This is a genomic window from Rhizobium sp. FG113 (genome assembly GCF_057809895.1).
Genome location: NZ_JBMDKV010000001.1, coordinates 1,325,715 through 1,440,483, shown reverse-complemented (window position 1 = coordinate 1,440,483; position 114,769 = coordinate 1,325,715). Strand labels below are relative to the sequence as shown.

The 114,769-nt window shown below is 60.8% G+C and carries 101 protein-coding genes and 3 pseudogenes (2 of these 104 only partly in view); 53 read left to right on the top strand and 51 right to left on the bottom strand.

The genetic code is table 11. The features are described 5' to 3' along the window. The 5 genes from ACODTZ_RS06415 to ACODTZ_RS06395 form a co-directional block, all read left to right on the top strand. Positions 1-322 carry the 3' portion of an aspartate/glutamate racemase family protein gene (locus ACODTZ_RS06415; RefSeq protein ID WP_489024595.1) on the top strand. The gene continues 353 nt to the left of window position 1, outside the view, so 322 of the gene's 675 nt are visible here — the last part of the coding sequence; its start codon lies off the left edge, out of view; the stop codon is at positions 320-322. Continuing rightward, positions 319-1,587: a 3-oxo-tetronate kinase gene (otnK, locus tag ACODTZ_RS06410; RefSeq protein WP_489024593.1), complete on the top strand. Its 1,269-nt coding sequence runs from the start codon at positions 319-321 to the stop codon at positions 1,585-1,587. Before ACODTZ_RS06415 ends, otnK begins: the two co-directional genes overlap by 4 nt. Before the next feature lie 56 nt (positions 1,588-1,643). After that, positions 1,644-2,288, top strand: a complete 645-nt coding sequence (gene otnC / locus ACODTZ_RS06405; RefSeq protein WP_489024592.1) for a 3-oxo-tetronate 4-phosphate decarboxylase — start codon at positions 1,644-1,646, stop codon at positions 2,286-2,288. Between the two features lie 248 nt (positions 2,289-2,536). Then, the gene (locus tag ACODTZ_RS06400; protein ID WP_489024590.1) at positions 2,537-3,451 is read left to right on the top strand and encodes an AEC family transporter; all 915 of its coding nucleotides are present in this window, start codon (positions 2,537-2,539) and stop codon (positions 3,449-3,451) included. Positions 3,452-3,511: 60 nt separating this feature from the next. Beyond that, positions 3,512-4,408 carry a fructose bisphosphate aldolase gene (locus ACODTZ_RS06395; protein WP_489024589.1) on the top strand — a complete coding sequence of 299 codons (897 nt, stop codon included), beginning with the start codon at positions 3,512-3,514 and terminating at the stop codon, positions 4,406-4,408. 278 nt (positions 4,409-4,686) lie between these two features. On the opposite strand, the pseudogene ACODTZ_RS06390 reads toward ACODTZ_RS06395, so the two are convergent. From ACODTZ_RS06390 to ACODTZ_RS06365, 6 genes and pseudogenes are all read right to left on the bottom strand, one after another. Further along, positions 4,687-4,974 (bottom strand): annotated as a pseudogene (locus tag ACODTZ_RS06390) (transposase); the annotation flags it as partial. 538 nt (positions 4,975-5,512) lie between these two features. Continuing rightward, the gene (locus ACODTZ_RS06385; RefSeq protein WP_489024588.1) at positions 5,513-6,628 is read right to left on the bottom strand and encodes a glycerol dehydrogenase; all 1,116 of its coding nucleotides are present in this window, start codon (positions 6,626-6,628) and stop codon (positions 5,513-5,515) included. A gap of 35 nt (positions 6,629-6,663) precedes the next feature. Beyond that, positions 6,664-7,458 carry an SDR family NAD(P)-dependent oxidoreductase gene (locus ACODTZ_RS06380; protein ID WP_489024586.1) on the bottom strand — a complete coding sequence of 265 codons (795 nt, stop codon included), beginning with the start codon at positions 7,456-7,458 and terminating at the stop codon, positions 6,664-6,666. Between the two features lie 47 nt (positions 7,459-7,505). Then, a complete protein-coding gene (locus ACODTZ_RS06375) occupies positions 7,506-9,065 on the bottom strand; it encodes a GMC family oxidoreductase (protein ID WP_489024585.1) in 1,560 nt (519 codons plus the stop codon). 53 nt (positions 9,066-9,118) lie between these two features. Then, positions 9,119-10,657, bottom strand: a complete 1,539-nt coding sequence (locus ACODTZ_RS06370; protein WP_489024584.1) for a UxaA family hydrolase — start codon at positions 10,655-10,657, stop codon at positions 9,119-9,121. A gap of 1 nt (position 10,658) precedes the next feature. After that, positions 10,659-11,330 carry a GntR family transcriptional regulator gene (locus ACODTZ_RS06365; RefSeq protein ID WP_489024583.1) on the bottom strand — a complete coding sequence of 224 codons (672 nt, stop codon included), beginning with the start codon at positions 11,328-11,330 and terminating at the stop codon, positions 10,659-10,661. 317 nt (positions 11,331-11,647) lie between these two features. Between ACODTZ_RS06365 and ACODTZ_RS06360 the strand changes: the two genes are divergently transcribed. The 14 genes from ACODTZ_RS06360 (at position 11,648) to ACODTZ_RS06295 (ending at position 26,304) form a co-directional block, all read left to right on the top strand. Beyond that, positions 11,648-12,760, top strand: a complete 1,113-nt coding sequence (locus ACODTZ_RS06360) for an iron-containing alcohol dehydrogenase (RefSeq protein ID WP_489024581.1) — start codon at positions 11,648-11,650, stop codon at positions 12,758-12,760. A 59-nt stretch (positions 12,761-12,819) separates the two neighbouring features. Then, a complete protein-coding gene (locus tag ACODTZ_RS06355; protein ID WP_489024580.1) occupies positions 12,820-13,860 on the top strand; it encodes a sugar ABC transporter substrate-binding protein in 1,041 nt (346 codons plus the stop codon). A gap of 101 nt (positions 13,861-13,961) precedes the next feature. Beyond that, positions 13,962-15,470 (top strand): sugar ABC transporter ATP-binding protein, encoded by a 1,509-nt coding sequence (locus tag ACODTZ_RS06350; protein WP_489024578.1) that lies wholly within the window; start codon positions 13,962-13,964, stop codon positions 15,468-15,470. After that, complete coding sequence (locus tag ACODTZ_RS06345; protein ID WP_489024576.1) at positions 15,467-16,450, top strand: ABC transporter permease; 984 nt, start codon at positions 15,467-15,469, stop codon at positions 16,448-16,450. Before ACODTZ_RS06350 ends, ACODTZ_RS06345 begins: the two co-directional genes overlap by 4 nt. A gap of 13 nt (positions 16,451-16,463) precedes the next feature. Next, entirely contained in the window at positions 16,464-17,453 is a 990-nt protein-coding gene (locus ACODTZ_RS06340; protein WP_489024575.1) for an ABC transporter permease, read from the top strand. Positions 17,454-17,472: 19 nt separating this feature from the next. Further along, entirely contained in the window at positions 17,473-18,501 is a 1,029-nt protein-coding gene (locus tag ACODTZ_RS06335; protein WP_489024574.1) for an aldo/keto reductase, read from the top strand. A gap of 37 nt (positions 18,502-18,538) precedes the next feature. Next, positions 18,539-18,961 carry an RbsD/FucU family protein gene (locus ACODTZ_RS06330; RefSeq protein ID WP_489024573.1) on the top strand — a complete coding sequence of 141 codons (423 nt, stop codon included), beginning with the start codon at positions 18,539-18,541 and terminating at the stop codon, positions 18,959-18,961. Positions 18,962-18,988: 27 nt separating this feature from the next. Continuing rightward, entirely contained in the window at positions 18,989-19,813 is an 825-nt protein-coding gene (locus ACODTZ_RS06325) for an amidohydrolase family protein (RefSeq protein WP_489024572.1), read from the top strand. 43 nt (positions 19,814-19,856) lie between these two features. Next, positions 19,857-21,290, top strand: coding sequence for an aldehyde dehydrogenase family protein (locus ACODTZ_RS06320; protein ID WP_489024571.1), 1,434 nt, complete (start codon positions 19,857-19,859; stop codon positions 21,288-21,290). A gap of 71 nt (positions 21,291-21,361) precedes the next feature. Beyond that, positions 21,362-22,855, top strand: coding sequence for a sugar ABC transporter ATP-binding protein (locus ACODTZ_RS06315; protein WP_489024569.1), 1,494 nt, complete (start codon positions 21,362-21,364; stop codon positions 22,853-22,855). Then, positions 22,852-23,796, top strand: coding sequence for an ABC transporter permease (locus ACODTZ_RS06310; protein ID WP_489024567.1), 945 nt, complete (start codon positions 22,852-22,854; stop codon positions 23,794-23,796). The genes ACODTZ_RS06315 and ACODTZ_RS06310 overlap by 4 nt, the downstream gene beginning before the upstream one ends. 11 nt (positions 23,797-23,807) lie before the next feature. After that, positions 23,808-24,749 carry an ABC transporter permease gene (locus tag ACODTZ_RS06305; RefSeq protein WP_489024566.1) on the top strand — a complete coding sequence of 314 codons (942 nt, stop codon included), beginning with the start codon at positions 23,808-23,810 and terminating at the stop codon, positions 24,747-24,749. 58 nt (positions 24,750-24,807) lie between these two features. Further along, the gene (locus tag ACODTZ_RS06300; protein WP_489024565.1) at positions 24,808-25,926 is read left to right on the top strand and encodes a substrate-binding domain-containing protein; all 1,119 of its coding nucleotides are present in this window, start codon (positions 24,808-24,810) and stop codon (positions 25,924-25,926) included. A gap of 87 nt (positions 25,927-26,013) precedes the next feature. Beyond that, a complete protein-coding gene (locus ACODTZ_RS06295) occupies positions 26,014-26,304 on the top strand; it encodes a putative quinol monooxygenase (protein ID WP_489024564.1) in 291 nt (96 codons plus the stop codon). Between the two features lie 166 nt (positions 26,305-26,470). Here ACODTZ_RS06295 and ACODTZ_RS06290 read toward each other — a convergent pair whose 3' ends face one another. Beyond that, positions 26,471-27,481, bottom strand: coding sequence for a LacI family DNA-binding transcriptional regulator (locus ACODTZ_RS06290; RefSeq protein WP_489024563.1), 1,011 nt, complete (start codon positions 27,479-27,481; stop codon positions 26,471-26,473). Between the two features lie 160 nt (positions 27,482-27,641). Here ACODTZ_RS06290 and ACODTZ_RS06285 point away from each other — a divergent pair, with 160 nt between their 5' ends. The 4 genes from ACODTZ_RS06285 (at position 27,642) to ACODTZ_RS06270 (ending at position 32,872) form a co-directional block, all read left to right on the top strand. Further along, positions 27,642-28,670: an ABC transporter substrate-binding protein gene (locus ACODTZ_RS06285; RefSeq protein ID WP_489024562.1), complete on the top strand. Its 1,029-nt coding sequence runs from the start codon at positions 27,642-27,644 to the stop codon at positions 28,668-28,670. Positions 28,671-28,739: 69 nt separating this feature from the next. Next, positions 28,740-30,980, top strand: a complete 2,241-nt coding sequence (locus ACODTZ_RS06280; RefSeq protein ID WP_489024560.1) for an ABC transporter permease — start codon at positions 28,740-28,742, stop codon at positions 30,978-30,980. Then, the gene (locus ACODTZ_RS06275) at positions 30,977-32,050 is read left to right on the top strand and encodes an ABC transporter ATP-binding protein (protein ID WP_489024558.1); all 1,074 of its coding nucleotides are present in this window, start codon (positions 30,977-30,979) and stop codon (positions 32,048-32,050) included. The genes ACODTZ_RS06280 and ACODTZ_RS06275 overlap by 4 nt, the downstream gene beginning before the upstream one ends. A 21-nt stretch (positions 32,051-32,071) precedes the next feature. Beyond that, on the top strand, positions 32,072-32,872 hold the full coding sequence (locus ACODTZ_RS06270; RefSeq protein ID WP_489024556.1) for an inositol monophosphatase family protein: 801 nt from the start codon (positions 32,072-32,074) through the stop codon (positions 32,870-32,872). Positions 32,873-33,228: 356 nt separating this feature from the next. Here ACODTZ_RS06270 and ACODTZ_RS06265 read toward each other — a convergent pair whose 3' ends face one another. From ACODTZ_RS06265 to ACODTZ_RS06245, 5 genes are all read right to left on the bottom strand, one after another. Next, the gene (locus ACODTZ_RS06265) at positions 33,229-34,053 is read right to left on the bottom strand and encodes an oxidoreductase (protein WP_489024554.1); all 825 of its coding nucleotides are present in this window, start codon (positions 34,051-34,053) and stop codon (positions 33,229-33,231) included. Positions 34,054-34,078: 25 nt separating this feature from the next. Beyond that, the gene (locus ACODTZ_RS06260) at positions 34,079-34,582 is read right to left on the bottom strand and encodes a nuclear transport factor 2 family protein (RefSeq protein WP_489024552.1); all 504 of its coding nucleotides are present in this window, start codon (positions 34,580-34,582) and stop codon (positions 34,079-34,081) included. Positions 34,583-34,666: 84 nt separating this feature from the next. Next, on the bottom strand, positions 34,667-35,479 hold the full coding sequence (locus tag ACODTZ_RS06255; RefSeq protein ID WP_489024550.1) for an SDR family oxidoreductase: 813 nt from the start codon (positions 35,477-35,479) through the stop codon (positions 34,667-34,669). Between the two features lie 30 nt (positions 35,480-35,509). After that, positions 35,510-35,923, bottom strand: a complete 414-nt coding sequence (locus ACODTZ_RS06250; RefSeq protein WP_489024548.1) for a GlcG/HbpS family heme-binding protein — start codon at positions 35,921-35,923, stop codon at positions 35,510-35,512. A 237-nt stretch (positions 35,924-36,160) separates the two neighbouring features. Next, positions 36,161-36,370: a hypothetical protein gene (locus tag ACODTZ_RS06245; protein WP_489024826.1), complete on the bottom strand. Its 210-nt coding sequence runs from the start codon at positions 36,368-36,370 to the stop codon at positions 36,161-36,163. On the opposite strand from ACODTZ_RS06245, the gene ACODTZ_RS06240 reads away from it, so the two are divergent. Continuing rightward, the gene (locus tag ACODTZ_RS06240; protein ID WP_489024816.1) at positions 36,269-38,932 is read left to right on the top strand and encodes an ATP-binding protein; all 2,664 of its coding nucleotides are present in this window, start codon (positions 36,269-36,271) and stop codon (positions 38,930-38,932) included. The genes ACODTZ_RS06245 and ACODTZ_RS06240 overlap by 102 nt on opposite strands. A gap of 7 nt (positions 38,933-38,939) precedes the next feature. Here ACODTZ_RS06240 and ACODTZ_RS06235 read toward each other — a convergent pair whose 3' ends face one another. The 4 genes from ACODTZ_RS06235 to ACODTZ_RS06220 all read right to left on the bottom strand — a co-directional run bounded on the left by ACODTZ_RS06235 (position 38,940) and on the right by ACODTZ_RS06220 (position 43,054). After that, positions 38,940-40,103 carry a hypothetical protein gene (locus tag ACODTZ_RS06235; RefSeq protein ID WP_489024546.1) on the bottom strand — a complete coding sequence of 388 codons (1,164 nt, stop codon included), beginning with the start codon at positions 40,101-40,103 and terminating at the stop codon, positions 38,940-38,942. 462 nt (positions 40,104-40,565) lie between these two features. Continuing rightward, positions 40,566-41,414 (bottom strand): alpha/beta fold hydrolase, encoded by an 849-nt coding sequence (locus ACODTZ_RS06230; protein WP_489024544.1) that lies wholly within the window; start codon positions 41,412-41,414, stop codon positions 40,566-40,568. 13 nt (positions 41,415-41,427) lie between these two features. Further along, positions 41,428-42,144 (bottom strand): hypothetical protein, encoded by a 717-nt coding sequence (locus ACODTZ_RS06225; RefSeq protein WP_489024542.1) that lies wholly within the window; start codon positions 42,142-42,144, stop codon positions 41,428-41,430. Between the two features lie 46 nt (positions 42,145-42,190). Then, a complete protein-coding gene (locus ACODTZ_RS06220) occupies positions 42,191-43,054 on the bottom strand; it encodes an MBL fold metallo-hydrolase (RefSeq protein WP_489024541.1) in 864 nt (287 codons plus the stop codon). A gap of 373 nt (positions 43,055-43,427) precedes the next feature. Here ACODTZ_RS06220 and ACODTZ_RS06215 point away from each other — a divergent pair, with 373 nt between their 5' ends. The 8 genes from ACODTZ_RS06215 to ACODTZ_RS06180 all read left to right on the top strand — a co-directional run bounded on the left by ACODTZ_RS06215 (position 43,428) and on the right by ACODTZ_RS06180 (position 51,430). Next, positions 43,428-44,171: an alpha/beta fold hydrolase gene (locus tag ACODTZ_RS06215; RefSeq protein WP_489024814.1), complete on the top strand. Its 744-nt coding sequence runs from the start codon at positions 43,428-43,430 to the stop codon at positions 44,169-44,171. A 67-nt stretch (positions 44,172-44,238) separates the two neighbouring features. Further along, a complete protein-coding gene (locus tag ACODTZ_RS06210; protein WP_489024539.1) occupies positions 44,239-45,219 on the top strand; it encodes a GlxA family transcriptional regulator in 981 nt (326 codons plus the stop codon). 196 nt (positions 45,220-45,415) lie between these two features. Next, positions 45,416-46,465: a LacI family DNA-binding transcriptional regulator gene (locus ACODTZ_RS06205; protein WP_489024537.1), complete on the top strand. Its 1,050-nt coding sequence runs from the start codon at positions 45,416-45,418 to the stop codon at positions 46,463-46,465. A 104-nt stretch (positions 46,466-46,569) separates the two neighbouring features. Then, positions 46,570-47,835, top strand: a complete 1,266-nt coding sequence (locus tag ACODTZ_RS06200; protein WP_489024535.1) for an ABC transporter substrate-binding protein — start codon at positions 46,570-46,572, stop codon at positions 47,833-47,835. 28 nt (positions 47,836-47,863) lie between these two features. Further along, positions 47,864-48,784: a carbohydrate ABC transporter permease gene (locus ACODTZ_RS06195; protein ID WP_489024533.1), complete on the top strand. Its 921-nt coding sequence runs from the start codon at positions 47,864-47,866 to the stop codon at positions 48,782-48,784. Then, a complete protein-coding gene (locus ACODTZ_RS06190; protein WP_489024531.1) occupies positions 48,781-49,605 on the top strand; it encodes a carbohydrate ABC transporter permease in 825 nt (274 codons plus the stop codon). The genes ACODTZ_RS06195 and ACODTZ_RS06190 overlap by 4 nt, the downstream gene beginning before the upstream one ends. 8 nt (positions 49,606-49,613) lie before the next feature. After that, complete coding sequence (locus tag ACODTZ_RS06185) at positions 49,614-50,654, top strand: zinc-dependent alcohol dehydrogenase (protein WP_489024529.1); 1,041 nt, start codon at positions 49,614-49,616, stop codon at positions 50,652-50,654. Between the two features lie 11 nt (positions 50,655-50,665). Next, complete coding sequence (locus ACODTZ_RS06180) at positions 50,666-51,430, top strand: TIM barrel protein (RefSeq protein WP_489024527.1); 765 nt, start codon at positions 50,666-50,668, stop codon at positions 51,428-51,430. A gap of 500 nt (positions 51,431-51,930) precedes the next feature. Here ACODTZ_RS06180 and ACODTZ_RS06175 read toward each other — a convergent pair. Beyond that, positions 51,931-52,550: pseudogene (locus tag ACODTZ_RS06175) on the bottom strand (hypothetical protein); the annotation flags it as partial. 401 nt (positions 52,551-52,951) lie between these two features. Between ACODTZ_RS06175 and ACODTZ_RS06170 the strand changes: the two are divergent. The 14 genes from ACODTZ_RS06170 (at position 52,952) to ACODTZ_RS06105 (ending at position 69,587) form a co-directional block, all read left to right on the top strand. After that, positions 52,952-54,430, top strand: a complete 1,479-nt coding sequence (locus ACODTZ_RS06170) for a sugar ABC transporter ATP-binding protein (protein ID WP_112942328.1) — start codon at positions 52,952-52,954, stop codon at positions 54,428-54,430. Positions 54,431-54,484: 54 nt separating this feature from the next. Continuing rightward, positions 54,485-55,489 carry an ABC transporter permease gene (locus ACODTZ_RS06165; protein WP_489024525.1) on the top strand — a complete coding sequence of 335 codons (1,005 nt, stop codon included), beginning with the start codon at positions 54,485-54,487 and terminating at the stop codon, positions 55,487-55,489. 84 nt (positions 55,490-55,573) lie between these two features. After that, entirely contained in the window at positions 55,574-56,560 is a 987-nt protein-coding gene (locus tag ACODTZ_RS06160) for a substrate-binding domain-containing protein (RefSeq protein WP_018897678.1), read from the top strand. Between the two features lie 62 nt (positions 56,561-56,622). Next, the gene (locus tag ACODTZ_RS06155) at positions 56,623-57,396 is read left to right on the top strand and encodes an SDR family oxidoreductase (protein WP_489024523.1); all 774 of its coding nucleotides are present in this window, start codon (positions 56,623-56,625) and stop codon (positions 57,394-57,396) included. Between the two features lie 33 nt (positions 57,397-57,429). After that, positions 57,430-58,422: a dihydroxyacetone kinase subunit DhaK gene (locus ACODTZ_RS06150; protein ID WP_489024522.1), complete on the top strand. Its 993-nt coding sequence runs from the start codon at positions 57,430-57,432 to the stop codon at positions 58,420-58,422. A gap of 11 nt (positions 58,423-58,433) precedes the next feature. Next, positions 58,434-59,081: a dihydroxyacetone kinase subunit DhaL gene (gene dhaL, locus ACODTZ_RS06145; RefSeq protein WP_489024520.1), complete on the top strand. Its 648-nt coding sequence runs from the start codon at positions 58,434-58,436 to the stop codon at positions 59,079-59,081. Between the two features lie 200 nt (positions 59,082-59,281). Then, the gene (locus ACODTZ_RS06140; RefSeq protein ID WP_489024813.1) at positions 59,282-61,306 is read left to right on the top strand and encodes a bifunctional sugar-binding transcriptional regulator/dihydroxyacetone kinase subunit DhaK; all 2,025 of its coding nucleotides are present in this window, start codon (positions 59,282-59,284) and stop codon (positions 61,304-61,306) included. A gap of 58 nt (positions 61,307-61,364) precedes the next feature. Next, the gene (dhaL, locus tag ACODTZ_RS06135) at positions 61,365-62,006 is read left to right on the top strand and encodes a dihydroxyacetone kinase subunit DhaL (RefSeq protein ID WP_489024518.1); all 642 of its coding nucleotides are present in this window, start codon (positions 61,365-61,367) and stop codon (positions 62,004-62,006) included. A 290-nt stretch (positions 62,007-62,296) separates the two neighbouring features. Beyond that, entirely contained in the window at positions 62,297-63,295 is a 999-nt protein-coding gene (locus tag ACODTZ_RS06130) for a LacI family DNA-binding transcriptional regulator (RefSeq protein WP_156144857.1), read from the top strand. 25 nt (positions 63,296-63,320) lie between these two features. Continuing rightward, entirely contained in the window at positions 63,321-64,631 is a 1,311-nt protein-coding gene (locus ACODTZ_RS06125; protein WP_489024517.1) for an ABC transporter substrate-binding protein, read from the top strand. Positions 64,632-64,731: 100 nt separating this feature from the next. Then, the gene (locus tag ACODTZ_RS06120; protein ID WP_489024515.1) at positions 64,732-65,577 is read left to right on the top strand and encodes a carbohydrate ABC transporter permease; all 846 of its coding nucleotides are present in this window, start codon (positions 64,732-64,734) and stop codon (positions 65,575-65,577) included. Continuing rightward, positions 65,574-66,407: a carbohydrate ABC transporter permease gene (locus ACODTZ_RS06115; RefSeq protein ID WP_047511710.1), complete on the top strand. Its 834-nt coding sequence runs from the start codon at positions 65,574-65,576 to the stop codon at positions 66,405-66,407. Before ACODTZ_RS06120 ends, ACODTZ_RS06115 begins: the two co-directional genes overlap by 4 nt. A gap of 13 nt (positions 66,408-66,420) precedes the next feature. Then, complete coding sequence (locus ACODTZ_RS06110; protein WP_489024513.1) at positions 66,421-68,511, top strand: ADP-ribosylglycohydrolase family protein; 2,091 nt, start codon at positions 66,421-66,423, stop codon at positions 68,509-68,511. An 11-nt stretch (positions 68,512-68,522) separates the two neighbouring features. Further along, positions 68,523-69,587 carry an ABC transporter ATP-binding protein gene (locus ACODTZ_RS06105; protein WP_489024512.1) on the top strand — a complete coding sequence of 355 codons (1,065 nt, stop codon included), beginning with the start codon at positions 68,523-68,525 and terminating at the stop codon, positions 69,585-69,587. Positions 69,588-69,927: 340 nt separating this feature from the next. Here ACODTZ_RS06105 and ACODTZ_RS06100 read toward each other — a convergent pair whose 3' ends face one another. Genes ACODTZ_RS06100 through ACODTZ_RS06080 form a run of 5 tightly spaced genes read right to left on the bottom strand, consistent with a single transcriptional unit; the run spans position 69,928 to position 75,445 of the window. Then, positions 69,928-70,920 (bottom strand): ketopantoate reductase family protein, encoded by a 993-nt coding sequence (locus ACODTZ_RS06100; RefSeq protein ID WP_489024510.1) that lies wholly within the window; start codon positions 70,918-70,920, stop codon positions 69,928-69,930. Between the two features lie 25 nt (positions 70,921-70,945). Next, positions 70,946-72,265 carry an NtaA/DmoA family FMN-dependent monooxygenase gene (locus ACODTZ_RS06095; protein ID WP_489024508.1) on the bottom strand — a complete coding sequence of 440 codons (1,320 nt, stop codon included), beginning with the start codon at positions 72,263-72,265 and terminating at the stop codon, positions 70,946-70,948. 24 nt (positions 72,266-72,289) lie between these two features. Continuing rightward, positions 72,290-73,147: an ABC transporter ATP-binding protein gene (locus ACODTZ_RS06090; protein ID WP_489024506.1), complete on the bottom strand. Its 858-nt coding sequence runs from the start codon at positions 73,145-73,147 to the stop codon at positions 72,290-72,292. Continuing rightward, positions 73,144-74,253 carry a FecCD family ABC transporter permease gene (locus tag ACODTZ_RS06085; protein ID WP_489024505.1) on the bottom strand — a complete coding sequence of 370 codons (1,110 nt, stop codon included), beginning with the start codon at positions 74,251-74,253 and terminating at the stop codon, positions 73,144-73,146. Before ACODTZ_RS06085 ends, ACODTZ_RS06090 begins: the two co-directional genes overlap by 4 nt. 52 nt (positions 74,254-74,305) lie before the next feature. Next, entirely contained in the window at positions 74,306-75,445 is a 1,140-nt protein-coding gene (locus tag ACODTZ_RS06080) for an ABC transporter substrate-binding protein (RefSeq protein ID WP_489024503.1), read from the bottom strand. A 288-nt stretch (positions 75,446-75,733) separates the two neighbouring features. On the opposite strand from ACODTZ_RS06080, the gene ACODTZ_RS06075 reads away from it, so the two are divergent. Then, positions 75,734-77,122 carry an FAD/NAD(P)-binding protein gene (locus ACODTZ_RS06075; RefSeq protein ID WP_489024502.1) on the top strand — a complete coding sequence of 463 codons (1,389 nt, stop codon included), beginning with the start codon at positions 75,734-75,736 and terminating at the stop codon, positions 77,120-77,122. 29 nt (positions 77,123-77,151) lie between these two features. On the opposite strand, the gene ACODTZ_RS06070 is transcribed toward ACODTZ_RS06075, so the two are convergent. From ACODTZ_RS06070 to ACODTZ_RS05985, 18 genes and pseudogenes are all read right to left on the bottom strand, one after another. Next, on the bottom strand, positions 77,152-78,156 hold the full coding sequence (locus ACODTZ_RS06070) for a C-terminal binding protein (RefSeq protein ID WP_489024500.1): 1,005 nt from the start codon (positions 78,154-78,156) through the stop codon (positions 77,152-77,154). 68 nt (positions 78,157-78,224) lie between these two features. Next, complete coding sequence (msuE, locus tag ACODTZ_RS06065) at positions 78,225-78,785, bottom strand: FMN reductase (protein WP_489024499.1); 561 nt, start codon at positions 78,783-78,785, stop codon at positions 78,225-78,227. 119 nt (positions 78,786-78,904) lie between these two features. Further along, a complete protein-coding gene (locus ACODTZ_RS06060) occupies positions 78,905-80,086 on the bottom strand; it encodes an acyl-CoA dehydrogenase family protein (RefSeq protein WP_489024497.1) in 1,182 nt (393 codons plus the stop codon). A 107-nt stretch (positions 80,087-80,193) separates the two neighbouring features. Next, on the bottom strand, positions 80,194-81,297 hold the full coding sequence (locus ACODTZ_RS06055; protein WP_209190093.1) for an LLM class flavin-dependent oxidoreductase: 1,104 nt from the start codon (positions 81,295-81,297) through the stop codon (positions 80,194-80,196). 159 nt (positions 81,298-81,456) lie between these two features. Then, positions 81,457-82,539, bottom strand: coding sequence for an LLM class flavin-dependent oxidoreductase (locus ACODTZ_RS06050; RefSeq protein WP_489024495.1), 1,083 nt, complete (start codon positions 82,537-82,539; stop codon positions 81,457-81,459). Then, positions 82,536-84,260 carry a dipeptide ABC transporter ATP-binding protein gene (locus ACODTZ_RS06045; protein ID WP_489024493.1) on the bottom strand — a complete coding sequence of 575 codons (1,725 nt, stop codon included), beginning with the start codon at positions 84,258-84,260 and terminating at the stop codon, positions 82,536-82,538. The genes ACODTZ_RS06050 and ACODTZ_RS06045 overlap by 4 nt, the downstream gene beginning before the upstream one ends. Continuing rightward, a complete protein-coding gene (locus tag ACODTZ_RS06040; protein WP_489024491.1) occupies positions 84,239-85,084 on the bottom strand; it encodes an ABC transporter permease in 846 nt (281 codons plus the stop codon). The genes ACODTZ_RS06045 and ACODTZ_RS06040 overlap by 22 nt, the downstream gene beginning before the upstream one ends. After that, positions 85,081-86,091, bottom strand: a complete 1,011-nt coding sequence (locus ACODTZ_RS06035; protein ID WP_489024490.1) for an ABC transporter permease — start codon at positions 86,089-86,091, stop codon at positions 85,081-85,083. Before ACODTZ_RS06035 ends, ACODTZ_RS06040 begins: the two co-directional genes overlap by 4 nt. A gap of 34 nt (positions 86,092-86,125) precedes the next feature. After that, positions 86,126-87,775, bottom strand: a complete 1,650-nt coding sequence (locus tag ACODTZ_RS06030; RefSeq protein ID WP_489024488.1) for an ABC transporter substrate-binding protein — start codon at positions 87,773-87,775, stop codon at positions 86,126-86,128. 364 nt (positions 87,776-88,139) lie between these two features. Beyond that, on the bottom strand, positions 88,140-90,485 hold the full coding sequence (locus tag ACODTZ_RS06025) for a molybdopterin guanine dinucleotide-containing S/N-oxide reductase (protein WP_489024486.1): 2,346 nt from the start codon (positions 90,483-90,485) through the stop codon (positions 88,140-88,142). 44 nt (positions 90,486-90,529) lie between these two features. After that, entirely contained in the window at positions 90,530-91,909 is a 1,380-nt protein-coding gene (locus ACODTZ_RS06020) for an FAD-binding oxidoreductase (RefSeq protein WP_489024485.1), read from the bottom strand. A gap of 71 nt (positions 91,910-91,980) precedes the next feature. Then, a complete protein-coding gene (locus tag ACODTZ_RS06015) occupies positions 91,981-92,583 on the bottom strand; it encodes a 2-hydroxychromene-2-carboxylate isomerase (protein WP_489024483.1) in 603 nt (200 codons plus the stop codon). 80 nt (positions 92,584-92,663) lie between these two features. Beyond that, complete coding sequence (locus ACODTZ_RS06010; protein ID WP_489024482.1) at positions 92,664-93,638, bottom strand: NAD(P)-dependent oxidoreductase; 975 nt, start codon at positions 93,636-93,638, stop codon at positions 92,664-92,666. 225 nt (positions 93,639-93,863) lie between these two features. Beyond that, entirely contained in the window at positions 93,864-94,409 is a 546-nt protein-coding gene (locus ACODTZ_RS06005; RefSeq protein WP_489024480.1) for a TetR/AcrR family transcriptional regulator, read from the bottom strand. 337 nt (positions 94,410-94,746) lie between these two features. Next, a pseudogene (locus tag ACODTZ_RS06000) lies at positions 94,747-94,836 on the bottom strand (IS6 family transposase); the annotation flags it as partial. 100 nt (positions 94,837-94,936) lie between these two features. Further along, positions 94,937-96,076: a mandelate racemase/muconate lactonizing enzyme family protein gene (locus ACODTZ_RS05995; protein WP_047511488.1), complete on the bottom strand. Its 1,140-nt coding sequence runs from the start codon at positions 96,074-96,076 to the stop codon at positions 94,937-94,939. A gap of 10 nt (positions 96,077-96,086) precedes the next feature. Continuing rightward, positions 96,087-96,995, bottom strand: coding sequence for a dihydrodipicolinate synthase family protein (locus tag ACODTZ_RS05990; RefSeq protein ID WP_489024811.1), 909 nt, complete (start codon positions 96,993-96,995; stop codon positions 96,087-96,089). 13 nt (positions 96,996-97,008) lie between these two features. Next, positions 97,009-97,719, bottom strand: coding sequence for a GntR family transcriptional regulator (locus tag ACODTZ_RS05985; RefSeq protein WP_489024477.1), 711 nt, complete (start codon positions 97,717-97,719; stop codon positions 97,009-97,011). Between the two features lie 128 nt (positions 97,720-97,847). Here ACODTZ_RS05985 and ACODTZ_RS05980 point away from each other — a divergent pair, with 128 nt between their 5' ends. Genes ACODTZ_RS05980 through ACODTZ_RS05960 form a run of 5 tightly spaced genes read left to right on the top strand, consistent with a single transcriptional unit; the run spans position 97,848 to position 103,073 of the window. Beyond that, positions 97,848-99,443 (top strand): ABC transporter substrate-binding protein, encoded by a 1,596-nt coding sequence (locus tag ACODTZ_RS05980; protein ID WP_489024475.1) that lies wholly within the window; start codon positions 97,848-97,850, stop codon positions 99,441-99,443. Positions 99,444-99,467: 24 nt separating this feature from the next. After that, complete coding sequence (locus ACODTZ_RS05975; RefSeq protein WP_112950670.1) at positions 99,468-100,529, top strand: ABC transporter permease; 1,062 nt, start codon at positions 99,468-99,470, stop codon at positions 100,527-100,529. Positions 100,530-100,533: 4 nt separating this feature from the next. Beyond that, entirely contained in the window at positions 100,534-101,445 is a 912-nt protein-coding gene (locus tag ACODTZ_RS05970) for an ABC transporter permease (protein ID WP_489024473.1), read from the top strand. After that, a complete protein-coding gene (locus ACODTZ_RS05965) occupies positions 101,438-102,286 on the top strand; it encodes an ABC transporter ATP-binding protein (protein ID WP_112943470.1) in 849 nt (282 codons plus the stop codon). The genes ACODTZ_RS05970 and ACODTZ_RS05965 overlap by 8 nt, the downstream gene beginning before the upstream one ends. Before the next feature lies 1 nt (position 102,287). Beyond that, the gene (locus tag ACODTZ_RS05960) at positions 102,288-103,073 is read left to right on the top strand and encodes an ABC transporter ATP-binding protein (RefSeq protein WP_489024471.1); all 786 of its coding nucleotides are present in this window, start codon (positions 102,288-102,290) and stop codon (positions 103,071-103,073) included. A gap of 83 nt (positions 103,074-103,156) precedes the next feature. Here the strand turns inward: ACODTZ_RS05960 and ACODTZ_RS05955 are convergent, their stop codons facing one another. The 7 genes from ACODTZ_RS05955 to ACODTZ_RS05925 all read right to left on the bottom strand — a co-directional run bounded on the left by ACODTZ_RS05955 (position 103,157) and on the right by ACODTZ_RS05925 (position 109,546). Further along, a complete protein-coding gene (locus tag ACODTZ_RS05955; protein ID WP_489024469.1) occupies positions 103,157-104,113 on the bottom strand; it encodes an acetamidase/formamidase family protein in 957 nt (318 codons plus the stop codon). A gap of 6 nt (positions 104,114-104,119) precedes the next feature. Further along, complete coding sequence (locus ACODTZ_RS05950; RefSeq protein ID WP_018900979.1) at positions 104,120-104,533, bottom strand: DUF3830 family protein; 414 nt, start codon at positions 104,531-104,533, stop codon at positions 104,120-104,122. Positions 104,534-104,576: 43 nt separating this feature from the next. Further along, on the bottom strand, positions 104,577-105,353 hold the full coding sequence (locus ACODTZ_RS05945; protein ID WP_489024467.1) for an ABC transporter permease: 777 nt from the start codon (positions 105,351-105,353) through the stop codon (positions 104,577-104,579). Then, positions 105,350-106,189, bottom strand: a complete 840-nt coding sequence (locus tag ACODTZ_RS05940) for an ABC transporter ATP-binding protein (RefSeq protein ID WP_489024466.1) — start codon at positions 106,187-106,189, stop codon at positions 105,350-105,352. Before ACODTZ_RS05940 ends, ACODTZ_RS05945 begins: the two co-directional genes overlap by 4 nt. A gap of 5 nt (positions 106,190-106,194) precedes the next feature. Continuing rightward, a complete protein-coding gene (allB, locus tag ACODTZ_RS05935) occupies positions 106,195-107,628 on the bottom strand; it encodes an allantoinase AllB (protein ID WP_489024464.1) in 1,434 nt (477 codons plus the stop codon). A gap of 11 nt (positions 107,629-107,639) precedes the next feature. Next, positions 107,640-108,431, bottom strand: coding sequence for an SDR family NAD(P)-dependent oxidoreductase (locus ACODTZ_RS05930; RefSeq protein WP_489024462.1), 792 nt, complete (start codon positions 108,429-108,431; stop codon positions 107,640-107,642). Between the two features lie 68 nt (positions 108,432-108,499). Next, positions 108,500-109,546, bottom strand: coding sequence for an ABC transporter substrate-binding protein (locus tag ACODTZ_RS05925; RefSeq protein ID WP_489024460.1), 1,047 nt, complete (start codon positions 109,544-109,546; stop codon positions 108,500-108,502). Positions 109,547-109,693: 147 nt separating this feature from the next. On the opposite strand from ACODTZ_RS05925, the gene ACODTZ_RS05920 reads away from it, so the two are divergent. Beyond that, positions 109,694-110,584: a LysR family transcriptional regulator gene (locus ACODTZ_RS05920; protein WP_489024459.1), complete on the top strand. Its 891-nt coding sequence runs from the start codon at positions 109,694-109,696 to the stop codon at positions 110,582-110,584. A gap of 45 nt (positions 110,585-110,629) precedes the next feature. Here ACODTZ_RS05920 and ACODTZ_RS05915 read toward each other — a convergent pair whose 3' ends face one another. The 4 genes from ACODTZ_RS05915 to ACODTZ_RS05900 form a co-directional block, all read right to left on the bottom strand. Next, positions 110,630-112,066: an amidohydrolase family protein gene (locus ACODTZ_RS05915; RefSeq protein ID WP_489024457.1), complete on the bottom strand. Its 1,437-nt coding sequence runs from the start codon at positions 112,064-112,066 to the stop codon at positions 110,630-110,632. 59 nt (positions 112,067-112,125) lie between these two features. After that, entirely contained in the window at positions 112,126-113,139 is a 1,014-nt protein-coding gene (locus ACODTZ_RS05910; RefSeq protein WP_489024455.1) for an ABC transporter substrate-binding protein, read from the bottom strand. A 329-nt stretch (positions 113,140-113,468) separates the two neighbouring features. Then, a complete protein-coding gene (locus tag ACODTZ_RS05905) occupies positions 113,469-114,599 on the bottom strand; it encodes a PQQ-dependent sugar dehydrogenase (RefSeq protein ID WP_489024454.1) in 1,131 nt (376 codons plus the stop codon). A 144-nt stretch (positions 114,600-114,743) separates the two neighbouring features. Then, positions 114,744-114,769 carry the end of an aldo/keto reductase gene (locus ACODTZ_RS05900; protein ID WP_489024452.1) on the bottom strand. The gene runs 967 nt beyond the window's last position, so 26 of the gene's 993 nt are visible here — the last part of the coding sequence; the start codon falls outside the window, past its right edge — the gene reads right to left on this strand; it ends in the stop codon at positions 114,744-114,746.

Genomic DNA, 114,769 nt, shown 5'->3' with positions numbered 1-114,769 from the left:
GGCGACTTTTGCACCCGCTGTCTCCAGCATGGAAGATGAATTCCGCGCACTTGTCGGAGAAATCGGCTCGGATGCAAGGCTGACAAGTATCGTCGTCCCGGGTGCGATCGAAGCGCTTCGTGCCGGCGATGCGGAAACGCACAACGGACTGATCGCGGAAGCCTCCGTAAAGCTCATAGATACGGATGCGATCATGCTGGCGCATTTCTCGACGTCCCGCGCCCTGGATGCGGTGCGTTCGGTGACGAAGGTTCCGGTCTTTGCGGCGCCAGAAGCCGCGGTCCAGAGCATTCGGAAACTGGTGGAGGCAAAAGCAGCATGACTGTACTTGGATGCATCGCTGATGATTTTACCGGCGCAACGGACATTGCCGGCCTTCTGGCGCGCTCCGGTGTGCGGGTACGACTGCATACCGGCCTGCCTTCATCGGAACCGGACAGTGACAACGCCGCATTCGAGGTTATCGCTTTGAAGATCCGCACGGCCCCGGTGGACAAGGCAATCGCCGAGGCATGTGCTGCATTCGACTGGTTGCGTCGTGCCGGAGCCTCGCGGTTCTTCTGGAAATACTGCTCGACCTTTGACAGTACCGAAAAGGGCAACATAGGTCCGGTATCGGAGGCGCTGATGGCTGCGCTCGGTATAGATCGAACCATTTACTGCCCTGCATTTCCTGAAAATGGCCGCCGGGTTTTCATGGGCAATCTGTTCGTCCATCAGCATCCATTGGCCGAGAGCCCGATGAAGGATCATCCGCTGACGCCGATGCGTGACAGCAGCGTGATGCGGCTTCTGGCACCCCAGGTAACGTCCAGGGTGGCACTCGCCGATCTGACATTCGTGGCGCAGGGCGCCCATGCGCTAAGGGAGCGGATCGACAAGCTCTTCGACGAGGGGGCAGGACATGTCGTCGTTGATGCGATCGATAATGACAGCCTGAATATCGTCGCGGAGGCATGTCGTGGGATGACGCTGATGACGGGTGGCTCGGCGGTTGCGATGCCGCTACCCGGCCTTTACATCAAGGATGGTACGCTTTCGGCGGATGCCGGTAGGCTTGTCATTCCGTCATTGCCGGCGGGCGCAGTCGTGCTCTCCGGCAGCGCTTCGGCCATGACCAACCAGCAGGTCGAGCATTATCTGGCGAGCGGCGCGGAATCGCTGCAGCTTGATCCGCTCGATCTGGCGGAAAACGGGCATCAGGCGGCGCTCGACTGGCTTTCCCGGCAGGATCTGACCCGGGCACCGATTGTCTATGCGACGGCACGGCCGGAAAGCGTCCGTTTGGTGCAGGCACGTCTCGGCGTCGAGCGGGCGGGCGCCATCGTCGAGGAGGCCCTTGCTGCACTGGCGATCCGTGCGCGTGATCTCGGGGTCGGGCGTATCGTGGTCGCAGGCGGTGAAACGTCCGGCGCGGTGACCCGTGCCCTTGACGTTAAAAGCATGGAAATTGGACCCGAAATAGCTCCAGGGGTTCCGTGGTGCTTCTGTATCTCCGGCGATCGGCAGATCGGCCTGACGCTGAAATCGGGCAATTTCGGAAATACGACGTTCTTTTCCGATGCGCTTGCCATGCTGGCCGGCTGACTAGGCCGAATTAACTCAGTCCAAACAAAGGCGCTGCGTGCGCTCACGGGTGTGTGATGACGACAGAAACGGAAGCGCAGTTGAGATCAAAGATCGTCCGCTATGGTGCGCTTCTCTACGACAGGCGTCTCGCGCATGGCAGTGCCGGAAATCTTTCGGTGCGGCTTGCAGACGGCTCCATTCTTGTAACGCCGACAAACTCGTCTCTTGGCTTTCTGACCGCCGAACAGATATCGAAGGTTTCGCCGGCTGGAGATCTGCTTGCAGGAGATCCACCATCGAAGGAAGCCTTCTTTCACCTCGCCGTCTATGAGGAGCGTCCTGAAGCCAGGGCAATCGTTCACCTCCATTCCACCCATTCGGTGGCAGTGTCCTGCCTGTGTCACTCAGACACGGAAAACGTCCTGCCGCCGTTGACGGCATATCATGTCATGCGAGTGGGAAAACTGCCGCTTGTCCCGTACTTCCGGCCGGGCGATCGCAAACTGGCCGAAGCCGTCCGTTCGGCAGCAAAGAACCACCATGCAATGCTACTGGCAAACCATGGCCCGATTGTTGCGGGCAAATCCCTCGAAGAGGCCGTCTATGCCTATGAGGAGCTTGAGGAAACGGCAAAGCTGTTCTTCATCATCGGCGACCGGCGTGCTTCGCCGCTGACATGCGAAGCTGTAGACGAGTTGGGCAGAACGTTTCCCAATTGAATACATGCCGGAATGCACGCCCGTCCGGTCGGCTGCGCCCAACCGGCGCGCGGGCGCTTCTGATTCTTATCTAGATCTTCGACAGGAGCATTCCATTGATCGGTAAGACCGCGTCCACTCATTGCAGGCAATTGGAAGATGAACGGCGCCCTGCTTGGACTTATCGGCGCGCGTCTGACGGCAGATAGCGTTCTATCCATCCGCCGACAGGCACCGCAAGTTTCCATGAGCAATGAGCCACCGACCTGATGCTTTTCACGATCATCTTTCCAAGCTTTGCGCTGATCTTCATTGGCCTCTTCATGCGCCGTATAAGGTTTATGGAGGCACAGGGGTTTCGCAGCCTGTCTGACATCGTATTTCTGCTTGGCATGCCGGCGCTGCTGTTTGAGGCGATAGCCAATGCGCCGGAGTTACACATCTTTGCTGTGGCGGGGATCTATTTCGCAGCCTGCCTGCTCATTTTTGTCGGCGTCTTGGTCGGCTCGAATCTTGCAGGGAAATCGTTGCCGGAGGGCGCGATGCTGGCGTTGAACTCCTGCTTCGGCAACTGCAGCATGATGGGCATTCCGATCGTTGTCGCGGCACTGGGCCATGACGCACTGCCGCCCTTGCTTGCGATCATCACGTTGCATTCCGCCATATTGCTGACCCTTACAAGCCTTCTGATTGAATTCGGCTCGAAGAAAACCGGAGGCATAGCGGGAAGCCTGTGTGCAGCAGCTCTTCGTGTCGTGCAGAACCCCGTCGTCTTGTCTGTCTTTCTTGGCACCGTCTGGCGGTTAACGGGTTTTACGATGCCGGCGGCTGTTCAGGAACTTCTTCATCTTCTCGCCGGCACTGCCATTCCGCTTGCGCTTATCTGTATTGGCGGGACTTTGCCTGCCCTTTGCCTCAATACGTTCAAGGCTGACGCAATTTCTGCAACGGCCCTAAAGCTCGCAGTCCTCCCAATTCTGGTCTGGCTACTCGGGTCTTGGGCGCAACTACCGCATCAGGTGTTGACTGTAGCCGTCATAACGGCCGGAATGCCGACCGGATCGAACGCCTTCCTGCTTGCGAGAAACGCCGGAAAGCTCGCTGATGCATCGGCAACCACCCTTCTGATGACGACAGCGCTTTCGATCATCAGCGTTTCCGTCCTTTTGTTCCTGCTCATCTGAAGGCCTGTCAGAAGGTGAAAACCCAAAGTCGATAACGATAGGCTATAAAAGGAGAGAAGTATGACCGACGCGAAGATGATGACCCAAATGGTCGAAAAGAACGGCTTCATTGCAGCCCTAGACCAGAGTGGCGGCTCCACCCCCGGCGCTCTGCGCCTGTATGGCATCAACGATTCCGACTATAGCGGCGGCGAGGAAATGTACCGGCTGATGCATGAGATGCGCGTGCGCATCATAACTGCACCGGCCTTCTCCGGCGACAAGGTCATCGCCGCCATCCTTTTTGAGAAGACGATGGACGACGAAGCCAAGGGCAAGCCGGTTCCCACCTATCTGTGGGAAGATCGTGGCGTGGTGCCGTTCCTCAAGATTGACAAGGGCCTGGCTGCCGAGGAAAACGGCGTACAGATGATGAAGCCGATGCCCGACCTCGACGCGCTGCTTGCCCGCGCTGCTTCCAAGGGAATCTTTGGCACCAAGATGCGCTCTGTCATTGCCGAGGCGAACACGACCGGCGTTGTCGCCATCGTGAAGCAGCAGTTCGCAGTCGGAAAGCAGATCCTCGGCCACGGCCTGATCCCGATCATCGAGCCGGAAGTCTCGATCAAGAGTCCGACCAAGGCAGAGGCAGAAGCGATCCTGCGCGACGAGATCCTGGCGCAGCTCGATGCCCTCCCGGACGGCGTTCAGGTCATGCTGAAACTGACGATCCCGACCATTCCGAATTTTTACGATCCGCTGGTCGCCCACAAGGCTGTCATCCGCGTCGTTGCCCTGTCGGGCGGCTACAGCAAGGACGATGCCTGCGAAAAGCTCAGCCACAACAAGGGCATCATTGCCAGCTTCTCGCGCGCGCTGACGGAAGATCTGCGCGTGACGATGAGCGATGAAGACTTTGACGCCAGCCTCGGCAAGACGACCGGCCAAATCTACACCGCGAGCGTCGTCAAGGTCTGACATGCTAGCCGGCAGTCGATATCGGCCTTTCCAGCTGTGATTGCCAAGGCTCCCGGATCCCTACAAACAGGATCTGGGAGCCCTATATCGGCTTGACGAAATCCATCGCTCAGTAGAAATGATTGCCGTTTACGCGAGCAAGGACAGGGCAAATTGCGAATGTGCCTGCTATGGCTTTCTGCGATGCATGGAGAGGTACCTTGAGATGGTGCCGACCGAAAAAGCTCCCGACCAGATTATTCGCCAGCATGGGGATGCGGATAAAAACTTGGACTGATTTAGACGTTATGGCCGAGGCTTCTGCGATACTCGATCGGGCTGAGCGACCCCAATGATAATTTGATGCGCTTCTCCTTGTACCATCGGATGTAGCCATCAACCTCGCGGACAAATTGCTCGATTGTGATGGTCTTCCAGTCTCGTGGATAGAAGAGTTCCGTTTTCAACCGTCCAAAGAAGCCTTCGCACGCGGCGTTATCTTGGGAACAGCCCTTACGGGACATCGAGCGAACCAATTTCGCATCGTTAATCCGAGTGAGCCAGCCAGGCCAACGATAATGCGCTCCGCAGCATTCGATCTGCCGACCCTGCGTCCGGCCACTTGCTCCAGCCGCCCGCGCTCAGAGGCATAGAGAGCTTCGATTTCTGGTTGTCTTGTCGTCACTGGAGACGGCCTCGCGACCATGAGTAAACTGGAGTTATATACTCCGCTTATAACAACGTCGAGATTGAAGCAATCTTTGGTTTTAAAAAGCATACTGTAACCGAGAAAATCCGGCGCTTGAGGATGCGGCAAACTCGTGTCGGCCCCTTCAAGAAGTAGGTGGGTCTGGCGTGGAGATTGACGGATTTTCTAAGGCCGCTAGTGCCGGCCGCAACAAACTTTTGCCGAGGTAAGTGTTTGTTTATCTCAACATGATCGGTCTGTGACAACCATACCGGATACGCCGCAGCCTGCCCCGCACATCAGGTCACTGATTTTTGAACCTCTTGCCATCTTCAAGCACGGGTCGTTGGTTCATATCCCATCAAGAGCATCGCCTTTTCGATGGGGGTGCGGCGAAGGCGCTCGATCGCAATCTGGGAACGAGCGCCTCTCTTGCCTCAGCGATTGCGGAACGACTTCCGCTGATCAGCGAGAGTGCTCGCCGTAGCGATGCAGTCGGCCACGAGTTGTGCCGTTAGAGAAACCGGTACGGAATGGATCACATTACTCGGTAACATGGCGATCTCTCCTACCCTCAGCAGGTCTTCAGCCGTGACTTCGGTTAATCCGAGGTCGGACAACGTAGTCGGCAGCCCAAGATCGATGCAGAAGTCGATCGCCTCGTTCAGCTCGCTCGGCGCTCTGTTTTCGAGTACCAATAGGCAGATGACGCCAAAGGCAACTTTCTCTCCGTGGAAGAAATGATGCGTAGGCTCAAGGACGGTAAGTGCGTCGTGAATGCCGTGAGCAGCTGATACACCACAGTTTTCAAATCCCAGCCCGCTCAAAAGCGTGTTGGCCTCGATGATGTTCTCGACTGCCGGCGTCAGAGCTCCAGCCGCGGCCGCCCTATAGGCCGAGCGCCCGTCGCGCATCAAGACCTCGTGACAGGCCCGAGCGATCTGCGCCCCGGCGATCGTCGCCGCATAACCATCCCCGATGTAGTTTTTAGACCGGGACTCGAGATTGGAGCGAGCCTCGTACCAGGTGGAGAGTGCGTCGCCGATACCGGATACCAGGAAGCGGACAGGCGCGCGGATGATCAGGGCGCTGTCAACAAGCGTGATATCGGGATTGCGGCCGCAGCGAACGACGCGATCATAGACACCCTCGGCCGAGTAGATGACGCCAATAGAGCTGGTCGGCGAATCCGTCGAGGCGATGGTCGGGACGGTCGCGATCCGGGCGCCAATGTTGAAAGCGGTGATCTTGGCGGTATCGAGCGCCTTCCCTCCACCGACGCCAATGACGACGCCTGCCTGCGCTGCCCGACCTTCGGCCACGCAACGCGCCACCTCGGCATCGGTGGATTCACCGCCGAAGCGAACGAAGTGGCCGGTAACGCCGCGTTCGGCAAGGCTCTTCTCGATTTGTGGCGTCAGGGTGTCCCAGAAGAAGCCGTCAATGATGATGAGAGCTGACTTTGCCAAGGGTTCAACATAACTGCCTAAATCGGCGAGTACGCCTGGGCCTTGGATGTAGCGGAGCGGGCCGCCATAACCGCGTTGTGTCATATATCTGATCCTCTTTTTTGGTGCCGCGGTTCAGCTCAACGCAAGGTGAGGCCGCCGTCGATTGTAAGGATTTCCCCCGTCGTGAAACTCGCCGCGTCGCCGGCGAGATAGACCGTTGCGCCCGCCAGTTCCTCGACGCCGCCGATACGGTTCTGCACGGCGCCCTTGGCCCAGTGTTCGCTGACGACGGTCGGGTGCTCGCGCAGCACTTCGTCGGTCAATTCGGTCATGATGTAGCCCGGAGCGATAGCGTTGACGCGAATGTTGTGCTCGGCCCATTCCGTCGCTAGGCATTTGGTCAGCATGTGCACGCCCGCCTTGGACACGTTATAGGCGGCATGTCGGAATGGCCAGTTGACGATGCGACCTGACATTGAGCCAATATTGATGATCGACCCGCTCTTTTGCGCGATCATCTGCCGTCCGACTGCCTTCGACACGAGAAACACGCCGTCAAGATTAACGGCCATTGTCTGGCGCCAAGTGTCAAGCGCGCAGTCTTCCGCATGCGCCGGCAAAACGATCCCCGCGTTGTTGACGAGGATATCGATCCGGCCCCAGCGTTCGACGACGGTGTTGGTCATCCGTTCGACATCATCCTCGACCGACACATCGGCCTGCAGCGCAAAGCTGTCGACACCGCCGGACTTCAGCTCCTCGGCCACGGATTGCGCGCGCTCGAGCGACGAGCGTACGACGATGGCGACATCGGCACCGTTGGCGGCGAGCGCACTTGCAAGCGCCTTGCCTATGCCACGCGAGCCGCCGGTCACGATGGCCTTGCGGCCCTTGAGGCTGAACATGTTGCTATAGTCATTCTGGCCGGACATCGGCGTCTCCTCCCGAGATATCAATATTTTGTTTGAGGCCTGAACGGTCAGGCCGTGGTTTGTGAGGTCTGCGGCGCCACATTCGTTTCGCCCCATTGGCTGAGCAGGTGCTCGCCAGTACGCTGCGCTTGGGCGACAATCGTCAGAGATGGATTGAGCGCCGTCGACGACGGCAAGAAGGAGGCATCGACGACATAGAGATTATCGATGTCCCAGACCTTGCAGTTCGCATCGAGCACCGAGGTTGCCGGATCGTTGCCGAACCGGGCGGTGCCACACTGGTGCATGGATACTTTGATATCCATCTTGTTGGTGATGATCAGCGGATAGCCGAGCGAGCGCATGTGCCGCGACCATACTTTCACCAGCTCGTTGTGGGACTTCAAATTGTTAGCTGTGTAGCTCAGGCGGATCTTGCCGTCGGGATCGAGCGAGACACGGTTGTTGGGATCCGGCAGATCCTCCGACATGATCCACCAGTCGACGCTCCGGTCGGCGAATGCAGACATCAGCCACTCTGGCGCCCAAGTCGCATTCGCGGTCAGCATGCCTCCCTGCAGCTTGCCAAGTCCTTGAACATTGCCGAGTGGATAGGGCTTCTCGCTGTTGGCGAGATAGTAGTCGTTGATCGCCATCGATTTCTGGAAGACCACGCGGTTCTTCTTGAACGGCGAAATAGCCATCATGGCCGTATTGTTGTGCGCCATGTAGTTGCGGCCGAGCTGGTCGGACATATTGTTGCCAAGCCCGCGCTTGTGCGCATTGTTCGCAGAGCGGAGCAAAAGTGCAGCGGAATTGATGGCGCCGGCGCTGCTGATGAAGGTGTCGGCAGAGATCGTGCGTGTCTCGCCGGCATGGGTCAGCTCGACGCCGGTAACGCGCTTGCCCATGGGGTCAGTGATGAGACGGTGGACGAAGGCTTCGGTGACGAGGTCGATTCCGCCCTTGGCAATCGCTGGGTTTACCAGTCGTACCTCGGCATCGCCCTTGGCGCCCAACTTGCAGGCGAAGCCGTCGCAGGTGCGACAGCGGATACAGTTGCCACCCTCGTGGTAGTCGATGGCGATCGGCAGCGGGAAGGGACGTAGGCCCTTTTCACGCAGCTTCTTGTCGAAGACGGCGATTTCGGGCTCGTGACCGATCGCCGGATATGGCATCGGGCCGGAACGCGGCGGTTCTGTCGGATCCATGCCGGCGGTGCCGTGCGTGCCCATTAGTCGTTCGGCGATATCATAATAGGGGGCGAACTCAGCATAGGACACGGGCCATGCAGGCGCGACGCCGTCTTCGTGCTGTAGATCCTCGAAGTCTTCGGCCCGGAAGCGGAGGGTAGCGGCGCCGAAGAACTTGCTGTTGCCTCCGACATAATAATAGGTGCTCGGATTGAAGGCGACGCCATCCTTATCGCGCCAGGTTTCCTTGGTCGCGTATTTTTTCGTGTGAAAGACAGCGTCGACGCTCCAGTTGTCCGCTTCGCGCGGCAGACGCGGTCCGCGTTCTATCATCAAAATGCTGCGGCCGGTTCCGGCCAGCTTGTTCGCCAGCGCGCCACCGCCGACACCAGCACCGATGATGATGACGTCGTAAAAGTTTCTGATCTCGTTCATTTGCATTCCTCCCGATGGCCTCCCGGTGAGCGCCGTGTGCCATGCGTCTTCAGTTACATGACGGCCCCAACCTGCCAGGGCACGAATTCGTTATCGCCATAGTTGTACAACTCGCTCGCAGTCTTGCGGCCGGAGGCCGCATCAAGGATCGTCTGGAAGATCCGCTCGCCCACCTGCTCGACGGTCTCGTCGCCGGTGACGATCGTGCCACAGTTGATGTCCATATCTTCCTGCATTCGCTCGTACATGGGCGTGTTGGTGGCGAGCTTCAGCGATGGCGCCGGCTTGAAGCCTGAGACCGAGCCGCGCCCCGTCGTGAAGCAGATGATGTTGCAGCCACCGGCGACCTGCCCCGTGACCGCCACGGGATCGTAGCCCGGCGTATCCATGAATACGAAGCCGCTTTCGTCGATCTTTTCAGCATATTCATAGACGGCATTGAGGCGGGACATTCCACCCTTGGCGACAGCTCCGAGAGACTTCTCCAGAATAGTCGTCAGCCCACCGGCCTTGTTGCCATGCGAGGGATTGTTGTTGAGCTCGGCTTTGCCGCGCTCCGCATAGTCACGCCACCATTCGATGCGTTCCAGCAGCTTTTTGGCAATGTCCGGCGAGGCTGCCCGTCTCGTCAGTAGATGTTCGGCGCCGTAGATCTCGGGGGTTTCTGCCAGGCACGCCGTCCCGCCGTGGCGGACAAGCAGATCCGAGGCGTAGCCGAGAGCCGGGTTGGCCGAGATGCCGGAGTAGCCGTCGGAGCCGCCGCATTCCAGTGCCAGCTTCAGGAGTGAAGCAGGCTGCGCTGTGCGCTTCGCGGCGTTGACCACAGGAAGCATGTCGTCTATGGCGGCTATTGCCTCCTCGATGGTGCGGCGTGTGCCGCCCGTCGCCTGGATCGTCATGGCGCGGAAGGTATCGCCTTCCTTCAGTCCGTGCGCCGCCAAGATGGCAGGGATCTGGTTCGTTTCGCATCCAAGCCCGATCATCACGACACCGCCGACGTTGGGGTGCGTCGCATAGCCCGCAAGCGTTCGCGTCAGGTAGCGATAGCCGTCCTCAAGCGTATTGATCGCACAGCCGCCGGCATGGGTCAGCGCAATAATGCCATCGACGTTGGGAAAATCATCCAGCCGCCCTGGGACCGCGAAATGCGCAGCGACGGCCTTGGAGACAGTGGCCGAACAGTTCACCGACGAAACGATTGCGATGTAATTGCGTGTTCCCGCCAAGCCGCCCGGACGGGCGTAGCCGAGGAAGGTCGCTCGTTGCGAGGCAGGAATGAAGTCCGGCTCGCGGGCGTCCACGCAGAATTCGTGCGACAGTTCGACGTCGCCCATCGCCATGTTATGTGTATGAACATGTTCGCCAATGGCTATGTCGCGGCTGGCAAAGCCGATCACCTGGCCGTACTTGATGACAGCTGCGCCCGCCGGCAGGGCATCTACTGCGACCTTGTGGCCTTGCGTGACACGTGCGGACAGCTGCGCTCCTCCAAGCTCCGGGTAGGGTGCCGGATCGAGCGACACCCGGGCGATGGCGACATTGTCGCGAGCGTTGAGCAGCAACAGAGGAGACGTGGTGGTGAATGCCGTCATGTCAGCTGTCTTTCTTTTCAAACAGGGAAATCTTGTCTTCGTACATGTTCGACATGACCGCGAAGGACGAATCGAGATGAATGCGCATGGCGAGTTCCGCTTGGTCGGCGCTGCGGTTCTGTAGTGCTCGCACAATAGCTTCATGCTGCTCGGTCACCATGGCCAGGTGACCTGGAACGGGCGCGCTGAGCTGGCGCATCCGGTCCAGGTGGACCTTTGCCAGCGTGATGAACTTCCATATCCGCGGAAATCTGCTGATGCCGGCAATCGTGCTGTGCAGTGCATCATCTGCGTCGAGATAGAGTTCGAGTGTATTGCGCTCGAGAAGCATCCGCATGTCGGCGACGATGGCGTTAAGCGCTTCGACGTCGTGGTCATTGATAAGTATCGCGGCTTTGCGAACGCTTTCAATCTCGAGCGCGCGCCGGATGACGAATCCCTCCTCCGCGACTGCATAGGAGATGCGGCTCACATAGGTTCCGGAATGCGGGAAGATATCGACGAGCCCTTCGTCGGCCAGACGTTGCAGGGCCTCGCGCACAGGAGTCCGCGACACGCCGAACTCGCTGCACAGGTCCTTCTCCAAGATTACAGCACCCGGTTGCATTTGTAGGTGGACGATTGCTTGCCGCAACATCCCATATATCTGTTCGGCCTTCGGAATCGGTCTCATTTCAGCTCAGCTCTGCTCTAAATTGCGGAAAACTAACGCAAATGTTGAATTTAGACAATCTGAAGATTTCTCGTTGACAGGCGGATCATCATCTGCCTTTTATAACTCATATATTAGTTGGCGGCGCAAGAGAAAAGTTTGCGTTAGCGCAACGGAGGAGAAAATCACCTCGCTAAAGGGGTGAATTTCAAAACGTAGGCATGAGGGCGGCGCGATGCAGAGCCCTGCGAACACGGCTGAAGCCGGCGCAATGTAGTTTGCGCCGTCTTGCCGCGCAGGTCTTTCGCGTCCTCTCGCAACAGGACAACGGCAGTCGCATGGCAACCATCAACTACCTCACTCGTATCGAATTCGATGAAGGCGCGATCGCCCGCCTGCCGGCGCTTCTCAGCGAGCTCGGCGTGAAACGCCCGCTGATCGCCACCGATCGCGGCTTGGTCGCGACAGGGCTAGTAGAGCGGGTCGTCGGCTTGTTCGAGAAGCCGCCGGTTATCTTTGACGGCACGCCCGCTAATCCGGCCGAAGATGCGGTCAGTGCTGCCTATGCGATGTACGTCGATCAGGACTGCGACAGCATTGTCGGCCTCGGCGGCGGCTCTTCGCTCGACCTTGCCAAGGCTGTTCGCTTGCTGAGCGGTCACGAAGGGCCCTTGGCGCAATATACTGCTGTCGAAGGCGGTGCGTCGCGCATTCATGGCCGTATTTGTCCGATGATCGCCGTTCCGACTACATCGGGAACCGGGTCGGAAGTCGGTCGCGCTGCCGTCATCATCACGGCGGAAGGACGCAAGCTTGGTATTCTCAGTGGTCATATGTTGCCGTCGATTGCACTTTGCGATCCTGAATTGACGTACGGACTTCCGCCATTCCTGACTGCGGCGACAGGCATGGACGCGCTGTCGCATTGCCTCGAAACGTATATGGCACCATCCGTCAATCCGCCCGCGGAGGCAATCGCCCTGGATGGATTGAAGCGCGGCCTGCCCGCCATCCGCGTTGCTGTAGCCAACGGTAAGGATCGCGGCGCTCGCTGGGACATGATGATGGCGGCGCTCGAAGGCGCGATGGCTTTCCAGAAGGGGCTGGGTGCCGTTCACGCCTTGACACATCCATTGGGCGCGATCCGCGAACTCAACCTTCACCACGGTACATTGAATGCGGTGTTGATGCCGGCTGTGCTGCGGTTCAACCGCGAGGTCATCGGCGCCAAATGGACTGTTCTGTCCGACATCCTCGGCGGCACTCCGGATGAAGCGATCGCAAAACTCAACCGCGATATTGGTATGCCCTCGGGCCTGGAGGCAATGGGCGTGACAGAGGCAATGATGGAGAAGGTTTCTCATGAGGCGCTCAAGGATCATTGCCATGCGACCAATCCGCGTCGCGCGACGCAGCAAGAATATCTGCAGCTACTTCGCGAATCGCGCTGAGCGCGATCGCTAATGCGAAATGTCCGGGCGGTTCCGGCCATAGTTAGGGGAGGTGTCTAATGTCTGATGTTGAAACAGGTTCGAAGGACCAGGAGTCTTTTCTCGCCGGATTGAAACTTACGCGTCGCGGTGTGCTCAGCGCTGGCGCGGCGATGACTGTAGCCGCGGCGCTCAGCCGTCCGAAGTTCGCCTACGCACAGGACCTGCAATTCTGTGCGTCGCTTGGCTGGACCGTGTGGGAATCCGGCCGGCATATCGTCAACGGCTACAAGGATGCCGTCGAGCGTCTCGGCGGCACCTTGACCATTGCCGACGCCAATTACGACGTAAAGAAGCAGGCGGATCAGATCGCTGCCTTCGTGGCATCGAAGCCGGCCGCCATCTTCATCACACCGGCCGATGCCGCCGCAATCTCGCCCGCCGTGCAGGCTGCGGTCGCTTCCGGCATCCCGATCTTCTGTGGTGACAGCTACGTTCCGAACACGACGGTCACGTCGACCGCAATGTCGAACAATTTCGGCCTTGGTGCTGCCGGCGCTGAATACATTGCGAAGCGGCTGGACGGCAAGGGCAATGTTGCCATCGTCAGCCTTCCCTCGAACGAGTCCTGGGATCAGCGTACACTCGGCGCCAAGTCTGTCTTCGTTCGCTTTCCGGATATCAAGGTCGTTTCGGAGATTGCCTTCGCGCTCGGTGGGACGACCACACCGCGTCAGGTCGTCGATAACATTCTGACGGCCAATCCCGAACTCGACGCGATCTGGTGCGCCTGGGATGGCGCTGCCTCCGAGGGAACGCTGGCCATTCGTGCTGCCGGTCGCAAGACCTTTATCACCGGCATCGACGGCGGGAAGCAGTCCTTCGAATACATCAAGGCGGGTTCGCCCTTCGCGTTGACCATGGCGCAGAGCTTCTACGAGATGGCCTACATGAACGCGTTCTATGCTCATGAAGTGGTGGCCGGCCGCAAGGCGCCGCGTTTCGTGATCACGCCGTCTTACGCCGTCAGCCAGGACAGCCTGAAGGATCTGGCCGAGATTCCAGATACTTACGACAAGCCCGGTGAAGCCCTGAAACTTGGATGGGCGCGCGCGCTTTAAACCACACTTCCGTCAGGCGGGCCGGTTCGAAGATCGGCCCGTCATGATCAAAATGCGGTGGCCCTGACATTGGGCAGTCGCCGAGGGATTCGAGATAAACAATGGCAACCGTGCTGAGCATGCGGCAGATCGAAAAACGTTTCGGTGTCGTCAAGGCGCTCGACAGCGTCAATTTCGAGCTTGAAAGAGGGGAGATCCACGCTCTCCTCGGCGTCAACGGCGCCGGTAAGTCGACGCTGATCAAAATCCTTTCCGGCGTTTATACGAAGGATTCCGGGACAATCGACATCGATGGCCGCTCCGTCGAAATCGGCACACCGGCAGCCGCGATCGACTGTGGCATCGCTTCGGTGCAACAGCATCCGGAGCTGGTGAACGATTTCACCGGCGTCGAGAACATCTTTCTCGGCCAGGAAGCCGGTAAAACCGGCCTTGCCGGACGCGTCAACCGAAAGTCAATGCGCCTTGCCGCCCAGACCTTGCTCAAGCGCTTTCCGATTGAGATCGATCTTGATGTCCGCGTCGGTGAAATGCCTGCCGTCGATCGTGAAATTGTCGCGGTCCTGCATGCACTTCGCCGCGACGACATCCGTATTCTCATTCTGGACGAGCCGACGTCGACGTTGACCGAGCGCGAGAAAGCCTCGCTGTTTCAGCTGATGCGGACGCTGAAGGCAGCCGGCATTGCGATTATCTACATCACGCATCGTCTCGAAGAGGTCTTCGAGATCGCGGACCGGTTCACGGTGTTTCGCGGCGGTCGCAATGTCGCGACCTTGACTGCTCGCGAAGCAAGCGAACGGAATATTTCCATTCCCGAACTGATGCTGGACGAAAAGACCGGCGATATCTTCCCTCCCAGGGCAAGCGAGGCGGGCGGTGAAGTGATGATGCAGGTTGAGGGCCTCGAAAAGCGTGGCTTGTTTTCCGGCGTCTCCTTCACGCTCCGCCGCGGTGAGATTCTCGGCATCTTCGGCCTCGTCGGTTCCGGCGTAGATGAACTGTCGAAGGCGTTGTTTGGTGTCATCAGGCCCGAGGCTGGAACGATCAGCATGAAGGGCGAAAAGGTGGTTCTCAGGGACCCGCACGATGCGTTGAAACGTGGCATTTTTCTCGTGCCCGGCGATCGTCGTACGGAAGGACTGACACTGACAAAGGACGTTGTGTTCAACACGACGCTCGCGCATCTGGGCAAGGCATCCTGGCTCGGCGGACTGCTGAAATTCGGAAGAAACCGCAAGGTTGCAGAGGATCTGGCCAAGCGGGTGGCGTTGCAGCCGCCGAAACTCGACCGGCCGGCCAGTGCGTTTTCAGGCGGCAACCAGCAAAAGATCGTCATCGCCAAGGGCCTTTATCGGGATTCCCAAATCTACATTTTCGTCGAACCGACCGTCGGCGTCGATATCGGTGCTCGGGCAACGCTTTACGCGCTGATGCGTGAGCTTTCGAAAAAGGCTGGTGTGCTCGTCATCTCGTCGGATTGTGATGAGGTTCATGGCATCGCCGACCGCACAATCGCGCTCTACAAGGGCCGGCCGATGACGGCACCGGATATGGCCCCGACGCGCGACCAGCTTCTTGCCGCCGGAATTATGGGAGTAAGATCATGACGGAAGCACTCAAGCTGCCACCGATCATCCTTAGGCTTTGTGCCTTTCTCGGCCTGCTTGCCGTCATCGCCGGCGTGTTCCAGTTTTTCGCGCCGGCCTATCTCAGCAACGCCAACCTTCACGCGCTGCTGCGGCACATGTCGGTCAATGGTCTGGCGGCGATCGGGCTTACCTTTGTGATTGTGGTCCGCCATTTCGACCTTTCCTTTCCGGGCGTCGCCTCTCTCGGCGCGATGACGCTCGGCTGGTTGCTGTCTATGGGCCATGGACTTGGGGTCTCGATCGGCGGCGGCATTGCCGTCGGCGTACTGGCGGGTGTCATCAACGGCACGGCGGTCGCCTATTTTCGGCTGCCCGACATCGTCACGACGATTGCCACCGGCGGCGTGGCCGTCGGTTTGTCCTATTTCTACAGCAACGGCACGTCTATCTCCGAGAATTTCTTCATGTCGGGCATTCTGGATCTCAACGACGCCAAGGTGCTGACGCTCGATATGCCGGTTGTCATCTTGATCTGTTCGGCCGTGATCGCCGGCGTGATACTGCATGCCTCGCGCTACGGACGCTCGTTTTATGCGACCGGCGAGAACAAGCTGTCGGCAATCTTCTCGGGTATACGCGTCAAGGCCTATATCCTCACAGCCTTTGCCCTATGCGGTGCATCGGCCTGTCTGGCCATCACGCTGCTGGTCGCGTCCTCTGGCGCCGCCAACGTGACTGCGGGCAGCCAGTTGCTTATGCCGGCCTTTGCAGCGGTGTACCTCGGCGCGGCGCTGTTTGGCGCTCCGTCCATACCGGCCACGCTGGCAGGCACCTTGCTGATGTCGGCGATGCTCAACGGCTTCACCCTGCTGGCAATCCCCTACTACTACAGCGACGCGATTGTCAGCACCGTGCTGATTGGCGCGATCGCAATATTCGACCCCAAATTGACGGCGATGCTGACGGGCGTGTTCAGCGGCCGAACGACGGCACGCTGAGGGAGACACGAGGATGACCGTTTTGACAGACAACGTCAGAGACCATCGCCAGCGCGCCGACCTGCAGACCGTCATGGTCCGCTACGGACTGTTCTTCCTGCTCGCGGCCACCTTTGTCATGTTTGCCTGGCTCAGGCCCACCTTCGTCAGCGCTGGCAACATCAATGACATGATGCGCTCGGCTTCTATCGCTGCCATCATGTTTCTTGGTCTGACCTGGATCGTGGCTGCCGGCGAGATCGACGTCAGCTTCATGTCGGTGGCAGCCCTTGCCAACATGTTGGTCGCCGGTCTTGTGCAGGCTGGTTACGGTTGGCCGGTCGCCAGTTTCGGTGGCCTTGCCGTTGGCATAGTCTTCGGTCTCGTCAACGGTGGACTGGTTGCAGTTTTTCGCCTCCCGGCATTGGTGATCACCATCGCCACCGGCGGCCTTGCCGGATCGATCGCAGCGGCGATCGGTCTCGGGACATCGATCGCCTTGCCTTCCACTGGGTTCGTCGGTGCCGCACTTTCGACCAACATTGGCATCGTGCCGCTTGTTGCTATCGTGGTGATCGCGCTCTACGCCCTCGCATACTTCATTCAGGAGCATCTGACGTTTGGCCATTATCTCTATGCGATGGAGCAGAACCGCGCCGCCGTCGTTGAGGCGGGCGTTCCGGTCAACCGGATCCTCTTTCTTCTCTACATCCTCTCGGGCGTCGCTTCCTCCATTGCCGGCATCCTGCTGACCGCCGACCTGTCGTCTGGCCAGCCCTATATTGGTGGCTCCTACTTTATCGATGGTCTGACCGCGGTGCTTTTGGGCGGCATGGCTTTGAAATACGGCAAGCCGAACGTCATCGGAACCATGGCGGCGGTGCTCTTGCTTGCGGCTTTGCTCAGCGGCGCGGCGCTGCTCGGCTGGACAGATTCACAACGGCAGATCGTGCGCGGCATGCTCCTGCTTTGCGGCGTTGCCTTTGTCGTCTGGGCTCGCCGCAAGAACCGCGCGCATCTCTGATCAATCAGGAAGAACAAGCATGAACATCAAAGCAAATACCACGAGAGCGGTTGGAAAGACCGGTGCAACAGTCACGGCGCTTGGTATTGGCAGCGCTCCTCTGGGAGGCCTCTACGCCAAGGTTGCGACGAGCGATGCGGTCGAAATGCTTGAGGCCGCCTGGGACGCCGGCATTCGCTATTTCGATACTGCGCCGATGTATGGCAACGGCCGTTCGGAGCATCTTGTCGGCCAGGTGCTGCGCGAAAAGGAAGAGCCCTTTACGGTTAGCACCAAAGTCGGCCGACTGATGACCATCGCCCGTGCCGGTCGTGAGCTGCCACCCGAGCCACCCAAGAACCCGCTCGATCCCGGCTGGTGGAACGGGCTGCCGTTCCGCGAGGTCTTCGACTACTCCTACGATGGCATCATGCGCAGCTTCGATGACAGCCAGCAGCGGTTGGGGCTTACCGCGCCCGACATCCTCTATGTCCACGACATTGGACGCGTCACGCATGCTGAGCTGCATGATCACCATTGGGGCGCTCTCACGAAAGGCGGTGGCTTCAAGGCGTTGACTGAACTGCGGGCCGCCGGAAACATCAAGGGGTTCGGCCTCGGCGTCAACGAATGGCAGATCATCCGCGATGCACTCGATGAGGCAGATCTCGACTGCAGCATGCTGGCCGGACGTTACACGCTGCTCGATCAGGATGCCGAGCGCGACTTTCTGCCGATCGCCGAGAAGCGCGGAATGGCACTGGTTGTAGCCGGAGTCTACAACTCCGGTATTCTCGCTTCGACGACCGGCCGCCACAAATTCAACTACGCCGATGCGCCCGCGGACGTCATCGCCCGCGCCGACCGTCTACGTGTGGTTTGCGAGCGCTTCGACACGCCATTGCCGGCCGCTGCCATTCAGTTCCCGATGCGTCACGCCGCGACAACCTGCGTCGTGATCGGGGCGAAAACTGCAGCTCAGCTGCGCACGAACGTCGAATGGTTCGAACGCGATATCCCGGCCGACCTTTGGACGACCCTTCAAAACGAAGGCCTGATCGGCGCCTGACAGGTTCTTAAGCTTCATTAGGATTGAGAGACAAAACATGCTGAAAAATATCCACCCGCTTTTGACCGGCGAACTTCTTGCCGTGCTGGACGACATGGGTCACGGCAATGAGATCGCCATCGTCGATGCGAATTTCCCGGCCGCCGCCAACGCCCAGCGGCTGATCGAGATCCCCGGCATCAACGCCACGGACATTCTCGACGCCGTTCTGACCGTTTTCCCTCTTGACGATTTCGTCGAGCAGCCGGTGGGTTACATGCGGGCGCCGGGCGAGGCCCTGCCGATCTACGCGCAGTTCGAGACTTCGGTTGAAAAGGGCGAGGGGCGCAAGCTTGCTCTGCAAGCCATGGAGCCCGGAGAGTTTTCAGAGCGGGCGGCGAATGCCTACGCCATCATCTCCTCTGGAGAGCGCCGGTTGTATGGCAACATCTTGCTGCGCAAGGGTGTCGTTCGCGACTGACTCTGCGCGCATCCAAGGGAGGGATCTATGCTCGACAGCCACCAGCATTTCTGGAAGGTCGAACGCGATGATTACGGCTGGCTTACGCCTGACGTCGGGTCGATCTACCGCGATTTTATGCCAGATGACTTGCGACAGGAATTGCGCCGCGCCGGCGTGACCAGGACGATCCTTGTCCAGGCAGCAGAGACGGAGGCCGAAACCGATTTCCTTCTCGCTGTCGCGGCGCAGACGGATTTTGTTGCCGGTGTCGTAGGTTGGCTCGACCTCGATTCCGAAGGTTTTGCCGAACGTCTTGCACACTACCGGCGCAACCCGCTGTTCGTCGGCATCCGGCCGATGTTGCAAGGCCTTGAGAACGACGATTTCATTGTTCGTCCACAGGTGCTGAAAAGCCTGAAGGCGATCGCCGGATCCGGTTTGCCGTTCGACATCCTCACCTTCACACGGCATTTGCCATTCGTCGTGCGTGCGCTGGAAGAAACACCTGGGCTGCGTGCGGTGGTCGATCACATATCAAAGCCCGAGATCTCGGCCGGCAAGCTCGATCCTTGGCGGGAGCATATTCGACAAGTGGCAGCCTTCCCAGGCGTCTCTTGCAAGATATCGGGCATGGTCACCGAGGCATCGGCCGATTGGTCGGCTGACGACTTCCAGCCTTATGTCGATCACGTCATTTCGGTCTTCGGTGAAGATAGGCTGATGTTCGGCAGCGACTGGCCCGTATGCACGCTGGCCGCCAGCCACGCCGAGGTCTGCAATCTCGCGCGCACGACGTTGGCGCGACATCTCGGTCCTGCTGGCCTGGAAAAAGTCTTCGAAACCAACGCGGCCCGCTTCTACGGCGTGTAGCCCGTTGCCCGTGAATGGGCGCATCACAAAAATTGGAAGAGTAATGTCACTGCACCAGAATCTCATCGCCGGCGAATGGGTTGGCTCCGACGGATCCGACAATATCAACCCTTCGAATACCCAGGACGTGGTCGGCGTTTATGCCCGCGCAGGGGCGGACGACGTTGCGCAGGCGATTGCCGCCGCCAAGGCCGCTTTCCCGGCCTGGTCGCGCTCCGGCATCTGGGAACGCCACGTCATCCTTAAAAAGGCCGGCGACGAGATCATGGCCCGCAAGGACGAACTCGGCGCGCTGCTCGCCCGCGAAGAGGGCAAGACGCTTCCGGAAGCCGTCGGCGAAACCATCCGCGCCAGCCAGATCTTCGAATTCTTCGCAGGCGAAGTCCTGCGCCTTGCCGGCGAGACCATTCCTTCGGTTCGTCCGAACATCGGCGTCGAGATCACCCGCGACCCGCTCGGCGTCATCAGCATCATCACGCCCTGGAACTTCCCGATCGCCATTCCGGCCTGGAAGATCGCGCCGGCTGTGGCTTATGGCAACACCATCGTGTTCAAGCCGGCCGATCTGGTGCCGGGCTGTGCCTGGGCGATCGTCGATATCCTTCACCGCGCCGGCCTGCCGAAGGGCGTCCTGAACCTCGTCATGGGCAAGGGCTCGGTCGTCGGCCAAGCCATGCTCGACAGCCCCGATGTCGCCGGCATCACCTTTACCGGCTCCACCGGCACCGGAAAGCGCGTCGCTGCCGCATCGCTTGAGCATAACCGCAAGTTCCAGCTGGAAATGGGCGGCAAGAACCCGATGGTCGTTCTCGACGACGCCGACCTCAATGTCGCGGTCGAAGCAGCCGCCAATTCCGGCTTCTTCTCGACCGGCCAGCGCTGCACGGCGTCCTCGCGCCTGATCGTCACCGAAGGCATCCACGACAAGTTCGTGGCAGCGCTTACGGCCAAGCTTGAGACGCTTATCGTCGACAACGCCATGAAATCAGGCACGCATATCGGCCCCGTGGTCGATGAGAAGCAGCTGAAGACCGACACCGACTATATTGAGATCGGCAAAAAGGAAGGCGCCAAGCTCGCCTTCGGCGGTGAGCTTCTGAAGCGCGACACGCCCGGCTTCTATCTGCAGCCGACGCTGTTTACCGAAGCCACCAACCAGATGCGCATCTCTCGCGAAGAGATCTTCGGACCCGTCGTCTCGGTCATCCGCGTCAAGGATTACGAAGAGGCGCTGGCGACGGCCAACGACACGCCGTTCGGCCTATCGTCAGGTATCGCGACGACCAGCCTCAAGCATGCGACGCACTTCAAGCGCAACGCCGAGGCCGGCATGGTGATGGTCAACCTGCCGACGGCCGGCGTCGATTTCCACGTTCCGTTTGGTGGCCGCAAGGGCTCTTCCTACGGCCCGCGCGAGCAAGGCAAGTACGCCGCTGAATTCTACACATCCGTCAAGACCAGCTACACGCTGGCCTGATCGTCGGCAGTTTTTATCGCATGGGAGGGAACTGAACATGACGTCGGCAATGGGATCCGGACCTCCCGGCAATGCCGTTCTTGCGTTGCGAGGGATCGAAAAAATCCTTCGGACCGATATCGGTGCTGCGAGGCGTGGATTTCGACGTGCGGGCCGGTGAGGTTCATGCGTTGATGGGCGAGAATGGCGCGGGAAAATCGACGATGATTCGCATCATGTCGGGCGCACACCAGCCGAGCAGTGGTGACGTCGTGCTTGATGGCCAGACGGTTCGCTTCGGTCAGCCGCGTACCGCGCAGGTGGCCGGCATATCTGTCGTTCATCAGGAGCTTCTGCTTTTCCCAGCGCTGACGGTTGCCGAGAATATCTTCCTCGGCCATGCGCCGAGAACGGCGTTCGGTCTATTGGACCGGCGCGCCATGCGCGAACAGGCGCGCGCGCTCCTGGCGCGGCTCGACTGTCCGGAACTCGATGTAGACGCGCGGGTGGAAAACCTGTCGGTTGCCAACCGACAGCGCGTCGAAATCGCCCGTGCGTTATCGCGCAATGCACGGGTATTGATCATGGACGAGCCGACTGCAGCGCTCGCGGAAGCCGACGTCGTCCGGCTTCTCGATGTCATCAAGGCGCTGAAGAACGACGGCGTCGGCATCGTTTATGTCAGCCATCGCATGGAAGAGGTATTTCGTATCTCCGACCGCGTGACGGTGCTGCGCGACGGCAAGACCGTCGCTTCGAAGAATATCGGCGACGTCACCGAGGCCAGCCTCGTCTCGATGATGGTGGGGCGCGAGATCAGCCAGCTTTTCCCCAAGGAGACCGTGCCACTTGGAGAGCCTGTGCTCGAGCTCGATCGCCTTTCGTGTACGGGCCGTGTCGACAATGTCAGCCTCACCGTTCGTGCGGGCGAGATCCTCGGCATTGCTGGTCTAGTCGGCTCGGGACGAACGGAATTGGCCGAGACGGTGTTCGGCATTTCACCCGCGTCTTCCGGTTCCATCCGGATCAACGGCAAGACGGTGAGCGTTGGCGACGTGCGACAGGCTGTCGATCATGGTATCGCCTATGTCCCGGAAGATCGCGCTCAGCATGGACTTGTGAAGCGGCAGACCATTCGCGACAACGTCGCGATCACGGTTATCGACAAGCTGACCAACGGCTGGCTGGTCGACAAGCGCAAGGAACAGTCGCTCGCCAACGATGCCATCGCCCGCTTTGCGGTACGCACCCGTGGTCCGTCGCAGATTGTCGGTGAGCTCTCCGGTGGCAACCAGCAGAAGGTGGTCATCGCCAAGTGGTTGGCGAGTGCGCCGAAGGTTCTCATCCTTGACGAGCCAACACGCGGCGTCGACGTCGGCGCTAAATCGGAAATACACAAGCTGATGGTCCAGCTGGCCCGCGAAGGGATGGCGATCATCATGATCTCGAGCGAGCTTCCGGAGGTGCTTGGCATGAGCGACCGCATTGCCGTGATGAACGGGCACCGCATGGTCGCGATCCTCGATCGCAGCGAAGCGACGCCAGAAACGATCGGGGCTGCGATGATGAGAGGGCATGCCGCATGACACGGATATCATTTGGTAAAGTCTCGAGCCAGGAAGTGCTCTTGGCTGTGGCGATTATCGTCCTGCTCGGGGTCGTCGGGCTTTATAATCCGCGCTTTATGTCGAGCAATAACCTCTCGTCGATCTTCGTCGGCAATGCCTATATCGCGGTAGCGGCCATCGGCATGTCGCTGGTCATCATCTCAGGACACATCGATGTCTCCGTCGGGGCGTTGATCGGCGTGCTTGCAACCGTCTCCGGCCTGCTCGTCACCAATGGCTATCCGGTGTGGTTCTCGTGGTTGGCGCCGATCGCCGCCGGATGCGCGATCAATGTTCTCGTCGGTGTCCTCGTCGCTTATCTCAGGGTTCCCTCGATAATAGCCACGCTTGCAATGCTGTCGATCCTGCGCGGTCTCCTGATCACCTTGACCGGCGGAGCCTGGATATCTGGCCTGCCACCGGCGTTTCAGCTGGCGCAGTTCAAGTTCTTCGGCATACCGTCGCCGGTCGTCTTCATGGTCGTTCTGACGCTGCTTGCGGCTTTCGTCATGCGTAACACCGCGTTCGGGCGGGCAATCTATGCAGTCGGCGGCAACCCGGATGCCGCGGAGGCCGTCGGCATATCGCATCGGGCGATGACCGTGCAGGTTTTTGCTATTCACGGCCTGTTTGCGGGGCTCGCGGCCATCCTTTTCGCGACACAGTTGCAGGTCATCCAGTCCACGGTCCCGAATGGACTGGAACTGGTCATCATCTCCGCGGCGGTGGTCGGTGGGGTTTCCATTCTAGGCGGTATCGGCACCGTCACCGGATCGACGCTCGCTGCGATCCTCTTTGCCACCATCGGATCGTCGCTGATCTTTCTGAACGTTTCGGCCTATTGGCTCCGTGCCGTTCAGGGAACGCTTATCTTGGTCACCGTGCTTGCCGACGTCGCGCGTCGCCAACGCGCCGGGTGAGGGGCAAGACAATGAACCTCAAGTTTCTCTATCGCCACGAGACCATTCTGTTTCTCATTCTGGTCTGCGTGATGGGTACGCTCGCCATCTATAATGACCGCTTTCTGACCAGCGCCAATCTTCTGAACCAAGGTCGGCTGATGACCGAGGTCGGATTGATTGTGATAGCTATGACGTTTGTGATTATCACTGGCGGCATCGACCTCTCCGTCGGCTCCACTGTCGGCCTCTCGGCCATTCTCGTGGGGGTCTTCTGGAAACTCGGCCTGCCACTGCCATTGGCCGCATTTCTGGCGATCGTCGTCGGTACGGCAGGTGGGTTCGTCAACGGGCTGATCATTACCCGCTTTCGTGTGCCGCCGCTGATCGCCACGCTGGCCACGCTGGCGCTCTATCGTGGCCTGGCGGAAGGCATCAGCCAGGCGCAGTCGGTCAGGGGCTATCCAGCCTGGTTCCTCGCGATAGGGCAGGGCAACCTGTTGGGGGTGCCAACACAGCTCTGGCTTCTGGCGGTGGCGGCGATCGGCGGGATCTTCATTCTCCGTTTCACGCCGGTTGGCAGGAAGATCTACGCCATCGGCAACAATGAGGCGGCCGCGCGCTATTCGGGCGTCGATGTGGCGCGGATCAAGCTGTGGATTTATGCCGGCTCGGGCCTACTTGCCAGTATCGCTGCGGTCGTCTTCGTCAGCCGAGTCTCGACGACCCGATCCGACATGGGCACCGGTCTTGAACTCGACGCGATCACCGCAGTCGTACTGGGTGGCACCTCTATATTCGGCGGCCGGGGTTCGATCGTCGGCTCTCTGCTTGGCCTGGTGCTGATCCAGGCGCTGAAGAACGGTCTGTCGCTTTCCGGCGTCAAGGGCGACGGCACGATCGTGGTGATCGGCGCCGTACTGATCCTGGCCGTTCTCATTTCGAATTTGGTCAATCGTTTTTCGCGCGACTGACCCAACAAGGTGCAGCCCCATTCGGGGATGCATACGATCCAAAACAGGAGGAGTTTTTATGCGATCGATCATAGTATCACTTCAGGCGAGCGTTTTCTGCGTGACCAGCCTGCTGCCGCTGGCAGCCCATGCGCAAGCCGACTGGACCGGAGGAGACGGCCAGCCAACCAATCCGCTTGCTTGCGACGCTTCGGCTGCGGCCGTAGATCCCGGCGAGTATAACGGAGCTGCGCTCGCCAATGCACCTGATCGCAAGGGCAAGCCGCTCAAGATCGTCGACGTACCGAAACTGGTCGGCATCGGTTACTTCATGTCGAGCGCTGCCGGTGCACAGGTTGCTGCCAAGGAACTCGGCGATGTAACCGTCACGACCGATGGTCCGACCAAAGCCAACATCGATGAACAGATTACCTTCATCGACAACTATATCACCAGCGGCGTGGATGGCATCATGCTGTCGGCCAACGATCCGGTTGCTGTGGCACCGGTGTTGAAGAAGGCGTTGGAGGCCGGGATCAATGTCGTCACTTATGATGCAGACGCGGAGGCAGACGCACGTCAGTGGTTCATCAATCCGGCGACGGCCAATGGTGTAGCGAAAACGTTGATCGATCAGCTCGCCGGGCAGATCGGTGAAGATGGCCACTTCGCGATCGTGACCTCGACGTTCACGACACCCAACCAGGCACGCTGGATCAGCGAGATGGCGGCCTACGCCGCAAAGTGCCACCCGAAAATCCAGTTCCTGGAAACTGTGGAAGCCCAAGAAGACAACATTCTGTCCTTCAATCAGGCGCAAACGTTGATCAACAAGTATGGTGACGAACTCAAGGGTATCGTCGGCATGACGAGCGTTGCCACGCCAGCTGCGTCGGAAGCCGTTCAGCAGGGCAATCTGTGCGGCAAGGTCGCGGTCGTCGGCCTTGCGCTGCCAAATGCTATGAAGCCCTATGTGAACAGCGGTTGCGTGAAATCCGCCGTACTCTGGAGCACGGAAGACATGGGCTATGCGGCGGCGACCGCGTTGCGCGCTCTTGCCGACGGAACCCTGAAGCCAGGTGACAAGAGCTTCAAGGCCGGCAAGCTCGGTGATCTGCATATTGCCAACAAGAGCGAAATTCTGCTCGGTGCGCCCAAGGTGTTCACCAAGGACAACATAGCAGACTTTAACTTTTAAGCCGTCGCAACGACCGAGACACGGTCCGCCTTTGGTCGGACCGTGTCTGAAAATGCTTGAGCGCGACAATCATTTGAGGATTGATACATGTCAGATATCATACCCGGCGTTGCGATTTTCGTCGCAAAACCTGGCGCAGAGGCTGAAGTTGAGGCAGCTCTAAAGTCACTGGTGGCACCAAGCAGATCCGAAGGTGGAGTGGTCCATTACACCCTACATAGGGACAAAGAGAACCCGCGGCGCTTTGTGTTTACAGAGGCATGGATAGATCAGTTGTCTTTTGATCAACATGTTGCATCTCGCCACGTCTCGGAGGTGTTTCCGCGAATAAATAATCTTCTCGAGAGCTCCCAGGTGATGTTGTTGGACGAAATCTAGGCTGGCATGTGTCCTCTCCTCCGAGAGTTTCCCCATCGGCGACAAGCGATTACGATCTTATCAGCAATGAGAGCTGCCATCGTTGCGAACTCTCTCAAGAGCTACAATAAGGCCGGTGCAACAAAAGGGGCGGTCGCGTCTTACCCAAGTCACGGCCCGAACTAGCTCACCCTGCTCGGATTGACGTTCTCCAGATCAATTCCGCTGTCAGCCGGACGGAATGGTGCAAAATGTTGTCTGAGGCTTCGGCCTTCGAAAGCCATTCGACCGCTTTCGAAGCAATCTCTGCAACCGGCTGCGCGAACGTGGTCAGACCATACGATGACCATGAGGCCTGCTCGATATCGTCAAAACCCGCGAGACAAAGCTGCTGCGGAACACCGATACCAAACTGGTGTCGGGCCGTGTCCATGAAGCCGCACGCCAGCAGATCTGTCGCACAGAATACAGCATCCGGGCGTTGTGTGCGCGTCAGCATCCTTTGCGCCAATACGCGACCGGCCTCATAGCCAGTCCAGCCGTAGCGTTCAACGGAGACTTCTAGGCCAAGTCTTCCCGCGGCCGCAACGAAGCCGTGTTCGCGACCCATCAGGCTCGGCGTCCCCGCATCCGAGTTGGCAAAGGCGAGCGATCGGCAGCCTGCTCTGGCAAATGCTGTGACAATCCGTTCTCCGGCTTCGAAATCATCAAGATTGATCTTGAGCGGACCCGGCTCCTCGTCGTCGCGGTTGATGAGGACAAGCCGTTGGCCGTTTTTGAGGCATAGCCTGACGATCGAAGCGTCAGGAAGACCCGACAGGATGATGGATGCATCGGCACGGTAACGGATCGCTTGAGACAAAGCGCGGTCAACACTGCCATCCGAGCGATCCGTGTTGATCAACATTGCGACCTTGCCGACATTCTGCAGCTTGCTTGTCAGCTCGCGGAGCAATGCCGAGCGATAGGGAGTGGCGACGTCCGATACGACCAAGCAAACGATGCCGCTTTCGTTACGCATCAAGCCGCGAGCAAGTTCGTTGACATGATAACCGAGCGCCTCGGCCGCGTCAGTGACCTTTTTACGAGTCTCGGCGGAGACACTGGCGCCGGGCGTAAAGGTGCGAGACACCGCTGATCGGGAGACGCCGGCGCGCTGCGCTACCTCGAGGGCGCTGACGAAGTCCTTTGGCGGCATTCAGTTTCCCCTCGCCTTGCAAGCGCTTGCAACACTGTTCCCATCTGCGAACTCAATAAACATCGAGAAATTCATTGACATCCTTTTCTGTCATATGCAAGCTTTGCACACGCTTGCAAAATAGCGGCGACGTGGAGGCGTCGTTTAAATGGAGGAAATCATGGATTCTGTTAAGCTCGCCACAGCCGCGTTCGCCGTTGCTATCTCTTCGCTTGCCGTTCCGGCTCATGCTGCTGGAAATCTCAACGTCATATGCTCCGCCGATCAGCAGGTTTGCGACTTGATGAAGGGTTTGTTCGAGAAGCAGACGGATATTTCCGTGAACATGGTTCGCCTGTCGGCTGGCGAGACCTATGCGAAAATTCGCGCGGAAGCGCGCAATCCCAAGACCGACCTTTGGTGGGCCGGCACTGGCGACCCCCATCTGCAGGCAGCGAGCGAGGGATTGACGCTCGAATACAAGTCGCCGCTATTCGACCAATTGCAGGACTGGGCAAAGAAGCAGGCCGAAAGTGCGAATTTCCGAACTGTTGGCGTCTACGCCGGTGCTCTTGGTTGGGGATACAATACCGAGATCTTGCAGAAGAAAGGCCTGAAGGAGCCCAAATGCTGGGCCGATCTGCTCGATCCCTCGTACAAGGGAGAAATCCAGATCGCCAACCCGAACTCGTCGGGAACCTCCTACAACACCCTGGCGACGCTCGTTCAGATCATGGGCGAGGACAAGGCCTTCGACTATCTGGCGAAACTCAACGCCAATATCTCCCAGTACACGAAGTCTGGTTCCGCGCCGGTGAAGGCCGCAGCGCGCGGCGAGTCCACCATCGGGGTCGTCTTCATGCATGACGCGGTCGCTCAGACCGTCGAGGGCTTCCCGATCAAGGCGATCGCGCCATGTGAGGGAACGGGCTACGAGATCGGGTCGATGTCGATCGTCAAGGGCGCCAAGAACCTGGACAATGCCAAGAAGTGGTACGATTGGGCGCTGAGTACGGATGCCCAATCCCACATGAAGGACGCGAAGTCCTTCCAATTGCCATCGAACAAGTCCGCCGAGGTGCCGAAAGAAGCGCCGAAGTTCGAAGACATCAAGCTGATCGACTACGATTTCAAGAAGTACGGCGACCCAGATGTTCGCAAGGCTCTTCTGTCCCGCTGGGACAAGGAAATAGGCGCCAAGGCCAACTGATCGAATGACAGGCAGGGGCCTTGAGGCTCCTGCCTTTCCGACCGTCACGAAACGCTGCGGACAACCGACATGATTTCTAGCAATCGCCGTCTCGATATCGCCATTCTCATGGGTGGCGTGGCCTTCCTGCTGTTGCCCTGGTATCGCATCGAAAGCGGTTTCTTCGGCTTCCAATGGCTTTCCGGCTACTTTTCAGATGCAGCAACCGCACCGGCGGCAATCGAGATCGCAAGCTTCGGACGCTGGTGGCTTGGCTTGGTTGCCTTGCTCTTTGTTGCTGGTTGTGTCGCGCGCTTCGTTCCCAGTGCCCGAAGCCGTGGCCTTCTCCTGGCGGTCTGTGGTGGCGTCGGATTGGCGCTTCTCACACTTCAGGGACTGGCAATCACCTTTTCCGGCTGGTCATGGGCAATCAGCGAAGCACTGTTTGGTGCCTTGCCGGACGGGCAGCCATCCATGGGAGCAGGTGCAGTTCTTGCCGGTATCGTTTTCGTGCTGTTTTTTTCATTCGGTCTTGCCGATCGCGGCGTCATGAAGGGTGACGCCTTCGTGGTCAGCGCCATCTCGATGCTTGTGGTCCTGGTTGCGGTTTTCGTCTTCTATCCGGTCGGAAGCATGTTTATTGCCGCTTTCCAATCCGTCGATGGTTCGTTTGATCCCAGCGGCTTCTTCAACACGATCCAGGATTCGTCAGTCTGGAGTCTCAGTTGTGTCGTGGGGGGCGAGCGCTGTGGCGTGGCCTGGCGCACGCTGTGGCTCGCGATCATGACGGCTAGCGGTGCGACGTTGCTCGGTCTCTGCTTCGCGCTCGTCGCAACACGGACCCGGTTCCCTTTCAAGAGGGGATTGCGGCTGTTGACCATCCTGCCGATCATCACGCCCCCTTTTGTCGTCGGTCTCGCACTGACATTGCTGTTCGGGCGCGCGGGTGTGGTCACGCAGTTTACAGCATCAGCGCTCGGTATCGAGCCGGGCCGTTGGCTCTACGGTCTGACCGGTATCTGGATCGCGCAGGTCCTGTCCTTCACGCCGATCTCGTTTCTCGTCCTGATCGGCGTCGTCGAAGGTGTCAGCCCTTCGATGGAAGAAGCGTCGCAGACGCTCAGAGCCGATCGTTGGCGCACCTTCTGGCGGGTTTCCCTGCCTTTGATGAAGCCAGGTCTCGCCAATGCCTTTCTGATCAGCTTCATCGAAAGCATGGCGGACTTCGGCAATCCAATGGTTCTCGGTGGCAGCCACGGTGTCCTATCCACGGAGATCTTCTTCGCCGTTGTCGGATCGCAAAACGATCCCGCCCGCGCCGCAGTCCTCGCGATGATCCTGCTGGCATTCACCATGACGGCCTTCCTCGCCCAGCGACTTTGGCTTCAGGGAAAAAGCTATGCAACGGTCACTGGTAAGGGCGATTCTGGAGCGCATGCTGCCTTGCCGCGCGGCCTGTCCATCGCCGTTCATGCGATCGTCATTCCATGGGCGCTGTTTACGGTGGTGGTCTACGCGATGATCCTCTTCGGTGGCTTCGTGCGTACCTGGGGCCTGGATAACAGCCTGACCTTCCAGCACTATATCAGCGCATTTTCCATCGGCTGGCGCGAGGACGGCGGCATAGCCTGGACGGGTGTTGCCTGGAACTCCTTCTGGACGACGATGGAAATCGCGCTGATCTCCGCGCCATTAACGGCCGCTGTCGGCCTGCTGACCGCTTATTTGATCGTACGCCAGAAATTCGTCGGTCGTGGTGTCTTCGAATTTGCGCTTATGCTGAGCTTTGCCATTCCGGGCACAGTGATCGGTATCAGTTACATCATGGCATTCAACCTGCCGCCGCTGGAGATGACCGGCACCGCACTCATCCTCGTCGCGTGCTTCGTCTTCCGTAACATGCCAGTCGGTGTGCGCGGCGGCGTGGCGGCCATGAGCCAGCTCGACAAGAGCCTCGACGAGGCATCGCTGACCTCGCGGGCAAACAGCTTCAGGACCGTGAGAAAAGTGATTTTGCCGCTTCTGCGTCCGGCGATCACCGCGGCTCTCGTCTATTCCTTCGTGCGGGCGATTACCTCGATCAGCGCCGTGATCTTCCTCGTCAGCGCCGAATACAACATGTCCACGGCCTACATCGTCGGCCTCGTCGAAAACGGCGAGTATGGCGTTGCGATCGCCTACTCGTCCGCCCTTATCGTCGTGATGGTCACTGTGATCGGTGGTTTCCAGTTGCTGGTCGGCGAACGCCGACTTCGCCGTGAAAACCGGGTCGCGCTCGCCGCACCGACGGCCAAACCCTCCCTGCCGCTCAATCAGGAGAAAACCGCATGAGCAAGACTGTGCCCGGCTCCGTTACGTTCGAACGAGTGAGAAAGACATTTGGCGCCTTCACAGCCATTCCCGACCTTTCGCTCACCATTGAACCGGGAACGCTTGTCACGCTTCTCGGACCGTCGGGATGCGGCAAGACGACGACGCTGCGTATGCTGGCCGGTCTTGAGCACCCCTCGGCGGGACGAATCCTCATCGGCGGCAAGGACGTAACGATGCTGCCGGCAAACGAACGCGATGTGTCGATGGTGTTTCAAAGCTACGCGCTCTTTCCGCATATGACATCGCTCGACAACGTCGCCTACGGCCTGGAATCATCAGGGATCAAGCGCAAGGAGGCGCGCGAACGCGCCAAGGAGGCGATGAAGCTCGTCGGCCTCGACGGCATGGGCGAGCGGCTGCCGGCCGAATTGTCGGGTGGCCAGCAACAGCGCGTTGCCGTGGCGCGCGCCCTGGTCCTGGAGCCGCAGGTGCTGCTGCTCGACGAGCCGCTGTCCAATCTCGACGCACGTCTTCGCCGGCGGGTGCGCACCGAAATTCGCGATCTGCAACAGCGACTGGGCTTCACAGCGGTCTATGTCACGCATGACCAGGATGAGGCTCTTGCCGTGTCGGACCAGATCATCGTGATGAAGGATGGCGAGATCGCGCAACAAGGTGCACCACGCGACCTTTACGATGCGCCCGCCTCCGCCTTCATCGCCGATTTCATGGGTGAGGCCAATGTGTTGGCCTGCCAGGTCGAAAGTGTCGAAGACGGCATCGCCCTGATCGATATCGAAGGGCTGAAGCACCGCGTAGCGGCCAGGAATGCATCGGCCGGCAGGGCCGAACTCGCCATCCGGCCCAATGCAATTCAGTTGCATCGCACGCCCACGAAGGGTGCCTTCACCGGCAGGATCACGCATGCGGCCTATCTCGGCGATCATGTCGAATACGAAGTCGCAACCGGCAGGGGGAACCTGTTCGTCATCGACAGGACAGCGGATTCACCATTCGACACGACGACCGAAGTCGCCATCAGCCTTAAGGATCGCGGGATCGCGCTGATTACCGCACCAACCAAGTAAGAAATCGCAAGAGGGTTTGAAATGACATCGCATTCTTCATTGGGCCTCGATGCTCGCAGGGCCTTTGCGGAAACCATTGCACAGAAGGCAGGCGCGCTGGCGCTCGGCTATTTCGAAAAAAGGGAAAGCCTGGTCATAGAAACCAAGCGGGATCCCCAGGACGTCGTGTCGATCGCTGACAGGGACGTCGAAAACCTCATTCGAGACGCTGTGCATGATACCTATCCCGGTGACGGCTTCCTCGGGGAGGAATACGGACTTGAAGCCGGCACGTCAGGCCTGATCTGGGTCGTCGATCCAATCGATGGAACGAGCCCTTTCGTCAATGGCATGCCGAACTGGTGCATCTCGGTCGCGCTTCTCCAGGATAACGTGCCTGTTGTCGGCGTTATCTTTGCACCGTGTCACAGTGAACTCTACTCAGCGGCCGCTGGATCCGGTGCGACGTTGAACGGACAATCGCTGTCACTCGATCCATCACGCACGATCCGCAATTCCGTGACCGGTATCGGCGCCAACAACCATGTCACGCCGGCATTCGTGGCCGCGATGGTGGAAAAGCTTTTGTCTGCCGGCGGCAACTTCATTCGGAATGGATCTGGCGCACTGATGCTTGCCTATGTCGCTGCCGGCCGTCTCGTGGGCTATTACGAACCCTACATGCATGCCTGGGATTGCCTGGCCGGTTATTGCCTCGTGAAGGAGGCCGGCGGCTGGTACCACCCATTCCCGACCGAGGGAGACCGGTTGACCAAGGGGGCGCCCGTTCTTGCGGCAGCGCCCGGCGCCGTCGAGGATCTTCGCGCTATCGCTGGAATTTGACAACGCACGATTGCCGATATCTGGACAGATCGCTTCGCGGCGTTACTTGTCACAGGAGACCAATTTTAAGCCGGTTATCGGCTTTGACAGATTGCCGTCGGTGAAAGCGCAACCATTCATTGTTCCTTTGATATGCCACCAAGTAAGTGCGCCATCAGGTATCTTGCCTGAGCGTCAGAAACTGTCAGGATCGAACGCAAACTGCGATCATGTTCTTGCCAACGCTTTATGAACAAATGGCGTCGTACCGGGTAACCTTCCGCCAGGGGCACCGCAAGTACACGATTTACCCGGAAATGGTACGGAGCGGCCGACTGTAAGGTCGACGATCGGTCCTTAGCCGCTATTGACGTTGCTCAGAAGTCCGTCGAGACCGAGACGTTCCGCCAGCGATTGATGATGTTTGCGTCCGACGCGTGCTTCGCCTCGATCGCGTCAACCGTGTCGCTTCCGAACGGCATGCGGACGGGTGGCTGATCGACGTCGGCGAAGGCGACGACCTGCCGAGCGAATTTCTCCGGATCTCCGGGCTGGTTGTGATTGAGGGATGCCGCGTGCTCGCGCACAGCACCTGCCGTTCCATCATAGTCGTGAATCCGGTTGCTGCTTGCCGACAACGAGCTGGGATCGAGGAAATCCGTCCGGAAATAACCAGGCTCGATGACGGTCACATGTATTCCAAGGGGTTCGAGCTCCGCATAGAGCGCTTCCGACAATCCCTCGACCGCGAACTTGGTGGAGCAGTAGACGCCGAAGCCTGCGCCAGCGCGGTAACCGCCAATCGAGGAGATGTTGAGGATGCGACCGGATCGCTGTGAGCGCATTTGCGGAAGGACTGCCCGCGTCACCGTCAATAAGCCGAAGACGTTCGTGCGGTAGAGCCGTTCGACCTCTTCTGCCGTGGCTTCCTCCACCGCCCCGATGAGACCAAAGCCCGCGTTGTTCAACAGGACGTCAATGGTCCCAAAGCGTTCGACAGCCTGCCGGGCCGCGTCGTAGGCTTGCTGCTCGTTGGTGACGTCCAAGGCGGCTGCGAAAAGGTTGGACCGCTCCCCGAGCTTGTCTATGACGGATGCCGCACTGCGGGCGGTAGCAACCACATTGTCTCCCCGCTCGAGGGCGAGCTGTGCGATGCGGGCGCCGAACCCGCGCGATGCTCCAGTGATAAACCAGGTTTTCATATCGATCTTCCTCCGTATGACGGGCCTATTCGGCCGCGACTGGCAGTTCCCAGAGCTTGTTGAACGCAATGCTGTCGAAGAACGCTGATGCCGTGACGATCTTGCCGCCATCGAGGTCGAGGAACCACGCATAGGTGTTCTTGTAGGGCTGGCCGTCCCTCGCTGTTCCCGCGGCATCGAAGAAGACGATGACCGTATCGCCGTCCGCATACATATTCCGGATCGTCGGCTTGAGACCGACGCTCATCCGCGCGTTGAACGGCTTGATCACCTCGTTGATGAACGCATCCTTGCTGCCGTAGGTTTTGGACGCAGAAGAGTTGCCTGTGATCGTCCATGCCACGTTGTCCGCCAGTAGGTCATAGGGACTTCCAGTGCCCGCGGCCCACGCATCGAACGCCTTCTGGACGGTCGCCTTGTTGGCGGCCTCATCTGCAATGGCCGTGCCAGCAACAAAGGTGGCGGCAGAAATGGCAACCGCGACAGCGGTCGCACGAAGCGTTGCCACTGATGTTTTACATCTACTCATCTCTGAACTCCTTGGAACGAGTTGTCATGCCGACGGACGCTCCCGGCGACGGAGAAGAGCGGCGGGGGCAACGCCGCAGGGATTTTAGATCTGGGCTTCCCAGGCCTTGAGCTGGTGATCCTTCAGCATGTCCTCGATCACCTTCGGGCAGACATTGCGGAATTTACCCGTGTCGGACGGAACGATCTCGATCATGCGATCGATCATCTCGGTCGGGTCCATCTTGCCTTCCGGCGTAGCGAAGAAGTCGTCGAAGCCTTTGCGGAGATCGGCGCGCTTCGTGAAGTTCTTGCCGTCGTCCATCCAGCGGAACGGATTGTCGGCCATCGTTTCGTTATAGCCCGTGTAATAGGCGCCGGGATTGACGGTCTGGATCTTGATCCCGTAGGCCGCCAGTTCCTGCTGAAGCGCCTCCGCGATGGATTCCAGCGCATGCTTTGTCGAGACATAGGTGCCCCAGTTCGCCGGCGTGAACAGGCCGCCCATCGAGGACGTGAACACCACCTTCTTGCCGTGGTGTTTGCCTTCCCGGATCCAGCGCTGGATGACGCCTTGCGTGAGCGTCAGCGGAAGGAAGACATTCGTTTCGAAGTTGCGGCGCACGATGTCGACGGGGATTTCCCAGACTGGACCGGGTTCGCCCTGGCCTGCATTGTTCCAGAGAACGTCGAAATCCCAACCCTGCGCCTGCTTGATGTCATAGGGATCCGTGAGGTCGAGGCGCTCGACGCGGATGCGCTTGCCGAGATCAAGCGCCGCCACTTCTTCGCGCATGGCCGTGACCATGGGCGAGACCTGGCAGGTCGCGATGATGTTGTGGCCGTTCTTTGCCATTCCAATTGCAGCAGCCTTGCCGAAGCCCGAGCCGCCGCCAGTGATGAGGATCGTCTTGCTCATGTCATTGCCTCTCTGTGATTGGGTTGATGTCTAGCGGAGCATCGCCTCGAAGGCGGCAAGTCCCGCCCTGGCGATCTTGGTGTCCTGTTCAATGGTTCCGCCGGAAACGCCGAGCGAACCCGCCATTCCTCCATTGGGACATTTGAGGGCGATCCCGCCTCCGTAGGGTGCCAAACCATCGTTGGTCAGCTCGAGGTGAGGCGCCGGGGCTCCAGGCTTCAGGTAGTCCCAGATGTCCTCGCTGTTGCATTGGAAGAGGACCGCGGTCTTGGCCTTCCGGATCGCGATATCGATAGACCCGAGAACCGCTCCGTCCATGCGGTGAAACGCCTTCAGGTGTCCGCCGTCGTCGAGGATTGCGATGATCGCCGCCAGGCCCATCTCCCGTGCCTTGGCTTCGGCATGATCGATGATCGCCTGGGCGTTGTGAGCCGAGATAGGCATTGGCAAACCTCCCTTTCGTCCGCGTGATTTTTTGATGGGTGGACTGTCGAATGGGCGTGCGTTTGCTTCAAGTTGATAGCTGTTAAGAGTTGTTAAGGCGGACCGCAAACGTACCTTGAACACCCCCAGAAAGGTCAGCTTTAAGGACCCGGAAAGCCGTCCAAACAGGGCCGCCACCTTGTCGCTCTTGTGGTCTTCCGGTATTTAGAGGCCTGTTGTCGCGCGGAGCCGGTCGTGTCAGTGCAACAGTTCACATTCGGTCCATTCGAACTCGACCCCATGCGGCTCGAATTGCGGCGTGATGGCGTCCGGCTGAATGTCGGCGCGCGAGCCTGCCGGGTTCTCGTGGCGTTGGTGGAACGCTCCGGCCAAGTCGTCACCCAGCAGGAGCTGTTGGCGGCAGGCTGGTCCGGTCTGCATGTTGCGGACGTGAATCTTCGCGTGCACATCGTGGCACTGCGCAAGGCGCTCTCCGGAGGGGCAGACGGAACATTCGACATCACGACGGTGCCGCGCGAGGGATATGTGTTCGCTGGGCCCGTCTCACCGATTGGCGCTACAGCGCCGACCCCACCGCGTTCATCGCTTGCGATTCCGAGACAGCTCACCACGCTCTTCGGCCGAGACGAAGCGCTAGCGCGTCTCGGCGATGCCGTCGCCCGGCATCGGATCGTAACGATCGTTGGGCCGGGAGGCATCGGCAAGACGGCCATGGCGCTGGCAGCCATCGCCGAACACGCTGACGACGCCGACGGGGAATGCGTGTTCGTAGACTTCTCTACATCCGTGACATCCCTTCATGTCGAGACCCGGCTGTTCGAGGCGCTTGAACTCGAAGGGAGCCCAAACGATGTGTCCGCCTACATCGAGCGCGCGTTGGGGGGCAGGACGATCCTGCTCGTCCTCGACAACTGCGAACATGTGATTGGTCACGTGGCGGCGCTGGTGGCAAGTTTGACAAGCAGGACCGGTGGCGTTTCGGTCCTCGCCGCCAGCCGCGAACCGCTGCGGGTCCCCGGCGAGCGCATCTTTCCGCTTGAGCCACTGGATTGTCCGCCTGAGGGCGCCGTGCTGACGGGGCGGTCGGCCATGGTCTATCCCGCGATCCAGATGTTCGCGGAGGCCGCCGGCCGCCGTTCGCTTGCGTTCGCTGTCGATGACGCCAACGCGTCTCTCCTGGGTGAGGTCTGCCGGCGACTGGACGGAAGTCCGCTTGCCATAGAACTCGCGGCGGCGACGAGCGACACCATGACGATCGCCGAGCTCGCGCGTCGGCTCGACGATCGGTTCAATGTTCTGACACGGGGCGCCCGAACGGCATTGCCAAAACACCGTACGCTGCAGGCGGCAGTCGACTGGAGTTACGATGCCCTGAGCGCGGAGGAGGCGCTTGTGATGCGGCGCCTCGGGGTGTTTCCGGGACGCTTCACAGCCGAAGACGCAAGAGCCGCCGTTGCAGACGAGACATTGCCTGGTGACGGCATTCATCATGCCTTGGCGAACCTGACCGCAAAGTCACTTGTCACCGTCGATTTCAGCGGGGAGATCGCATCGTTCCGATTCCTCGAGACGATGCGGGTCTATGCGAGACTCAAACTCCTCGAAAGTGACGACGCCCCCGCAGCCTACGCCCGCTTCATCGACCATACTTTGCGACGACTGGACGCAATCGATCGACTGGAAGCCTCGGAAGATGATATCAGACGAAGGCACGCCACTCTCCTGGACGATTGGCGCGCCGCACATGATTGGTCGATCCGAAACCGCGACTGGCATACGGCTCTGAAATTGATGGCAGGAGCAATCGGCTTCAGTCAGTCTCTCAATATCAGAGTGGAATACGTGCACCGCGCGATCGAAACGCTTCGCGTGATACCTCCTGACCTGCAGCGTGAAGATGTCCTGTGGTTGGAGATGCGCATCTGCGCCCATGCAGCGCAGATGCTCCTCGACACGCAGCCGCCGGATCCGCCGAACTTCATCGACTGTATCGAATCCATTGCGTTGCGCGCGCTTGAACTCTCGAATCGACTGAACGCCCCTGATCATCAGATGAGCGCGCTCGTGACGCTGACAATCGGCGCGTTGACGGGAGCAAATGTCGAAGAACTCGAATCTTATGGTGCAGGCGTCTTCGAACTGGCTCAGCGCCTGAAGGATTCCGACTCCTTCCGGACAGCTTACTATCTCAACGGTTACACCAAGTATTATCGCTCTAAGTTCGACGCCGCCGTTGGCGATTGTGACCGCGCGCTTGACCTCGCCGCCCAGTTACAATCCGGCACGTCAATCGCATTCGACCACGTACCAAGCGTCCGTGTGCTGCGCTCACGTGCGCTATGGATCCAGGGTAAATTCCTCTCTGGATTGGATGAGATGGACGAGGCTCATCGGATAGCGCTCAATGGAGGGCACGTTCCGACGATCGCCTGGGTGGCATGGTGCGGGTTGTGCGTCTATTCCTGGGCCGGCCTCATGGATAAGGCGGCCGAATGCGCGAAGCTGCATGAGCAACTGGCGAGGGAGTACAGGAATCCCGGTTGGTCGAGATATATTCCAAGTGCGCACGAGGCGTTGGAACGTCTTCGCGACGGCCGCAGATCCTTCGACACTTCGCCTATCGACTGGATCCCCCATGTCCCCTCTCATGCCGACATGATGACGAGCATCCATTGCGGGTTTCACCGGTCCGCGGACCTTCAGCGTATCGAATCCGTGCCACAGCATTGGTGTGCCTCGGAGCACTTGCGCGGCGCCGGCGAGCACCATCTGATGGCGGGGCGTATGGGCGAAGCCGAGAAGTTCTTTTCGCGGGCTCTCTCGATATCGCAATCGCGCGCCGCGGCGGCCTGGGAGATACGCGCCACGCTCAGTCTGGCCCGGCTCAGGGTTCAGCAGGAACAGAGCTCGGTAGCTCGTGCCCTGTTGGAGCCGCTCGTCGAACGCTTTGCCCAGTTCGAGGGCAACGCGGATCTCGCCTATGCGGCACGTCTCGTGGCCACCTGCTGACTGGAGCCTAGCTGCCGGGCGTGGCCTCAGCTTCCACTGCAGACGGCATCCTTCGCCGAGCCGATATAGCGGCGCAGACGACATAGAGAAGCAGGGATATTGCCGACATCGCGACAGCCACCCAGCAGCCGCCGAGCACATCGATATCGGTCGTCGCGAAGGACGCAAGCAAAGGTCCCAATCCATTTCCGAAGAGGATCATCGGCAAGATCAAGACGGCAGCCTTTCTGGTCGTATCGAGCCTGACGATTTCGGCCATCTGAAACGCCTGTGCCGCTGCCGCAGCACTAGCGAAAACGCAGACGGAAAAAACGAAGGCCGTGGGAATGGCGATCTGCACGGCGACGGCCGTGAAAACTGTCTGAGCAAGCACCACCGAAAACAGCGCCGGCCACTTCGCAACCTTCGGGACCACCCATGCGGAAAGCCACGCCGCAGCAACCTGCCCCGCAAGCGCAGAAGAAAAGGCCAGCCCGACAACCGATGGGCTAAGTCCGTGCTGATTGGCAACGCGCTCGATGTAAGTCCAGGCGGCGCCCAGCCCGCCGCTTTGGAGGATGGTGCCGACGCAAAACAGCACCAGCGGGCCGCTGAAGGGAATACGAGTTCGTTCCGACGCAACGTGGGGAGCGACCCGATCCACCAGAGTGATCGCGAACGCTGCTGCCACCAGGGCCCCAGCGGCGAGCGTATAGAACCCAGCCTCGATCCCAAACTTGGGAATGAGGACGACCGGGATCAGATAGGCGAGGCCAATCTGGGGAACCACGGAGGTGCCGACGAGGATACCGGTCAAGCGGTCGGGATTGTTGGAGCGCACGATGATCGCGTTCGCCGCGCCGAAGAGCAGGCCGCCAAGCAATCCTGCTATCGCGCGATCCAGCAGGATCATCGCTTCGCTTCCAGAATGCGCGGTCGCCACGTTCACGACTGCCAAAGCGAGCCCGACAGCCACGGTCTTCAAGCGCATGGCGCCGCGCGCCATCCAGTAGCCGCCAGCCGCAGACCCCAGTGCAAGCCCAAACAGTTCGAACATTGCGGCTTGGCCAATCCCAGCTTTGCTCAGTCGGCCTACCTCATCCAATCCGCCAAGAAGGATCGGGAGGACGCCCAGCGACAGCAACGATGCTGTGCCGATGACCATCGCGCCAAGTATAGATATCGGATTCATGCGCAAATTCCCAAAATCTGGTTGACGCTGGTGATGCGATCGATCGTGTTCTGGAATGTTATGATGACGCTGTACTGGCGGGCATCCCCACATGCGCATGACGCGTACTGTACGCTGGTGGCGTTATACGTGGTCTAGTGAGAATTTGGAACCATAAGAAAACAATCGTTCGGCGGCCACTCAGACGCTGTCGTCTGCGTCTGCTGCGGTGGCGTCGTGGTCGCGGTTTGCAACTCGATCAGTGTCATCAATGTCCGCTCCTGCCGCGCAGAGCGGCCAAAGGCGGTAGACCACCCTTGAAGGCGGGTTGCAACATTTTGAGATGAGTTTTATCAGGCACGCCTGTCTGAATATGGCGCGGCGGGTTCACATCCCTTCAAGAGCAGGCAGAACGTGGGCCTGCATGTTCTCTATGTACCTCATTGGCGATGCCTTGTGAGCCAACCATCCTCATCGCATTTCTCAAGAGCCATCCAGAAATTGATGGATATCACGAACAAACCAGTCGCAATGCTGGAACAAGAACCCGTGTCCAGACCGCGGATAGAGGATGAGCTGACCGTTCGGTACCTTGCTTGCCGCTGCATAGCTGTTGAACGCGTGTATCATGATATCGTCCACACCGTTGGCATAGAGCACTGGAAGCGCGAGCTTCTCCAACAGGGGATACAGTGCATCTCGTTGCCTCAGGTGTTCGAACGCAGCTACCATCTGCTTGACTCCCGCCTGATTGACCGGCGGCTCTGCCTCCTCGGTTCGTTTCCAAAGACGTGCAAGATGGTCGCGGCCTGCTGCATGGCCTTCCGCCGCCTCCGAGAAAAACAGATAGAGGAAGTCGTCATCATTGTTGACGGGTTTGAATGCGACCTCCCACACTTTGTCCGGAGCGGCTGGGGCGTTGGGCACTCCCCCAGGCCCAGAACCAGCGACGACAAGACGGCGCACTAGGTCAGGGCGCTGCAGTGCTGCGCTTTGCGCCACGTAGCCGCCCATCGACCAGCCAAGCAGGTCAAACGTGCCAAGATCGAGTGCGTGAGCAAAGTCAATCAGCACGCGACCCATGTCCGGAATGTTGTCGGGAACCGTCCCACATGAGAGGCCTACCCCGGAACTGTCGAAGAAGTAGACGCGCCGCCGTATGGTCAATGCTTCGAGGAATTTGGGGTCCCATTCATCCATGACACCACGAAAACGCATGGCAAGAACGAGTGGCGGTGCGTGTTCAGGGCCGATTGCGCGGTATGCAAGTTTTAGATCGCCAACGTTGACGTACTGCGTGGTGGTTGCGTCGGCTTGGTATTTGATGTCCATCGCAGACTTTCCTTCAGCTTGCTAGAATGTCGGAAACTTGAATAAGGATGGCTGCGGGAAGCGACGATTGAGCTCCTTCCTCGGTGCGGCGGACAACCCGTCTGAGTGTGGGGAACAGAATTCCGGCGAACCATGCATGGTCGTAGCAGTAATGCGCCGCGACGCCGCCCGCCACTTCGGTCTCGTAATCAATGCGCTGGAGCAACCCGTTGGTGTCGAAGTAAAAGACCTGTTGCGGGCAATGGGTCGGAACATCTGGCGGGAATGTGACCCTCAGGCGCCGCCAGACCTCACCGTTTTCATGATGCGGATCCACTTCCTCTGTCTTGAAGCCGGGGCGCGTGAACAAAAAGGGCGTCGAGAGGTAATTCCACATCGCATAGGCGTTGAAGTAGAGCAGTTGCGAAGGGTCCCATTTAGTCGCCAGTACGTGGCCGGCAAACGATGAACGGGGTTGGGATCTTTCGTCGGTCGCCATACCCTTTCGATCTGATATCCAGGTCCGGTCCGGACGAAAGTGCCCCACGCTTCCCGCCGCCGGATAAGACGAGATGTCGACGGTAGGTTCGCGCGTGGCAATCCTCATAATGACATCAGCCATACCCTGTGGTTGGCCTTTGATGGTGTACATCGGGCCGGTAAGCGATACCCGCACACACAATTCACGCAGGTCATTCCATCGCTCAAGGCCGCCATGGGCACTCACGGCGAGATCAAGAAGATCGGTCATGGAGTTTCTCTCGTTGTGGATGGGACTGTCTGAGTTCGTTGATAGCCTACCGTGCCGGAGCGTAGCGGTAGGCGCCTTCATTTCGTTCCGCATAGCCGAGGCCCGGATATGTCCAATGATATCCAAGCAGCTTGATGCGGTCGGTCGCCGCGCGATCCAACATCTTCAGGCGGTTGCTGATGGCTAGATCGGAATCAGTGTCGAAGCCGAAGCGGACTTTCGGAAACTGAAAGGATGCGATCTGATTGGTTGCGACGTCGCCTGCTATGATGAGGCCATCATCGCCTGCAACTTCCAGAGATATATGCGCCGGTGTGTGTCCGGCGGTGTCGAGTACGCGCAGGCCGGCGACGATGTCGTCACCAGGGTGCACGAGGACAACACGATCCCGGATAGCCGCAAAATCGCGTTGCGCGCCGCGTGCAAACTCCGCGAAGTCGTGCGGCAGGCTGCCTGGCAGATCGGGATCAGTCCAGTAGCGCCACTCAGCCTCATTGACGTAGTAGGTCGCATTCGGAAAGGTCAGATTGTCCTCGTTATCCAGCATTGCCCACATGTGATCCGGATGGCCATGAGTGATGACAATTTTGGTAATTTCGGATGGCTTGATACCCGCATTCGCCATGTCGGCGAGAAGCTTTCCATCTGATGGTTGGTATTTGTTACCCGCCCCTATGTCGACGAGAATGGTGTCGGCGCCGCGCTTGAGAAGCGGAATGTTTGCCTTGGATCGCACATGCTTGCCATCGGGATCGCCTGTCGCGGCCATCACGTTCTCGCGCTGTTCATTCGTGCCATCCGCGACAACGATGTCGATTGGGACACGGATGAATCCGTCGCTGAACACCGTGATATCGAACTCGCCGTTTGCGAATCTGAGCTGTGGTTTCGTGGTTTCGTGTGTCTGCATTGCAAACCTCCCTTGCATTCAAGGCAGGAGGTAAGGGCGGGCACGCCAGCTTCGAGCGGCAAAACTGTCAAACACCGAGCCATAAGTGACAGAGTTCGTGCTTCGACCGCGAATTCGTGGATGTGTCGCTCTCCACAGGACCGGGCAGTGATCGCCCTATTGCCAGGAGAACAGCGCTGTGTCCGGCGCCCTTCGCTCCGAATTGGCATGCAGTCTGAACATCACCATGCCGTTTGTCAGTTCTGCCATCGGCTTTTGTCGGAAAAGCCGGTGATCGACTGCAATACCGTCACCTACGTTCTTGAATGAGCGGCGCAATCCGCTCGCTCATCAACGCTTCTATGTCACCGAAGGAGATCAAATCGTGCATAACATGTCCATGCTCATTGCATCCGCTGCCACGCTTCTGGCGGCCTCCATCGCGCCTACTCAGGCCGCCGATTCAATCAAGAACATCGTCCTGGTCCACGGTGCGTTCGCCGACGGTTCGGGATGGCAGCCCGTCTTCGAAAGGCTTGTGAAGAAGGGCTATCACGTCAGCGTGGTCCAGGAGCCGGAAACCAGCCTTGCCGAGGACGTCGCCGCCACCAAGCGTGTTATCGACATGCAGGACGGGCCGGTCGTCCTCGTTGGTCACAGCTGGGGCGGTCAGATCATCACCGAAGCCGGCGCTGACGAGAAGGTGAAGGCGTTGGTCTACGTTGCCGGCATTGTGCCAGACGTCGGTGAGACGACCGCTTCGCTTCACGCCCGTTTCCCCGCCGCCGGAGCACCCAACGTGATGGAAGTTTCCGGTGGTTATTTGATGATCGATCCGCAGCACCTTCACGAAGACTTCGCAGCCGATCTGCCGAAAGCCCAGGCCGAGTTCATGGCCCAGTCGCAAGTGCTCATTCACAAGGACGCTCTCGGTACGCCGGCCAAGGCCGCGGCGTGGAAGGACAAGCCGAGCTGGGGCATGGTCGCTACGAAGGACCGCACCATCAATCCCGAACTTGAGCGCTGGATGTACAAGCGTGCCAATGCCAAGGTCACGGAAGTCGCTTCAAGTCACGTCATCATGATCGCCCATCCCGACAAGGTGGTGGCCGTGATAGAAGAAGCCGCTGGAAAGTAGTCGCGTTCAGGGTGGAAATCCGAAGAGGAAAGGCGATATCGGAAAAGAGGCGTTGTCGGGAGCATTCATGGACAGGATCGAAACAGGTTCAGCGACAATCGAAGTCGGGGTGTTGGCATATCCGGGCGCGCATGAGGCCGCGATCCTTGGCATGACCGATCTGATCACGATAGCCAACAGGTTTGCAGGCGAGAAAGGCATCGCTCAAGTGCCCGTGCACAGATGGTCGCTCGACACTGCAGGCCATGTCCGGCGCGAGGATCAGCCATCCAATGGAAGCCTTCCGAACGTCCTCGTAATCCCCGGCCGCCTCAGCGGTCCGCCATCTGCACACGAAGCTGCCGCCTTTGGGCCGTGGCTTCGTGCGCTTCATGACAAGGGGACGCTGCTTGCGACATCGTGTGCGGGATCGTTCCTTCTCGCTGAGGCAGGCTTACTCGACGGCCGTGCTGCTTCCACGCATTGGGCCGAGGCGGCGGAGTTCCGTCGGCGCTTCACCAAGGTCAAGCTGGAGGTCGACGAGATTATTATCGATGACGGCGATATCATCACCGCAGGTGGCCTCATGGCATGGACGGATCTCGGGATGCGCCTTTGCGAACGGATATTCGGCCCGCAGGTGACAATGCAGACCAGTCGCTTCATGCTCATCGACACATCCGGACGCGAGCAGCGGAATTACAAGTCCTTCAAACCGCGGGTGGATCACGGCGATGATGCGATCCTCTCAGTTCAGAAAATGCTCCAGTCGATAGATGGTGAGCCGATAAACGTTTTTGAGATGAGCCGTGAAGCCAAGCTTGAAGAACGCACCTTCTTGCGACGTTTCAAGTCGGCGACCGGACTTCGCCCGACTGAATACGTCCAGAGTCTTCGGATCGAGAAGGCGAAGGAGTTGCTGCAAACGACCCGACGATCGGTTGAACATGTCGCGCAGTCTGTGGGCTATCGCGATGTAACGGCCTTCCGACGACTGTTCAAACGGGATACCGGCCTGTCCCCGGCCGATTTCCGCAAGCGGTTTCGTAATGGTTCAGGGACTGACTGAAGTCTGGGAGCCGCGTCGATGCTGAAGATGGAACAGGCGCTCGACCTACCAGTCACTTACACAATGCAGACGATGCGGCGGATTCGATCTCCTCGGGGCCGGCGCCAGAGCACTAGCTGTGTCATCGATGACATCATGCGTTGACGAATGATCGCCGCCGTCCTATCCGTTGCCGGAGGAAACCGGGAGGATGGCGGTGAAGAATCCCACGTTAATCGAAGTGGCGAAGATGGCCGGGGTCTCCACCGCCACCGTCAACCGTGTTCTAAAGAGCAACGGCTATGTCTCCGACGAGGCACGCCGCAAGGTCGAGGAGGTCGTGCGTCTGACTTCCTATCAGCCGAACATTGTCGCGCGCGGGCTTCGAACCAACCGCAGCTTCACCATCGGCTTCATCGTCTCGTCGATAACGGTCAACCCGTTCTTCGTGAACGTCGCGCGTGGCTTCGAGGCGGCGGCGCTTCGGGAGGGCTACAGCACCATCATCGTCAATCACGGCGGCGATGCCGAGCGCGAGGCGCACGCTGTGCACTCGTTCCGGCAACGGCAGGTCGATGCCATTGTCTTCAATCACGCGAGCGGACCTGAAGCGGTGCAGTTGGCGCTGGCGGCGAACATCCCGGTCGTCGAGATCGAGCGGGCGACCACCTCAGACGCGCCTTTCGTGCGCGTCGACAATTATGTGGGCGCCCGCGATGCGATGAAGCACCTGATCGATCTCGGCCACAGACGAATTGCTTTCCTGGGCGGCGATCCTGCGCTGTTCTGGCCGGATCCGGGCAGGGGCCGTTCCGTCGAGGACGACAGGCTTGCAGCGTACACCGATGCGTTGACAGAGGCGGGATTGCCGGTTGATCCCGCGATGATCAGGCTCGGACGCTATAACAACGAGCCGCCGCTGGCTTCAAGCACCGAGGGCTATGAACATGGCCGTCGGTTGCTCCTGCTTCCGCAGCGGCCGACGGCGATCTTTGCCACCTGCGATATTCTGGCGGCCGGCGTGCTGCAGTCCCTCTATGAAGCCGGTCTGTCGGTGCCGCGCGACGTCTCGGTCGTGGGCTTTGACGATACGCTGGCCGCTAATCTGACGCCGCCGCTGACAACGGTCGCGCAGCCCATGACTGAGCTTGGAGAGGCCGGGTTCGCGTTGGCGCTCGCCGGTATCGAGGGACGCGCGCTGGATCGCGCACTTCTGCTGCAGACAAGCTTGATCGAGCGCGCCTCGACCTCGAAACTTCAGGCCTGATACAAAATCGTTGACCCCTCACGGGAGGAGTGTTAACGATGACACATGTCAACGATGACATAGCCACCGAGGAGGGCGGTCTCGGAACCTTGGAGGAGGGACCCATGAGAAAGTTCGCTGTCTGGACAGCAGGGCTCGCAGCCCTGTTGAGTGCATCTTCACTGTCGTATGCCGCCGAGAACGTCACGTTCTGGCAGTTCAGCACTAACCCCAACGACATTGCCGCTTGGAAGGCGGCGATCGAAGGGTTTGAGGCGAAGAATCCCGATATCAAGGTCAACATGGAAATCGTGCCATGGTCCGAGCAGCAGCAACGGTTGGTGAGCGCGCTGACGGCCGGCGGACTGCCCGACGTCTCCATGCTTGGCAACAATGTGGTCGCACAGTTCCAGGCAGCGGGTGCGCTGGAGCCGCTGGATGCCTACTTCAAGGCTTATGACACCGAAAACAAGACCGATGTCGCCAGCAATGCCTGGCCCGGCGACAAGGGCTATTATCATCTCGCCGATCATTGGTGGGCCTCGCCGGTCTCAGTTGAAACGCGCGCGCTGTACTTCCGCAAGGATCTGCTGAAGAAGGCCGGCATCGACAAGGCGCCGGAAACTTGGGAGCAGCTAGCGGCAGCCGCCAAGAAGCTGACGGGTGACGGTGTCTACGGTATGGGCCTGTCGATGAGCCTCGACTATTTCACCGTGCAGAACTTCATGAGCGCCTATCTCGGCTACGGTGCCTCCATGCTGACGGCGGAAGGCAAATGCGGCTTCGACACCCCGCAGTTCAAGGATGCGCTGACGACCTATGTCAGCGTCTACAAGGACAAGGCCACGCATCCCGATGCAAGCACGATGGACGGGAACACCTTCCGCCGTGGCTTCCTGGACGGCAAATACGCCATGATTCTCTCCGACCCGAGCCTTTATCGCGATCTGCAGAAGGAAAAGCCTGCTTTTCTCGATCAGGTCGATATCGCCATGGTTCCCGCCGGTCCGAAGGGGCGCGACGGCTTCCTCGGCGGCTGGCCGCTCGTTCTGTGGAACGCATCGGCCAACAAGGATGCGGCCGCCAAGTGGATCATGTACGCCACGCATGGCGAAGGCCTGAAGGCGCTTGCGACGGCCGGCGGCTTCATTCCCGGCAGCATCGAGATCGCCAAGCAGGCGCCGTGGGATGAGTTCCCCTACAAGCTCTTCGTCGAGCAGCTGCAGAACGCCCGTCCCTATCAGTATCCGCACGAAGCTATTCCGCAGATGGGTCAGCTCGAGGTCGATACGATCCAGAAGGCCGTTCAGGCGGTGGCGCTCGGGCAGCAGGACGTCGAGGCCGCGACCAAGCAGCTCTGCGTCAACATCGACAAGACGCTCGCCCGCTGATCCCGTTCCTGAAAAGCCGGAGGCTGCCATGGCCGTCGACACTATCGAAGCATGGGGAGGGGCCGGGATGGCACGCAAGAGGCAAGCCCGGTTCAATCCTCTCCCCTACGCGTTGATCCTGCCTGCCGCCTGCGCAGCATTCGCGATCGCTGTGGTTCCCCTGGCCTATGACGTGTGGCTGTCCTTCCAGGACTGGTACCTGTTGCGCAACCCGGTGCCGGCCTGGGGCGGTCTCATCAACTATCGGGAACTCCTGATGGATGATGCCCTCTGGTCGGCATTCGTCCGGACGGTGATCTGGACGCTGGGAACGGTGGCGGTCGAAATCGCGATTGCTCTTCCTCTTGCGCTGCTGCTCAATCGGGAAACGCCGATTGCGCGGCTGGCGTCGGCGGTGATCCTCTTGCCCTGGGTCATGCCGTTCATCGTGCTCGGCTACGGCTGGCGGTTCCTGCTCGACAGCCAGGTCGGTCCCATCCACCATGTCCTGCATCTGGTTGGGCTGGCCGGAGACAGCAATGTATTCACCGATCCGAACAAGGCTTTGGCCGTGATCATCTTCATATCGGGCTGGAAGGGCGCCCCGTTCCTCGTTCTGGCGCTGCTGGCGGCGCTGAAGGCAATCCCGGGCGAGTTGTACGAGGCCGCCGCCGTCGACGGCGCCGGACCGCTGCACCGCTTCGCCGCCGTAACCTTCCCGGCGATCCGTGACACGCTCGTCATCATCAGCCTCGTTCTCGGCATCCTCGCCTTCTACAGTTTCGACCTGCCGTGGATCATGACCAAGGGCGGACCGGGTGACGCGACGACGACGCTCGGGATTGCCATGTTCAAGGCGGTCTTTGTCGATCTTCGCCCGGCCTATGCCGCCGCGATCAGCATCGTCATGCTCGTCCTGCTGTTCGCCTCGGCCCTGCTCACGCTCCGTCTGCAGAGGAGGCAATCATGAAGCGCAGCCACACACAGGAAGTCATGCTGGATTGCCTGACGGTGCTGGCGCTGGGTCTGATGCTGCTGCCGATCCTCTGGGTGTTCGTCGCATCGATCAAGCCCGATCAGGACATCATGAGCGGCAGTCTCATTTCCGGTTCGTTCACGTTGAAGCATTTCGAGGCGATCCTCGCCCGCAGCGATTTCCTTGTCGCGCTCAGGAACAGCCTGATCGTCGGGGCGGTTACGGCGGTGGCGACGCTGATCCTGGCAGTGCCGGCCGCCTACTCACTCAGCCGTTTCAAGTATCTCGGCCGCGATATCATTGGCTTTCTCATTCTCGGCACGCAGATGCTGCCGGCCGTGGCAGTGATCGTGCCGATCGTCATGATCGCGCGGAGCCTCGGCCTGACGAACAGCCTGGGCGCTCTGGCCTTCATTCACCTGTCACTCGGCCTGCCGATCGCCGTGTGGATGCTCAAGGGCTATGTCGACAGCGTGCCCGTCGAACTCGAGGAGGCCGCCCTCATTGACGGCTGCTCTCGGCTCGGCGCGCTCTATCGTATCACCTTTCCCTTGATCCGGCCCGCGGTAGTGGCCGTGGGGACCTTCGCCTTCGTGCTTTCGTGGGGTGAGTTCCTGATGGCGCTGTCGCTGATCACCAAGGTTGAGGTCAAGACGCTGCCGCTCGCGTTGCAGACGCTTTTCGACCCCTATTCCTTCAGCTGGGGCGAGGTCATGGCCGGCGGTGTCGTGATCGCCGCGCCCGTCGTCATTCTCTTTCTGATGTTCAGGAATCAAATCGTTGGCGGCCTCAGCGCCGGTGGCGTGAAAGGATAATTCTCATCATGCGCACGCGCTCACTCTATTTCACCGGGCCAAGGGCAACCACGATCGAGGAGGAGGATCTGCGCGCGCCAGGTCCAGGCGAGGTTCAGCTCACGGCGATCGTTTCCGGCATCAGCGCAGGTACTGAGCTCAACGTCTACCGGGGACTGGCGCCGCAATGGCGGCAGACGATGGATCCGAAGACGCGGCTGTTTTCGTCGGCGAACGGCTCATCCTGGACGTGGCCGGCGCGCTACGGCTACGCGATGGTCGGCCGCGTGTCGGCGCTTGGCCAGGGCGTGACAGCTCTTTGGGAGGGCGATCTTGTCTACTCCTACTCGCCGCATGGCGATCACGCGATTGTCGGCGCGGATGCGGTCATTCCCCTGGGGGATTTGCCCGATCCGGAAATCGGCGTGTTCACCGCCAATATGAACACGGCCTATAACGGCCTTCTCGATGCGAATATTCCGCTCTGCGCCGACGTGGTGGTTATGGGATTGGGTGTTATCGGCCAGATCATCGTCCGCCTTCTGAAGAGAAACGGCGCGCGGCGGATCATTGCTGTGGATGGCGTTGCCTCGCGCCGCGAAGCCGCCAAGACCGGCGGCGCGACCCATCTGCTTGAGCCGTCCGCGACGGTGGCAGAGGCGGTGCGCGATATCACCGACGGCCGTGGCGCGGATTTCTGCATCGAGGTGTCGGGTGCGGCGCCGGCCCTGAATTCTGCCATCCGCACGGTCGGGTTCAACGGCACGGTGATCGCGCTCTCCTGGTATGGCGGCACCTTCGAGACGCTGAGCCTGTCGGGCGAATTCCACCATAATCGGCCGCGCATCATTTCCTCGCAGGTCGGCGCGGTCAATCCGCTCCTGGGGCCTCTCTGGTCCATGGGCCGCCGGTCGGAGATCGCCCAGGAATTTCTCCGAGAATACGCGGCGGACCTCAAGGGGTTCGTCACCCACCGTTTCCCGATCGCCAAAGCCGGCGATGGCTATGAGTTGGTGGACAACAGGGCCGCTGACATCATGCAGGTCTTGATCGACTATCGAATGAACTGAGGGACGAGACGATGAAGCTATCTGCCTGCATAGAATGGCTGTTCTCCGACGAAGCCGAGGGTTTCGGCGACCGCATCCGGCTGGCCAGGGAAAACGGCGTCGAAGCCGTCGAATTCTGGAAATGGACGAACAAGGATCTCGACGAGATCGAAGCCGCGCTTCAGGAAACCGGCGTCGAGCTGACGAGCTTCGTCGCCGAACCGATGATCCCGCTGACCGACATCGCCAACCAGGACGCCTTTCTGCGCGGTCTCGAGCAATCGATCGCCGTTGCCAAGCGGCTTGGCGCGAAGACGCTGATCGCGCAGGTGGGTGATGATCTCGTGGCGGTGCCGCGTGCCGCGCAACGCTCTGCCCTGATTACGACACTGACGCGGGCAGGCGAAGTGCTCCAGGGAACCGGCATCAGGCTCGGCGTCGAGCCGCTGAACACGACGATCGATCACATCGGCTACTTTCTGCCTTCGACGCGCGAAGGCTTGGATATCGCCAACGAGACCGGCCGCGACGAGATCGGCATCATCTACGATCTCTATCATTCGGCGGTGATGGGCGAGGCCACTGAAACGGTCATCGGCTCGGACATGCGCAAGGTCTTCCATATGCACATCGCCGACCACCCCGGTCGCAACGAGCCGGGTTCTGGTACAATCGACCTGAAAGAAAGATTGAACTGGCTGTTCGCTAATGGATACACTGGTGCTGTCGGATTGGAATATCGGCCAATCAAGCGCTCATCTGAAACCATACGAGATCTCGAGTCGCTTTCGAGCTAAGGTGAAAACGAAGCCCGGAACTATAGCATGGGGTGTCAGAAGATGAACGAGAGAGTCGATTTCAAGGACACCTTGATGGTCGGTCGAGGCTGCGGTTATTCAGCATATCGGCACCTTTAGTCTGTAGGAAGAGTTTCGGCGATGTCAGTGAGGCTGGGGGGCACTCGCTTGTCGGGCTCGGCAAGTGTCGCTGTGGCAAAAGCTGTCCGCCAAAGAAATACACCCTACAGCGAAAACACTGTCCCGCTGGAGGATGGGCGCGACTGAATTGGGCGCCCGATTGGAAAATATCGATTTGTCACGTTGTTGAACTGATCGAGTTAGAGACAGTCTCCTCTGCACTTGGTCGCCCTGCCGGTACGATATCAAGCCAGCAGAACTGCTGACCCGTTGGTTCGGATTCCTTCAATAGCAAGGAAATTTGCAAGTCTTCTTGCAGTCAGGCCTCCGCAACCAACGACACTTGTGTCCGACCCGGACACATAGATAACAATCCGTAGCTAAGAGATAGGTGACAACCTCGTGCCGCACAGGTTGTCGATTGTTTGCAAAGTCCTCTGTTCGAGATCGATATATCCGAGATCATGGCGCAGGAAACTGACGAGCCAAATGCCGTCGTCGACTTCCTTGAGGCCGAGTTTCTGGCCGGCCATGGCGGTCGAGATGTTGAGCTTCTTGCGATGGATGCACAGACGGCCGCAATTGGTGACGATGGCATCGCGGTCGTGGAAGGGTAGCTGATCTCGGGCAGTCTTTCGTAGGGGCGCGGCGAGGTCTGGTAAAAGCGCATCTGCTGCTGCAGAATATTGCGTCCCGGCGGCCGGGTGGCCTCCTTCTTCAGCGTCAGGTGCATGAGTTCATGGCGGCCGTTCTCCTGCGGATGGCCGGGGCGGATGCGTTCGACGACGATGCCGAGCCTGAGCCACCAGACCGACAGCTTCGAGAGATTGTAGAGCCCGTTGGTAGCGACGGCCATCGACAGTGTCGTGCCCACGGCCTTGTTCGCTCGGTTCCTCTTGCGGGCCTGGCTCACAAGGCCGTACCGGTCGAGCACAGCATGCGCCGTGCGTCTCGCCGGAATGCGCACGTCGCCGGCCAGCCAGTGGACCAGAGCGCGACGGTAGCCGTCCCCAGCGGATGTCGGTCCATAGCGTGCGACGGACACGCTTGCGGTCATCAATTTTATTCGAGGCAATTATACGAGGCGCCGCGTTCGCGGTGCCTTGGTGACAGCCAGATGGGAGGATTGGAGCGCCGAAGCTTATTATGTCGACGCAACGCTTTGCTCTCATATCGCAGCGCTGGCTATTTTCTGGCCCCGCGCGCGCCCCGTCGAACACGTCGCTCTCGGCGTCTTCGCAGCCAGACTGTTCGACGAAAAAACTCCACTTCAAGAAACGAGCGACTGCAGGATTGACAATTGTCGCAATGTCGCTGACAATTGTAAAAATCGCTCCAATGGAGAAGGCGCGATGATCCATCGATCCACCTGACCGGTGGACGATGCTGGGAGGGATGGACGTGGAATATCTTCTTGAAGTCGAGGGGCTGAAAAAGTCCTTCAATGGTGTCGCAGCGCTGCGTGACGGACGTTTTCAGCTCAAGGCTGGATCCGTGCATGCACTGTGTGGAGGCAATGGCGCAGGGAAATCGACCTTCCTCAAGATCCTGATGGGCATTCACAAGCGCGACGCCGGATCGATCCGCCGCCGCGGCGCAGACGTCGAGTTCTCCGGTCCGGCGGCCGCCTTGGCATCAGGCATCGCCATCATCGAGCAGGAGCTCAGCCCCGTGCCGCACATGACGGTTGCGGAAAACATCTATCTCGGTCGGGAGCCCAAAGGCCGCTTTGGCGGCATCGACTTCAAGACGATGAACCAGAATGCGCAGCGGCTGCTCGAGCAACTCGAGTTCAACATCCGTCCGACGCAATTCATGATGAACCTGTCTGTTGCGCAGATCCAGCTGGTCGAAATCGCCAAAGCACTGAGCCACGATGCAGAAGTGATCTTCATGGACGAGCCGACGTCGGCGATCGGCGAGAAGGAAGCGCAGCAGCTTTTCAAGACCATCGAGCGATTGAAAGCTGCCGGAAAGGGTGTCGTTTACGTCTCCCACCGACTGTCCGAGATTTTCCAGATCGCCGACGCCTACACCGTGTTCCGTGATGGCTTGTATATCGGTGCGGGCGATCTTGCGGATATCGATCGTCCTGAATTAATCCGCATGATCGTCGGCCGTGAACTCGGCGAAGAATATGTGAAGACAAACACGCCGACTGACGTCACCGGGCTTGAGGTCACGGGTTTGAGCGCGACGGGCAAGGTCGATGATGTGTCCTTCTCCGTCAAGAAAGGCGAAATCTTCGGTATCTACGGGCTGATGGGCTCCGGCCGTTCTGAGATCTTCAATTGTCTGTTCGGTCTAGACCGGATGGACAAGGGTGAGATCAAGCTTGATGGCAAGGCGATCACCGTCAGCAAGCCAGTCGACGCGATGGAGCACGGGCTTGCCTTTGTCACCGAGGATCGCAAGCTGACGGGCCTCAACCTCGTCGACAGCGTTAGGGGCAACATCGCGCTCGCCAGCCTGCCGGAATTCAGCCCGGGCTTCATCATGCGTCGCGGCCAGGAGCAGGCTGCCAGCCAAAAGATGATCGAACGCTTCGGTATCAAGACCGCACGCGACACCATGGCGGTCTCGGGACTATCCGGCGGCAACCAGCAGAAGGTTGTTCTAGGCAAGTGGTTCCTGCGCAATCCGAAGGTGTTGTTGCTGGACGAGCCGACACGAGGAGTCGATGTCGGCGCCAAGCGCGAAATCTATCGCATCATCTGCGAATTCGCGGCCGCGGGAGGCACGGTGGTGATGATTTCATCGGAGATCGACGAGGTGCTCGGCATGTCCGACCGCATTCTTGTCATGCGCAATGGTCGTTCGGCCGGCGTCTATCCGCGGTCGGAGACCGACGCGCAGGCGCTGGTGCATCTGTCGACGTGATCGGCGCACCGCGAATTTCTCAATACGGATCGGCATGGGAAGAGGTCAGAAACAGTGTCCCTTACAGATAACAAACCAACGACGGGCTGGTTCAACTCGGATCGCCGCAGGCTGCTCATTCAGGAATACGGCATCTTTCTCGCCTTCCTGCTTCTGTCCGTGATCTTGTCGTTATCCAACGAGTACTTCCTCACGGCCGGCAATATCTCGAACGTGCTGTTGCAGACGTCGATCAACGGTGTACTCGCGATCGGCATGACTTTCGTCATCCTGACGCGCGGCATCGATCTGTCGGTCGGATCGGTCGTGGCGCTCGCCGGCATCGTCAGCGCCAGTTTCGTCACGACCTCGGCAACAGCCGGTATTGCGGGTGCGCCTTATCCTGCAGCCGTCGCTTTGCTGGTCGGTATCGGCGTGGGCCTGGCCTGTGGCGCCATCGTAGGCTTCATCGTTTCCCGCTTCGCCGTCCCCGCCTTCGTTGCCACGCTCGGCATGCTGTCGGCAGCACGCGGCATGACCCTGATCTACGGCGGCGGAAAGCCTGTGCCGGCACTGATTCCGGAGTTCCGCTGGATTGGCACCGGAAACATTCTCGGTGTGCCGATGCCGGTGGTCATCCTTGCCGCCGTCTTCATTGTGTCCTGGTGGGTCCTGACGCGCACGCGCTTTGGCCGTTACATCTATGCCGTCGGCGGCAACCCGCATGCAGCAATCACCTCGGGTATCAACGTCACCCGTATCCGCTTCGCCGTTTACGGCATCTCGGGCTCGCTTGCAGGTCTCGCCGGGATGATACTCTCCGCCCGCACGGGATCGGCACTGCCGCAGGCTGGCATTGCCTACGAACTCGACGCAATTGCAGCCGTCGTCATCGGTGGCACCAGCCTCTCGGGCGGCGTCGGTCGGGTTACCGGAACGCTGATCGGCGCGCTCATCATCGGTGTCATGAACAACGGCCTCGATCTGATGGGTATCCAATCCTACTACCAGCAGGTGCTCAAGGGCGCGCTCATCGTCGGCGCCGTGATGCTGGACCAGAAGCGAAATCAAGGTCTCTGACCTGATAATTCGGATCGTATCCGCGATCCGTTGGCAAACCGCGCGTCATAACGGCGACCGGACATCTCTATGGAGGAGAAACAGATGAAGAAGTTGATGCTCGCACTTATCGCCAGTGCGGCGATCCTGACTGCGCCTGCAATGGCCCAGGAAAAGAAGCTGAAGATCGGCGCCACGACCTACGGCCTGAATGCCGAGTTCATGCAGATCTGGTCGGCCGCGTTGAAGCAGCATCCGGCAGTCAAGAGCGGTCAGGTGGAACTGACGGTGTTCGACGGTCGCTATGACGCGCTGGTCCAGCAGGAACAGTTCAACACCATGATCACCCAGAAGTTCGACGCGATCATCTTCGTGCCGATGGATATCGAGGCCGGTGCCGCTGCCGTCCAGGCCGCCCATGATGCCGGTATCCCTGTTGTCGGCTCCAACGCCCGCGTCAACTCCGACCTGCTGACTTCCTATGTCGGCTCGAACGACGTGGAAGCAGGCGAACTCGAAGCCAAGGCCGTTCTCGACAAGATGGGTTGCAAGGGCAACCTGGTCATCCTCGAAGGCCCGATAGGACAGTCCGGCCAGATCCAGCGCCTTGAAGGCAACGAGAAGGCGCTCAAGGCGTGCCCCGACGTCAAGGTTCTCGAAAAGCAGACGGCCAATTGGTCGCGCGCCGAAGCCCAGACGTTGATGGAAAACTGGCTGACGTCGCATCCGGGCCAGATCAACGGTGTCATCGGCCAGAACGACGAAATGGCGCTCGGTGCCATCGAGGCGATCAAGGCTGCGAACCTGAAGGTCGAAGACTTCGCAATCGCCGGCGTGGACGGCGTCACCGATGCCATCAATGCCGTCAAGCGCGGCGAAATGGCCTCGATCCTGCAGGATGCCAACGCACAGGCACAGGGCGCGCTCGACGTCGCCATCAAGGCCGCGAACAAGGACGCCAAGCCGGAATCGGCGATCTGGACCCAGTATCCGGAAATGAAGTGGGAAGATGGCGCCTCCAAGGACTACCTCGTTCCCTGGACGCCGGTCACCAAGGAAAACGCCGACAAGCTGCTCGAATCCCGCAAGTAACGAACGCAGAGCCGGGGCGGCATAACGCCGCCCTGGCATCCACATCGCAAGGGCTTGAAGAGATGACAGACACTGCTCCCCAGATTGACCTCAATTTCCCCCTGACAGGCAAGATCGCCGTCGTGACCGGCGCCGCATCCGGTATTGGCTCGGCGATCTCCGACGCGCTGACGGCAAAAGGCGCCACGGTGGCCGTGCTCGATATCAATGCCGATATCGCCGCCGCCAAGGCGACCGCCCTCGGTGGTGGTGCGAAATCCTTCGTCTGTGACGTTTCCCAGCCGGACTCGGTCAATCGCGCCATATCGGATGTCGTTGCCGCGTTCGGCCGCATCGACATTGCCGTCAACAGCGCCGGCGTCGTCTTCCTGGCGCCCGCCGAAGATCTGTCGCTCGAATATTGGGACAAGACGATCAACATCAATCTCAAAGGCAGCTTTCTCGTCACCCAGGCTGTCGGCCGCGCCATGATCGCTGCAGGAAACGGCGGCAAGATCATCAACCTCGCGTCGCAGGCGGGCACGGTCGCGATCGAGGAGCATGTCGCCTACTGCGCTTCGAAATTCGGCGTCATCGGCATGTCGAAAACCTTCGCCGCCGAATGGGGCAAGTACGGGATCACCGTCAACACCATCTCGCCGACCGTGGTTCTGACCGAACTCGGCAAGAAGGCCTGGGCCGGTGAAAAGGGAGAGGCCGCCAAGAAGCGCATCCCCACCGGCCGTTTCGCCTATCCCGAGGAGATCGCTGCTGCCGCCGTTTTCCTGGTTTCGGACGGCGCGAACATGATCAACGGCGCCGATCTTCTGATCGATGGCGGCTACACAATTCTCTGAGCCGAAGCGCCAGGACATTTTCAAGGAGACTTCATGCAACGGTTCGTCAACAATCCTGACCTCGTCGTCGAGGATACAGTCAAGGGTTTCATCAAGGCCCATTCCGATATCGTGCGGCTTGCCGAAAATCCGCGCGTCGTTGTCGCCAAGAACGCTCCGGTAAGCGGCAAGGTGGGCGTCATCACCGGCGGTGGCTCCGGCCATGAGCCCGGCTTCATGGGCTACACCGGCAAGAACATGCTTGATGCCGTTGCCGTCGGCGAATTGTTCTCTTCCCCGACCGCCAAGAGCTTCCATGATGCCATTCGCGCGGCTGACGGCGGGGCAGGCGTGGTCTGCCTCTACGGCAATTATGCCGGCGACAACATGAACGTGAAGATGGCAACGAAGCTCGCCGCCAAGGACGGTATCGAGGTCGCGACCGTCGTTGCCAATGACGACGTCTGCTCGGCCCCGCTGTCGGAGCGCGAAAAGCGCCGCGGCGTTGCCGGCGAGATTTTCATGTGGAAGATCGGCAGCGCCAAGGCGACGCTGGGCGGGAGTCTCGAAGAGGTTCGCGCGGCTGCCCAGAAGGCGATCGACAACTGCCGCTCAATCGGCGTAGGCCTTGGCCCGTGCACGTTGCCGGCCGTCGGCCATCCGAATTTCCAGATCGAGCCGGGCACGATGGAAGTCGGCATCGGCCATCACGGCGAGCCTGGTGTCCGCGTCGAGCCGCTGAAGCCGGCCGCTGACGTCGCGAAGGATATGTGCAAGATCGTTCTCGATGATCACAACCTTCCCGCTGGCACGGAGGTTGCGGTCCTTGTCTCGGGGCTGGGCGCAACGCCGCTCAACGAACTTTATATCCTGAACGACACCATCGAGAGCGAGATCACCGGCCGCGGCCTCGTCGTCTACAAGACCTATGTCGGCAACTATTTCACATCGCTTGAAATGGTCGGCGCGACGTTGACGGTCTTTGCGCTCGATGCCGAGACCAAGCCGCTTCTCGACCTCGAAACGTCCTGCACAATCTTGCTCTGAGGAACGCTGACATGCAAACTTTCAAGAACGCCTCGGCGGGTGCGATCGTCCTTTCGCTGGCGGAACGCATCATCGAAAACCGGGCCTATCTCAGCGAGATCGACGGCAAGATCGGCGATGGCGACCACGGAGTCAACATGGCCAAGGGCTTTGGCATGGCGGCGGAGCGACTGAAGGGGCAGGACCCCTCGCTCAGTGCAGCGTTCGAGACGCTCGGCACGCTGCTGATGACGGAGATCGGCGGCTCGATGGGCCCGCTTTACGGGGTGATGTTCACCGAATTCGGCGAGACGCTCGAAGGCAAGGATGCAATCGATGCCAAGCTGTTCAGCGAGATGCTGCATGCCGGTCTGGACGGGATTCAGTCGATCGGGTCGGCCAAGGTCGGCGACAAGACGCTGATCGATGCCTTCGTCCCGGCGGTGAATGCCTTCGATGAAGCCACAGCGTCTGGAAAGTCCTTCGCGGACGCGCTTACGGCCTTGGCCGATGCCGCTGAGAAGGGACGCGATTCGACGATCGACCTCGTCGCGAAAATTGGCCGTGCCAGCCGTCTCGGCGAGCGGTCGCTCGGCATTCTGGACGCAGGCGCCACCTCCTGCGCTCTCATTCTGAAAGAGATTTCCGTGGGCGTCTCTTCTCGCTTGGAAAACGCTTGATCTCGCAGTCTGTCTCCCAAGACAGCGCGGCCCGTCCTTTGGCGGCGGGTCGCGCGCCGCGCGGTTGCAAACGGGCCGCATTGGCGGCATCTTCCCGGCAATTGTAAGCGGGAGTTCATTCCAGAGTGGCAACGGTTAAGACACAGCAGGCGAGAAAAACCGGCGCAGGCAAGGGCGATCTCGCACAGGCACCGGATGCCATGCCGCTGCGCTACGGCGACGACCCCTATGTATGGGCGTGCTGGCTCTACTACGAGGATGGACTGACGCAGGGCGAGATCGCCGACGTCATGGGCATATCCCGCGCAACTGTGAACAGCTACCTCGCCGAAGCGCGTGAGCGCGGCATCGTCAACATCGCGATCGAGCCGGCGCGACTTGCATCGCTGACCGTGGCACAGGCACTCAAACGGCATTTTGGCCTGACGGACTGTCTTGTCGTTCCGAGCGAGGATACCGCCAGACCGTTGATCGACAGGATCGGTGTCGCAGGCGGTCAGGCGTTGCACCGGCTGGTCAAGTCGGGTGATACGATCGCCGTGTCGTGGGGGCGTACGGTGCTGGCGATAAGCGAGCACGCCGAGGTTCCCGGGTTGCAGGACGTGACGGTCGTGCAGGCGACCGGCGGGACGCGCGCGAGCTTTGCCTATACACCGGAGCTCTGTGCGACGGCGCTCGCCAAGGCCATCAACGGCAAGCTGATCAATATTTCGGCGCCCGCCATTGTCTCCGCCCCCGGCGTACGCGATGCGTTTCTGCATGAGCCCTTGATCGAGAGCCAGTTCGACGCGCTTGCCGGAGCCAACAAGGCGCTCTTCGGTATTTCTTCGCTGCGTCCCAATTCCACCATCCATACCAGCGGCTTTTTCGAGTCCGTCCCGCTGCAGGATTATCTTGCCAAGGGCGCCGTCGGGGTGGTGGCTGGTCGTTTCATCGACGTGCATGGCCGCGCGGTGGCAGGGCCGCTCGACGATCGAACGATCGGCATTTCCCTTGAGATGCTCAAGAACATCGATTTGCGTATCGCTGCTGCAGGCGGCTTCGACAAGGTGCCGGCCATTCTCGCGGCTTTGCGCGGCGGCTATGTCAACGTGCTGATCACGGACGCTGCGACCGGCCGCGGCATTCTCAACGCCGATGGGGTGACCGATATCGATCAGCGGTCATCGCAGCGTCTGCGGCCAGAAAGTCAGGCGCCGTTGCCATCCGCTGCGCGAATGCGCGTGAAGAAGTTTCTGAACGATCCGGACAAGATCGTCGAGGAGATGCTGGATGGCGTGGTGCGTGCGCATCGCAAATATCTGTCGCCGATCGACAAGTCGAACCGCGCCCTGATCGCGCGGGACGGGCCAAGGCCCGGAAAGGTCGGCCTGGTCATCGGCGGCGGATCCGGACACGAGCCGGGTTTCCTGGGCTATGTCGGCAAGGGGCTTGCCGATGCTGCTGCGGTCGGGAACATCTTCTCGTCGCCCCCTCCGATCCCCATCCTCCAGTGCGCGAAGGCTGCATCCGGTGGCGAGGGCGTTCTTTTCGTTTACGGCAACTATGCTGGCGACGTGATGAACTTCGAGATGGCCGCGGAGATGGCCGAGACGGCGGGTATTCCAATCCGAACGGTTCTGACCACAGACGATATCACCTCTTCGCCGATCGAGGACCGCGATGGCCGCCGCGGTGTGGCCGGCAATTTCTTCACCTTCAAGATCGCCGGTGCGGCCTGCGATCGCGGTCTGTCGCTGGACCTCTGCGAAGCCGTGACGCGCAAGGCGAACATGCGGACCTTTACGGTCGGCGTGGCGCTTGAGGCGTGTTCGATGCCGCAGACCCAGCGCCCCAACTTCGAGATCGGAGCGGAGGATATCGAGTTCGGCATGGGTATCCATGGTGAGCCGGGCGTCATTCGCGAGAAGATGATCAGCGCTGACGAGATCGTCGACAAGGTGATGGACCGGATCTTCGCCGAGATGAAAGCGGTCGAAGGCAGTCGCGTTGCGGTCCTCGTCAACTCGTTCGGTGCGACGCCGATGATGGAGCTCTATGTCCTGTTCCGTCGCGTCGAGCAGCGCTTGAGCGCCAAGGGCATCGCCATCGAGGCAAACTGGATTGGTCATTACTGTACGTCGCTCGACATGGTCGGCGCGTCGATCTCCATCATGGAGCTTGATGAGGAACTGACGGGGCTGCTGCATCATCCATGCGACACCGCAGTCTTGAAGATAACGTAAGAAGCAGAATGCGCCCGGCTCGCCGCCCGGGGGCGTTCTGACGATGGGAGGGGAAACGATGGCAGAGAACGACGCGCGCAAACTGAACCGGATGTTCAACCGGATATCCAGCCTGATTGCCACGGAGAAGGATTACCTCACCGAGCTTGACGGTGCGATTGGCGACGCCGACCATGGCATTACCATGCTGCTCGGCTTTGGTGCCGTTTCCAGTGAGCTGGCGCGATCCAGTCTTGACGACATGCCGCCATCGGCAGTGATGACAATCGCCGCCTCTGTCTTCCTCAATGCCGTGGGGGCCTCGACCGGCCCCTTGTACGCGACCGCCTTTTTGCGCGCTGCAAAGGCGTTGGAAGCGCGCCAGTCTCTGGATGCTGCTGGCCAGGTTGGCGTGTTGCAGGCGATGGCACTCGGAATACAAGAGCGAGGCAAGGGCCAACGTGGCGACAAGACCATGCTCGACACTTGGATCCCCGCAGCAGAGGCGGGCGGCGCGGCACTGGAGCGCGCGAGCGGGCCTGCGGAACTGTGGCGCGAAGTGGTCGCGGCAGGCGAGGGAGGGGCTGAGGCCACACGTTCGATGGTCGCGGTACGCGGCCGTGCCGCCAGGCTTGGTGAACGGTCGCTCGGCCATGTCGATCCCGGAGCAGCGTCGGCGGTTCTTATTTTGAAGGCCATGACGGAAGTTTTCACGGATTGAGCTTTGTCAGATGACAGCTTGCAAGGTGCCGCCCGGTCGTGGGCCGCACACCTTAAGTGCATGTCCGCCCACCGAGCCCTCACTTCGTTTATGACTAAATTATCGAGTGGTCGCAGGCCCGCCAAAACCTCAAGTTTGTAGCCGCTTTCCTAATCCGAACTCGCCTGCTGCCCGTTTTCCAGATTTGGTCAACTGTCGCTTGACTCTCTCATTGATACGTATCAATAATGAATTGTTACGTATCAACAATGGAATTCAATGTGGCTGGCCGCAGGATAACGCAGAAGGAAGTGGCAGAGCGAGCAGGCGTTGCGCAGGCGACGGTGTCGCTTGTCTTGAACGGGGGCAGGGACAAGGTTGCACCGGAAACCGCTGACCGCATTGAGGCTGTCATTGCCGAACTCGGCTATCAGCCCAACCGCTTTGCCCAGGCGCTGCGCACCAGCCGATCGCACGTGATTGCCTGCGTCGTTCCGGATTTGACGAACCCTTTTTATCCCTCGCTCGTCGTTGCCGTTCAGAAGGTTGTGCGCAATGCGGGCTATGAGGTGATCACGATCGATACTGAAGGCGAGCTCGCGAACGAACGGCAGGTGGTCGCAGCCGCGTTGCAGGGGCGCTATGACGGCGTGGTTGGTGTCTTCTTCAACTTGTCCGCCCGCGATCTTGCGCCGCTTGGCAAGAACGGCGTCCCGGTCGTGCGCATCGAGGTGCGGCGCAAATCCGGTGGTTCGCTTCCGATAGACGATCTGTTTATCGACAACCAGGCGGCCGCGCGCGCCGTCACCACCCATCTTCTCGGCCTCGGCCATCGCGCTATTGCCATGGTCGCCGCCCGTGGTGGTCCGCAAAGCGTTCGTCTCCAGGGATATCTCGATGCCATGGCTGCGAGCGGCGCTGAGCCGATTGTTCTGGAGGCCACGCATTTCACGGTGGAGGCAGGCAGCGAGATGGCGGATCGCATTGTGGCGAGTGACCGGCGGGTCACGGCCATCATTGCTGCCAACGACTTGATGGCAATTGGTGTCATCAAGAGCCTGCTTCGAAACGGGTTGTCAGTGCCGCACGATATTTCCGTCGCAGGCTTCGACGACATCATGGCCTCGGCGCTTGTTACTCCAGGGCTGACAACGGTCGCGCAGTTCCAGGATCGCCTCGGCGCGCGCGCTGCCGAAAAACTTCTCTCGCGCCTGATTTCCCGCGAAACCGAGCCGGCCCAGCCCGAGGAGATGCCGTTTGAGCTCGTCATCCGTGCATCGGTCGCTCCGCCGCCAGACGTACAGAATTAATCCATCGAACAAGGGAGGAATGAACATGACCAAGATGAAGACGAAATTGCTTGCCGCTGCCGCCATCGTCATCGGCGCCGCTCAGATCGCCGCCGCCCAGGATCGCGTGACCTGGTGGTACGAGCAGGCAACCCCCGATCAGCAGAAGCTGATCAAGGAAAATATCGTCGAGCCTTTCGACAAGGCCAATCCAGAGCAGAGCCTGAAAATCGATTATCGTGGCACCGAGCTCGACAAGCAGCTGCGTGTTGCCATGTTCTCGGGCAACGGCCCGGATGTCGTTTACACGGCAGGCCCGAGCTATGTCGCGCCAATGGCCCAGTCGGGCCAGCTCATGCCGCTCGACGACTATGCCGCCAAGTACAAGTGGCAGGATCGCATCCTGCCGGTCTTCCTGAAAATGGGCGAGTATAACGGCAAGCTCTATGCGCTACCGAAGACTTACGAGACCGTCGGTCTTTTCTACAACAAGACCTTGTTTGAAAAGCACGGCTGGCAGGCGCCCAAAACGCTCGACGAGATGGAAACGCTCGCCGATGCTATGCTGAAGGAAGGCATCACGCCTTTCGCCGCCGGCAATGCCGATTGGCGCGGCGCCAATGAATGGTTCGTGACGCTGGCGCTCAATTCCGTCGCCGGCCCCGACAATCTAAACAAGGCGCTGCGTGGCGAAATGCCGTGGACGGCCGAGCCTTTCGTCAAGTCGATCGAGCGTCTGAACTCGTGGTGGCAGAAGGGCTATTTCGGCAAGAACTACTTCTCGCTGACGAGCAGCGAGCAGGCGGCTGACGCGATGGCCTCCGGAAAAGCCGGCATGATGCCGACCGGCACATGGCAGTTCCAGAACGTCGCGACCTACGGCAAGAAAGCCGGATCCGAGGCCGGCTTCGTCGGCTTCCCAAGCGTGTCCGGCGATCCGATCTTCCCGCTCGGCATCGGCTCAACCTTCTCGATCGCGACCAAGGCGAAGAACCCCGAAGGTGCGGCCACGGTCATCAATTACGTCTTCTCGCCTGAAGTCTACGGCACGATGAACTCCGCCTGGCAGGGCGAATGGAATATCCCGCTCAAGGATATCTCGAGCGTCAAGATGGCGAGCGAAGTCACGCCACTCTTTACCGAGACGATGAAGAACCTCTCCGCTTCGGTTGCCGACGGGAAATACGGCTACACCACCTGGACTTTCCTGCCGCCTGCGACCGACAGCTACATCATCAACGGCATCGAGGAAGTCTGGCTGAAGAAGATCTCGCCAACGGACTATCTGACCAAACTCGACGAGTCCTTCCAGAAGGAATCCAAGGCTGGAAAGGCGCCTGCCGTCCCGGCTCGCTGATCAGGACTTTGTGAGGCGCGCTCATGCGCGCGCCTTCCGCTCGCCTGCCACCGATTGCCGGGGGCGGGCAGGCCGGACCATGCCCGAAAAGGTAATACACATGCACAGACTCTATGTTCTGCCGACCCTCATCATAAACATCGTGATCATCGCCATTCCGGCGCTGCTGACGGTGGCGCTTGCCTTCTTCGAATGGGACGGCATCAGCACGCCTGTCTTCGTCGGGTTGGACAATTTCGCAGCGCTGTGGGACGACAGCGTGTTCTGGACGGCGCTTACCAACAACATCATCTGGACGATCATCTTCCTGACCGTGCCGATCGGCATGGGGCTGCTGGCGGCCACGATGCTTTTGATTGCCCGTCGTGGCTCCAACACGTTCCAGGTCATCTACTTCCTCCCTGTTATCATAGCCACGGCCATTACCGGCCGCGTCTGGCAGGGCATGATCTATTCGCCGGTGACGGGTGTTACGGGCCTTCTCCAGCGGTTGGGTATCGAAATTGCCAACCCGCTGACAGAGACGTCGAGCGCGCTTTACGGCATTGCCGTCGTCGATCTGTGGCACTGGTGGGGTTTCCTGTGCGTCATCTTCTTCGCCGCCCTTCGCCAGGTGCCGGCTGAACAGATCGAAGCAGCACGCATCGAGGGCGCAACCTTCTTCCAGATGATCCGCTATGTGCTGCTTCCCGGCATCATGCCGACCATCACGCTGATGATGATCATGACCGTTATCTGGTCCTTCCTCGTCTTCGACTTCGTCTGCATCCTCACTCAGGGCGGCCCCGCCTATTCGTCCGAAGTGCTGTCGACGCTAGCCTATCGCTCCGCCTTCTATGATCTGGCCGTCGGCAAGGCTGCGGCTGTTTCTGTCGTCATCAGCCTCTTCGGGCTGGCTGCCACTGTCCTCTATATCCGCGCGCAAGCATCGGAGTTCGAACAATGAACATGACCGAGAGCCGCATCACACTGACACTCGTCTATGCGACGCTGTCGTTGCTGCTGATCATCACGCTGTTTCCCATCGTGCTGATGGTGCTGAATTCGCTGAAGGCGTCCGCCGAAATCGTGCAAAATCCGCTCGCCTGGCCGTCGGAATTGCGTTGGGACAATTTTACCCGTGCATGGTCGGACGCCAATTTCGGGCGCACGCTTCTTAACTCGGCGGTGCTGACCGGGATGACGATCATCCTCGTCTGCACCACGGGTTCGCTGACGGCCTATGTTCTCGCCCGCCGCAAGATCAAGACGTGGAAGATCCTCACCTTCTATCTCCTGGCAAGCACCACGGCGCCGATCCAGCTCTTCCTCTTCCCGCTATACTTCGGCTTTGCCCGCTTCGGGCTGATCAACAATCCGATTGCCGTGTCCTTCATCTACACGGCGGTCTACTCGCCTTTCGCCATCATGCTCTTGCGCACCTATTTTCTTGCTGTGCCCAAGGAGCTTGAGGAAGCTGCGTTAATCGACGGGGCGACGCATTGGCAGGTGTTCCGCCGTGTCTTCCTGCCCATCGTCTCGCCGGGCATCCTCACCGTCGCGTTGATCATAGGGCTTTACTCCTGGAACGAGTTCCTGATCGCAACCACCTTCCTGCAGGATCAGGACAGGCTGACTGCCGTCGTTTCCTTCTTCCTGCTGTCCGGCCAGTACTCGTCCGATTGGGGCGAGATCATGGCGGCGGCCCTCATCATCATTCTACCCATCGTAATTCTCTTCATCCTGCTGCAGCGCCATTTCATCGAAGGAATGGCCGGCGGTTCGGTGAAGGGCTGACAAGGAGCTTCTGATGTCCATACCTGCAGACTACAACAACCGTGTCTACGCCGGCGTTCTCGGCAAGCTGATCGGCGTCTATCTCGGCCGCCCATTCGAAAACTGGCGCTACAAGGATATTCTCCAGAAGCTCGGACCAATCACCTACTACGTGCACGAACGGCTGGGTGATCCGCTCGTCGTCACCGACGACGATGTCGGCGGCACCTTCGCTTTCCCGCGCGCGCTCGACGACTACGGCATCTCGCCGGACCTTTCCGCTGAGGATATCGGCAAGGCCTGGCTGAACTACATCATCGAGGAACGCTCGATCCTCTGGTGGGGCGGAGCCGGCAACTCGACCGAACACACGGCCTGGCTCAACCTGAAGCGCGGTATTCCCGCACCCGCCTCCGGTTCGATCGAGACCAATGGCGCAACGGTCGCCGAGCAGATCGGTGCTCAGATCTTCATCGACGGCTGGGCGCTCGTGTCTCCCGGTAATCCGGCGCAGGCCGCAAAGCTCGCGCGTGCGGCGGGTTCCGTCAGCCACGACGGTGAAGCTGTCCATGCCGCGGTGCTCTGGGCTGCGATGGAGGCGGAAGCCTTCGTCAGCAAGGATGTCAATCATCTGCTGGACACCGGTCTGTCCTATATTCCGAAGGACAGCCTGATCGCCAAGCTTGTCGCCGATATCCGCCACTGGACATCCGGCAACGAGGATTGGGAAGAAACCCGCCAGAGGATCGAGGACAACTACGGCTACGACAAGTATCCGGGCAATTGCCATGTCGTTCCGAACCATGCGTTGATGATCATGGCGCTCCTGCACGCTCCACATGATTTCCAGCGCGGACAGATGATCGTCAACACCTCCGGCTGGGATACCGATTGCAACGCCGGCAATCTCGGTTGCCTGCACGGCATCATGCTTGGCCTCGAGGGGCTGGACGCCGGCCCGGATTGGCGCGGCCCGGTTGCCGACCGGCTTTACATGTCGACGGCCGACGGTGGTCGCTCGATCGCCGATGCCGTCGATGTTGCTCTCTGGCTTGCCAATCTCGGTCGCAAGCTTGCCGGCCAGGCCGCCGAAGCGGCGCCTAAGGACGGTGCCAAGTTCCACTTCTCGCTGCCGGGTTCCGTTCAGGGCTTCCGCCCGCAAGGGGGCGATACGGCGCTCGCTGACCTCAAGGTGAGCGGCACCGGCAATGGTCTGGCGATCGATTTTTCGGCGCTTGCGCCGGGCCGCGAGGCGGCAACCACCACGCCTGTGTTTACCCCGGCCGAAGTAACGAAGATGCGCACCTATGACCTGATGGCCAGCCCCCGCATTCATGCCGGCCAGGTGCTCAAGGCGCGTGTCAGCGCCGATTCCGGCAACAAGGGCATCGTCGAAGCCAAACTGCGCATTCGTCACTATGACGGGACGGACAATCTCGTTTCCATCGACATGCCGAATGGCGAACTGCTGGCAGCCGGCGCATCCGCCTCGCTCTCATGGACAGTGCCGGAGACCGGATACCAGCCGATCGCCGAGGTCGGGCTTGTGTTGACGACGGCCGATGGCCGAGCAAACGGTCGTGTCGTCATCGACAGCCTGACCTGGGACGGTTGCCCGTCGGTAACCTTCCGCCGGCCCGAGGGTGCCGGTGATTTCTGGCGCCGCGCCTGGGTGAGCAATGTGCATTTCTTCTCCAAGCACTTCCCGCAGGATTTCCGCATCAGCCAGAACCGCGGCGACGGCATGATCATGCAGGGCACGCGCGACTGGACGGATTACTCGATCGAGGCGGATCTGATGCTGCACCTCGGTGATCACGGCGGCCTGGTGTTCCGCTCGCAAGGGCAGCGCCGATACTACGCCGCGCTGGTCACCCGCGCTGGTGAGCTGCAGATCGTCAGATGCAAGGATGAGGATCGCAAGGTACTTGCCTCCGTCGCGCTCGACGTCGAGTTCGAGAACGCTTTCACCCTGAAGGTCTCGGCCAAGGGCGGTCATTTTGAGGCGCGCGTTGGCGATATCCTTGTCGAGGCCGACGATACGGCTTTCGACGGTGGATCGGCCGGCCTCATTATTCATGAAGGCGCATTGTCGGCCACGCGCATCGCAATCGGCGCAGCGTAAGGAGTGACAGGATGGCCAGCGTAACAATCGACAAGGTCGTCAAGCGCTACGGAAGCGCTGAGGTCATTCACGGCATTGAGGCAACCTTCAACGAGGGCGAATTCGTCGTCCTCGTCGGCCCATCGGGCTGCGGGAAGTCAACGCTGCTGCGGATGATCGCGGGTCTGGATGAGATCTCCGGCGGTGAAATATCAATCGGTAGCAAGGTGGTGAACAACCTGCCGCCGAAGAGCCGCGATATCTCGATGGTCTTTCAGAACTATGCGCTTTATCCGCATATGACCGTCGAGGAGAACATGGCGTTTTCGCTCACACTTGCGGGCGCCAGCAAGGAGGAGAAGCAGAAGAAGGTGCGTGAGGCGGCCGAAATCCTGGGGCTGGTTCCGCTTCTTCAGCGCAAGCCAAAGGCCCTGTCCGGCGGCCAGCGTCAGCGTGTGGCCATGGGTCGCTCGATCGTGCGCAAACCGCAGGTCTTTCTATTCGACGAGCCGCTTTCCAATCTCGACGCCAAGCTTCGCGTGCAGATGCGTGGCGAGATCAAGTCGCTGCATCGCCGCCTTGGGACGACGATGATCTATGTCACCCACGATCAGATCGAAGCGATGACCATGGCCGATCGCATTGTCGTCATGCAGGCTGGCAAGATCGAGCAGGTGGGTTCGCCACTCGAGCTTTACGATCGCCCCGCGAATGCCTTCGTGGCACAGTTCATCGGCTCTCCGGCGATGAACCTGTTTCCGGCGGTCGCCCGGTCGGGCGATCTTGTTCTGCAGACGGGCAAGGGTACGGGTCTGAAAGCGCCCGCCGGCGTTCGTGAGGGACAGACGGTACTGATTGGCAAGCGTCCCGAAGAAATCGCGCTCGTTGCCGAGGGCGAGCTCGAGGCCGTTGTCGAGAATATCGAGCCGACGGGGGCGGAAACCTTCGTGGAGGCGCGCCTCGGCGACCAGCTCATCTCGGTTGTCTTGCGCGAGCGGCCGCAATTCGACATTGCGAGCCGGCAATACCTTTCGCTCTCCAAGGGCAGCGTGCATCTTTTTGATCAGGAGACGGGGCGACGGATCGCGTCCGCATAAATCGATAAACCCCAACGCTCGCCCGCGCGCCTGAGCGCATGGCCGAGCGTTGGCCCACGGCCGGTGCCATTCGCCCTGGTGACCAAATTTGTCTTATAAAAGCGCGCTGGCGATATCCTGCAGGAGCTTCGCAAGCGACCCGGTTGAGCCAAACGGTCGGTTCCGCCTTGCCGTAAGTCTCATGCCATCATTGGAGACAACAGGCAGCATGGGCCACAGAGCCGCACTCGAAAGGTCGGCCGACACACGATCGGTGAGCAGACCTACAAGTCTCCGTACCATTAGGCCCGCAACCAATATTCTTTCCAGAAATCTCAACGTTGTCGCTTTCGCGAAGGCTTCATCTCCGCTGGCGCTTTGTCAGTACGTCTTCAAGAGGGAGCGGACCGGAGAATTCGCCCCTTAGTGCAAGCTGTCCGGCGATGCGCTGGACGGCGTCGTTATAGGGTGTCGCTATGCCGTGCAGGCGGCCGAGCAGGACGATCTCGCCGTTGAGGAAATCCACCTCGCTCGATGCGCCACGGGTGAAGCTTTGCCAGGTGGATTGCTGGCCGGGGTGGATGCCGCTGTTGTCAGCCACCCGCCAGTTCGAAATATCAATGTTGCGCTCGGAAGGCGCGGCAAGCCTGTAGCCGGCTGCCTGAAGTGCAAGCCGTGCTTCTTCGACCAGGGCTTCGCCGATCTCGCTCCTGAGATCCGCAGAGCCATGAAACAATTCCAGCACGTTGCGGGCATTGTGAAGCAGTTTTGCCGATTTCCAGCCGGTTATCTCGTCCGTCGTTTCAGCGAGGTAACCTGCGCGGCCGAGGTCCTCCGCAATGCGCTTGCTCGTTTCGTCGTGCCCCTTGGGAAAGCGCCCGATCGTCACGACGCCGACTTCAGGGTCGCCACCGCAAACGACACTCCCGGTCTCGGTAAACCGGGCCGGTGTCATGATGCTGGCGCCATAGACATGGGCGAAGGTTCGAAGCGCCAGCGCCTCGGTTGCCAACCCGTTCTGGAAGGTGACGATTGGAAGGATGACGGCCGCCGGATCGGCTGTGCCTGAAACGCTGCGCCATGACCAGAAGGCAAGCGCGCCCGCCGCATCCTGCGACTTGACTGTCAGGAGCAGGATATCGCCAGGCGTCAGTTCGGGCGGATCCGAACGATCGAAAGCGTTGAGCTTCAGCTGCTGTGTGCCCGTCGGCCGCCGGTAGCTCAATCCGTGTTGCCTGATGTGGCTGATCTGCGCACCGCGGCCAACCAGAGCGTAGGGAATACCGGTCAGCTCAAACTGCGCCGCAAGGCTTGCGCCGACCGCCCCGGCTCCGATGATTACATAGCGTGTCATGTCTTTGTACTCGCCTTGTCCTTGATCAGACGCCCAGGTTCTGCCTGAGGGTTTCATGCTGGTAGTCGTGATGGAATATGCCGCGCCTTTGCAGCTCCGGGATCAGGTGATCCGTGACGGCGGAGAGACCGAGTTCGTATTTCAGGGTGAAGGCCAGGAAGTTGAAGCCGTCGCTTGCACCCCTTTCGTAGCGGTCCTGTAACTGGTCGGCGATGTTCTCCACCGAGCCGATCGGGAACCAGTGGCCGGCACCGCTGGAGTGGTAGATGATGAGATCGCGCACGGTGCGGACCTTGCCGCTCTCGATAAGTTCGCGGAAGACGCCGAAGCGCGACCGGCGTCCCTGGACGTTGGCCGTCTGCGGCAGGTCTTTGAGCGGGATTTCCGCATCGAGGTCGATGCCTTCGAAATCAATGCCGCCGAACTGGCCGGCGAGCGACTTGCGCCCTTCCTCGAAATCGATGTCATCGATCACCTTTTGCCAGAAGCGCTTGGCCTCTTCGTCGGTAGAGCCGATGACCGGCGCCACGCCCGGCAGGATCTTGATCGCGTCCGGTGAACGTCCATAGGCGGTCGCGCGCTGCTTGAAGTCTCGATATAGATCGATCGACGGCTCAGCCTCGGTAAGCCCCGTGGTGAAGATGACGTCGGCGACGCGCGCCCCGAGCTGCCTTCCTTCGGTGGACGAACCGGCCTGGGCAAGAATGGGTTTGTCCTGCGGGCTGCGCGAAACGTTGAGTGGCCCCTGGACGGAGAAGTGGCGGCTGTTCCAGTCGATGCGGTGAACCTTGCCCGCATCGATGACCTGACGGCCGCTATCGTCATAGCTGACGGCGTCTGGCTCCCAGCTTTCCCAGAGTGCCTGAACCACGCCCGCAAACTCCTCGGCGATCGCATAGCGATCGTCATGCGCGGGAAGCGGCTTGCCGAAATTCTTCTCCCCCGCCGAGGAGGTGACGAGGTTCCAGCCGGCGCGACCCTTGGAGATGTGATCGAGCGACAGAACCTGTCGGGCCAGATTGTAGGGCTCGGTGAAAGAGGTTGAAATCGAGCCGATCAGGCCGATGCGCGACGTCTTTGCGGCAAGCGCGCTGAGCAGCGTCACCGGTTCCAGCCCCGGCTTCGGCGCGGTGTCGCTGGTCACGAGCGCGTCGGCCAGGAAGACCGTGTGGATCTTGCCGCGTTCGGCCTGCTGCGCCTGCTCGACATAGGCGTCTATATCGAGGAGATTGTCGGTCGGGCCGTCGCGGCCCTTCTTCTTCGTCTGTCCGGTCCCACCCAGAAGCAGGCCGAGCACCAGTCCTGGGCCGCGCTCACTGCTGCGGCCCGCCCATTTGTTCGTCATGTCGATTATCCCTCGGAAAAAGAGTCAGGCCGTCGCGTAGCCGCGTTGTTCGATGGGGAGTGGCTCGTCAGCGGGCTCCGGTGGCGTGGAGTGCAGCCCGAGAGCGGACTGATCGCGCTCCGGCAATGGATGGACCTGCACGAAGCCCTTGTGCAGCGACAGTTCCACCTCCACGCCGTAGACGCGTTTGATCAGTTCTGGCGAGTACACGTCCGCTGGTCGTCCTTCGGCAATCACCACCCCGTCCTGCAGGAAAACCACGCGGTCGGTGAAGCGAGCGGCCTGGTTGAGATCGTGAATGGCGATCACGGCCGCAACGTTGTTCTTGCGGGTGACGTCACGGGCAACGGCCAGTGTCTGCCACTGATAACGAATGTCGAGCGCGCTGGTCGGTTCGTCCAGAAGCAGGATTTGCGGATCCTGGGCAAGGGCGCGGGCAATCAGCACGCGTTGTCCCTGGCCGCCGGAGAGCTCCGTCACCGCCCGGTCACCGAGGTCCTCAAGGCCCATGCGCTGCATGGCGGCATCGACATGCGCCCAGTCCTCGTCCCGCGGGCGGGTGCCGAAGTAGGGTGTTCGCCCGAGGAGCACGGCTTCGCGGATGTCGAGCCCGAAGGATAGCCCGATCGATTGCGGCACATAGGCGACAATGCGGGCGAGATCGCGGCGTGCAAGCTTGGTGAGGTCAGCATCGCGGTTCCAGGTGATCGAGCCTGATGTCGGCGTGTTGATCCCGGCGATGGTCTTGATCAGCGTCGACTTGCCTGAGCCGTTCGAGCCCAGAAGGCCGACGAGCTCGCCTTTGCCGATCGTCAGGTTCGCGCCCTTGACGACTAGTCTTTTGCCATAGCCGACTTCGAGTGAGGAAATCTGGAGGGTCATTCGATTGCCTTTTGTCGAGAGAGGATGAGGTAGAGGAAGATCGGCGCGCCAACCAAGGCGTCGATGATCCCAACGGGAATGACGCCAGGAGAGATGACGAGCCTGCCGACGGCATCGGCGACGACGAGGAGCAGGGCGCCAATGATGGCTGAAAACGCAATGAGGAAGCGATGATTGGGACCGACGACCAGTCGCGCGATATGCGGCGCGACGAGGCCGACGAAGCCGATGATGCCGGTGAAAGCGATGGTCACCGCCGTCAGCGTCGCCGCGATTGCGATCGTCTGCAGCCGTACCGTCGAGACGGCGACGCCGAGACTCTTGGCCGAATCGTCGCCGGCGAAGGCGATCGCATTGAGGGCGCTCGAGCGGAAGCGGATATAGGGGAAGGCGAGGGCAAGCAGCGCGAATAGCGCGAGCACCTGATACCAGGCCGAATTGTTGACCGAACCCCATGTCCAGCGGACGATTGCTGCAAGCACCTCGTCCTCGGCAAAATATTGGATGCAGGCCGTCAGCGCGCCGAAGAGCTGCGAAAGCGCGATGCCGACGAGGATGAGCGTCGTCGCATGAAGATTGCGCGACGATGCGAGCGAGAGCACCAGCGCTGCGTTGATGAAGGAAAACAGAAGCGCGCCGATGACAAGCGATACCGCCGCGCTTCCGGCCGTGGCGCCGAAGACGACGATGGCCAGCGAGGCGCCGAATGCTGCTGCCGGCGCGATGCCGAGCGTATAGGGGCTGACCAGCGGATTGCGCAGCAGGCCCTGAAACAGCGTGCCGGCGACGGCGAGCGCCGCGCCGCCGAGAATGGCGAGAAGCACGCGCGGCAGGCGCAGTTCCCAGATGACGTTGTGCATCAGGAGCGTGGTGCGATCCGTCGGTACCGTGCCGGTGATCTTGGCCCAGAAGGTCTGCAGGACGTTGACCAGCGTCGCCCCGGAAGTTCCGATCTGGATGCCTACAAGAGCGGTGATGACGACGGCGGCGATCCCGAGGCCGATCGCAAGCTTCTGGCCGGTATAGCGGTCACGCGGTTTGCGGGTGTTGGTCGGAAGGGGATGCGATAAAGGCAGAGAATGGGATTCCGTTTGGACTGAACTCATATTTTCCTCGAAACTGAATGGGTGTCATAGCGCCGAGGCGCATCGCGGCATCTCAGACCTTGCCGTCGAGCCTGTAGGCGTAGTCGACGATCGAGCGGGCTTCGACACCCTGCGCCTTCAGCCATCGGGCGAAGTAGGCGTCGACATCAACATCCGCGAGGCGATCGGGATAAAGCCATTTGGCGACGGCGAGCGCGCCGAGCTGCTTGCCGAGGGCGGAGAAGAAGAAGTTGCTGAAGACGATGACGTTCTTGTCCTGAACCGCCTTGATCGCGCTCCAGCCAGGGCGATCGATGATGCGCTGCGCCTGCGCCGCGAACTGTGTCTGGTCCCAGGGTGCATAGCCGGCCGCCAGACCGTCGACGCCATTGTGGATGATCACATCCGGGTTGCGGTTGATGATCTCGACCGGATCGACCGTGTAGGTGTGGACCGATGCACTGCCGGTATTGGCAATAGTGATGTCGCCGAAGATGTTCTTGCCGCCGCCGAGTACAATCGTGTCATGGAAGCCGGAGCCGGGAAGCGAGGTTGCGAAATCCGCATTGTTTTCGAAATAGACCTTCTTCGGCTCGACACCCTTCAGATGCTGTGCAAGCACCGTATCGATATCATCGTAGAGAGCTGCGAGATCCGCCGCTCCCTTTTCTTGGCCGAAGATCTTGCCGAGGTTGGGCAACTGCGCGCGCAGAACCTTGGGATCCCAGGTGCTGACGACGACAACCTCGATGCCGAAAGGCTTCAGCTTCTCGATCGCATCCTGCCATGGCGCATTGCGGCGGGTGAAGAAGACTTCCGCGCCGGAGGCGGCAATCGTCTCCCAGTTGGGGCCATTGTAATTGCCGGCATCCGGAAGGCTTGCGAACTTGGCAAAATAGTCCTTGTTAGCCGGGTTCTTGGCGGGATTGGTGCTCTGGTCGATCGAGACGATCGTATCGCCGGCGCCTATCGCCCGAACGATCTCCGCCTGGTACCAGAGGTCGGTGTAGACGGCCTTGATCGGCGTCTTGACGCTGATCTCACGGCCAAGTTCGTCGGTGATCGTTACCGTCTTTCTGTCATCGGTCTCGGCGAAGGCCGCCGGCGAAAATCCCTGGACAGACAGCAGCGAGCCGAAAGCAAGAGCGCCGGAAAGCGCAAGCGCCCCGCGACGATTGACGGAAAGGTCGGAAAGGATGGTCGATTTGCGCATTGGTTTCCCCTTGCAGCCGGATGGTGAAGGCGGATCGGACGAAACCCCTCGCCGACCGCTTGACTGTGAGCTTAGGCAAACCGTCAGCGTCTGAGAAAGGCCGATTTTTTATTGTCTATAGATTTAGTAGAATAATATTTGGCGTTCGGTCTGCGCGCTGCCTCTCAAAAAGGGCTTGCCTTCGCAATTATAATTTCTATGCTTTTGGTAGACAATTATGCCTTCATCCCGATCCGAATGAATTAGCCGGCGCATGCTGCCGGGCCAATGCAGGAAAGGAACTGACGCATGACACAGCTCCCCTCCAGTTTTTCCAGACGACCGCAAGATCTGCAGACACGTTCGCTTTTCAAGGTCGCGATCGTCGGCCGCGGCTTCACCGGCATTCTGACGGCCATCGCGCTGCTCAGGACGGTCAAAAGGCCATTCCATCTTGTCATGTATGATCCACAACAGACGGTCGATCTCAGCCGGGGCGTGAGCCAATCGGCGACGACTTTGCTCAACAGCCGTGTTCGCGACCTGTCCGTCGATCCAGTGGTTCGCGACGACTTCAGTAGGTGGCTCGAGGCAGAGCAGACGCTTGGCGATAGCGCCGGTGGTGCGCGGGCGGGACTGGATCAAACATTCGTGCCTGGGGAGCTGTTTTCTCTATATGTGCATCAGCGCTTCTCCGAAGTGCTGCAAAACAGGACCGATGTCGTCGTGCAGATCTGTCCCGAGATTGTGACGGGCTTGGATCATAGCGAGGAACTGGGATTTTCGCTTTCGTTCGGCGACCGGCAGAGCGCCCGTTTTGATGCGGTCTTTCTCGCCACGGGCTATGGACTGCGTGAAAATCCGACGGAAGGGCAGATAAGCCCTGCTGGCGACAATGTCGTCGTGATCGGTGCCGGCGTTCGGGCGGTCGATCGGGCCCTTCGCCTGTTGGCCGACGGCCAGGCGCGACACGTAACGCTTATTTCGGCTCCGGGTTTTCTGCCGCAATCGCATGCCCGCTCGGCCGTTGGGCCCATCGTTTCGGAGGAGCCGTTTCCGCGCACGCTTCGCGGTGCCTTCAGGCATCTGCGTCGGGCGGCGGAGGCCGCCAATGCCGATGGATCCGGTTGGCAGGGGATCATGAATGGCTTCAGGCTGCGTGCCCATGACCTGTGGCAGGAGTTGAGCGCGGAGGAACGCGGCCGCTTCAAGCGCCACGTGCGCGCCATATACGACAGCCATCGCAATCGTCTGCCGCCCGAGCATTTTGAGCGGCTTCACCAGGCCATTGCCGAGGGTGCCATCACGCTGCGCAAGGGCAAGGTCGAACGCATCGCGACGAATGGTGTGCTTTTTTCAGGACCGGCGGGCCTTGAGGTGCTCTATGCCAGCAGGGCTGTCGATTGCCGGTCGCGGCCAACGGAACTCGATTCGCCGCTGTATCGTTCCGTGCTCCGCGCGGGTCTCGCGAAGCGTGACGAAGTCGACCTTGGCATTCTCGTCGATCGCTGCGGCCGCGCGGCACTGGAACCGCAGCGTTTTCAAGGCTTGTTTGCGATGGGCCCGCTCGGCCTGGGCAGTCTGCCGGATATCGACCTGGTGCCCGAGATCGTTACCCAAGGGCATGCCGCCGCTGCCGCGCTCGACAAATGGATCGATGAGCTCGCGCTTGCCGAGCAAAGTAGGGCGGATGAATAGAGCTCGAACTTTTCACCAAGTACGAACCGTCAGATATCTACCCGATTTCTGAGATATCCTTCTTCCAGCAGGATCTTCACCGTCATCGCCGCGTTATGGCGCATCTCGATTGCGGCGTGATCGGAGTAGAAGGCATTGTGCGGCGTGATCACCAAGCGGCCGGCGAGCCAATCTTCCCTGTTGCGCCAAGCCGTCAGGAGCGAATGGTTCCGTGGCGGCTCCTCGGCCAGCGTGTCGATCGCGGCTGCCGCCAAGTGACCGGTTCGCAGCGCGGTCTCAAGCGCGTCGAGATCGTCAAGCAGCTCGCCGCGCGCCGTGTTGACGAGGATCGCTCCACGCTTCAGGCGCGACAGCTTCTCCGCGTCCAGAAGACCGCGCGTCTCGGCGTTAACAGGGCAGTGGAGCGTCACGATATCCGCCTCGGCAAGGAGTTCGTCGAGCCGGTCGACGCGTTGGTAGCCGATCGCCTTTTCATGGCCGCGCGGCTGGCCGGGATCGTAGCCCAGGATGCGGAAGCCGAAAGGCTTCAGGCGGTTGACGACAGCGGTGCCAATCCGCCCGACGCCGATGACGCCGACCGTGGCGCGGTTTGAACGCGGGAGCGGCTTCAGGCTGTGAACTTGCCAGCCGGATGTGTAGCCGCGAGCGCGGGCGTTGTGTTCCCAGAGCCGACGGTGCAGCGAGAGCATCATCGCGACGGCGTGGTCGGCCACTTCCTCGGTGCCGTAGTCGGGATTGTTCGCAAACGGGATGCCGGCTGCCGCAAGCGCCGGCAGATCGATCTTCTCATAGCCGACACCATAGCGCACGACGCCCTTGCAACGCGCAAGATGGGCGATGCTCGTGGCCCCGAGCCGCGCGCCCCAGACCATCAGCGCGTCCAGACGAGCAAGGCGCTCCGGCGAAAATTGCGTTTCGTCGGTGGTTGCGAAATAGTCGATCTCGACCGCGTCGCCCAATAACTCCGCCTCGAGGTGAGGCGTGCCGAACATGTGGTCGGTGATGCCGACCATGGATTTCCGTTGTTCCGCCATGCATTATCCGCCTCTGGCTCTGCCTTGATATCTCGAAGAAACGCATCGCCAGATGCGATAGCGGTTGATTATTCTGCGGCGATCGCCGTGGGTGCGGAGCGGGTGCGCACCAGCGCGGCGGCCTGGATCAGTGCCTGTTCGACGCGGTCGGTAATCGCGGGCGAAGGGGCGCCATCGGTGAAGTCCCGGCTCGAGGCATAGACAGCGGTCGGAACGACAAAGGCCTCGAAGAAGGCAAACAGTGGGCGGAGCTGATGCTCGACCATCAGCGCGTGCCGGTCGCCGCCGCCGGTTGCGGTCAGAATAATGGGCTTGCCGCGTAGGTCGGCCGGATCGAGCAGGTCGATCACATGCTTGAAGAGGCCGGTATAGCTTCCCTTGTAGGTCGGTGAGCCGATGACGAGGGCGTCCGCCTCGATGATCGTGCGGATCACCGCCTGGGCTTTGGTATCGAGGTCGGCAATCGAGCGTGCAGTCGCCAGTGCTGAGCCGAAATCCTCGACGTCGTAGACCACATGATCGAGACCCGCGCGCTCAGCCAGCGACGCCGTAACGCTTTCGACGAAGCGCTTGGTGCTCGAGGGGCGGGTGATATTGCCCGAGAAGCCGACAATAAGATCGTTGCTCATCAAAGTTCCTTTCACGGGTCTTCCCGCTTATTCGAGGGGTGCGCTGGGCCCAAAGGCCGGTTCGCACATGCAGATGTTTCAGGTGCAGGAGGATATTGAGATGCCGCGAGGGCCTTTCGCTATGCCGTCTTAAGCACCGGTATGGCCGGGGAGCGCTCCAAGCGAGCGGCCTCCTCGGCATCCCATTTCTGATAGGCGGCGCGGCCCAGCATCGAGATCGACGTGTCCTCCTGCGGCGCGTGCACCAGCACCGACTGGACGTCCCTGAAATGCCGCTCGATGCCGAGATCGGCATTGAGACCGGGATTGCCAAGGCCGCGCACGGCGAGCTGCACCGCTTCGCGTAGCTGGCGGCCGGCGATCAGGCGGGCCCGGATCAGTCTTTCGGCAGGACCATCCGTCGACGCGAGCGCGCTGAAGATGATCTCGCGGGCGCCGGAAACCAGAAGGTCTATTTCGCCCGAGAGAGTGACGAACCTCTCTATCCGCGCGATCGGGTGGCCGAGGTTGGTGGGAATGCGTTCGTGGGCGAAACGGATGAAGGCCGATTGCGCTGCCTCGGCGGCGCCGAGATAGATCGCGGTCAGCGCAAGGTTCATCGCGGCGTGAGCGCGGTTGTCCTGCTGGGCAACCGAGGGGTCGACCAACTCCAGTGCGTTTTCCGCGGGGACTTCGACATCGACATATTCGACATCGTGCGAGCCCGTCGCCCGCATGCCGAGGCTCTTCCAGTTTTCGATGATGCGAATGCCCGGCAGGCCGTTCGGCACGACGAATGTCCCGATCCGAGCCGAGAGCTCGTCCGTATGCGCCCAGACGAGGAAATGCGTGAGGCCATGCGCGCCCGTCACGAAACGCTTGCGACCGGTGATCGCCCAGCCGTTTGGCGTGCGGCGCGCGACGGTGGCGGGAAGGCCTCCACGGGCGGGTGAACCCAGTTCCGGCTCTACGCGCGCGGCATTGAGGAGCAGCGGACGCTCTTTCGCCTCGGCGAGCAGGCGCCGATAGAGATCATCAGGCCAGTGGCTCTTGGTCGCCTGGCCAAGATGGTTGAAGATCGTCATGGCGCTGATCAGCGCCACCGATGGATCGCCCCGGCCAAGTGCCGCGAGGATATGTGCCGCATCGCTCAGCGTACCGCCCTTGCCGCCGTAGCGGCTGGAAACCGTGCTTTCGAGCAGCCCGGCTTCATGGACGGCGCGAATGCCGGCCCAGGGAAACTGGCCTGTCTGATCGGCTTCGGGTGCTGCTTCCGCGAGGGCGCGCACGGCGTCATCAAGGGCGATCTGATTATAGGGCATGCTGAGGCCTTCTGGCTGTCGGAGTGCATCCTTCTCATCTCGTGAGGATGCTTTTCAGGCGGACGCTGAGAGAGCTGCGGTCCGGCGCAATGGCCGAACCGCATGCATCATGCGGCGTTCTTCTTCTTGGCGTTCTCCCGCTCGCGGATGCCCTCGCGCACCAGCGGCAGAATGTAGCGCCCGTAGTCGACCGCATCGTTGAAATTGTCATAACCACGGATCGAGATCAGGTCGGCGCCGAGGTCGATATAGTCGAGGATCGAATCCGCGATGGTGCGCGGGGAACCCACGAGTGCGGTGGTCGCGCCGCTCGCATTGGTGGCGGTCACCGTCGGATACCAGAGCGCGCGGTCATGCACGTCGCCGCGAGCGGCGATATCGAGCAGGCGCTGCGAGCCCACATTGGCTGGCGGAGTCGCGTTGATCGGCGCGCGCGCCAGGCCCTTCTGGCGGTTGGCAGTCAGCTGATCGAGAACCTTGTGGGCCTTCTCCCAGGCGAGTTCATCGGTCTCGGCGACGATCGGGCGGAAGGTGACCCAGATGCGCGGACGATCCGTGCGGCCGGCCTTCGCGGCTTCGGCGTAGATCCGGTCGATCTGTTGCTTCGTTTCCTTGAGCGGCTCGCCCCAGAGCCCGAAGATGTCGCAGAGCGAGCCGCCGATGCGATAGGCCGCATCCGAGGAGCCGCCGAGCGAGATCGGGATGAGACCGTTGGTGGGACGAACGGCGCTGCGGAACTGCTTGAACTGATAGTATTTCCCATCGAAGTCGAAGGGCTCCTTCGATGTCCAGGCAAGGCGCAGGATGCGGATATACTCTTCCTGCCGCTCATAGCGCTCTTCCTTGCTGAGAAAGTCGCCTTCACGCGCCTGCTCATCGTCACTGCCGCCGGCGATGAAGTGGACGACCACGCGGCCGCCGCTCAGCTGGTCGAGCGTCGCGAGCGATTTCGCGGCCACTGTCGGATAGACCGTGTTCGGCCTCAGCGCGACGATGATCTTGATGTTCTTGGTATGCGCCAGCACCGTGGCGCCGAGCGTGAAAGGGTCGAAGGACGACGAGGAGTAGGGAATGAGGGTGTAGTTGAAGCCGTAGTCGTCAAGGGCGCGTGCGTAGCGCTCCAAAAAGAGCGGGTCGACGGGCGCATCCGGCAGCGGGTTCAGGTCGTTCGATGCGTTCGGAAAGCTTACGCTGATGAATTCCGCGGTCATGGGAGCTCCTTGATGGTGACGGCCAGTGCTTGGACGTTAAGCAGTGGCGAACTGAGAATGAAGAGAGGCATTTCTATTTCTATAGAAAAGATAGAATATTTTGCTGCCGTGCTACTTTGAATGAATGCGTTGGTGGTCGTGATGTGTGCTCTGCCTGGGCTAAAAGCTGGGCGTCCAGCCAAGCGCTGGCGCAACCGTGCGGGAAAGGTCGGTCAACAGCCTGATGTTGTCGGCAAGGCCGAAGGCGGGGGGAAGGAACAGCACCACCTCGTCGGCGGCCGCAAGGCCGGGGTCGTTGAAGACTGCGTCGATCACCTCGTCGGGCGAGCCTTGAAACACCGGCGAGATCCTGAGATCGGCGGATTGGGCGGGCGGCGCGAGCGCGCCGTTGGGGCGCGATGCGGCAATGCCCTTGGTTCGCCGCTCGAGATCGTAGGCGGCGTATTTCTGGCGGAGTTCGCCGCTCGTGCCGACAAGGATCGAGGCAGCGACGGCGACCGGAGGCGGTTCGGTTTTCCAGAGCCTGCGCCAGGTCGACCGGTAGGCTTCGATGATCCGGGCCTGGTACTGGCCGAAGGTCTCGCCCTCCTCGAGGTCATGCAGCACGGTTCCCGAGATCAGGCCGATGCCGAGTTCGGCCGCCTGCACGGCCGAGCTCAGGCTCGCCGAGCCCTGGCGGATACGCGCGCGCAATGTCGGGCTGTGGGGCGTCACCCGTAGCTCGGCGCCCGCAGGCGCACCCTGGCCTGGTTCGGTCACGGTATGAAGCACTTCGCCCGAGATCGCCGCGAGAAACCGCGCCTGGCGGCGCTTGGCTTCCGTGCGGGCATCGGTATCCGTGCTGCCGAACACGGCGTCGAAGGCCGCGTTCGCGCCGGTAGATATCGCGAGCTCCAGCCGCCCGCCGATCAGGAGATCGGTGGTGCCCGCCGCCTCGGCAAGCAGGATCGGGTCCTGGTAGCGCATCGGGATCACCGCCGAGCCGAGCGTGATGCGGCTGGTGTGCTGGCCGGCGGCGGCGAAGAAGGGAAGTGGCGAGGAAAGATAGTGGTCGAAGTGCCGCTGATAGGCCCAGCCCGATTGGTAGCCGAGCGCCTCGGCCTGCCTGAACAGCTCGATACCATCCTTCAGGCCTTGCGCCGGACCGGTATCGTCGCTGAACGACACGCGCGTGTTGAAACCCAACCGTTGCTTCGGCCGGAAGCCTACAGGCACGGTATTGACGGATGCGGCGATGGTCATGCGATTTGCTCCTGACGCTTGACTTGCCGGAGTTTGCCGCGCGGCGCGTGGGCGGCTTCGGCGATCCCCGCGGGGATCGATTCCAGCAGGGACGCGGTGTAGGGATCCTTCGGCGCACCGAAGATATCGGCGACCGTCCCATGCTCGACGATGCGGCCCTGCCGCATGACTGAGACGGAGTGCGCAAGCTGGCGCACCAGGGCCAGATCGTGGGAGACGAAGACATAGGTCAGGCCGAGCTTTGCCTGCAGCGACAGCAGCACCTCGACGATATCGGCCTGGACGCTGACATCGAGCGCGGAGGTCGGTTCATCGAGCACGATGACATCGGGCCTCAGCACCAGCGATCTGGCAATTGCCACGCGCTGGCGCTGGCCGCCGGACAGCGCGCCCGGCTTGCGGCCCAGCAGATGCTCGCCGAGCCCGACATCGGCCAGGGCCTGGCGAACGCGAAGGTCGCGTTCCCCAGACGTGCCGATCTTGAACCGGTCGAGCGGCTCGCGAACGAGGTGCTCGACCTTCCACGTCGGGTCGAGCGAGGTGAACGGGTTCTGGTAGACGAGTTGCAGGTGGCGCCACACGGAGCGCAGCGCGGTCCGGCTTTGACCGGTCACCGTTTCGCCGGCGACGGTGATCGCGCCGCTGTCAGGCTCCTCCAGTCCGAGCAGCAGCCGGATGGTGGTCGTCTTGCCGGAACCGGATTCGCCGACCAGCGCATGCGTGGTCCCCGCGGGAACCTCGAAGGAGATGTCGTCAACCGCCGTCAGCGTCTTGCCGTCGACCGTGAACCGCTTCGTCACGCCGCCGACGGTGATCTTCGGCGTGCGACTGCTGTCCTTGAGAAGCGCGAGGCCGGGGTCGCGCAGCCTCGCGTAGCGGTTCGGGTTAAGCGCCGGAACATCGGCATGCAGCTTGCGGGCATAGTCGGATGCCGGCGCGGCGAAGACCGTCGATGTCCGGCCGGCTTCCTGCACGGTGCCGTTCTTCAGAACGACGAGTGCATCCGCGCGCTCGGCGGCAATCGCCAGGTCGTGGGTGATGAGGAGAAGGCTGATGTCGAGTTCGTGCTGCAGGCGCGACAGCAGATCGAGAATCCGCTTCTGGATGGTGACGTCGAGCGCCGAGGTCGGCTCGTCGGCGACGAGAAGCGTGGGGCGGGGCAGCACGGCCAGCCCGATCAGCACACGCTGCAGCATGCCGCCGGAAAGCTGGTGCGGGTAGGATTCGTAGACGCGGGCGGGATTGTCGAGGCCGACCTGCGCGAAGGTTTCGAGGATGAGCGCCTTGCGGATCGCTACGTTGGGCTCATCGGTCAGCGCCGCCGCCTCCATTGCCTGCGCGCCGATGGTGCGAACGGGATTGAGCGCGTTGCCTGGATCCTGTGGCACGAAGCCGATCTTGCGTCCGCGAAGCGGCCGGAAGTGACGCTCGGATTGCGCCAGTATGTCCTTGCCGCCGAACACGATCTTCCCATTCGCCGCGCCGCCGCTAGGCAGCAGCCGCAACACAGCGCGCGCGATCGTCGATTTGCCCGATCCGGATTCGCCGATGAGCGCGAGGCTCTTGCCTTGTCCGAGTTCGAAATCGACGCCATGAACCACCTCCTGGCGCCCATAGGACACCGAGAGGTTCTCGACGGTCAGGAGCGGTGCTGCGCTGGTCGCGACAAGGGCGTCCTGGTGGGTGATGAAGGCGGTGTTCAGTCTGTTTTGCGAAGCCATCGGCTGATCCTGTTCACAGAGAGGACGGTCGCGATCGTGACGAAAGCGGGTGCATAAACGAGCCAGGGCCATTTGAGATAATCCTTGCCGATCGAGATCAGCAGGCCCCAATCGGAGGCTGGCGGCGGGTCGCCGTAGCCGAGGAAGGCAAGGCTGGCGATGACGAGGATCGACTCGCCGAATTGCAGAACGGCGAGCGGCAGCACCGAGCGCGAGGCGTTCGGGAGCACATGGCGCAAGAGGATGTACCAGCGCGAACCGCCCGACAGGAACGAGGCCTCGACGAAGGTCGACTGCCGGGTCTTGATGACCTCCGAGCGCGTGACGCGCGCGAAGAAGGCGACGGCCGAGACGCCGGTCGCGATGGCGGCGTTGATGGTCTCGAAGCCGATGGCCGTCACCACGATGACCGCCAACAAAAACTTGGGAATGGAGAGCAGTACATCGACCAGCCGTGCGAAGACGATATCGACCCATCCGCCGAGAAAGCCCGCGACCAGCCCGATCAACCCGCCCGCCACGACGCCGATGACGACGGCGACGAGCGCGCTGGAGACCGAAGAGGCCGTGCCGAAGACAACGCGGGCATAGACATCGCGGCCGAGATGATCGGTGCCGAACCAATGCGCGAAGCTCGGGCCCAACAGCTTGTCGGCGGGGACGCCGACAACAGGGCTATGGCTGGTAAACAGCTGCGGCGCGATCGACCACCCAATCACGATCGCGATGATCACGAAGGACAGCGCGACGGTGGCAGGGAGGCGCAGAGCGGCGAGCCGACCGGCGCCTGCGTTCGAGAGGGAGAGATTGGAAACGAGGCTCATGGATGCACCGCCGTGGTCGTGCGGAGGGCGCTGTCATCGGCCGTTGTCGGGCGACGCTTTGCGGCCCCGAGGAGTTTCACGCGGGGATCGAGCAGCGGGTAGAGAAGATCGGCGATCAGGTTGACGAGCACGAAGACGACGGCGCCGAGCGAGACGATCGCCTGCAGCACCGGCAAGTCCTGCGTGCTTACCGATCGCTGCACAAGGCTGCCGACGCCGGTGCGTCCGAATACGGTCTCGGTGATCAGCGAGCCGCCGAGCAACTCGCCGATGGTCAGCGCGACGACGGTGACGACGGGAAGGGAGGCGGGCTTGAGGAGATGCCGGACGAAGAGGCGCATCTGGTCGATGCCCCGGCTGCGGGCAACGGCTGCGTATTCCTGCTCGGCTTCCTTGTCGAGATTGGCGATCAGAACTTCGGCGATCTGCGCGGAAACCGGAATGCCAAGTGCGACAGCGGCAAAGAAGGTTGCCCAGGCGCTGTCGGGGTTGATCACCCTGAAAAGGCCGAGCTGGAAGCCGAAGACGTGGATCAGCACCAGACCGATGACGAAATTGGGCACGGAGAGAAAGAGCGACGGAAAACCACGCAGCAACCCCTGTCCGAACCGCTTGGGCACAAAGCGGGTGCCGTAGGCGACGGCCATGGCGAGCAGCAATGCAACCGCAAGACCGGCCGCCGCCAGGATGAGCGTCGAGGGCAGCACCTCGCTGATCAGGGTCGCGACCGGCCTGTTGGAGCGCATCGACATGCCGAGATCGCCGGTCAGGAAGCCGGAAAGCGAATTCCACAGCTGCACGATGACAGGCTTGTCGAGGCCCTGCGCGGCGATGATCTCGGCGATCTCTTCTTCGCTGAAGCCGTTTTGCGGGTTGCGTAGGACGCTGGTGATCGGGTCGCCAGGCAGGATGCTGACGACCACGAAGGTGAACACATATGCCAGCAGGATGACGACGGCAGCCTGGCCGAGCCGTTTGGCGGCGTAGGTTAGGTAGACATTGCTCATACCGATGCCTCACATGTTTCAGGTATCTCGCACGTCAGCCGACGAGCGAGGCCGTGTAGTAGCTGGCGTAGGCGACGCCGTTGTAGACCTCGCCCTTCAGCTTGGGCGACTGCACGTAGATGCGCTGGACAATCTGCGTGCGCGGGATGAAATAACCCTGGTCAAGGACGTACTGCTGCAGGTCGTCGAGGAGCGGCTTGCGCTCGTCGATGGAACCGGCGCCGGCGATCTTGTCGCGCAGGTCGTTGAGCTTGGCGTCGCGGTCGTCGAGTGCGAACCAGTTCTCGCCGTTGTTCGCGTTCGTCAGGATGCTGGCGACAGTGCCGGCGTCGATGAAGCTGCGCGTCACCTCGTAGGTCGGGACGGCTGCGCCGCCGAACTTCACCTTTTCGCCGAAGGTCACGACGTCATAGGCGCGGATGGCGACCTTCCAGCCGATCTTGCCGAGTTGCTGGGCGATCAGTTCGTCGACCGACTTGGAGGTGGCGAGATAGGGATTGGAATGGATGGTCAGCACCAGCGGCTTGCCGTCCTTGCTGCGAATTCCGTCGGCACCCTTCACCCAACCTGCTTCGTCGAGCAGCTTTTCGGCCTTTTCGGGATTGTAGCTCAGAAGATCGCTGTGGTCGGTCGCGCCGGGCACGTTGCTCTGGATGAAGGACGTCGCCAGCTTCCAGTCCGGCGTATAGACGGTGTCGATGATTTCCTGCCGGTTGATGCCGGCCTGCAGGGCCTGGCGAACCTTGACGTCGTCATAGGGCGCCAGCTTGGTGTTGACCGCCCAGCCATTGACGAAGCCGAGATAGCGCGGCGTGGCGATGGTGAAACCGTCGTCCTTGAGCGACTTCAGCTCCTGGGGAGAGGCGTTGTAGGCGATATCGGCCTGGCCGGATTGGACAGAGGCGACCCTGAGGGATGGTTCCGACACCAGCTTGTAAGTGATGGAATCGAGGAAGGCGGGGCCGGTGTGGCCGACGGCTTCCGGTCCCCAGTTGTAGTCCTTGCGCTTGACCAGCGTGACGTGGTCTCCCTCTTTCCAGCTTTCCACCACAAACGAGCCGCTGCCGGCGGTCTTGCTGAGGTCGGCCTGCTCGGAGGCCGGCAGCGCGATGCTCTTGGGAGAGATCAGGATCGATCCGTGATAGCCGAGTGTCGGTATGAAGCCGAGCGTCGGCTTCTTGAAGAAGACCTTCACGGTGCCGGCATCGACGGCTTCGGCGTGATCGTAGGTCTTGGGGAAAAGGCCGATCGGATTGATGCCTTCGTTCTTGCGGCCCGCATACCAGATATCGAGATTGGCGACGACGGCGGCCGCATCGAGCGGTGCTCCGTCGGAGAAGGTCACGCCGCTCTTCAGATGAAGCGTGAATTCGGTTGCCTTGTCATTCTGCTCCCAGCGCTCCACCAGCCACGGGCTGACCTTGCCGTCCTGGTCGACGTAGAGCAGCTTGTCGGTGACGTGGCCCCAGATGTGGCCCTGAAAACTGGAGATCGCGCTGTTGTTCGGGATCCAGGTATCGCCGAGGGAATCGATCAGAAAGGTGATGTCGCCACCCTCGCTCGGCGCGTCGGCGGCCTGCGCGAAACGGGTTGCCGAGGCAACGAGTGCCGCACCCACGGCCACGGATGTGGTGATCAGCAGGCGGCGTCGGGAGAGGGAAAGCAGGGAGGAACGTTCGGTCATGGGTGATCCAGATGATGGGAGTGATATCTTGGTTATGGCGTCGGGTCGCGCAGACGCGCGAGCGCAAGGCCGCCGTGAAGTGCCGCGACTTGTAAGGGTGCATGGGCGATAGGCGCGGGCGGAAAGCCCGGTGTTATCGGACCGGCATGATGGAGCACATCGCGCGCGGACCGTGCGTTCTGGTCTTTGTGTCGGTCATAAAAAGCTCCCTCGTTTCGGCTTCAAGTTCATGACGGATAACCTAGCAGCGCATCCCGCTGGAGAAAGACTAGTTATTCTTTTTCTATGGAGTTTGTAGATTAATTTGCCGGGATTCTGGATGCTGTTTGGATTGGTGTTTCGGGGCGTTTTTCAAGAGCGGACCTCACGTCCGATCGTCGAGCGCGGCCCCGATGCCGGCATGGTCTTCGCGCGCCACGAAGCGCATCGGCTCGAAAATTCGCACCGGCGGCAGCGGGCCGGCAAAGCGCTCAAGTTCGACCCTCGTGATCTGCCCGGTCGAGCCCTGCGCAAGCTTCGACGTGCCGATATCGCGCGTCAGGATGTTCGGGTTTCCGTGAATGCACATGGTGGTTTCCGCCTCAGGATCGGCGGGCTCGAACCATGCGCCCGTTGCCAGCTGCATCACGCCCGGCCGCACGTCGTCGCTGAGGATGGCGGCGGCGAGGCAGCTGCCGCGCTCGTTGAACAGCCTGACGATATCGCCGGCCGAAATCCCGCGCGCGATCGCATCGGCGGGATTGATCCGGATCGGCTCGCGACCGTCGATCTTCGTCGAGCGGCTGAAGGCGCCGTAGTCCAGCTGGCTGTGCAGGCGCTGGTAGGGCTGATTGCAGATCAGATGCAGGGGATAGCGGGCTTCGTCCCCGGCCTCTCCTCTCGAGTTCGGCGGATACCATTGCGGATGGCCGCCGCAATCGTCGTAGCCGAAGCGTGCGACCGTCTCGGAGAAGATCTCGATCTTTCCCGATGGCGTCTGCAGCGGGGAGGCGTCCGGATCGTGCCGGAACCCGTTCGCCGGGCCGCCATCGTCGGGCTTGATGGGAAGGCGCAATTCGCCCCGCTCCCAGAACGTCTCGAAATCCGGCGCCTCGTGGCCGCCGGCGGCGAGCGCCTGGCGCGTCGTCTCGAACAGAAAGGCCAGCCATTCGCGGCTCGTGCGGTTTTCGGTGAAAAGCTCGAACTTGCCGAGCCTCCGCGCGATCTCAGCAAAAATCGCGTAATCGTCCCTGGCTTCGCCGACCGGCTCGATCAGGCGCTTCATCGCGATCATCAGCTGGTCGCGATCCGCAGCACCTATGTCGTCGCGCTCGAGCGTCGTGGTCGCCGGCAGCACGATGTCGGCGTGCCGCGCCGTCGAAGTCCAGGCCGATTCATGCACGATGATCGTCTCCGGCCGCCGGAACGCCGCGCGCAGCCGGTTGATATCCTGGTGATGATGAAACGGATTGCCGCCCGCCCAGTAAACCAGGCGGATATCGGGATAGCGAAGAGCCCGGCCGTTATAGTGAAACGCTTCGCCGGGGCCGAGCAGCATGTCGGCGATCCGCGCGCAGGGAATGAAATCGGGCACCGGGTTCTTGAACTGGTTGAGCGTCGGCAGCGGCACCGCGAGAAGCTTCTTGCCGATATTGCCAAGGGCGCCGAGCGAATAGGAATAGCCGCAGCCATCGAGCCCGATCTGCCCGAGCATGGCCGCAAGCACGATCCCCATCCACACCGGCTGCTCGCCGAAGTCGGCACGTTGCAGCGAATGGCTGACGGTGATCAGTGTCTTGGAACGCGCCATGGCGCGCGCGAGGTCGCGGATAGCGTCAGCGCCGATGCCGCAAATCGAGGCCGCCCATTCGGCGGTCTTCGGCGTTCCGTCGGTGCGGCCGAGGAGATAATCCTCGAAGCGGTCGTAGCCGACGGTATAGCGGTCGAGAAACTGGCGATCGTGCAGCTTTTCGCTGACGAGCACATGCGCGAGGCCGAGCATCAAGGCCACGTCGGTGCCCGGAACGACGGGCATCCACTCGGCATTCACTTCGGCTGGAAAATCATCGGCCAAGGGGCTGACGAGCACGAAGCGGGCGCCGCGGGCGCTCGCCCCTTTCAGCTTCGGCAGCACGACATGGTTGCTGATGCCGCCGCCGTGCACATCGGCATTCTTAATCGCCATGCCGCCGAAGGCGACGACCAGCTCGCTGCTGCGTTCGATCGCGTCCCAGGTGACGCTCTTGCGGTCGAAGCTGTCATAGGGGCCGAGCACATGCGGGATGATGACCATCGCCGCGCCGGAACTGTAGGTGTTGACGGAACGCACGTAGCCGCCGAGCACGTTGAGGAAGCGGTGGATCTGGCTCTGCGCATGATGGAAACGGCCGGCGCTCGCCCAGCCGTAGGAACCACCGAAGACGGCCGTCGGGCCGAAGGTCTCGTAAACCCGCCAAAGCTCCGCCGCGACGAGGTCCGCCGCCTCCGACCAGCTGACTTCGACATAGTCGTCGGCGCCGCGTTTTTGCGCGTGGCCGGGCTTTCCCTCAAGCCAGCCCCGCCGCACGGCAGGCCGCCTGATGCGCACCGGACTATCGGCAATCGCCGCCAGATTTCCCAGCAGCGGCGACGGATGCGGATCATCAGGGTGAGGTTTTATCTCCAGCCGGCCATCGGCCATTCGGCCGGAAAACGCGCCCCAGTGAGAGCTGTGAGGTTTAAACGCATTCATGTCGAAACGCCCTCGCCATCGCGGCCGGTTGCAGAATGTGGGATCTATTGCGGAAGAATCTTCCCGGGATTCATGATGTTCCGGGGATCGATGGCGCTCTTGATCACGGCCATCAGGTCGACGGCATCGCCGTGCTCCTCGCGCATGTAGGCGATCTTGCCTGAGCCAACACCGTGTTCGCCGGTTGACGTTCCGCCAACGGAAATTGCGTATCGCACCATCCTCTTGTTGATGGCCGCGACCTCCTCGAGTTCGGCGTGGTTGTTCGGATCGACCGCGAAGACGACGTGGTAGTTGCCGTCTCCCACATGGCCGAGAATGGCGGCGGGCACGCTGCAGCTCTTGAGCAATTCGCGCGTCTTGACGATGCAGCTGCTGAGTTCCGATACCGGCACGCACACATCGGACGACCAGCCCTTGGCGTTCGGGCGCTGCGACACGACGGCGTAAAACGCGTTGTGGCGCGCCTTCCACAGGCGGTTGCGATCCTCGGGCGCATTGGCCCACGCGAAATCCCGGCCGCCATTGTCCTCGACGATCGCCGCGACCATCTCGACCTGTTCCTGGACGCTGGCGGGCGAGCCGTGAAACTCGAAGGCCAGCGTGTCATCGATCTTCAGCGAGAGGCCGGAATATGCGTTCACCGCCTGGATCAGCCCACGGTCCATCAGTTCCATCCGGGCGACGGGGATGCCGAGCTGCACGACCGCGATCGCGGCGGCCACCGCCTGCTCGACGGTTTCGAACGAGCAAAGTGCAGCCGAGACGGTTTCGGGAATGCCGTAGAGCCGCAGCGTCACTTCCGTGATGATGCCGAGCGTGCCCTCGGAGCCGACGAAGAGCCGCGTCAGGTCATAGCCCGCAGACGATTTGCGCGCCCGGCCGCCGGTGCGGATGATCTGGCCATTGGGGAGCACGACGGTGAGCGACAGCACGTTCTCGCGCATCGTTCCGTAGCGCACCGCATTGGTTCCAGACGCGCGCGTCGCGGCCATGCCGCCGATCGAGGCATTGGCGCCGGGGTCGATCGGGAAGAAAAGCCCCATGTCGCGGAGATGAGTGTTGAGCTGCTCGCGGGTGACGCCGGCCTCGACCGTGCAGTCGAGATCCTCCGCGCTGACGCGGGAGATCTTGGCCATGCGCGAGAGATCGATCGAAACGCCGCCGCGCACCGCCGTCAGATGACCCTCAAGCGACGTTCCGGCCCCGAATGCGATGACTGGCACGCCCTCTGCCGCGCAAAGCCGAACGATCTGCGCCACGTCTTCCGTGCTCTCAGCAAACACCACTGCATCCGGGATCGCCGGCGTGTGGTGAGATTCGCCCCGTCCGTGCTGTTCGCGAAGCGCCTGCGCCGTCGAGAAGCGGTCGCCGAAAAGCTGCAGCAGTGTTTCGCCGAGCGACGACGGAAGGGTGGGGGACATGATCAACTCCGCAAGCATGGTATCGAAACAGACAAGCTGGGCCCCGTTACGAAGCCCGGCCTGGAATTAGGTCAGGCGACCAGTTTTTCGCCCTTGAGGTGACGCTCGAGGAAAGGAAGGCTGTCCTGGCCCCAGTAGAGCTCATCCTCGTAGCGGTAGGTCGGCAGGCCGAAGACGCCGGCTGCCTTGGCGGTTTCGTAATTGGCCTTCCAGACCGCCTGCACGGCCTCGCTCGCACCCTGCTCATCCAATGCCGCGCCGTCGAAGCCCGCTGCGTCGGCGATCGCACGCCGAACGGCGGCGTTGCCGATATCCTCGCCGCCGGTCCAGAAGGCTTCCTGCAGCGCGCTCGCGAGCTTCAGCCAGTCCTTCCCGCTCTCAATCGCGGCGATCAGCATGAATCCGGCCGGTGTCGGGTCGGAAAGGGCTCCCCGGTTTTCAAAGTTCAGCACCTTGCCGCGCAGGGCCGCCCAGCGCTTCAGGTCCTTCATCCAATAGGCGCGGCGCGCCTCCGGGCGGTTGCGCGAGTAGATCGCGCCATTGTCCTCGATCAGCGGAATGACATAGGGCTTGATCGCGGCATTCTGCTTCGCAGCGAGTTCGGCGAACGGGGCGAGGCCGATGAAGGCCCAGGGCGAGCCGACGCCGAAGAAGTAGTCGATGGTCTTTGTCATCTGGTGTCCTCTGGATGGTGTTGTCGCCGTTGGCCATGAGCCGTGTTGAGTTGCAAACTCTTTGCTCCCGTCCTGCGATGTCAGTATCCGCGCCCGGCGACGACGATATCGGTGAGCGTCTCTCCCGCCAGATAGCGGTCGAGATTACCGTGCAGCTTGGCGGCGATGCGCTCCGCATTGTCTTCCGACGACCAGGAGATGTGCGGCGTTAGGCGAATTCTCGGATGAGTGTAGAAGACGTGACCTTGTGGCAGCGGCTCGGGGGCCGTCACATCAAGCGTGGCGGCCGAAACCTGGCCGTTGTCGAGCGCTGCCAGCAAGGCCTCGTCGTCGAGCACTTCGCCGCGGCAGATATTGATGACATGCAGACCGGGCTTGGCTGCCGCAAAAATCTCCGCGTTGACCGAGCGCCGGGTGGCCTGCGTCAGCGGCACGGCCAGAACGAGGTGATCGACCGAGCTGACCATCTCTTGCAGCGATGCGAAGAAGTTGACGTTGCCGGCTTCCCGGGAGGCCTCGCGCTTGACGGCGGAGACAGTCATGCCGAGAGCGTTGAGCTTTTCCGCAGCACGGCGGCCGATCGCGCCGTAACCGTAGATGCCGACCGATTTGCCGGAGACGAGACCGAGCGTGCGCTTCGTCCATTCGTCGGCGGAGCGCGCGAGCAGGCCGTCGAACATCTGCTTTTCGTGGGCGAAGATAGTGGCGACCACATACTCCGCGATTGCTTCGGCCGAGATGCCGCGACCAGTAGTGACCAGCGGCACCTCAAAAGCCCAGTCGGGAAATGCATCGATGCCCGCCGACGCGATCTGCACCCATTTCAGGTTGAACGGCCAGCCATCGGGCTTCTGCCGGGGGGCTGAGTCCCAGCCGCGAAAGAAGGTGAAGAGGAAGTCCGCATCTTTCGGCACATCCCATGCCGGAGCGGTGTCGCAATAGCTGAGAACCTTCGGCTGGCTTGTATGAGCGCTCAGCTTTTCGGCCTGCTCGGGGTCCAGGTTGCAGGCGATAACGGGCGGCCGGTTTTCGCTCCAGCCGGTCTTTGATGACATGATGCTAGCCCCATTGCGCAATTCGTTTTATCGTTCTACTCAATGAAGTAGAACGGTCGTTCTATTCGGAGCTATGTATGGCATGAATCAGCTTTCGCCGAAGGAACAGCGTTCCAATTGCCCGTCGTAATTTGGAATATTTTCCGGGGGGAGCGCCTGCGGTTGCGGCGCGCGTCCCGCAGATCAGGAGAGCGTTGGGTGCGCTTTGTCGCTGGTCGTAGCCGCTCAGGCGTCCGACATGAGATGGGCTGCGATCGACCGGGCGGTCGCGGCTGCTCCGGCCTCGCGCCGCAAGGCCGAGCTTGCCAGCGCGCCCTCGTAAAGAAGCAGGAGCTGCTCGGCGAGGGCGTCGTCGGGTTTCGGCATCAGGCTGAGGAAGAAGCTCTTCAGAAAATCCTTGTGACCGCGCGCCGCGCTCTGGATTTTCGCCGATTGTGGATTCTCGATCGCTGCGAGGAAGAAGGCACAGCCGCGAAAATTTTCCGCGCTGGTCTTCTGCTCGAGGTTCGAGAAGATATCGAGCGCCGCCTCCAGCCCTGTTCTGTCTCCCACCACCTGCGCCAGCTGGTCACGCACGGCTGCATCGCGCTGCTGCAGATAGGCGACGATCATGTCTTCCTTGTTCGCGAAGTGCCGGTAGAAGGTGACCCTCGTCGTCTGCAGATGCTTGATCAGCTCCGCCATGCCGACTAGGTAGGTGCCGTTGGCATAGAAAATGTCACCCAGCCGGGCGAGCAAGTCATCACGACTGGATTTGGTCTCGGAAGACATTTGAGCAGCCTGCGCGTCAGTTGAACGTCAACAAGGCACTCTTGGAGTTGTCGCTCATTTCGGTCAATACCCGCAGGGGAGCGGATCGACGTTTGCTGCTGTTACGGGCAACGCCTCGGCGTTGTCACGGTAAGTTTGGGAGCGTGAGAAGAGCATAGCGGTTTGGAACTTTCAGCCGGTGGATGCCGCAATATTCCGGGCATCGAAGGCTTCGAGGCTATGGTAGCGAATTGTTTGTGCGGCCCGGCGACTGGATGCGCCGACAACAATTACGGGTAGGGGCACCGATCGTCGGGCGCGCTGCAACGGGTCGTCTTTATGCATTCAGCCATGCCGCGCCATAAGATCGGAGTTTATGGGTGATGATACGTCTGGGAACAAAGCCATAGCGCTTTATCAACGCTGCCAACAGGCACTTGGCTGCACGGATCTCCGGTTCGATCCCCCTCAAGAACGACAATATCCGCATCTCTGGATCGAACACTGGCTGCAGCGCATTCACGCGCGGCAGCCAGCCGTAACTCATGTCATGGATAGGCCGTCGATCCGTCGGGCTTGCGGGTGATCTTTCGCTCCCAGTGGATGTAGTCTTCCGTCTGCAGCGCCTTTTCGTCGATCTCCAGGCCCCAGCCGGGGCGATCCGGGCGCAGCTCCATGTGGCCATCGACAGGCATGTAGGGGTCAGCTGCCCAGGGCGCGTGGATGTGCGGCTTGAATTCCAGCACCTTGAAGTTCGGCTGGGCCGCGCAGAAGTGGATGTTGACAGCCGTTGCCAGCGGACCCATCGGGTTGTGCGGTGCGACCGTAACATAATGCGCTTCCGCGATTGCTGCGATGCGCCGCATCTCGCTGACGCCGCCGACCACGCAGATGTCCGGCTGGATGATATCGGCGCCACGGGCAGACAGCAGTGCCAGGAACTCGAAGCGCGAATAGAGCGATTCACCGGTTGCGAGCGGAACGGTCACCTTCGACTTCAGCTCCGTCCATGCCGGGATGTGTTCCGGCCGGATCGGCTCCTCGTAGAACAGCGGATCGTTTGGCGCGATGGCGGCGGCAAGCTGGACGGCCTGATAGGGTTCGAAGATCTTCGCGTGGGCGTCGAAAGCATAGTCGAAATGCGATGGGGTGATCTCGCGTATCTTGCCGAACCAGTCGCCCGTCTCCTTGACGAGTTCGCCCCAGCGGCCGGCATGAAGATCGCGGCGATAGGGGCTGAGCTTGAAGGCGGTATAGCCGTATTTCTCGTTCAGCTCAAGCGACTGGTCGCGCGCGGCTTCCGGGTCCGGCGCCGTATAGACGCCGCAATAGACCTTGACGCGATCGCGCACATTGCCGCCCAGCAGCATGTAGACGGGCAGACCGGCCGCCTTGCCGGCGATGTCCCATAGCGCGTGATCGATCGCCGAGATCGCCGCAAGCCCCAGCGCGCCAGGCGGGAAGCGGCATTGCTGGTTCAGCTTGAGCACGAGGAATTCCACGCGGCGCGGATCCTCGCCCTCGATCTGGTGAAAGAGGTAGTCGAGAAGCGGCGGCAGCGCCCAGTCCGGGCCGTGGTTGTAGCATTCGCCCCAGCCGGAGATGCCTTCGCTCGTCTCGATTTTCAGAAGCAGGCGAGGGCGATCGTCCACGCGCTGCATGTAGGTCTTGATGCCGGTGATATGCATGGGATTTTCCTCAGGCCGCGCGGCTCTTTTCGGCGACATTGTCGACGATGGCGCGCAGGTCGGCGCGCTCGGCTTCGGTCAGGCTCTCGACGCCTGGCACGCGCACGGGGCCGACCTCGGTTCCAAGCATGCCGAGCGCTTCCTTGACGACGGTGACATTGGCGCCGTTGAGATATTTGGTGCGCAGCGCCTCGAAGCCGGCGATATCGTCGATGAGCGCGCGGGCGGCCGCGTAGTCACCGGTTTCCAGCGCCTGGTGGATGGCGTGCGAGCGTTCGGGGAAGACGTTGACGAGGCCGGAGGTGAAGCCACGGGCACCCATCGCGTAGAAGGCCGGGGCCCAACCTTCGGCGAGACCGCAGACCCAGATCGCCGGCGCATCCCTGGTGGCGCGGATCACTTCGGCGAGCAGCATGAGGTTGCCGGATGCAAACTTGATGCCGGCGATATTCGGGTGCAGCGCAAGCTTGCGGAAATCGGCGACGGAGAAGGTGTCGCTGCGCACATAGGCGATGACGGGAACAGTGCTGGCGTCGGCAAGCTCGAGGAAGTAGCGCGCCTGATAGCTTGGGCCGGCGAAGGGGTCCATCGGGTGATGGCCCATGATCGCATCGGCGCCCTCGGCGATGGCATCGCGGGCAAGCGCTTTGGCCTCGGCCAGCGAACGACCGACAGCGGCGCTCACCAGCGATTTGCCGCCGGCCGCCGTGATCGTCGCGGCGTGGACCGCGCGCACTTCGTCCATGGTCAGGGTGAAGAACTCACCGGTGTTGCCGGCGGCCATCAGATTGTGGACCCGCGCATGGGCGAGGCGGGTGATCAGGGCCGAGAGCTTGGCGATATCGACGCTGCCATCCGCTTTGTAGGGTGTTACGGGCACGCCCGATATGCCCGTCAGGGCTTTGCGGATCTTTTCCATTGCCTCGGTCACGTCAGATGTCCTCCTTCTTCTTGAACACGATGTTGAGGTAGGTTTCGCCGGAACGGACGACGTGGTCGCGCATCACGCGTTCGGCCTTGTCGCTGTCGCTGGAGATGATGGCGGCGGCGATCGCTGCATGTTCGGCCAGCGCCTTGCCGCGCTCGAGCGTATCGGAATGGATGACGCGGCGGATGCTGCCGTCGTAAAACTGCTGCCGTTCGATCATGCGCGAGAGATACTGGCATCGCGAGGCGATGTGGATCTGCTCATGAAACGTCTCGTTCAGCGAAATCAGGTCGTCGGCTACGCCGTCCTCGGTCGCCTTGCGCATTAGATTGACGATGTCTTCGAGCTTGTCTGCCTCGGTCTTCTCGATGCGCTTGGCGGCGAGGTGGGCGATCATCGATTCCAGTGCGGCGCGCGCCAGGATCATCTCTTCGGCCCAGCCTGCGTTGAAGCGGATCAGCACGCCGCGACGCGGCAGTGTCTCGACGAGACCCTCGGTCTCGAGCTGACGCAGGGCTTCCTTGATGGGTGTCGTGCTGACGCCAAGCTGCTCGGCGAGCTGGCGCTCGTTGACGCGCTCATCTGGCGCAAAGCGGCCAGAGAGAATCGCGGTGCGCAGCGTCTTGTGCACATGGTCACGCAATGTTGTCAGAAAACGCGGGTCGATCTTCTCGATGCGGTCTGCGCCAGGCTGCGTCGATGCCTCTTTTTGCATGTCCCGAAAATTCCCCCGTTGACGACAAAATCGTTTTGTGAGATCTGATATACCAGATTTCAGATCGATGTCGATATGAAAATTCGCGCTCGGGGCGAGGTCCGGCGCACCAGGGAGGAGATAGGACGATGAAAAGACGCAGTTTTCTGATGGCATCGGCTATGGTGGCGTCGACGCTTGCCATGCCGCTCGCAGTGCAGGCGGCAACGCCCAAGGACCAGCTGGTGATCGCCACCAACATGTCCTCCATGCGCGGTCTGGATCCGAACGAGCTCAACCAGCTGGAATCGGCTGAAATCGTCGCCAACCTTTACGAGCGCCTGATCGTGCTCGCCGCCGATGACATCACCAAGCCGCAGCCGGGCATCGCCGAGAGCTGGACGGTGTCCGACGACGGCAAGACCTTCACCTTCAAGATCCGCTCCGGGGTTACCTTCCATTCCGGCAACGCGCTGACCGCCAAGGATGTCGAGTGGTCGCTGCGCCGCCTGGTAAAGCTCGGTTTGGCGCCGTCGGTCGATCTTCGCCAGTGGGGCATCACCGACAAGAATGTCGATGAGCTGATCAAGGCGACGGATGATTCAACTGTCGTGCTGCAGACGCCCGAGGTCTGGAACCCGAACCTGATCCTCTTCTCGCTCGCCAGCTTCTCGACCTCGATCCTGGACAGCCAGCTTCTCGCCAAGAACGAGAAGAACGGCGACATGGGCCGTGAATTCCTGCAGACCAACGACGCCGGATCCGGCCCCTATTCGCTGCGGACCTGGCGGGTCAACGACCTTCTGATCGCCGAGGCTTACAAGGATTACTGGCAGGGCGCGCCGAAGATGCGCCGGGTCATCCTTCGCCATATGCCGGAATCGTCAGGCCAGCGTCTGCAATTGGAAGCCGGCGACGTTGATGTCGCGACGCGTCTGTCCTCTACCGATCTGGCGGCGATCGAGGCCGACGGCAAGGCCGATATCCAGAAGACGCCGGGCTTCGGCTTCTACTATCTGGCGCTCAACCAGAAGGACGAAATCCTCTCCAAGCCGAAGGTCCGCGAGGCGTTCCGCTACCTCATCGATTACGACGGTCTCGCCAACACCGTCATGAAATATTACGGCATCAAGCAGCAGACGATCATTCCGGGCGGTCTGCCGGGCGCCAGCACCGAGAACCCGTACAAGCTCGATATCGACAAGGCCAAGCAGCTGCTGGCGGAAGCCGGCTATCCCGATGGCTTCTCCAAGGTCTATTACGCAACGCCCGTGACGCCGGAGTATGAAGTTGCCCAGTCGCTGCAAGCCAATGCAGCCAAGGCCGGCATCAAACTCGACCTGCAGGGCGGCGATCATATTGGCAAGTTCCGCAACCGCGAATTCGAAATCTTCTCGGCGCGCACCGGCGAACGCCTACCCGACCCGCATGCGGTTCTGGCGTCCTATGCGACGAACCCGAACAATGCTGACGATGCGAAGCTCTCCGGCCTGATCGCCTGGCGCTCCGCCTGGGAGGTTCCAAAGGACATTCAGGACATGGTGACGGCCGCCGCGCACGAGACCGACCAGCAGAAGCGCGCCGATCTCTACACCAAGATCAACAAGGCCTATCTGGACGCTTCGCCGGCCTTGATCACCTCCTTCCAGCGCACGGACGCGAAGGCGGTGCGGAAAGAAGTCAAGGGCTATGTCGGCCATTCGACCTGGCTCACCCGTTGGGACACCGTCTCGAAGGGCGAGTAAGCCCTTCCTGTCGAGGAGAATGACGTGAGTATCTCGCAGACATCTGGAAACGCGCCGGCAGGCGCACGGGCGGCGCTTGGCGCGCTGCGCAAGGTGACGGCATCCTTTGCCGTCATCCTGACAACGCTGCTCGGCCTGCTCGTGATCACCTTCGTTGTCGGTCGCATGGTTCCCGCCGATCCGGTTATCGCCGTGATCGGCGACCAGGCCGATCACGAGACCTACGAGCGCGTCTACAAGGAAATGGGGCTGGATCAGCCGCTCTATGTGCAGTTCGGAACCTATCTCGGCAATGTCGCGCATCTGGATTTCGGCCAGTCGCACGTGACGAAGAACCCCGTCGCCAGCGATCTTGCCCGCGTCTTTCCGGCAACGCTGGAGCTCGCCACGCTGGCAACGATCATCGGCGCCGGTTTCGGTATCCCGCTCGGCATTATCTCCGCTGTCCGCAAGGGCACTTGGGTCGATCACCTGGCGCGTGTCGTCGGCCTGCTCGGTCACTCGACGCCGATCTTCTGGCTGGGTACGATCGTCATCCTCGTCTTCTACGCGAAGTTCGGTCTCATACCCGGCAGCGGCCGCCTCGATGTCTATAATGAGGGGCTGGTCGAAGGGCCCACCAATTCTATTCTCGTCGACGCGATCCTAGCCGGCGAGTGGGAGGTCTTCCGGGATGCCCTGCTGCATGTCGCGGCGCCCGCGCTGATCCTCGGCTATGCCGCGATGGCCTATCTCAGCCGCATGAGCCGCAGCTTCATGCTCGAGCAGCTGCGTCAAGAATATGTGCTGACCGCCAAGGCCAAGGGCCTCGGTCAGCGGGCGATCGTGTGGCGCCACGCGTTTCGCAACATCCGCGTACAGCTGTTGACGATCGTGGCTCTCGCCTATTGCGGCTTGCTGGATGGCACTGTCCTGATCGAGACGGTTTTCGCATGGCCCGGCCTTGGCCAGTATCTGACGTCGGCGCTGTTCTTCGCAGACATGAACGCGGTGCTCGGCAGCGTGCTCCTCATCGGCATCATCTCGATTGCCATCAATCTCCTGTCGGACCTGACCTATCGGTTCCTCGATCCGCGTACCCGGTGACATCATGGCGACACGTTATTTCAACGATCTGCACAACTGGCTGATCAACGAGGAGTTCTCCTCGACACGTCAGGCGCGGCTCCACAAGGCCTATGTCCTGTGGCTGAACCTGATCGCCAATCCCCTGGCATTCGCCGGCTTCTTCGTCGTGCTGATGCTCGTCCTGATTGCGGCATTCGCGCCGCTGCTCGCCAATCATGATCCGATCCTCCAGGATCTGACGATGGCGCTGAAGCCGCCATCGTCAGCCAACTGGTTCGGCACCGACGAATTCGGCCGCGACGTCTATTCGCGCCTCGTCTACGGCGCGCGCACGACGCTCTACATCAGCATTCTGGTAACGGTCATCGTGGCGCCCATCGGCTTTGCGATCGGCGCGACCGCCGGCTATCTCGGCGGCTGGGCCGATGTCGTCTTGATGCGTATCACCGATATCTTCCTGTCCTTCCCAAGTCTCGTGCTGGCGCTCGCCTTTTCCGCGGCCCTCGGTCCGGGGATCGAGAATGCCGTCATCGCCATAGCGCTCACCGTCTGGCCGCCGATCGCGCGTCTGGCGCGTGCCGAAACGCTGACGTTCCGTGCTGCCGATTTCGTCGTCGCAGCCGAGTTGCAGGGCGCGGGAATGGGCCGCATTTTGTTTCGCCATATCGTGCCGCTCTGCGCGCCGTCGATCATCATCCGCCTGACGCTGAACATGTCGAGCGTCATCTTGACGGCCGCCGGTCTTGGTTTCCTCGGTCTCGGCGCCCAGCCGCCGATGCCAGAATGGGGCGCCATGGCGGCCTCCGGTCGTCAATATCTCCTCGATGCCTGGTGGCTGACGACGGTTCCCGGCATCGCCATTCTCCTGGTCAGTCTCGCCTTCAACTTGCTCGGCGACGGACTGCGCGACATCATGGATCCCCGCAATGCCTGAACAGTCAAAACCGATCCTCTCGGTCAAGAACATGTCGGTGCAGTTTCCGACGCTGTCCGGCGTGGTCAACGCCGTCAAGAATGTGAGCTTCGATGTCGGCCGCGAGAAAGTGGGCATCATCGGCGAATCCGGCTCCGGCAAGAGCACGACCGGGCGCGCCATCATGCGGCTACAGCCGGGCACGGCTCAGGTCGTCGCCGATGAGTTGCGCTTCGAGGACGTCGATCTTCTCGCCGCCAGCGAGGCCGACATGCGCGCGATCCGCGGTAGCCGGATCTCGATGATCCTGCAGGATCCGAAATATTCGCTCAATCCCGTCATGACCGTCGGCGAGCAGATCGCCGAGACCGTCATTCTGCACGAGCGCCTTGGAAAGAAGGCGGCGCGCGAGCGTACGCTCGCCATGCTGGAGCGGGTGAATATCCGCGATCCGCAGCGCGTCTTCAATCTCTACCCGCATGAGGTCTCGGGCGGCATGGGTCAGCGCATCATGATCTCGATGATGCTGATCTCCTCGCCTTCGCTGATCATCGCCGACGAGCCGACATCCGCACTCGACGTGACGGTGCGCCAGCAGGTGCTGTCGATCCTCGATGACCTGATCACCGAGCGTAACATCGGCCTGATCTTCATCTCTCACGACCTCAACCTCGTGAAGAGCTTCTGCGACCGCGTCATTATCATGTATGCGGGCCGGGTCGTGGAAACGATCGAAGCCTCAAGGCTCGACGAAGCAACCCATCCCTATACACGCGGCCTGCTTGAGGCGCTGCCCAGTCTTGACCATCCCAGGGATCGGCTGGAAGTGCTGAAGCGTCAGGCAAGCTGGGCGGAGGCGTGACATGTCCATCATATCGGTAAGCGATCTCGCCGTGTCCTTCGGCAGCGGCAATGATTTCAAGCAGGTCGTCAAAAGCGTCGCTTTCGAAGTCGCGCCCGGCGAAACATTTGGCCTTGTCGGCGAAAGCGGATGCGGCAAGTCGACGGTGCTCGGCGCGCTGGCGGGACGCATCAAGGAATGGAGCGGCTCGGTTTCGATCGACGGCGACGTGGTCGGCCCGAAACGGTCGCGCGCGCAACTCGCCAAGCAGCAGATGGTGTTTCAGGATCCCTTCGGCTCCCTGCATCCGCGCCATACGCTCGGCCGCACGCTGCTGGAGCCCCTCGAGATCCATGGGCTGGATCGTAGGCAGGAGCGTGTCGAGCAGGTTCTGCGCGACGTCGGCCTGCCGCCCGGCTTCCGCCATCGCTTCCCGCATCAGCTCTCCGGCGGGCAAAGGCAGCGCGTGGCCATTGCCCGTGCGCTTATCCTCGAGCCGAAGATTCTCTTGCTCGACGAACCGACATCGGCGCTCGATGTCTCGATCCAGGCGGAAATTCTCAATCTCCTGAAAGATCTGCGCGAACGCTCGAAGCTGACCTACATCCTCGTGAGCCACGACATGGCTGTCATCGCCCATCTCTGCAACCGGGTGGCAGTCATGCAGGACGGCGTTTTCGTCGAGATTGCGACGCAGGCGCAGCTGTTGGAAAGCAATGTCGAACACCCCTATACGAAAACTCTGCTTGATGGCAGCAGGGGGTATATTCCACGGTCAAAGCAATCATTGACCGCGTCTCCACCGTAAAGAGGTCATGGTCAAGTTTGAGTCTCCGGGTGGGCAAGGTCAGGCCGCGAGCCAACACGGAAATGGCCACGCCCAATCGCCCCTTAGGCGTCTCTGGCGCTTTGTGCGATCAAAGCCTTGGGGATCATTATATGGACGCCTTTCTTGACATTGACGACCTGCGTGATGCGTACATCGGCAGCCATGCTGCAAAGGCTATAGGCCTGTACCGACGTTAGACGTGTTCTTTCGACGATCATCCCGATCGCGAAGCGGAGCGCCTCCTGCATCGCCTCCTGCAGGTCAGCATCGAACGCCATGGTGATCAGGTGGTTGGCTGTCTCGGCGTAGGGCATGGCAAGCTCTGCGCCACTGATGACATCGATCTTGAATGTCCCGCTCAGTCCCGTCTCGACAGCGGTCAGGCAGACCTCGCCGTCTCCCTGTGACGCGTGCCCGTCGCCGGCCGAGAACAGACCACCTTCGACGGAGACGGGCAGATAGAGGATCGAGCCGGCAGTCAGCTCGCGATTATCCATGTTGCCGCCGAAATATCCGGGGATGATCGAGGTCAGGCAGCCATCTTCTGGTCTCGGCGCGGTAGTCATGATCCCGAAAAACGGTCGTGCCGGCATCACAATGCCCCAAGGGGTGGTGATGGTGCCGGCCTTGCGATCGATGCTCAGATGCAGGGTTTCGTCCTGCGTGAAATCATGCGGCAGCGCGCCTTTGCCTGGTTTGATGATGTTGAAACCCCAATCATCCCGAAGCCTGACATCAAGGATCTCGACACGCAAGGCGTCGCCAGGCTTGGCGCCACGGACATGGATTGGGCCGGTCAATATGTGAGGGCCGGGCGATGGCGCCAACGCCGCGTGGATCGCCTGCAGTTCCGGTCGGATCGAATGGGCAGGGTTGCGCGAGGCCTCGGCAGGCGACCCGCTGACGCTATGGATCGTCACGGTGTCGCCAGGATCGATCTCGATCACTGGCGGGCGGCGCGCATCGAAGTGGCCCCAATGCACGGTGTCCGGTGTGGGGAAGACGTCGTGATGGGGCATGCTAGATCAGGCCAGTTCGAAGCGGATGGATTGCGCACCTTCCCAGAGCGTCAGGTTGCCGAGCGTTTTCAGATTCTCGAGGCCCGACGTCAGGGTGATGAAGTGATTGCCGGCAAGCTGGCCCATTTTGGAAGAGAAGTCCACGCCGCCATAGGCAAGCAGGATTTCTGTTTCGCTGATGCCACCGGGATAGAGGATGATGTGGCCGGGGGCCGGATGACTGGTGTGGTTCTCATACCCGACGCCGAAGTCCTCGTCGCCGAGCGGCACCCACACGCCTTCGCCGCTCCAGCGGACGTGCACGATCTTGCTTTCGTAGGGCAGGCGCTTGAGGAAGGCAGCGCAGGTCTTCGGCGCATCCTCCGTCTCCAGGCGTGCGTCGAAGGTGAAGGGGCCGGCGGTGATCTTGAGCTTGGTCATTGCTGTTCCTGTCAATGTAAATGGAGGAGAGTTGGCGGGCGTATCAGCCGCCAGCGGAAAAATTGTCGCCACGTCTGGCCCAGCCGGTAACGCGCGCTTCGATCACCGAGAAGATCACGTAAAGCGCGACGCCAAGCGCCGCCAGAATGAACAGGCCGGCGAAGACCAGCGGCACATCGAAGCTGGAGCTCGCGATCATCATCACATTGCCGATCCCCCGGTTGGATGCGACGGTTTCGGAGATGACGGTGCCGACGAAGGCGAGGGTGGCCGCGACCTTCAGCGATGCGAAGAAATACGGCATGGTGCGCGGCAGGCCGATATTCCAGAGGATTTCGAGCTTCGTCGCCTTCAATGTCCGCATGACGTCCTGCAGTTCCGGCTCGGTTGACGCCAGACCGGCGGCGACATTGACGACAATTGGGAAGACGCACATCACCATGGCGGTCAATACGGCGGGAACGGTGCCGGAGCCGAACCAGAGCACGAGGATCGGCACGATCGCGACCTTTGGGATGGACGAAAAGCCGACCAGCAGCGGATAGGCGACGTCATAGGCAAGCCGCGACGAGCCGATCAGCATGCCGAGCGCCAGCCCAAGGATGATGCCGAGGCCGAGACCAAGCAGCGTTGTGTACACCGTCTGAACTGTATGCGGCCAAATGGCCGGGAACTGCGTCCAGAGCGTTACGATGACCTGGCTCGGGCGCGGCAAGACAAGATCCGAAACGTTGAAGGCGAGGCATATGACCTCCCACAGCACGAAGAAGCCGGCAATGCAGGTGGCGGACAGGATCTGGCGTTTGGCGGCGGCTGTCATGGCTGCACCTCGTTGACGGCGCGTGCGGCGACGATGCGCTCGCGGAGCCTTTGCGTCAGGGACACGAATTCGGGCTGGAAGGAGACGTCGATTGTCCGCGGACGGGCGAAGGGAACGGTCCTGTCCTCGATGATGCGGCCAGGTCGCGCCTGCATCACGCAGATGCGGGTGGCGAGATAGGCGGCTTCCTTCAGGTCGTGGGTGACGAGAACGACGGTTGGGCGCCGTTCGATCCAGAGCGTCTGCATGATCTCCCACAGCTCTTCGCGGGTAAACTGGTCGAGCGCGCCGAACGGCTCATCCAGAAGCAGAAGCGTCGGATCATGGATCAACGCGCGGCAAAGCGAGGCGCGCTGCTGCATGCCGCCCGAGAGCTGCCAGGGAAACTTATCGCCGAAACCTGAAAGCCCGACCTTGGCGAGCAGCGCTTCGGCGCGATCGCGGTATTCGCCCTTCTTTTTCCTGGCATAGCCATGCTTGAACGGCGGAACAATCTTCAGCGGCATCATCACATTGTCGCGGATGTTGAGCCAGGGGAGCAGGGTCGGGTTCTGGAAGGCCATGCCGATCCTGACCTCGTTCGCGCCGATTTCGCGACCGGTGACGAAGATATTGCCCTGCGACGGCGAAAGCGTGCCGGCAACGAGTTTCAGGATCGTCGACTTGCCGCAGCCGGACGGGCCGACGAGGGCGACGAACTCACCGTTTTCGATCCTGAGCGACGTTTCCGCCAGCGCCACCGTCTTGTTCTTCTCGCCACCGAAAGTGACGTTCACTCTTTCCAGATCGATCACGGGGTTGCCGGGGACGACCCCGGTTGCGAGAGGCTGGTTCATGGCGATCAGCCCTTCCTGGGCGCGGTCACGGCGGCCATGGTCTGGTCGGCGTTGCGAACGTCCGGCACCGGCATCTGCTGGATCGCGTGAACCGAGCGGCCCCAACCCTTGGCGCTGTCCTGCAGCGTACGGTCCTTCATCGCGAAGCGGCCGCGCACGATGGTGTGGATCGGCAGCGCTGTCGCCTTCATCCCGTGCCAGGGTGAGATTTTCGCCGTCGACCGGATCTGCGCGTCGTCGATCGTCCACTCGCGGTTCGTATCGACAATCGCGAGATCGGCGTCCGAACCCACCATCAGCGCGCCCTTTGTTGGATAGAGGCCCCAGCACTTGGCCGGCTTCTCGGCGCTCCAGCGCACATAGTTGGAAAGGCTTGCCCCGCGACGATCAAGCTCCGTCAGCATCAGCGGCATTTGCGTTTCGACACCGGGGAAGCCGCAATCGACGGTCCAGATGTCGTCGCGGGTCTTTTCCTCGATCGAATGGGGGGCGTGGTCGGTAGCGATCATGTCGATCGTGCCGTCGGCAAGCGCCTGCCAGATCGGATCCTGGTTTTCGGTCTCGCGCACCGGCGGGTTGACACGGATGACGCCACGCTTCGCTTCGTAATCATCGGCGGACAGAAGGAGATATTGCGGGCAGGTCTCGCCGGTGATGTCGACACCGCGCGCCTTCGCCTCTGCCAGCGGCCGAAGCTCGGCGGCAGACGAAATGTGGAGGATGTGGATGCGGGCGCCCGTCCATTCCGCAAGGATGGCGGCGCGGGCAACGGCTTCCGTCGCCACCACGGCTGGGCGGGCGGCGAGGTGGGCCAGTGGATCGGTGCGGCCCATGGCGCGCAACCGGGCCTCGCGGCGTTCCATGATCGAATTCGTCTCGGCGTGCAGCGAAATGCGCTTGCCGGTCGGCGCAACGATTTCGAAGAGCTCGAGCATGGCGCCCGTCGTCGGCGACGGGATACGGCCGAACGTGTTGCCCATGTAGCACTTGAAACCGATGACGCCGCCCTCGATCAGTTCGCCTATATTCGGCAGGCTGTCTTCGCCGAGCACGGCGTACAGGCCATAATCGACATGGGCTTTGGCGCCCGCGATCGCATGCTTTTCAGCAAGCGATGCGGCATCGGAGATCGCCGGCAGCGTGTTCGGCATGTCGAAGACGGTGGTGACGCCGCCAAAGGCCGCCGCCGCCGTGCCGCTCGCAAAGTCCTCCTTCTGCGGATAGCCGGGGTCGCGGAAATGCACATGGACGTCGATCGCGCCAGGCAATATATGGAGCCCGGTCGCATCCAGCGTCTCCTTGGCCTCGGGCATCGCATCCTTCTCACCGATCGCGAGGATCTTGCCATCCTTGATGGCGATGCTCGCCCGATACTCTGTGTCGGGGGTGACGATCGTGCCGCCGTGGACGACGAGGTCCGCGATAATGTCGGTGGTCATCTCATATCTCCTTAAAGGGCAGCCCAGCCGCCATCGACGGGCAGGTCCACGCCGGTGATCTGGCGCGAGACGTCGCTGGCGAGAAAAAGGCAAGCATTGGCGACATCGTCGTCGACGGTGATACGCTTCAGCGCATAGTCTTCCGCGTGGCGGATTGCGGCTTCTTCTTCCGTGATGCCGAGCTTCAAAGCCATGGTCTTGCAGACTTTGTCGCGGAAACGGGGGCCATCGACCATGCCTGGGGCGACGCAGTTGACGTTGATGTTGTGCTGGCCGACCTCGAGCGCGAAGCTCTTGGTGATCCCACGCAGGCCCCACTTGGAAGCGGAATAGGCAAGGCGGCCCGCGCGTCCCTTCATGCCGAAGGTGCCGCCGACATTGACGACCTTGCCGTAGCTCTTCTCGATCATCGACGGCAGAACCGCGCGGATCGTGTGGAAACAGCCGTTCATGTTGAGCGTGACGATATCGTCGAATTCTTCCGGCGTGGTCTCGACGCCGGTCTTGCCCATCGGGCCGGAGCCGCCGGCGACATTGACGAGGACATCGATGCGACCGAAGGCTTCAACGGTCTTCAGGGCGGCGGCGTCACATTGTCCGGCGTCCGTCAGGTCGCATCCGATAACGACAACGGAACAGCCTTTGGACCGGGCTTCCTCGGCGACGGGCTCGATCGCCGCCGTATCACGGCCGACGAGCGCGAGCTTGGCGCCTTCATTGGCAAAGGCAAGCGTGATGGCCGCGCCCATGCCCTTGGCGGGGCCCGTGATGAACACGACTTTATCCTTCAGCATCAGGTCCATGATGTTGTTTCCGTTATTTCAGCTGTGATGGGAGGGGCGGCGCGCTGGCGCCGCCGTCATTGGGTGGCTCAGTTCATGACCGTGAGACGGTCGTCCTTGGCGGGGAGGAAGCTGCGATCGAAGACTTCGGTGAGCGCCGGTGTGCGCGGCAATTCCTTTGCCTTGACAATGATGTCGATCGACTTGCCGAGACGGGCGTCATCGACGTCACCGAAGCCGATTTTGGCGATTTCGTCGTGGTTCATCTCGTTGGCAATGGTTGCGTCGAAGCGTTCCCGCTCGATGACCGGCTTGATCAGCGGTTCGCGCTTCTGAACGGCAGCGATCGCCGCATCCGGATTCTTGATCGCGTCCTTGATGCTCTTGTTGATGGCGCGCAGGAAGCCCTTCACCGCGTCGGGATTGTCCTTGACCAGCTTCTTCGAAGCGATGATGGCGTTCGAATAGAGATCCATTCCGTAGTCGCCGTAGCGGATGAAGCGCAGTTCCTTGTCTGGGTCGACGCCGATGAGCTTGGAGCTGAAGCGGATCGTGTTGACATAGCCGAACACGCCTTCGACCTGGCCCTTCATCAGCATCTGCTCGCGAAGGTTCGGCTGCATGTTGGTGATGTTCACCTTGGTGCAGTCGATCTTGGTGATGGCGCACAGCGCCGGGAAGAGCTTGAGCGCGCCATCATTGGCCGCACCACCCAGCGTGTGGCCAGGAAAATCGGCAGGCGACTTGATTGGGCTGTCCGCCTTGACGGCGACCGTGAAGGGCGGCTGGCTGTACATCATGAAGACGCCAACAGGCGCGTCTTCCGGCTTCTTGGCGGCGAGTTCGATCAAGGCGTTGATGTCGCCGAACGCCATATCGTAGGCGCCGTTGGCAACCAGCGGAACGCCTGCACCGGAGCCGTTGCCCTGGTCAAACGTCACGTCGAGGCCTTCCTCCTTGAAGTAACCCTTGTCCTCGGCGAGGAAAAGCAGGCCCTGAGGCCCTTCATACTTCCAGTTCAGCACCATCTTGATGCTGGTTTCGGCATGTGCCGCGGTGCCTGTCAATGCGGAAAGTGCGGTCGCGGCGGCAAGCGCCAGCATACGGGCGCGCGTCTTCATCTGGTGATTAGCCATTGTTGTTCCCCTTGTCTGGTCGTTGGAGGCCGCCTTTGTCGCGGCTTGTTCTTTGATGTTGCAATGCGAGAGTACACGGTCCAGTGTGTATCTCACCGCAATTTTTGTGCGTGAACGGTGCTAAAAAGGCCTCACTCGGAGCAAGCGATGCGTCATCTGAAATTGCTGCAACAAGTCTCTGAAATCGCGAAAGCCGGCTCGATCCGTCAAGCGGCGGAGCGGATGAACATCACGGCTTCGGCGATGAACCGCAAGATCCAGGACCTGGAGCTGGAGATAGGAACGCCGATATTCGAGCGGCGTGCGCGTGGCGTGAAGTTGACCACGGCGGGTGAATTGTTCGTGCGCTATGCCAGAAGTCAGATCGCAGATGCTGAGCGGCTGAGTTCACAAGTCGAAGACCTGCGTGGCTTAAGGCGCGGACCGGTGAAGATCGCCTGCAGCCAGGCGCTCGCGCTCGACTTTCTGCCGTTTCAGATCGGCGAGTTCCGCAAGGACAACCCTCGGCTCGTTTTTGATCTGAAGGTGATGGACCACAACGCGGCGATCAACGCGTTGGTCGAATACGATGTCGATCTCGCCCTGGTCTACCGGGCCTACATGCGGCCGGGCATACGCATATTGATGTCGCTGCCGCAGCGATTGGTCGCGATCATGCGGGAAGATCACCCGCTGGCGGCCAAGCAGGTGCTTCGGCTTTCCGACTGTGTCGGGCAGCCGCTCGCACTGCCCGATCAGAGCCTAGGCGGGAGACAGGTTCTCGACGAGGTCATCGCTCGTCGCGACTTCCGGTTCGACATCATGGCGGAATCGAATTCGTTCGAGATGCTGAGAGGGCTGGTTCTTCGCGGAAACATGATCTCATTCCAGATCGAGGCCGGCGCGCCTCGGCAGGATTTCGGCATGGGGCTTGTCGGCCGGCCGATAGACGAGCGCGACATACCGCGCTCGGACCTCGTACTCTGCCAACTCAGGGGGCGCGTCCTGCCGATCGCCGCTTCCAGCTTCGCGGACAGGCTGGTCAAGGCGATGACATAGCTCGAACGGTTGCCGCGCTCCTAATCCCGGCGCGGAAGCTGCGCTTTAGCAGCAACCGCGATAATGTTCGCCGATCAGAGGTTCGAGAGCCGCGAATGCCTCCTGTATGTGCTGCGTCGAACCGATCGCCCCGCGATATTGCTGGCGAAGCGCCGTTTCAACGGATTCGAGATCGATCCCAAGTACCTTGCCGTCCCGCACGATCGTTTTCCCGCCACGGATCACCTCGATGACGTCCTTTTGCGTTGCACGCGCAAAGAGATAGTGGCGGGGATCGACCTCCATCACCCGGTCCCGGTCCAGCCGGTCGAGATCGAGCAGCAAGAGGTCGGCGGGCATGCCGACCTCTATGCGTCCGCCGGCAGTAAGACCGACCATCTCACGCCCGGTTGCGCAGGCCGCGGTCAGCGCATCCGCAGGCGTGATCTGCTCGTCGAAAGCCACGCCAGCATTGAGCATGCGAAACAGGCGCAGTTCCCGCAACGCGTCATCGTCCTCGTCGAACGCGCATCCATCAAGGCCGAGACCATAGCGAAGCCCCGACGCTTTCATCCGTCCCGCACGAGCGATGCCAGATTTCAGGTGTAAATTCGAAGAGGGATTGACTGCGATCTTCACGCCGTGGCTCGCCAGGACAGAGAGTTCTTCCGGCCTTGCCCAAACGCAATGCGCGACTGTCAGGCGAGGGGACAGCAGGCCGATTTCACGCAGACGTTCGATGATACCACCAGGATAGGTGCGGTCCGCCCACCTGCGCTGTTCACGCGTTTCCAAAAGATGGATATGGACGCGACGGCCGCTCTCCGCCGATGCGCGGGCGATCGCTTCCAAAAGGCCGTCGGAGCACCATTGCACGCCGGTCGGCCCGAACTGGACATCGACATGCAGCTCATTTTCCAGTTCCAAGGCAACGTCGGAAACGCGCTTGATCTGTTCCTGGGGCGACATCGTCTCCGCCCGCCAGATATCGTCGATCTTGTATCGATCGCCGAGCTTTGCCGCGATGTCGGTATGGTCGCCGTAGACGATCGGGTTCCGGTCCCGCATGGCGATCGCAAAGCCGATCGACACGCCGACATCCGACGCAGCGCGGGCATAGTCGTGCGCTTCTTTCGTTAGAGGCTCGCGACCCATGGGGCGGATCAGGTGCACCATGACGGCAACGCAGCCGCCGCGCGCGGATCGCCCGAATGACGCGGTCGCTGCGAGGTAGGGATCAACGGCCGGCATGACGGCAAGCGAAGGCAGCCAGGTCTCCAGCGGCTTCATGCCGGCGCCGAACGACGTTGGCGATAGCGGTCTTGCGTGATTGTGCCCATCGACCAGTGCGGGCATGGCCAGGATACGCCGCGTCGCGGCGTCGTCAGTTGCTGATCGGATGGCGGTGATGCGCCCCGATTCCACCCGGATTTCGACTGGTCCAACCGGCTCATAGCTCTCTCCGATGAGGGCCTTGGCCACAGTGATTTGACGGTCACTCATAAGCATTCTCGTTGGTGATGGGCGAACTCCGATGAAATCCGGAGCTCGCCTATTTGAGATCAGTTGACGGTTCTCTCAGCAAGGGGCGGCAGATATTCGGCTGTGAATACCTTGTCTGGCGTCACGTCGCCCTTGAGCTCGTAGGCAGCCTTGATGCTGGAGATCGATCTCGCCAGGCGCGAGACATCGACGTCACCGACGCCGACCTTGCCGGTTTCTTCCGATACGATCAGGTTCTTGATTGCGAACTCGATCCGGCGCTTTTCCAGCTGCTCGTTTATCAGCGGCTCGACGGCCTTGACTGTCGCCGCGCCGAGCGCGGGGTCATGCATGATCTCGATCATGGCCCTGTTCACGGCCTTCACCAATCCCCGAACGGCTTCCGGATGTTCGTTGATCAATTTGCGGGAGACCATCAGGCCGTTGGAATAGATGTCCACGCCATGATCACCATAATTGTACCAGGTGAAATCCTTGTCGGGGTCCAGACCAAGACCGATCAGGTTCAGATAGCTGGTGACGTTGAAGACCAGGCTTGCGTCCACGTTTCCACGGATCAACATCTGCTCCTGGATATTCGGTGCGACATTGACCATTTCCACGCTGCTTGGATCGATGCCAACGTTCGAGGTCAACGCGGGGAAGAGGCGGCCCGCGGCCGAGCCGGCCGGGCTTCCAATCTTGAGACCGGCCAGCTTTTTCAGGTCGGTGACCGGGCCATCCTTCTTGACCAGAACTGAAAACGGCGGCTGATTGTAGATCTGATAGACCATGACAGGCGATGCATCGGGCTTCGTCAACGCATTCTGGATGATGGCGTTCATGTCGCCGAAGCCGGCATCATAGGCGCCGGACATGATGCGTGTGACCGTGACCGCCGAGCCTTCTCCCTGATCGATCTGGACATCCAGTCCCTCGTCAGAGAAGTAGCCTTTTTCCTTGGCAAGATAAAACCAGGCGTGGATACCCTGGATCTTCCAGTCGAGCGTCAATTTGATCGGAAGATCGGCCGCATGAACATGCGACGCGAACATCAGCGCGGGTATTATCAGTGACCGGATGAATTTTTTCATTTGTGTTCCCATTCTGAAGGCCGTGTCATGCGACATGACGCGGCAATGCGCGGTGGCGCGTACAATCCGGGCAACAACCGTTACCTCCGCAGGCGCCGATGGCATCTGTGGTTCGCAAACCGTCAGGTTGTCAGAGTGTCTGCCGTTGAAGCGAGGCTGGATTGTGCGCCTGGATGTCGAAAGACATCGTCACGTTAGAACCCGTCGCCGATGCCGGCTACTGCTCTTTTCGCGCGCGAGCGATGACAAAATGGCTTCACTGGTGACGCGGTGGATGACGTCGCCATGGCGCCGCAGCTACTCGCCGGCGCCATAGCGCTCAGTCTTTCCTATTGGCTGGAGGGCGTCAGGCGAAGCAGACGGCCGGGGTTGTCGTCCTCGATGACCCAAACTGCGCCATCAGGTGCCTCAGCCACGTCGCGGATTCGCGCCTGCATATCCCAGCGGTCGGCCTCGTCAACCGCGCCGTCTGCGGCAAAACTTATCCGCACCAGGCCGGTAGCAACGAGACCGCCGACCAAGGCCGAACCACGCCATTCAGGAAACATCTGGCCGTTGTAGAATGCCATGCCGGCCGGCGCTATAACCGGGTTCCAGTAGAGAGCGGGCGGTGCAAATTCTGGCTTGGTGGAATGCCGGGGGATCGGCGTGCCGCTGTAATTGTCACCGTTCGAGACCAGCGGCCATCCATAGTTCCGGCCGGGTTCAATCAGGTTGACCTCGTCGCCGCCCCGCGGCCCCATCTCGTGCAGCCATAACTTTCCGTCGGGCGCAAACGCCAGACCGTAAGGGTTGCGATGGCCCATCGTCCAGGTCTGTGCACGCACCCCACCATCTTCGACCTGCGGATTGTCGTCCGGCGTGGAGCCGTCGAGATTGAGCCGTAGTACCTTGCCGAGCGTCTGGTCCTGATCCTGCGCGCCAGAAGGTATCATCCCGTCTCCGGAGGTAAGGAAGAGATGCCTCCCGGCCGGATCGAACGCGATTATGCCGCCGGGCTGGCCCCGGCCGCCTTTCGGCGTCTGCCGCCAGATCACGTTCAGGTTCTGCAATGACGCCTGTGGCCCAGATACAGCAAGCGTCGCTTCGGCTAGCGCGAGTCCGCTGCCACCGTCACTTGGCTCGACATAGCTGATATAGATACGTCTGTCGCTTCGGTATGTTGGCGATACGGCAACGTCCAGTAGGCCGTTCTGCCCGGATGCCGCAACGTCTGGCACATTGGTGATCGGGGTCTTCCGTCCGCTTTGCGATACGAGAAACATGCGCCCCGGCTTTTCTGTCACCAGCAGGCGTCCGTCTGGGAGGAATGCGATTGCCCAGGGCGTGTCGAAGTCTGCCACTGGTCTTGCGATGAACGGTTGCGTGGTCGAGTAATCCCGGTTCCCGGCATTGATACTCTGTGCGTTCGCCGTCGCGATCGAAAGTGAGCACACTACGATTGCAAGAACTGATCTCATGGCTATTCATCGCTCCCTGTTTGTCTCGGCCCTGTGCCGAAGGGTGTCCAGTGTCAATTGGAGGCGAAGGCTCGCGGCGATCTGTGGCGCCGCGGCCCCGCCGGAAGCCGCTCCGGCGCCGGCGAGGCTGCTATCTGCGTCCGCTTAGATGCCGGTGAGTTTTTCCAGAT

What these genes read in the sequence shown, in the direction of transcription:
- ACODTZ_RS06040 (WP_489024491.1), bottom strand. Translation starts at nt 85,084, where the DNA reads ATGAGCCTCGTTTCCAATCTCTCCCTCTCGAACGCAGGCGCCGGTCGG.
- ACODTZ_RS06400 (WP_489024590.1), top strand. Translation starts at nt 2,537, where the DNA reads ATGCTTTTCACGATCATCTTTCCAAGCTTTGCGCTGATCTTCATTGGC.
- ACODTZ_RS06275 (WP_489024558.1), top strand. Translation starts at nt 30,977, where the DNA reads ATGAGCAAGACTGTGCCCGGCTCCGTTACGTTCGAACGAGTGAGAAAG.
- ACODTZ_RS05990 (WP_489024811.1), bottom strand. Translation starts at nt 96,995, where the DNA reads ATGGAAAAGATCCGCAAAGCCCTGACGGGCATATCGGGCGTGCCCGTA.
- ACODTZ_RS06150 (WP_489024522.1), top strand. Translation starts at nt 57,430, where the DNA reads ATGCAACGGTTCGTCAACAATCCTGACCTCGTCGTCGAGGATACAGTC.
- ACODTZ_RS05920 (WP_489024459.1), top strand. Translation starts at nt 109,694, where the DNA reads ATGCGTCATCTGAAATTGCTGCAACAAGTCTCTGAAATCGCGAAAGCC.
- ACODTZ_RS06395 (WP_489024589.1), top strand. Translation starts at nt 3,512, where the DNA reads ATGACCGACGCGAAGATGATGACCCAAATGGTCGAAAAGAACGGCTTC.
- ACODTZ_RS06070 (WP_489024500.1), bottom strand. Translation starts at nt 78,156, where the DNA reads ATGGCGGAACAACGGAAATCCATGGTCGGCATCACCGACCACATGTTC.
- ACODTZ_RS06260 (WP_489024552.1), bottom strand. Translation starts at nt 34,582, where the DNA reads ATGAGTAGATGTAAAACATCAGTGGCAACGCTTCGTGCGACCGCTGTC.
- ACODTZ_RS06100 (WP_489024510.1), bottom strand. Translation starts at nt 70,920, where the DNA reads ATGACACGCTATGTAATCATCGGAGCCGGGGCGGTCGGCGCAAGCCTT.
- ACODTZ_RS06060 (WP_489024497.1), bottom strand. Translation starts at nt 80,086, where the DNA reads ATGCCCTATAATCAGATCGCCCTTGATGACGCCGTGCGCGCCCTCGCG.
- ACODTZ_RS06155 (WP_489024523.1), top strand. Translation starts at nt 56,623, where the DNA reads ATGACAGACACTGCTCCCCAGATTGACCTCAATTTCCCCCTGACAGGC.
- ACODTZ_RS06190 (WP_489024531.1), top strand. Translation starts at nt 48,781, where the DNA reads ATGAAGCGCAGCCACACACAGGAAGTCATGCTGGATTGCCTGACGGTG.
- dhaL (WP_489024518.1), top strand. Translation starts at nt 61,365, where the DNA reads ATGGCAGAGAACGACGCGCGCAAACTGAACCGGATGTTCAACCGGATA.
- ACODTZ_RS06335 (WP_489024574.1), top strand. Translation starts at nt 17,473, where the DNA reads ATGAACATCAAAGCAAATACCACGAGAGCGGTTGGAAAGACCGGTGCA.
- ACODTZ_RS06030 (WP_489024488.1), bottom strand. Translation starts at nt 87,775, where the DNA reads ATGACCGAACGTTCCTCCCTGCTTTCCCTCTCCCGACGCCGCCTGCTG.
- ACODTZ_RS05925 (WP_489024460.1), bottom strand. Translation starts at nt 109,546, where the DNA reads ATGGCTAATCACCAGATGAAGACGCGCGCCCGTATGCTGGCGCTTGCC.
- ACODTZ_RS06370 (WP_489024584.1), bottom strand. Translation starts at nt 10,657, where the DNA reads ATGACGGCATTCACCACCACGTCTCCTCTGTTGCTGCTCAACGCTCGC.
- ACODTZ_RS05915 (WP_489024457.1), bottom strand. Translation starts at nt 112,066, where the DNA reads ATGAGTGACCGTCAAATCACTGTGGCCAAGGCCCTCATCGGAGAGAGC.
- ACODTZ_RS05910 (WP_489024455.1), bottom strand. Translation starts at nt 113,139, where the DNA reads ATGAAAAAATTCATCCGGTCACTGATAATACCCGCGCTGATGTTCGCG.
- ACODTZ_RS06320 (WP_489024571.1), top strand. Translation starts at nt 19,857, where the DNA reads ATGTCACTGCACCAGAATCTCATCGCCGGCGAATGGGTTGGCTCCGAC.
- ACODTZ_RS06140 (WP_489024813.1), top strand. Translation starts at nt 59,282, where the DNA reads ATGCCGCTGCGCTACGGCGACGACCCCTATGTATGGGCGTGCTGGCTC.
- ACODTZ_RS05980 (WP_489024475.1), top strand. Translation starts at nt 97,848, where the DNA reads ATGAAAAGACGCAGTTTTCTGATGGCATCGGCTATGGTGGCGTCGACG.
- allB (WP_489024464.1), bottom strand. Translation starts at nt 107,628, where the DNA reads ATGACCACCGACATTATCGCGGACCTCGTCGTCCACGGCGGCACGATC.
- ACODTZ_RS06325 (WP_489024572.1), top strand. Translation starts at nt 18,989, where the DNA reads ATGCTCGACAGCCACCAGCATTTCTGGAAGGTCGAACGCGATGATTAC.
- ACODTZ_RS06250 (WP_489024548.1), bottom strand. Translation starts at nt 35,923, where the DNA reads ATGCCTATCTCGGCTCACAACGCCCAGGCGATCATCGATCATGCCGAA.
- ACODTZ_RS06265 (WP_489024554.1), bottom strand. Translation starts at nt 34,053, where the DNA reads ATGAAAACCTGGTTTATCACTGGAGCATCGCGCGGGTTCGGCGCCCGC.
- ACODTZ_RS06050 (WP_489024495.1), bottom strand. Translation starts at nt 82,539, where the DNA reads ATGACCATCGCCGCATCCGTCAATACCGTGCCTGTAGGCTTCCGGCCG.
- ACODTZ_RS06015 (WP_489024483.1), bottom strand. Translation starts at nt 92,583, where the DNA reads ATGACAAAGACCATCGACTACTTCTTCGGCGTCGGCTCGCCCTGGGCC.
- ACODTZ_RS06315 (WP_489024569.1), top strand. Translation starts at nt 21,362, where the DNA reads ATGCCGTTCTTGCGTTGCGAGGGATCGAAAAAATCCTTCGGACCGATA.
- ACODTZ_RS06200 (WP_489024535.1), top strand. Translation starts at nt 46,570, where the DNA reads ATGAGAAAGTTCGCTGTCTGGACAGCAGGGCTCGCAGCCCTGTTGAGT.
- ACODTZ_RS06375 (WP_489024585.1), bottom strand. Translation starts at nt 9,065, where the DNA reads ATGAACGAGATCAGAAACTTTTACGACGTCATCATCATCGGTGCTGGT.
- ACODTZ_RS06120 (WP_489024515.1), top strand. Translation starts at nt 64,732, where the DNA reads ATGCACAGACTCTATGTTCTGCCGACCCTCATCATAAACATCGTGATC.
- ACODTZ_RS05905 (WP_489024454.1), bottom strand. Translation starts at nt 114,599, where the DNA reads ATGAGATCAGTTCTTGCAATCGTAGTGTGCTCACTTTCGATCGCGACG.
- ACODTZ_RS06350 (WP_489024578.1), top strand. Translation starts at nt 13,962, where the DNA reads ATGGCAACCGTGCTGAGCATGCGGCAGATCGAAAAACGTTTCGGTGTC.
- ACODTZ_RS06300 (WP_489024565.1), top strand. Translation starts at nt 24,808, where the DNA reads ATGCGATCGATCATAGTATCACTTCAGGCGAGCGTTTTCTGCGTGACC.
- ACODTZ_RS05930 (WP_489024462.1), bottom strand. Translation starts at nt 108,431, where the DNA reads ATGGACCTGATGCTGAAGGATAAAGTCGTGTTCATCACGGGCCCCGCC.
- ACODTZ_RS05945 (WP_489024467.1), bottom strand. Translation starts at nt 105,353, where the DNA reads ATGACAGCCGCCGCCAAACGCCAGATCCTGTCCGCCACCTGCATTGCC.
- ACODTZ_RS06125 (WP_489024517.1), top strand. Translation starts at nt 63,321, where the DNA reads ATGACCAAGATGAAGACGAAATTGCTTGCCGCTGCCGCCATCGTCATC.
- ACODTZ_RS05995 (WP_047511488.1), bottom strand. Translation starts at nt 96,076, where the DNA reads ATGCATATCACCGGCATCAAGACCTACATGCAGCGCGTGGACGATCGC.
- ACODTZ_RS06080 (WP_489024503.1), bottom strand. Translation starts at nt 75,445, where the DNA reads ATGCGCAAATCGACCATCCTTTCCGACCTTTCCGTCAATCGTCGCGGG.
- ACODTZ_RS06270 (WP_489024556.1), top strand. Translation starts at nt 32,072, where the DNA reads ATGACATCGCATTCTTCATTGGGCCTCGATGCTCGCAGGGCCTTTGCG.
- ACODTZ_RS06310 (WP_489024567.1), top strand. Translation starts at nt 22,852, where the DNA reads ATGACACGGATATCATTTGGTAAAGTCTCGAGCCAGGAAGTGCTCTTG.
- ACODTZ_RS06280 (WP_489024560.1), top strand. Translation starts at nt 28,740, where the DNA reads ATGATTTCTAGCAATCGCCGTCTCGATATCGCCATTCTCATGGGTGGC.
- ACODTZ_RS06330 (WP_489024573.1), top strand. Translation starts at nt 18,539, where the DNA reads ATGCTGAAAAATATCCACCCGCTTTTGACCGGCGAACTTCTTGCCGTG.
- ACODTZ_RS06085 (WP_489024505.1), bottom strand. Translation starts at nt 74,253, where the DNA reads ATGAGTTCAGTCCAAACGGAATCCCATTCTCTGCCTTTATCGCATCCC.
- ACODTZ_RS06110 (WP_489024513.1), top strand. Translation starts at nt 66,421, where the DNA reads ATGTCCATACCTGCAGACTACAACAACCGTGTCTACGCCGGCGTTCTC.
- ACODTZ_RS06035 (WP_489024490.1), bottom strand. Translation starts at nt 86,091, where the DNA reads ATGAGCAATGTCTACCTAACCTACGCCGCCAAACGGCTCGGCCAGGCT.
- ACODTZ_RS06385 (WP_489024588.1), bottom strand. Translation starts at nt 6,628, where the DNA reads ATGACACAACGCGGTTATGGCGGCCCGCTCCGCTACATCCAAGGCCCA.
- ACODTZ_RS06230 (WP_489024544.1), bottom strand. Translation starts at nt 41,414, where the DNA reads ATGGACATCAAATACCAAGCCGACGCAACCACCACGCAGTACGTCAAC.
- ACODTZ_RS06210 (WP_489024539.1), top strand. Translation starts at nt 44,239, where the DNA reads ATGGACAGGATCGAAACAGGTTCAGCGACAATCGAAGTCGGGGTGTTG.
- ACODTZ_RS06255 (WP_489024550.1), bottom strand. Translation starts at nt 35,479, where the DNA reads ATGAGCAAGACGATCCTCATCACTGGCGGCGGCTCGGGCTTCGGCAAG.
- msuE (WP_489024499.1), bottom strand. Translation starts at nt 78,785, where the DNA reads ATGAGCAACGATCTTATTGTCGGCTTCTCGGGCAATATCACCCGCCCC.
- ACODTZ_RS05970 (WP_489024473.1), top strand. Translation starts at nt 100,534, where the DNA reads ATGGCGACACGTTATTTCAACGATCTGCACAACTGGCTGATCAACGAG.
- ACODTZ_RS06090 (WP_489024506.1), bottom strand. Translation starts at nt 73,147, where the DNA reads ATGACCCTCCAGATTTCCTCACTCGAAGTCGGCTATGGCAAAAGACTA.
- ACODTZ_RS06340 (WP_489024575.1), top strand. Translation starts at nt 16,464, where the DNA reads ATGACCGTTTTGACAGACAACGTCAGAGACCATCGCCAGCGCGCCGAC.
- ACODTZ_RS06215 (WP_489024814.1), top strand. Translation starts at nt 43,428, where the DNA reads ATGTCCATGCTCATTGCATCCGCTGCCACGCTTCTGGCGGCCTCCATC.
- ACODTZ_RS06345 (WP_489024576.1), top strand. Translation starts at nt 15,467, where the DNA reads ATGACGGAAGCACTCAAGCTGCCACCGATCATCCTTAGGCTTTGTGCC.
- otnK (WP_489024593.1), top strand. Translation starts at nt 319, where the DNA reads ATGACTGTACTTGGATGCATCGCTGATGATTTTACCGGCGCAACGGAC.
- ACODTZ_RS06305 (WP_489024566.1), top strand. Translation starts at nt 23,808, where the DNA reads ATGAACCTCAAGTTTCTCTATCGCCACGAGACCATTCTGTTTCTCATT.
- ACODTZ_RS05960 (WP_489024471.1), top strand. Translation starts at nt 102,288, where the DNA reads ATGTCCATCATATCGGTAAGCGATCTCGCCGTGTCCTTCGGCAGCGGC.
- ACODTZ_RS06180 (WP_489024527.1), top strand. Translation starts at nt 50,666, where the DNA reads ATGAAGCTATCTGCCTGCATAGAATGGCTGTTCTCCGACGAAGCCGAG.
- ACODTZ_RS05950 (WP_018900979.1), bottom strand. Translation starts at nt 104,533, where the DNA reads ATGACCAAGCTCAAGATCACCGCCGGCCCCTTCACCTTCGACGCACGC.
- ACODTZ_RS06075 (WP_489024502.1), top strand. Translation starts at nt 75,734, where the DNA reads ATGACACAGCTCCCCTCCAGTTTTTCCAGACGACCGCAAGATCTGCAG.
- ACODTZ_RS06195 (WP_489024533.1), top strand. Translation starts at nt 47,864, where the DNA reads ATGGCCGTCGACACTATCGAAGCATGGGGAGGGGCCGGGATGGCACGC.
- ACODTZ_RS06095 (WP_489024508.1), bottom strand. Translation starts at nt 72,265, where the DNA reads ATGACGAACAAATGGGCGGGCCGCAGCAGTGAGCGCGGCCCAGGACTG.
- ACODTZ_RS06355 (WP_489024580.1), top strand. Translation starts at nt 12,820, where the DNA reads ATGTCTGATGTTGAAACAGGTTCGAAGGACCAGGAGTCTTTTCTCGCC.
- ACODTZ_RS06185 (WP_489024529.1), top strand. Translation starts at nt 49,614, where the DNA reads ATGCGCACGCGCTCACTCTATTTCACCGGGCCAAGGGCAACCACGATC.
- ACODTZ_RS06285 (WP_489024562.1), top strand. Translation starts at nt 27,642, where the DNA reads ATGGATTCTGTTAAGCTCGCCACAGCCGCGTTCGCCGTTGCTATCTCT.
- ACODTZ_RS06295 (WP_489024564.1), top strand. Translation starts at nt 26,014, where the DNA reads ATGTCAGATATCATACCCGGCGTTGCGATTTTCGTCGCAAAACCTGGC.
- ACODTZ_RS06045 (WP_489024493.1), bottom strand. Translation starts at nt 84,260, where the DNA reads ATGGCTTCGCAAAACAGACTGAACACCGCCTTCATCACCCACCAGGAC.
- ACODTZ_RS06225 (WP_489024542.1), bottom strand. Translation starts at nt 42,144, where the DNA reads ATGACCGATCTTCTTGATCTCGCCGTGAGTGCCCATGGCGGCCTTGAG.
- ACODTZ_RS06235 (WP_489024546.1), bottom strand. Translation starts at nt 40,103, where the DNA reads ATGAATCCGATATCTATACTTGGCGCGATGGTCATCGGCACAGCATCG.
- dhaL (WP_489024520.1), top strand. Translation starts at nt 58,434, where the DNA reads ATGCAAACTTTCAAGAACGCCTCGGCGGGTGCGATCGTCCTTTCGCTG.
- ACODTZ_RS05985 (WP_489024477.1), bottom strand. Translation starts at nt 97,719, where the DNA reads ATGCAAAAAGAGGCATCGACGCAGCCTGGCGCAGACCGCATCGAGAAG.
- ACODTZ_RS06055 (WP_209190093.1), bottom strand. Translation starts at nt 81,297, where the DNA reads ATGACCGCGGAATTCATCAGCGTAAGCTTTCCGAACGCATCGAACGAC.
- ACODTZ_RS06105 (WP_489024512.1), top strand. Translation starts at nt 68,523, where the DNA reads ATGGCCAGCGTAACAATCGACAAGGTCGTCAAGCGCTACGGAAGCGCT.
- ACODTZ_RS06005 (WP_489024480.1), bottom strand. Translation starts at nt 94,409, where the DNA reads ATGTCTTCCGAGACCAAATCCAGTCGTGATGACTTGCTCGCCCGGCTG.
- ACODTZ_RS06220 (WP_489024541.1), bottom strand. Translation starts at nt 43,054, where the DNA reads ATGCAGACACACGAAACCACGAAACCACAGCTCAGATTCGCAAACGGC.
- ACODTZ_RS06020 (WP_489024485.1), bottom strand. Translation starts at nt 91,909, where the DNA reads ATGTCCCCCACCCTTCCGTCGTCGCTCGGCGAAACACTGCTGCAGCTT.
- ACODTZ_RS06360 (WP_489024581.1), top strand. Translation starts at nt 11,648, where the DNA reads ATGGCAACCATCAACTACCTCACTCGTATCGAATTCGATGAAGGCGCG.
- ACODTZ_RS06160 (WP_018897678.1), top strand. Translation starts at nt 55,574, where the DNA reads ATGAAGAAGTTGATGCTCGCACTTATCGCCAGTGCGGCGATCCTGACT.
- ACODTZ_RS05955 (WP_489024469.1), bottom strand. Translation starts at nt 104,113, where the DNA reads ATGCCCCATCACGACGTCTTCCCCACACCGGACACCGTGCATTGGGGC.
- ACODTZ_RS06115 (WP_047511710.1), top strand. Translation starts at nt 65,574, where the DNA reads ATGAACATGACCGAGAGCCGCATCACACTGACACTCGTCTATGCGACG.
- ACODTZ_RS06380 (WP_489024586.1), bottom strand. Translation starts at nt 7,458, where the DNA reads ATGTCCGGCCAGAATGACTATAGCAACATGTTCAGCCTCAAGGGCCGC.
- ACODTZ_RS05940 (WP_489024466.1), bottom strand. Translation starts at nt 106,189, where the DNA reads ATGAACCAGCCTCTCGCAACCGGGGTCGTCCCCGGCAACCCCGTGATC.
- ACODTZ_RS05965 (WP_112943470.1), top strand. Translation starts at nt 101,438, where the DNA reads ATGCCTGAACAGTCAAAACCGATCCTCTCGGTCAAGAACATGTCGGTG.
- ACODTZ_RS06010 (WP_489024482.1), bottom strand. Translation starts at nt 93,638, where the DNA reads ATGTCATCAAAGACCGGCTGGAGCGAAAACCGGCCGCCCGTTATCGCC.
- ACODTZ_RS06025 (WP_489024486.1), bottom strand. Translation starts at nt 90,485, where the DNA reads ATGAATGCGTTTAAACCTCACAGCTCTCACTGGGGCGCGTTTTCCGGC.
- ACODTZ_RS06290 (WP_489024563.1), bottom strand. Translation starts at nt 27,481, where the DNA reads ATGCCGCCAAAGGACTTCGTCAGCGCCCTCGAGGTAGCGCAGCGCGCC.
- otnC (WP_489024592.1), top strand. Translation starts at nt 1,644, where the DNA reads ATGACGACAGAAACGGAAGCGCAGTTGAGATCAAAGATCGTCCGCTAT.
- ACODTZ_RS06365 (WP_489024583.1), bottom strand. Translation starts at nt 11,330, where the DNA reads ATGAGACCGATTCCGAAGGCCGAACAGATATATGGGATGTTGCGGCAA.